The 115,343-nt window shown below is 73.1% G+C and carries 100 protein-coding genes and 1 riboswitch (2 of these 101 running past the window's edge); of the genes, 53 read left to right on the plus strand and 47 right to left on the minus strand.

The features are described 5' to 3' along the window. Positions 1 to 2,408: the 5' portion of an AfsR/SARP family transcriptional regulator gene (locus IW245_RS04800; protein WP_197001984.1), read on the minus strand. 313 nt of this gene lie to the left of the window's left edge; the window shows 2,408 of its 2,721 coding nt (coding positions 1–2,408); it begins with the start codon at positions 2,406 to 2,408; the stop codon falls past the left edge of the window. 659 nt (positions 2,409 to 3,067) lie between these two features. After that, positions 3,068 to 3,772: an alpha/beta hydrolase gene (locus IW245_RS04805; protein WP_197001985.1), complete on the minus strand. Its 705-nt coding sequence runs from the start codon at positions 3,770 to 3,772 to the stop codon at positions 3,068 to 3,070. A 312-nt stretch (positions 3,773 to 4,084) separates the two neighbouring features. Between IW245_RS04805 and IW245_RS04810 the strand changes: the two genes are divergently transcribed. Continuing rightward, positions 4,085 to 5,275 (plus strand): ROK family transcriptional regulator, encoded by a 1,191-nt coding sequence (locus IW245_RS04810; protein WP_197001986.1) that lies wholly within the window; start codon positions 4,085 to 4,087, stop codon positions 5,273 to 5,275. Positions 5,276 to 5,447: 172 nt separating this feature from the next. After that, entirely contained in the window at positions 5,448 to 7,766 is a 2,319-nt protein-coding gene (locus IW245_RS04815; protein ID WP_197001987.1) for a glycoside hydrolase family 20 protein, read from the plus strand. A 50-nt stretch (positions 7,767 to 7,816) separates the two neighbouring features. Here IW245_RS04815 and IW245_RS04820 read toward each other — a convergent pair whose 3' ends face one another. Beyond that, entirely contained in the window at positions 7,817 to 9,547 is a 1,731-nt protein-coding gene (locus IW245_RS04820) for a M28 family peptidase (RefSeq protein ID WP_197001988.1), read from the minus strand. 166 nt (positions 9,548 to 9,713) lie between these two features. Between IW245_RS04820 and IW245_RS04825 the strand changes: the two genes are divergently transcribed. After that, the gene (locus IW245_RS04825) at positions 9,714 to 10,949 is read left to right on the plus strand and encodes an MFS transporter (protein ID WP_197001989.1); all 1,236 of its coding nucleotides are present in this window, start codon (positions 9,714 to 9,716) and stop codon (positions 10,947 to 10,949) included. A gap of 137 nt (positions 10,950 to 11,086) precedes the next feature. Here the strand turns inward: IW245_RS04825 and IW245_RS42040 are convergent, their stop codons facing one another. Next, complete coding sequence (locus IW245_RS42040; protein WP_197001990.1) at positions 11,087 to 12,754, minus strand: sensor histidine kinase; 1,668 nt, start codon at positions 12,752 to 12,754, stop codon at positions 11,087 to 11,089. Further along, on the minus strand, positions 12,747 to 13,424 hold the full coding sequence (locus IW245_RS04835) for a response regulator transcription factor (protein ID WP_197001991.1): 678 nt from the start codon (positions 13,422 to 13,424) through the stop codon (positions 12,747 to 12,749). Before IW245_RS04835 ends, IW245_RS42040 begins: the two co-directional genes overlap by 8 nt. 169 nt (positions 13,425 to 13,593) lie before the next feature. Between IW245_RS04835 and IW245_RS04840 the strand changes: the two genes are divergently transcribed. The 4 genes from IW245_RS04840 to IW245_RS04855 all read left to right on the plus strand — a co-directional run bounded on the left by IW245_RS04840 (position 13,594) and on the right by IW245_RS04855 (position 17,186). After that, entirely contained in the window at positions 13,594 to 14,925 is a 1,332-nt protein-coding gene (locus tag IW245_RS04840; RefSeq protein WP_197001992.1) for a DUF2079 domain-containing protein, read from the plus strand. A 54-nt stretch (positions 14,926 to 14,979) separates the two neighbouring features. Further along, positions 14,980 to 15,864 (plus strand): hypothetical protein, encoded by an 885-nt coding sequence (locus IW245_RS04845; RefSeq protein ID WP_197001993.1) that lies wholly within the window; start codon positions 14,980 to 14,982, stop codon positions 15,862 to 15,864. Further along, entirely contained in the window at positions 15,843 to 16,124 is a 282-nt protein-coding gene (locus tag IW245_RS04850) for a hypothetical protein (RefSeq protein WP_197001994.1), read from the plus strand. Before IW245_RS04845 ends, IW245_RS04850 begins: the two co-directional genes overlap by 22 nt. A 135-nt stretch (positions 16,125 to 16,259) precedes the next feature. After that, positions 16,260 to 17,186 carry a DUF3152 domain-containing protein gene (locus IW245_RS04855; protein WP_197001995.1) on the plus strand — a complete coding sequence of 309 codons (927 nt, stop codon included), beginning with the start codon at positions 16,260 to 16,262 and terminating at the stop codon, positions 17,184 to 17,186. 138 nt (positions 17,187 to 17,324) lie between these two features. On the opposite strand, the gene IW245_RS04860 is transcribed toward IW245_RS04855, so the two are convergent. Next, the gene (locus IW245_RS04860; protein ID WP_197001996.1) at positions 17,325 to 20,114 is read right to left on the minus strand and encodes a glycoside hydrolase family 2 protein; all 2,790 of its coding nucleotides are present in this window, start codon (positions 20,112 to 20,114) and stop codon (positions 17,325 to 17,327) included. 237 nt (positions 20,115 to 20,351) lie between these two features. On the opposite strand from IW245_RS04860, the gene IW245_RS04865 reads away from it, so the two are divergent. Then, complete coding sequence (locus tag IW245_RS04865) at positions 20,352 to 21,545, plus strand: metallophosphoesterase (RefSeq protein ID WP_197001997.1); 1,194 nt, start codon at positions 20,352 to 20,354, stop codon at positions 21,543 to 21,545. A gap of 37 nt (positions 21,546 to 21,582) precedes the next feature. Here the strand turns inward: IW245_RS04865 and IW245_RS04870 are convergent, their stop codons facing one another. The 3 genes from IW245_RS04870 to IW245_RS04880 are packed head-to-tail and all read right to left on the minus strand — an operon-like array spanning position 21,583 to position 24,208. After that, positions 21,583 to 22,281, minus strand: a complete 699-nt coding sequence (locus tag IW245_RS04870; protein WP_197001998.1) for a TetR/AcrR family transcriptional regulator — start codon at positions 22,279 to 22,281, stop codon at positions 21,583 to 21,585. A gap of 49 nt (positions 22,282 to 22,330) precedes the next feature. Continuing rightward, positions 22,331 to 23,095: a bestrophin-like domain gene (locus IW245_RS04875; protein WP_197001999.1), complete on the minus strand. Its 765-nt coding sequence runs from the start codon at positions 23,093 to 23,095 to the stop codon at positions 22,331 to 22,333. A 9-nt stretch (positions 23,096 to 23,104) separates the two neighbouring features. Next, a complete protein-coding gene (locus tag IW245_RS04880) occupies positions 23,105 to 24,208 on the minus strand; it encodes a DUF6923 family protein (protein WP_197002000.1) in 1,104 nt (367 codons plus the stop codon). Between the two features lie 205 nt (positions 24,209 to 24,413). Here IW245_RS04880 and IW245_RS04885 point away from each other — a divergent pair, with 205 nt between their 5' ends. Beyond that, entirely contained in the window at positions 24,414 to 25,436 is a 1,023-nt protein-coding gene (locus tag IW245_RS04885; protein WP_231398665.1) for a phosphotransferase family protein, read from the plus strand. 57 nt (positions 25,437 to 25,493) lie between these two features. Here IW245_RS04885 and IW245_RS04890 read toward each other — a convergent pair whose 3' ends face one another. Further along, positions 25,494 to 26,882, minus strand: a complete 1,389-nt coding sequence (locus IW245_RS04890; protein WP_197002001.1) for a hypothetical protein — start codon at positions 26,880 to 26,882, stop codon at positions 25,494 to 25,496. A 284-nt stretch (positions 26,883 to 27,166) separates the two neighbouring features. Here IW245_RS04890 and IW245_RS04895 point away from each other — a divergent pair, with 284 nt between their 5' ends. Further along, positions 27,167 to 28,534: a sigma 54-interacting transcriptional regulator gene (locus IW245_RS04895; RefSeq protein ID WP_197008324.1), complete on the plus strand. Its 1,368-nt coding sequence runs from the start codon at positions 27,167 to 27,169 to the stop codon at positions 28,532 to 28,534. 80 nt (positions 28,535 to 28,614) lie between these two features. On the opposite strand, the gene IW245_RS04900 is transcribed toward IW245_RS04895, so the two are convergent. From IW245_RS04900 to IW245_RS04935, 8 genes are all read right to left on the minus strand, one after another. Further along, on the minus strand, positions 28,615 to 29,382 hold the full coding sequence (locus tag IW245_RS04900) for an amidohydrolase family protein (RefSeq protein WP_197002002.1): 768 nt from the start codon (positions 29,380 to 29,382) through the stop codon (positions 28,615 to 28,617). Continuing rightward, positions 29,379 to 30,617, minus strand: coding sequence for a PLP-dependent aminotransferase family protein (locus IW245_RS04905; RefSeq protein ID WP_197002003.1), 1,239 nt, complete (start codon positions 30,615 to 30,617; stop codon positions 29,379 to 29,381). The genes IW245_RS04900 and IW245_RS04905 overlap by 4 nt, the downstream gene beginning before the upstream one ends. Next, positions 30,617 to 32,449: a hypothetical protein gene (locus IW245_RS04910; RefSeq protein ID WP_197002004.1), complete on the minus strand. Its 1,833-nt coding sequence runs from the start codon at positions 32,447 to 32,449 to the stop codon at positions 30,617 to 30,619. Before IW245_RS04910 ends, IW245_RS04905 begins: the two co-directional genes overlap by 1 nt. After that, entirely contained in the window at positions 32,446 to 33,717 is a 1,272-nt protein-coding gene (locus tag IW245_RS04915; RefSeq protein ID WP_197002005.1) for a hypothetical protein, read from the minus strand. Before IW245_RS04915 ends, IW245_RS04910 begins: the two co-directional genes overlap by 4 nt. A gap of 1 nt (position 33,718) precedes the next feature. Beyond that, the gene (locus IW245_RS04920; protein WP_197002006.1) at positions 33,719 to 34,588 is read right to left on the minus strand and encodes a hypothetical protein; all 870 of its coding nucleotides are present in this window, start codon (positions 34,586 to 34,588) and stop codon (positions 33,719 to 33,721) included. A 9-nt stretch (positions 34,589 to 34,597) separates the two neighbouring features. Beyond that, on the minus strand, positions 34,598 to 35,191 hold the full coding sequence (locus IW245_RS04925; RefSeq protein ID WP_197002007.1) for a hypothetical protein: 594 nt from the start codon (positions 35,189 to 35,191) through the stop codon (positions 34,598 to 34,600). A 224-nt stretch (positions 35,192 to 35,415) separates the two neighbouring features. After that, entirely contained in the window at positions 35,416 to 36,636 is a 1,221-nt protein-coding gene (locus tag IW245_RS04930; RefSeq protein ID WP_197002008.1) for an RNA polymerase factor sigma-54, read from the minus strand. A gap of 100 nt (positions 36,637 to 36,736) precedes the next feature. After that, entirely contained in the window at positions 36,737 to 38,551 is a 1,815-nt protein-coding gene (locus IW245_RS04935; protein WP_197002009.1) for a ricin-type beta-trefoil lectin domain protein, read from the minus strand. A gap of 298 nt (positions 38,552 to 38,849) precedes the next feature. On the opposite strand from IW245_RS04935, the gene IW245_RS04940 reads away from it, so the two are divergent. Then, positions 38,850 to 41,399 (plus strand): phosphocholine-specific phospholipase C, encoded by a 2,550-nt coding sequence (locus IW245_RS04940; RefSeq protein WP_197002010.1) that lies wholly within the window; start codon positions 38,850 to 38,852, stop codon positions 41,397 to 41,399. Positions 41,400 to 41,482: 83 nt separating this feature from the next. Next, positions 41,483 to 42,355: a MurR/RpiR family transcriptional regulator gene (locus IW245_RS04945; protein WP_197002011.1), complete on the plus strand. Its 873-nt coding sequence runs from the start codon at positions 41,483 to 41,485 to the stop codon at positions 42,353 to 42,355. 56 nt (positions 42,356 to 42,411) lie between these two features. On the opposite strand, the gene IW245_RS04950 is transcribed toward IW245_RS04945, so the two are convergent. Together IW245_RS04950 and IW245_RS04955 are read right to left on the minus strand one after the other, a co-directional pair. Beyond that, a complete protein-coding gene (locus IW245_RS04950; protein ID WP_197002012.1) occupies positions 42,412 to 42,813 on the minus strand; it encodes a peptidoglycan-binding domain-containing protein in 402 nt (133 codons plus the stop codon). 67 nt (positions 42,814 to 42,880) lie between these two features. Beyond that, positions 42,881 to 46,093, minus strand: a complete 3,213-nt coding sequence (locus tag IW245_RS04955) for an AfsR/SARP family transcriptional regulator (RefSeq protein ID WP_197002013.1) — start codon at positions 46,091 to 46,093, stop codon at positions 42,881 to 42,883. 120 nt (positions 46,094 to 46,213) lie between these two features. On the opposite strand from IW245_RS04955, the gene IW245_RS04960 reads away from it, so the two are divergent. Next, positions 46,214 to 46,936, plus strand: coding sequence for an AfsR/SARP family transcriptional regulator (locus IW245_RS04960; protein ID WP_197002014.1), 723 nt, complete (start codon positions 46,214 to 46,216; stop codon positions 46,934 to 46,936). 93 nt (positions 46,937 to 47,029) lie between these two features. Then, a complete protein-coding gene (locus IW245_RS04965) occupies positions 47,030 to 48,223 on the plus strand; it encodes an extracellular catalytic domain type 1 short-chain-length polyhydroxyalkanoate depolymerase (RefSeq protein ID WP_233472667.1) in 1,194 nt (397 codons plus the stop codon). Here IW245_RS04965 and IW245_RS04970 read toward each other — a convergent pair. Beyond that, entirely contained in the window at positions 48,202 to 49,407 is a 1,206-nt protein-coding gene (locus IW245_RS04970; RefSeq protein ID WP_197002015.1) for a collagen-like domain-containing protein, read from the minus strand. The two genes, IW245_RS04965 and IW245_RS04970, sit on opposite strands and share 22 nt — an antisense overlap. Positions 49,408 to 49,500: 93 nt before the next feature. Further along, positions 49,501 to 50,853 (minus strand): cytochrome P450, encoded by a 1,353-nt coding sequence (locus IW245_RS42045; protein WP_197002016.1) that lies wholly within the window; start codon positions 50,851 to 50,853, stop codon positions 49,501 to 49,503. A 73-nt stretch (positions 50,854 to 50,926) separates the two neighbouring features. On the opposite strand from IW245_RS42045, the gene IW245_RS04980 reads away from it, so the two are divergent. Further along, a complete protein-coding gene (locus IW245_RS04980) occupies positions 50,927 to 52,561 on the plus strand; it encodes an NAD(P)/FAD-dependent oxidoreductase (protein WP_233472665.1) in 1,635 nt (544 codons plus the stop codon). A gap of 56 nt (positions 52,562 to 52,617) precedes the next feature. Here IW245_RS04980 and IW245_RS04985 read toward each other — a convergent pair whose 3' ends face one another. After that, positions 52,618 to 54,009 (minus strand): aminotransferase-like domain-containing protein, encoded by a 1,392-nt coding sequence (locus IW245_RS04985; protein WP_197002017.1) that lies wholly within the window; start codon positions 54,007 to 54,009, stop codon positions 52,618 to 52,620. Between IW245_RS04985 and IW245_RS04990 the strand changes: the two genes are divergently transcribed. The 3 genes from IW245_RS04990 to IW245_RS05000 are packed head-to-tail and all read left to right on the plus strand — an operon-like array spanning position 54,008 to position 57,657. Continuing rightward, positions 54,008 to 55,231, plus strand: coding sequence for an aminotransferase class V-fold PLP-dependent enzyme (locus tag IW245_RS04990; protein WP_197002018.1), 1,224 nt, complete (start codon positions 54,008 to 54,010; stop codon positions 55,229 to 55,231). The two genes, IW245_RS04985 and IW245_RS04990, sit on opposite strands and share 2 nt — an antisense overlap. After that, positions 55,228 to 56,541: an MFS transporter gene (locus IW245_RS04995; RefSeq protein WP_197002019.1), complete on the plus strand. Its 1,314-nt coding sequence runs from the start codon at positions 55,228 to 55,230 to the stop codon at positions 56,539 to 56,541. The genes IW245_RS04990 and IW245_RS04995 overlap by 4 nt, the downstream gene beginning before the upstream one ends. A gap of 27 nt (positions 56,542 to 56,568) precedes the next feature. Continuing rightward, a complete protein-coding gene (locus IW245_RS05000; protein ID WP_197002020.1) occupies positions 56,569 to 57,657 on the plus strand; it encodes an NADAR family protein in 1,089 nt (362 codons plus the stop codon). Between the two features lie 12 nt (positions 57,658 to 57,669). On the opposite strand, the gene IW245_RS05005 is transcribed toward IW245_RS05000, so the two are convergent. Beyond that, entirely contained in the window at positions 57,670 to 58,107 is a 438-nt protein-coding gene (locus tag IW245_RS05005; protein ID WP_197002021.1) for a hypothetical protein, read from the minus strand. A gap of 103 nt (positions 58,108 to 58,210) precedes the next feature. Between IW245_RS05005 and IW245_RS05010 the strand changes: the two genes are divergently transcribed. Further along, positions 58,211 to 59,038 (plus strand): PhzF family phenazine biosynthesis protein, encoded by an 828-nt coding sequence (locus IW245_RS05010; RefSeq protein WP_197002022.1) that lies wholly within the window; start codon positions 58,211 to 58,213, stop codon positions 59,036 to 59,038. 121 nt (positions 59,039 to 59,159) lie between these two features. On the opposite strand, the gene IW245_RS05015 is transcribed toward IW245_RS05010, so the two are convergent. The 3 genes from IW245_RS05015 to IW245_RS05025 are packed head-to-tail and all read right to left on the minus strand — an operon-like array spanning position 59,160 to position 61,452. Then, positions 59,160 to 60,188, minus strand: a complete 1,029-nt coding sequence (locus tag IW245_RS05015; RefSeq protein WP_197002023.1) for an adenylosuccinate synthetase — start codon at positions 60,186 to 60,188, stop codon at positions 59,160 to 59,162. Then, complete coding sequence (locus tag IW245_RS05020) at positions 60,185 to 61,039, minus strand: TrmB family transcriptional regulator (RefSeq protein WP_231399298.1); 855 nt, start codon at positions 61,037 to 61,039, stop codon at positions 60,185 to 60,187. The genes IW245_RS05015 and IW245_RS05020 overlap by 4 nt, the downstream gene beginning before the upstream one ends. A gap of 44 nt (positions 61,040 to 61,083) precedes the next feature. After that, on the minus strand, positions 61,084 to 61,452 hold the full coding sequence (locus IW245_RS05025) for a DUF4259 domain-containing protein (protein WP_197002025.1): 369 nt from the start codon (positions 61,450 to 61,452) through the stop codon (positions 61,084 to 61,086). Between the two features lie 118 nt (positions 61,453 to 61,570). Continuing rightward, positions 61,571 to 61,722: riboswitch (cyclic di-AMP (ydaO/yuaA leader) on the plus strand. A gap of 11 nt (positions 61,723 to 61,733) precedes the next feature. Between IW245_RS05025 and IW245_RS05030 the strand changes: the two genes are divergently transcribed. Both IW245_RS05030 and IW245_RS05035 read left to right on the plus strand, forming a co-directional pair. Continuing rightward, positions 61,734 to 62,726, plus strand: a complete 993-nt coding sequence (locus IW245_RS05030) for a coiled-coil domain-containing protein (RefSeq protein WP_231398666.1) — start codon at positions 61,734 to 61,736, stop codon at positions 62,724 to 62,726. 16 nt (positions 62,727 to 62,742) lie between these two features. Continuing rightward, positions 62,743 to 63,294 (plus strand): GNAT family N-acetyltransferase, encoded by a 552-nt coding sequence (locus tag IW245_RS05035; protein WP_231398667.1) that lies wholly within the window; start codon positions 62,743 to 62,745, stop codon positions 63,292 to 63,294. A gap of 96 nt (positions 63,295 to 63,390) precedes the next feature. On the opposite strand, the gene IW245_RS05040 is transcribed toward IW245_RS05035, so the two are convergent. Then, positions 63,391 to 64,716, minus strand: coding sequence for a serine hydrolase domain-containing protein (locus tag IW245_RS05040; protein ID WP_197002026.1), 1,326 nt, complete (start codon positions 64,714 to 64,716; stop codon positions 63,391 to 63,393). Positions 64,717 to 64,831: 115 nt separating this feature from the next. Here IW245_RS05040 and IW245_RS05045 point away from each other — a divergent pair, with 115 nt between their 5' ends. The 3 genes from IW245_RS05045 to IW245_RS05055 all read left to right on the plus strand — a co-directional run bounded on the left by IW245_RS05045 (position 64,832) and on the right by IW245_RS05055 (position 66,890). Then, positions 64,832 to 65,338: a SigE family RNA polymerase sigma factor gene (locus tag IW245_RS05045; protein WP_197002027.1), complete on the plus strand. Its 507-nt coding sequence runs from the start codon at positions 64,832 to 64,834 to the stop codon at positions 65,336 to 65,338. Next, positions 65,335 to 66,165, plus strand: a complete 831-nt coding sequence (locus tag IW245_RS05050; RefSeq protein ID WP_197002028.1) for a hypothetical protein — start codon at positions 65,335 to 65,337, stop codon at positions 66,163 to 66,165. Before IW245_RS05045 ends, IW245_RS05050 begins: the two co-directional genes overlap by 4 nt. 71 nt (positions 66,166 to 66,236) lie before the next feature. Then, positions 66,237 to 66,890 (plus strand): GNAT family N-acetyltransferase, encoded by a 654-nt coding sequence (locus IW245_RS05055; protein ID WP_197002029.1) that lies wholly within the window; start codon positions 66,237 to 66,239, stop codon positions 66,888 to 66,890. Between the two features lie 31 nt (positions 66,891 to 66,921). Here IW245_RS05055 and IW245_RS05060 read toward each other — a convergent pair whose 3' ends face one another. Together IW245_RS05060 and IW245_RS05065 are read right to left on the minus strand one after the other, a co-directional pair. Next, entirely contained in the window at positions 66,922 to 67,581 is a 660-nt protein-coding gene (locus tag IW245_RS05060; RefSeq protein WP_197002030.1) for an NAD(P)H-binding protein, read from the minus strand. Positions 67,582 to 67,590: 9 nt separating this feature from the next. After that, on the minus strand, positions 67,591 to 68,226 hold the full coding sequence (locus IW245_RS05065; RefSeq protein ID WP_197002031.1) for a flavin reductase family protein: 636 nt from the start codon (positions 68,224 to 68,226) through the stop codon (positions 67,591 to 67,593). A gap of 236 nt (positions 68,227 to 68,462) precedes the next feature. Here IW245_RS05065 and IW245_RS05070 point away from each other — a divergent pair, with 236 nt between their 5' ends. From IW245_RS05070 to IW245_RS05100, 7 genes are all read left to right on the plus strand, one after another. Continuing rightward, positions 68,463 to 69,269, plus strand: a complete 807-nt coding sequence (locus IW245_RS05070) for an SGNH/GDSL hydrolase family protein (RefSeq protein WP_197002032.1) — start codon at positions 68,463 to 68,465, stop codon at positions 69,267 to 69,269. Between the two features lie 66 nt (positions 69,270 to 69,335). After that, complete coding sequence (locus IW245_RS05075) at positions 69,336 to 69,992, plus strand: exonuclease domain-containing protein (protein ID WP_197002033.1); 657 nt, start codon at positions 69,336 to 69,338, stop codon at positions 69,990 to 69,992. A gap of 211 nt (positions 69,993 to 70,203) precedes the next feature. Further along, entirely contained in the window at positions 70,204 to 71,697 is a 1,494-nt protein-coding gene (locus IW245_RS05080) for a tyrosinase family protein (RefSeq protein WP_197002034.1), read from the plus strand. Then, entirely contained in the window at positions 71,697 to 72,368 is a 672-nt protein-coding gene (locus IW245_RS05085; protein WP_197002035.1) for a copper chaperone, read from the plus strand. The genes IW245_RS05080 and IW245_RS05085 overlap by 1 nt, the downstream gene beginning before the upstream one ends. 87 nt (positions 72,369 to 72,455) lie before the next feature. Continuing rightward, entirely contained in the window at positions 72,456 to 72,809 is a 354-nt protein-coding gene (locus tag IW245_RS05090) for a hypothetical protein (RefSeq protein ID WP_197002036.1), read from the plus strand. Positions 72,810 to 72,919: 110 nt separating this feature from the next. Further along, on the plus strand, positions 72,920 to 73,282 hold the full coding sequence (locus tag IW245_RS05095; protein ID WP_197002037.1) for an ArsR/SmtB family transcription factor: 363 nt from the start codon (positions 72,920 to 72,922) through the stop codon (positions 73,280 to 73,282). Continuing rightward, positions 73,279 to 73,863: an SRPBCC domain-containing protein gene (locus IW245_RS05100; protein ID WP_197002038.1), complete on the plus strand. Its 585-nt coding sequence runs from the start codon at positions 73,279 to 73,281 to the stop codon at positions 73,861 to 73,863. Before IW245_RS05095 ends, IW245_RS05100 begins: the two co-directional genes overlap by 4 nt. A gap of 42 nt (positions 73,864 to 73,905) precedes the next feature. Here IW245_RS05100 and IW245_RS05105 read toward each other — a convergent pair whose 3' ends face one another. The 5 genes from IW245_RS05105 to IW245_RS05125 form a co-directional block, all read right to left on the minus strand. After that, the gene (locus tag IW245_RS05105; RefSeq protein WP_197002039.1) at positions 73,906 to 74,907 is read right to left on the minus strand and encodes a GNAT family N-acetyltransferase; all 1,002 of its coding nucleotides are present in this window, start codon (positions 74,905 to 74,907) and stop codon (positions 73,906 to 73,908) included. 139 nt (positions 74,908 to 75,046) lie between these two features. After that, positions 75,047 to 75,850: an alpha/beta fold hydrolase gene (locus IW245_RS05110; RefSeq protein ID WP_197002040.1), complete on the minus strand. Its 804-nt coding sequence runs from the start codon at positions 75,848 to 75,850 to the stop codon at positions 75,047 to 75,049. Positions 75,851 to 76,138: 288 nt separating this feature from the next. Then, a complete protein-coding gene (locus IW245_RS05115; protein ID WP_197002041.1) occupies positions 76,139 to 76,570 on the minus strand; it encodes a hypothetical protein in 432 nt (143 codons plus the stop codon). A gap of 487 nt (positions 76,571 to 77,057) precedes the next feature. Further along, positions 77,058 to 77,765: an SGNH/GDSL hydrolase family protein gene (locus IW245_RS05120; protein WP_197002042.1), complete on the minus strand. Its 708-nt coding sequence runs from the start codon at positions 77,763 to 77,765 to the stop codon at positions 77,058 to 77,060. 190 nt (positions 77,766 to 77,955) lie between these two features. Beyond that, positions 77,956 to 79,020 (minus strand): GDSL-type esterase/lipase family protein, encoded by a 1,065-nt coding sequence (locus IW245_RS05125; protein ID WP_231398668.1) that lies wholly within the window; start codon positions 79,018 to 79,020, stop codon positions 77,956 to 77,958. 282 nt (positions 79,021 to 79,302) lie between these two features. Here IW245_RS05125 and IW245_RS05130 point away from each other — a divergent pair, with 282 nt between their 5' ends. The 4 genes from IW245_RS05130 (at position 79,303) to IW245_RS05145 (ending at position 84,621) form a co-directional block, all read left to right on the plus strand. Continuing rightward, positions 79,303 to 82,428: an AfsR/SARP family transcriptional regulator gene (locus IW245_RS05130; protein WP_197002044.1), complete on the plus strand. Its 3,126-nt coding sequence runs from the start codon at positions 79,303 to 79,305 to the stop codon at positions 82,426 to 82,428. Between the two features lie 25 nt (positions 82,429 to 82,453). After that, positions 82,454 to 82,951, plus strand: coding sequence for a SigE family RNA polymerase sigma factor (locus IW245_RS05135; RefSeq protein WP_197002045.1), 498 nt, complete (start codon positions 82,454 to 82,456; stop codon positions 82,949 to 82,951). Further along, positions 82,948 to 83,946: an LCP family protein gene (locus IW245_RS05140; protein ID WP_197002046.1), complete on the plus strand. Its 999-nt coding sequence runs from the start codon at positions 82,948 to 82,950 to the stop codon at positions 83,944 to 83,946. The genes IW245_RS05135 and IW245_RS05140 overlap by 4 nt, the downstream gene beginning before the upstream one ends. A 159-nt stretch (positions 83,947 to 84,105) precedes the next feature. After that, positions 84,106 to 84,621 (plus strand): GNAT family N-acetyltransferase, encoded by a 516-nt coding sequence (locus IW245_RS05145; RefSeq protein WP_197002047.1) that lies wholly within the window; start codon positions 84,106 to 84,108, stop codon positions 84,619 to 84,621. Here IW245_RS05145 and IW245_RS05150 read toward each other — a convergent pair. Further along, entirely contained in the window at positions 84,618 to 85,790 is a 1,173-nt protein-coding gene (locus IW245_RS05150) for a helix-turn-helix domain-containing protein (protein ID WP_197002048.1), read from the minus strand. The genes IW245_RS05145 and IW245_RS05150 overlap by 4 nt on opposite strands. Positions 85,791 to 86,002: 212 nt before the next feature. Between IW245_RS05150 and IW245_RS05155 the strand changes: the two genes are divergently transcribed. From IW245_RS05155 to IW245_RS05165, 3 genes are read left to right on the plus strand one after another with little or no spacing between them, the layout of a single operon-like run. Further along, complete coding sequence (locus IW245_RS05155; protein ID WP_197002049.1) at positions 86,003 to 86,182, plus strand: hypothetical protein; 180 nt, start codon at positions 86,003 to 86,005, stop codon at positions 86,180 to 86,182. Continuing rightward, the gene (locus tag IW245_RS05160) at positions 86,179 to 86,385 is read left to right on the plus strand and encodes a hypothetical protein (protein WP_197002050.1); all 207 of its coding nucleotides are present in this window, start codon (positions 86,179 to 86,181) and stop codon (positions 86,383 to 86,385) included. The genes IW245_RS05155 and IW245_RS05160 overlap by 4 nt, the downstream gene beginning before the upstream one ends. Further along, positions 86,378 to 86,731 (plus strand): hypothetical protein, encoded by a 354-nt coding sequence (locus IW245_RS05165; protein ID WP_197002051.1) that lies wholly within the window; start codon positions 86,378 to 86,380, stop codon positions 86,729 to 86,731. The genes IW245_RS05160 and IW245_RS05165 overlap by 8 nt, the downstream gene beginning before the upstream one ends. 27 nt (positions 86,732 to 86,758) lie before the next feature. On the opposite strand, the gene IW245_RS05170 is transcribed toward IW245_RS05165, so the two are convergent. Next, a complete protein-coding gene (locus tag IW245_RS05170; RefSeq protein WP_233472663.1) occupies positions 86,759 to 87,175 on the minus strand; it encodes a winged helix-turn-helix transcriptional regulator in 417 nt (138 codons plus the stop codon). A gap of 165 nt (positions 87,176 to 87,340) precedes the next feature. Here IW245_RS05170 and IW245_RS05175 point away from each other — a divergent pair, with 165 nt between their 5' ends. Then, positions 87,341 to 88,279, plus strand: a complete 939-nt coding sequence (locus IW245_RS05175) for an alpha/beta fold hydrolase (protein WP_197002053.1) — start codon at positions 87,341 to 87,343, stop codon at positions 88,277 to 88,279. Here IW245_RS05175 and IW245_RS05180 read toward each other — a convergent pair. Then, entirely contained in the window at positions 88,256 to 88,888 is a 633-nt protein-coding gene (locus IW245_RS05180; protein WP_197002054.1) for a chloramphenicol phosphotransferase CPT family protein, read from the minus strand. The two genes, IW245_RS05175 and IW245_RS05180, sit on opposite strands and share 24 nt — an antisense overlap. Before the next feature lie 102 nt (positions 88,889 to 88,990). Next, a complete protein-coding gene (locus tag IW245_RS05185; protein ID WP_233472661.1) occupies positions 88,991 to 90,400 on the minus strand; it encodes an alkaline phosphatase PhoX in 1,410 nt (469 codons plus the stop codon). A 385-nt stretch (positions 90,401 to 90,785) separates the two neighbouring features. On the opposite strand from IW245_RS05185, the gene IW245_RS05190 reads away from it, so the two are divergent. Continuing rightward, positions 90,786 to 91,157, plus strand: a complete 372-nt coding sequence (locus IW245_RS05190) for a VOC family protein (protein WP_197002056.1) — start codon at positions 90,786 to 90,788, stop codon at positions 91,155 to 91,157. Between the two features lie 121 nt (positions 91,158 to 91,278). On the opposite strand, the gene IW245_RS05195 is transcribed toward IW245_RS05190, so the two are convergent. Further along, the gene (locus IW245_RS05195) at positions 91,279 to 91,785 is read right to left on the minus strand and encodes a tetratricopeptide repeat protein (protein WP_197002057.1); all 507 of its coding nucleotides are present in this window, start codon (positions 91,783 to 91,785) and stop codon (positions 91,279 to 91,281) included. A 101-nt stretch (positions 91,786 to 91,886) separates the two neighbouring features. Here IW245_RS05195 and IW245_RS05200 point away from each other — a divergent pair, with 101 nt between their 5' ends. From IW245_RS05200 to IW245_RS05215, 4 genes are all read left to right on the plus strand, one after another. Further along, a complete protein-coding gene (locus IW245_RS05200) occupies positions 91,887 to 92,873 on the plus strand; it encodes an ArsR/SmtB family transcription factor (RefSeq protein ID WP_197002058.1) in 987 nt (328 codons plus the stop codon). Positions 92,874 to 93,030: 157 nt separating this feature from the next. Beyond that, positions 93,031 to 95,703, plus strand: a complete 2,673-nt coding sequence (locus tag IW245_RS05205; protein ID WP_197002059.1) for a hypothetical protein — start codon at positions 93,031 to 93,033, stop codon at positions 95,701 to 95,703. Between the two features lie 192 nt (positions 95,704 to 95,895). Then, positions 95,896 to 96,861, plus strand: a complete 966-nt coding sequence (locus IW245_RS05210; RefSeq protein ID WP_231398673.1) for an SMP-30/gluconolactonase/LRE family protein — start codon at positions 95,896 to 95,898, stop codon at positions 96,859 to 96,861. Between the two features lie 182 nt (positions 96,862 to 97,043). Further along, a complete protein-coding gene (locus tag IW245_RS05215; RefSeq protein WP_197002060.1) occupies positions 97,044 to 99,203 on the plus strand; it encodes an ATP-binding protein in 2,160 nt (719 codons plus the stop codon). A 51-nt stretch (positions 99,204 to 99,254) separates the two neighbouring features. On the opposite strand, the gene IW245_RS05220 is transcribed toward IW245_RS05215, so the two are convergent. Both IW245_RS05220 and IW245_RS42050 read right to left on the minus strand, forming a co-directional pair. Next, positions 99,255 to 99,395, minus strand: a complete 141-nt coding sequence (locus tag IW245_RS05220) for a hypothetical protein (RefSeq protein ID WP_197002061.1) — start codon at positions 99,393 to 99,395, stop codon at positions 99,255 to 99,257. After that, positions 99,392 to 100,429: a LuxR C-terminal-related transcriptional regulator gene (locus IW245_RS42050; RefSeq protein ID WP_233472659.1), complete on the minus strand. Its 1,038-nt coding sequence runs from the start codon at positions 100,427 to 100,429 to the stop codon at positions 99,392 to 99,394. Before IW245_RS42050 ends, IW245_RS05220 begins: the two co-directional genes overlap by 4 nt. 304 nt (positions 100,430 to 100,733) lie before the next feature. On the opposite strand from IW245_RS42050, the gene IW245_RS05230 reads away from it, so the two are divergent. Continuing rightward, a complete protein-coding gene (locus IW245_RS05230) occupies positions 100,734 to 101,465 on the plus strand; it encodes a LamG-like jellyroll fold domain-containing protein (protein WP_197002062.1) in 732 nt (243 codons plus the stop codon). A gap of 139 nt (positions 101,466 to 101,604) precedes the next feature. Here IW245_RS05230 and IW245_RS05235 read toward each other — a convergent pair whose 3' ends face one another. Then, complete coding sequence (locus IW245_RS05235) at positions 101,605 to 104,097, minus strand: phosphocholine-specific phospholipase C (RefSeq protein ID WP_197002063.1); 2,493 nt, start codon at positions 104,095 to 104,097, stop codon at positions 101,605 to 101,607. Positions 104,098 to 104,394: 297 nt separating this feature from the next. Here IW245_RS05235 and IW245_RS05240 point away from each other — a divergent pair, with 297 nt between their 5' ends. Continuing rightward, positions 104,395 to 105,006 carry a hypothetical protein gene (locus IW245_RS05240; RefSeq protein WP_197002064.1) on the plus strand — a complete coding sequence of 204 codons (612 nt, stop codon included), beginning with the start codon at positions 104,395 to 104,397 and terminating at the stop codon, positions 105,004 to 105,006. 40 nt (positions 105,007 to 105,046) lie between these two features. On the opposite strand, the gene IW245_RS05245 is transcribed toward IW245_RS05240, so the two are convergent. After that, complete coding sequence (locus IW245_RS05245; RefSeq protein WP_231398674.1) at positions 105,047 to 105,934, minus strand: ion transporter; 888 nt, start codon at positions 105,932 to 105,934, stop codon at positions 105,047 to 105,049. A 153-nt stretch (positions 105,935 to 106,087) separates the two neighbouring features. Between IW245_RS05245 and IW245_RS05250 the strand changes: the two genes are divergently transcribed. The 3 genes from IW245_RS05250 to IW245_RS05260 all read left to right on the plus strand — a co-directional run bounded on the left by IW245_RS05250 (position 106,088) and on the right by IW245_RS05260 (position 108,733). Continuing rightward, positions 106,088 to 106,954, plus strand: coding sequence for a helix-turn-helix domain-containing protein (locus IW245_RS05250; RefSeq protein ID WP_197002065.1), 867 nt, complete (start codon positions 106,088 to 106,090; stop codon positions 106,952 to 106,954). Positions 106,955 to 107,029: 75 nt separating this feature from the next. Next, positions 107,030 to 107,374, plus strand: a complete 345-nt coding sequence (locus IW245_RS05255) for a VOC family protein (RefSeq protein ID WP_197002066.1) — start codon at positions 107,030 to 107,032, stop codon at positions 107,372 to 107,374. A 141-nt stretch (positions 107,375 to 107,515) separates the two neighbouring features. After that, on the plus strand, positions 107,516 to 108,733 hold the full coding sequence (locus tag IW245_RS05260) for an FAD-dependent oxidoreductase (RefSeq protein ID WP_197002067.1): 1,218 nt from the start codon (positions 107,516 to 107,518) through the stop codon (positions 108,731 to 108,733). A gap of 131 nt (positions 108,734 to 108,864) precedes the next feature. Here IW245_RS05260 and IW245_RS42055 read toward each other — a convergent pair whose 3' ends face one another. Together IW245_RS42055 and IW245_RS05270 are read right to left on the minus strand one after the other, a co-directional pair. Beyond that, a complete protein-coding gene (locus tag IW245_RS42055) occupies positions 108,865 to 109,743 on the minus strand; it encodes a pyridoxamine 5'-phosphate oxidase family protein (RefSeq protein ID WP_197002068.1) in 879 nt (292 codons plus the stop codon). 55 nt (positions 109,744 to 109,798) lie between these two features. Next, a complete protein-coding gene (locus tag IW245_RS05270; protein WP_197002069.1) occupies positions 109,799 to 110,236 on the minus strand; it encodes a VOC family protein in 438 nt (145 codons plus the stop codon). Positions 110,237 to 110,328: 92 nt separating this feature from the next. Between IW245_RS05270 and IW245_RS05275 the strand changes: the two genes are divergently transcribed. Next, a complete protein-coding gene (locus IW245_RS05275) occupies positions 110,329 to 110,853 on the plus strand; it encodes a CGNR zinc finger domain-containing protein (RefSeq protein ID WP_197002070.1) in 525 nt (174 codons plus the stop codon). Positions 110,854 to 110,857: 4 nt separating this feature from the next. Here IW245_RS05275 and IW245_RS05280 read toward each other — a convergent pair whose 3' ends face one another. After that, positions 110,858 to 111,868 (minus strand): magnesium and cobalt transport protein CorA, encoded by a 1,011-nt coding sequence (locus IW245_RS05280; RefSeq protein WP_197002071.1) that lies wholly within the window; start codon positions 111,866 to 111,868, stop codon positions 110,858 to 110,860. A gap of 77 nt (positions 111,869 to 111,945) precedes the next feature. On the opposite strand from IW245_RS05280, the gene IW245_RS41475 reads away from it, so the two are divergent. From IW245_RS41475 to IW245_RS05290, 3 genes are all read left to right on the plus strand, one after another. Then, the gene (locus tag IW245_RS41475) at positions 111,946 to 112,077 is read left to right on the plus strand and encodes a hypothetical protein (RefSeq protein ID WP_267919923.1); all 132 of its coding nucleotides are present in this window, start codon (positions 111,946 to 111,948) and stop codon (positions 112,075 to 112,077) included. Between the two features lie 82 nt (positions 112,078 to 112,159). Then, positions 112,160 to 114,034: an APC family permease gene (locus tag IW245_RS05285; RefSeq protein ID WP_197002072.1), complete on the plus strand. Its 1,875-nt coding sequence runs from the start codon at positions 112,160 to 112,162 to the stop codon at positions 114,032 to 114,034. A gap of 79 nt (positions 114,035 to 114,113) precedes the next feature. Beyond that, on the plus strand, positions 114,114 to 115,343 hold the beginning of the coding sequence (locus tag IW245_RS05290; RefSeq protein ID WP_197002073.1) for a C39 family peptidase. The gene runs 1,353 nt beyond the window's last position; only the first 1,230 of its 2,583 coding nucleotides appear in the window; its start codon is at positions 114,114 to 114,116; the stop codon falls past the right edge of the window.

Raw genomic sequence — 115,343 nt, forward strand, 5'->3', positions numbered from 1 at the left:
GCCTGGGCGAAGCGCTCCTGTCCCCGGTCGACGGCCCCGGAACGGACCAGCACCTCCGCGTAGCCGAGCAGCATGATCGCGTACGACAGCGGGTCGCGGCCCGGGTCCAGGAACCGCAGCCCGCTCTCCAACGCGGCCCGGGCCTCGGTGTTCCTGCCCTGCCGGGCCCGCAGCGCGCCCAGGCCGAACGACGCGGTGCACGCCAGCCGGCCGTCGCCCGGTTCGAGCAGCTCGGCGGCCAGGGTCAGGTGCCCGTCGGCCTCGTCCAGCCGGAGCGGATCGCGGAGCAGGACCGCGCCGAGCTGGGCGTGCGCCTCACCGGCGGCGTGCCGGTCGTCCAGGGCCAGCGCCGCGGCCAGGCCCAGCTCGCAGGCCTCCGGCGGCAGCCCGGCGTCGGCGGCGTAGGTCAGGGCCGCCAGATGCCAGGCCAGCCCCGGGTTGCCGTGCGCGGCGACCCAGCGCAGCACGCCCGGTAGGTTCGGGCTCTCCGCGGCGGCGAACCGGTCGGCGTCGGCGTCGGACTCGAACGGCAGCCACTCCACCGGGCCGGACACCGGGGGCCAGTCGGCGTCGGGGGTGACCCGGCGGGCGACCCCGTCGTACACGGCCAGGTACCACCGGATGACGCGGTCCTCCACGACCGCGCGATCGGTGAGCGCCGCGCCGCACCGCCGTGCGTACCGCCAGATCATGTCGTGGAACCAGTACCGGTCCGGGCCGGTCTCCACCACCAGGTTCGCCGAGATCAGCTCGTCGAGCAGGCCGCGGGCCCGCAGCACGGACGTGCCGGCCGCCGCCGCGGCGAGCTGCAGACACACCGACGAGCCGGGTACGAGGCCCAGCTGGGCGAACAACCGCCCGGCCGCCGGACCCAGGCTGTCGTGCGCGTCTGCCAGCGCCGCGCGCACGGTGCGCGGGTCGTCGGCGACGGACAGCACGTCCACCCGCTCGCGCAGCTCGTCGGCGAACGAACTCAGCGTCTGCCGGGACCGGGCGGCCAGGGTCGCCCCGGCCAGCCGCAGCGCCAGCGGCCAGCCGCCGCACAGCTCCACCACCTCGGTGGCGTCCTCGCCGCGCAGCCGCTCGGGCCCGACGATCCCGCACAGCAGCTCGTACGCCGCCCCCGGGTCCAGTGGCTCGATGGCCAGCGTGCGCACCGCGTGGTGCGCGGTGAGCGCGGTCAGCCGCCGGCGACTGGTGGCCACGACCAGGCTGCCCGGGGTCGGGGGCACCAGCGGCAGCAACTGGGCCACGGAGCCCACGTCGTCGGCGACGAGCAGGACCCGGCGGTCGTGCACCAGGGTCCGGTACAACGTCGCCCGTTCCTCGGAACTGACCGGCAACTGCTCCACGGCCACCCCGAGCGCCAGCAGCACAGCGCCCAGCGCCGTGCCGGGCGACAACGCCTCGGCCTGCCCGCCGCCGCGCAGGTCCACGAAGATCTGGCCGTCGGGGAACCGGTCGGCCACGGAGTGCGCCCAGCGGACCACCAGCGCGGTCTTGCCCAGGCCGCCGGCCCCGGACACCACGAGCACCCGGGGCTCGTCGTCCGGCCCCGGCAACGCGGCCGTCAGCTCGCCCAGGTCGGCCCGCCGGCCGGTGAAGTGCCCGACACTCGCCGGCATCTGCGCCGGGCGGTGCTCCTCGACGACCCGGGACGGCTCGACCCGCGCCACCTCGCCGGCCGGGGCGTGCTCGGCGGAACCGTCGAGGACGGCCCGCTCCCTGCCCGGCCCGGCCCCCGCGACCTGGCCGCCGCGCAGGATCGTCGCGTGCAGGTCCCGCAGATCCGAGCACGGGTCCGCGCCGAGCTCCTCCGCGAGCTGCTCACGGAGCGCCTGGTATGCCCGCAGCGCGTCCGCCTGCCGGTTGCACCGGTACAGCGCGAGCATCAGCTGACCGGCCAGCCGTTCCCGCAGCGGGTGGGCGGCCACGGCGGCGGTCAGCTCCGCGACGAGCTCCGTGTGCGCGCCGAGCCCCAGCCCGGCCTCGAAGCGTTCCTCGAGCAGCCCGACCCGCAGCTCGGTGAGCCGGGCCCGGTCGGCGTCGGCACCGGGGGCGTTGACCCCGTCGAGCGGCTCGCCCCGCCATAGCCCGAGGGCCCGGCCCAGCAGGTCGGCGGTCTCCGCCGGGCTGCCGGCCGAGCGCGCGCGCCGGGCCAGGTCCTCGCAGCGGCCGAGATCGCAGGCGTCGGGCGCGAGGTCGAGCACGTATCCGGGGTGCCGGGTGACGAGCACGTCGCCCAGCTTGCGGCGCAGGGTCGACACGAGCCCCTGCACCCGGGAGCGCGGCGCGGCCGGCGGCCGGTCGCCCCACAGGCCGTCGATGATCCGCTCAGTGGACAGCACCGTGCGCGCGGACAACGCGAGGATCGTCAGCAGATTCCGTTCCAGGGGAGCGAGCGCCACGCCACTCCCGTTTGTCCGGACCTCCACCGGTCCGAGTAGGACTATGTCCAACAACGCAGCATCCTCGCTATCGTCGAGTTGGGACACGCTTCCCGCCATCCACCACTTTTGCGAGTGGTGCCCCGACACCCGCGGACGGCTGGGAAACGTTTTGCACGGTGCTGCCACGCACCGTGCGGTGGTCGATTCTCGTCCGTTCGGACGATTCAGAACAGCAGTCTGGCCGCCAACTTTGTTCGAATCATGGGTTGCCTGCCCGGCACCACGCATGGTGCCCGGGCGTCATTCATCAGTTCTCAATATCTCACCGGTGTCGAAAAATCGCCATGTTCTGACCGTCTCAACTCGGTCGCAGGTCCATGTCGGACAGCCAGATGTCAGAATTGTGCGCGCACACTCCACATATGACGAAAGGCGTGCCCGCGATTCATTGCCATTGGTCCGAAATTGACTCGGTGTTCAATTCTCCACGCTAATCGAGGTCGATATATACGCACGCCGATATGAACGCCGGGCGTCAGTTCGACGGTCATTTCCCGGGGCTTTCCGGTAAACGCGTCCGCGGTGTCCGACGCATGCCGAAGAATCACCGTCCGCCCGCGGCCGAGGTCCCCGGCGGCACGGCGACGGTGTCGACCCGAACCTTTCCCGTACGCGCGTCAGTCCCGGGTCGGCGGGTCGTCGAACAGGAACGTGTCGAGCGCCGTCACGATCTGGCCGGGGATGTCGTGGCCGCCGTCGAAGGGGCGCCACGCCACGTCGTAGCCGTGCCGGACCAGCAGGTCGTGGGCCTGCTCGCCGCCGGCAAACGGCACCTGCTCGTCATGGCGGCCGTGCGCGACGAGAAAGCGGGGCCGGCGCGGCCCGGGCGCGTGCAGCGCGGCGAGGGAGTCGGCGAGGACCACCCCGGACAGCGCGGCCACCCGGTCGACCCCGGCCTCTGCCAGCAGGCCCACATCGAGGGCGAGCATCGCGCCCTGCGAGAAGCCGGCGAGGGACACGGTGTCGGGCACGAATTGCTCCCGGACCGTCGCCAGCAGCGCGAGCACCGCCTCCCGGGCCGCTGTCACGAGCTGGTTCGGCCGGTGGTCGGCCGGCGGCTGGTCGTCCCAGGCCCACGCCGGGCGCTCGTCGGGACCCAGACGCCACCAGGCCCGGCCGTCGCCGAACTCCGGCAGCGGCCCCGCCGGCGCGAACACCCTGGTCCCCGGCCGGATCAGCGCCCGGCCGAGCGGAACCATGTCGTCGCCGGGCGCGCCCCAGCCGTGCAGCAGCACCACGGCGTGGCCGCCGTGTTCTTCCTCGGTCATTGTCGACAGGACGGCTACCTGGAGGCCGCCGGGGGGCGTGGGCGCGGAACTCATGGCCGGAGCCTACCGACCGGGTGCGACACCGCCGACGAACCTGGCCCACCGGATCCGGCCGCACCGGTGCCGGACCCCGTCGCACCTGGCCGCCCCCGCCACGCCGCAGGCCGCGACCGGCCGTCGCCGGCTGGCGGGAGCCCACTTTCTTCACTGTCCGGCCGTAGTTCCGGGCCGATTCGTACCCACCTCCGACACCATGGGCGATCCCGCGGAAACCCGTTCCCCGGGACCTCTTGCGCACCATCGACCGGAGTCATAACGTCTGCCTTCGGAGAAGTAACGACGGTGAATGAACGAAGTGGGGTCGCGGTGACGCAGCTACGGTCGGCGCAGAAGGGCACGAAGCGTTCGCTGCGGGCCCGCAACGACGTGCTGGTCCTGCAGAGCGTCGCGGTGGGCGACGGCCAGGTCGCCAGGACCGACATCGTCCGGGAGACGGGGCTGCCGGCGGCCACCGTGTCCGACATCGTGGCCAGCCTGATCGAGCGCCGCCTGGTCCGCGAGTCCGGCCTCGGCGGCTCGCGGGGCGGCAAGCCGCGGATGCTCCTGGAACTCGACCGCGACCACCACCGGTTCGTCGGCGTGCACGTCGGCCGCCGGCAGATCACGGCCAGCAGGTTCACCCTGACCGGCCGCGCCGAGCAGACCGTCACCATCCCGCACTTCCCGGGCGACGACACGATCGCGGTGGCCGCCTCGGCGGTGCACCGGCTGACCCCGGAGCGGGCCGGCGCGATCACGGCGATCGGCGTCGCGGTGCCGGGCATCGTCACCGGCGACGGGACCATCCGCGAGGCGGTCAACTACAACTGGCACATGCTCCCGTTCGGCAGGGACCTGTCGCAGCGCTGCGGTGACGTGCCCGTCCATGTGGTCAACGACGCGAACGCCGTGGCCCTGTCCGAGGTCGCGCTGTCCACCCAGTGGGGCGTCAGCGTCGTGCTGATCTGGATCGGCACCGGCATCGGCGCGGGCATCGTCCTCGACGGCCGGCTCTACGAGGGCCGCGAGTTCCGCAGCGGCGAGATCGGCCACCTCGACATCGGCACGTCGCTGCGCTGCCGGTGCGGCCTCGTCGGCTGTCTGGAGACGGTGGCCACCCTGCCGGTCATGGTCGGTGACGCGTCCCCGGCGGTCGTGGAGCGGTTCCTCGGCGGCGCGGACGACGGCGAGGCGCGCGCCCTGGGCGAACGGATCCGCCGCGGGGCCAGGGAACTGGCCCGGCTGCTGTCCATGTTGGCCGCCACCCTGGACGTCACGGACTTCGTCGCCGGCGGGCCGCTGGTCGGCGACCCGGTCGGACCGGCGTTGCTGCGCGAGACGAACGAGGCCCTGGCACTGCGGGTGATGCCCGGCTTCGCGCCGGTGACCCTGCGGTTCTCCACCCTCGGCGAGCACAGCGTCGTCATCGGCGCGACGGCGCACGCGATCTGCCAGGAGTTCGGCGTGATGCTCACGATGCCGGGCAGCTCCCAGAACGCGGCCGGGGTCGCCGTATGACGGCGGCGTAGAGCACCACCACCACCACGAACGGCGCACACCCGACCAGGTCGGGTGGCGGGAGAACACGTCCCTGTCAACGCGGATCGGGACCACGGGGAGCCACATCACGGATCCACCGACGACGGCACGGGTGCCTGACCGCCCCGGGCTGAACAGCTAGGAGCGCCTCATGAGATCCCACAGGTATTCCCGGGCGGCGGCGGTGGCCGCGCTGGCCGTCGTCGCGGCTCTCACGGTCGGCGCGCCGCCGGCCGCAGCGGCGAACCCCGCGCCGGACGTCGTTCCCGCGCTGCAGGAGTGGACCGCCGGCACCGGATCGCTCCAGCTCACCTCGTCCAGCCGCATCGTGGTACCCGCGGGCGCGGCCCCGCGCGTCGGCCAGCTCGCCACCCAACTCGTCGCCGAGGTCACCGAGCTGACCCCGCTGCGCCTGACCACGGCCACCGGCGGCCCGGCCCAGGGCGACATCACCCTGAAGGTCGACCCGAACGCCTCCTACGGCGGGGTCCTGGCCACCCTGAAGCCCGAGGCCTACCGGCTGGACACCACGGCGACCGGGGTGACCGTCACCGGGGCCAGCGACACCGGCCTGTACTACGGCACCCGTTCCCTGCTCCAGATCCTGGTCCGGGGCACCACGGTCGCGCTCGGCTCGGCCGTGGACTACCCGAACTACGCGGTGCGCGGCTTCATGCTCGACGTGGGCCGGCGCTACTTCACGCCGGAGTTCATCCAGTCGTACATCAAGTGGATGGGGTGGCTGAAGCTCAACACGTTCCAGCTGCACCTCAACGACAACGAGATCCAGGCGCCCAACGGCGACTGGACGAAGGCCTACTCGGCGTTCCGGCTGAAGAGCACCAACCCCACCTTCTCCGGGCTCGCGGCCACCGACGGCTCCTACACCCGGGCCGACTGGGACTCCTTCGAGGCCACCGCCGCCGCGCACGCCGTGACCCTGGTGCCCGAGATCGACGCCCCGGGACACGCCCGCGCGTTCGTCAAGGCGCACCCCGAGCTCGGCCTCAACGGCGGCAACTCCGACAACCTGGACCTGAGCAAGGCCGCGACCACCGACTACATGAAGAGCGTGTACTCCGAGTTCGCGCCGTGGTTCAAGGGGCCGGCGCTGCACATGGGCGCCGACGAGTACCCCGGGGACAAGGGTCTTCAACGGACCTACATCAACACGATGGCCGGCCACATCCGGTCCCTCGGCAAGCAGGTCCGGATCTGGGGCGACTTCAACTCGTTCCCCGGCGGCGCCACCGGCTCCGACCGCGACATCACGATCAACAGCTGGAACAACGGCTACTACTCCGGCCAGAACGCCATCGACGACGGCTACGACGTCATCAACTCCAACGACTCCAACCTCTACGTCGTCCCGTTCGCGACCTACTACCACCCGCAGGGCCTCGACGGCGCGTGGCTGTACAGCAGCTGGGAACCCAACGTGTTCGCCGACCAGACGGTGCCGGCCCAGCACGCCCGCCTCAAGGGCGCGATGCCGGCGGTGTGGAACGACCTGGTGCACGCCACCTACACCGAACTCGACGTGCACGGACTCGTGAAGAAGTCCTTCGCCGTCCTCGCCCAGAAGGAGTGGTCCGGCACGAGGTCCGGCACCGACTACGGCGCGTTCGTCGCCCGGGTGACGGCGGTGGGCATGGGCCCGGGCGTCGCCTACATCCGACCGGTCGTTAACCCCAACGACCTGGCACTCGGCAAGCCGACCACCGCGTCGTCGCAGGAGACCTCCGGCCTGGCGCCGGTCTTCGCCACCGACGGCGAACAGTCCACCCGGTGGGCGAGCACCTACAGCGACAACCAGTGGATCCAGGTCGACCTCGGCGCCACGAAGTCGATCGGGAACGTCGTCCTGGACTGGGAGGGCGCCTACGGCAAGGACTACGACCTGCAGGTCTCACCCGACGGCACCACCTGGACGACCGTCGCCCAACGCCGGGGCCGGACCACGGCGGGCGTGGACACCATCGCACTCACGTCCGTCGCCGCCCGCTACGTCCGGATGCAGGGCATCGCGCGCGGCACCACCTTCGGCTACTCCCTGTTCCGGTTCGAGGTGCTCGCGGACGCCACCGATCTGGCCCGGGGCGGCACGGCCAGCGCGTCCTCCCAGGAGACGGCGAACTTCCCTGCAGCCAAGGCGATCGACGGCGACCCGGCGACCCGCTGGTCCAGCGCCTACACCAACGGCGAATGGTTCCAGGTCGACCTGGGCGCGTCCAAGACGGTGGGCCGGGTCGTACTGACCTGGGAGGCCGCCTACGGCAAGGACTATGACCTGCAGGTGTCGGCCAACGGCACGACCTGGACGACGGTCTCGGCCCGGCGCGGCGAGAACGGCGGCGTCGACGACGTCACCTTCACGCCGACCACGGCCCGCTACGTCCGCATGCAGGGCGTCACCCGGGGCACCACCTACGGCTACTCCCTCTACACCGTCGAGGTGCGCGGCAGCTGACCGGAGCGGGACCGCCGCGGGGCCTGGACGAGGCCCCGCGGCGCGTTCACTCAGGACACCGTCAGCGCGGTGTCGTCGATGACGAAGGACGTCTGCAGCGAGGAGTCCTCCACCCCGGTGAACTTCAGCGTGACCGTCTGGCCGGCGTAGGCCGCCACGTCGAAGGAGCGCAGGGTGTACCCGGCGACGTTCAGGTTCGAGTACGTGGCCAGGGTGGCCGTCCCGACCTGCACGGTCAGCTTGTCGTACTGCACCGTGGTGCTCGTCTCCGCCGTGCTGATCTTCAGGTAGAACGACAGGGTGTAACTCGCGCACCCGGCCGGCAGGGTGACCGACTGGGACAGGGTGTCGGTGTGCGCCGAGCCGTACCCGTCGAGCCAGGCGTCCTGGGTGCCGGTGCGCGGCGAGCCGTTGCCGGTGTTCGCCCCGATCACCCCGGACGTCGCCGTCCACGACGCCGCGCCGGACTCGAAGCCCGGGTTGGCGATCTTCTGCCCCGGGCTGGAGCAGGTCCCGGTGCCGTTGACCGTCAGCGCGTAGGTCACCGTGTGCGTGACCGTCCCCGACCCGGAGATCGTCAATGTGTAGGTCCCCGGCGCGGCCGAGGCCGTGGTCGAGATCGTCACGGTCGACGATCCGCCCGAGGTCACCGAGGACGGGTTGAATGCCACGGTCACCCCGGCCGGCGCGCCGGAGGCCGTCAGGTTCACGGTCTGCGGGTTGCCGGAGGTGGTCGACGTGCTCAGGGTCGTCGTCGTGGAGCCGCCCGGGTTCACGGCGCCGGACGTCGGGCTCAGCGACATCGCGTAGTCGTCGGCGGGGGCCGAACCGACCGCGAGGGCCCACACGGCGTACGCCTCGGCGTCGGCGTACCGGTCCAGGGAGGTGGTGTTGATGTTCGAGGGGTAGGAGTCGCAGGCCTTGTGGTAGCAGGAGTCGTACGCCGCGCCGGCGGTGCCGCCCCACTTGGTGACCTGCGCGCTGGTCTTGGTGCGGCCGGCGCCGGTCGAGTTGATCGACGCGGGGATGCCGGCGTCGCGGAACGAGCCGTCGTCCGAGCAGCACTCGGTGGACGTCTCGGTCGGCACGCTGATCGACACGAAGTACTCCCGCAGCTTCACCGCGACAGCGTCGGTGCCGGTGACGAAGTACCCGGCGTTCGTGGAGGCGATCATGTCGAACGTGCCGTACGCCTTGATGGCGCTCTTCTGGGTCGACGTCAACGAGTTGACGTAGAACGCCGAGCCGATCAGGCCCTGCTCCTCGCCGGCCCACCAGGCGAACCGGACGTGGTTGGTCATGGTCGGGTTCGCCGCGGCCAGGGCCAGGGCGACCTCCAGCAGCGACGCCGAGCCGGAGCCGTCGTCGTTGATGCCGGGGCCGGCGCTCACGCTGTCGAGGTGGCCGCCGAACATGTAGGTGTTGGCGGTGTTGCCGCCCGGCCAGTCGGCGATCACGTTCTTCGCCGAGCCGTTGCAGCTCGTGCAGGTCTGCAGCGTGACGGTGTACCCGGCCGCCTGCAGCTTCTGCTGCACGTAGGACACGGAGGCGGTGTGGCCGCCGGTGCCGGTCGCCCGGTTGCCGCCGTTGTTGGTCGCGATGGTCTGCAGCTGTTGCAGGTGGGCCTTGACGTTGTTCACGTCGATGTTCGGTGCGGCGGCCAGCGTGGTGCCGGCCGCCGACGGCGCGCCGGGGGTCGCGGCCGACGGCTGTGCACCCAGCGTCACCGCCCCGGCGACCAGGGCCAGGACCAGTCCGACCGTCCCTGTTACACGTCTCATGAGGGCTCCTCGTGTTCGGGGGCCGTTAACACGGCTGGCCGTAGACAAACAGACCCCGAAGACCAACACAAGACATCGGTACCCTTGAATTGTTACGAACATAACAAGGGTCACTCGACGTGACCTCGGGCGGCGTCGGGGGCGGCTGGTCCGATAGCCTCTGGCGATGCCGCCACGCTTGATCAACTTGCTGCGTTCGCTGACCCCGGGCTCGCCGGCCCTGCTGGCGTTGACGACGAGTTCGCTCGTCGCGTCGATCGGGCGGGGCACGTTCATCACGATCAGCGTGGTGTTCTTCTCCCGGTCGGTCGGCCTGAGCGCCAGCCAGGTGGGGCTCGGCATGACCATCGCGGCCGTGATCGGCCTGTTCGCCGGGGTGCCGGCCGGCTACCTCGCCGACCGGGTCGGGCCGCGCGCGGTGACGATCGCGCTGGGCTGCCTCCAGGCGGTGGTCCTCCTCGGGTACACCATGGCGCATGGTTTCGTGGCTTTCGTCGTGGTCGCCGGCGCGGTGTCGCTCGTGGAGTCCGGGCTCGGCGCCAGCCGGGGCGCGCTGATCGCCGGGGCGGTGCCGGCCGAGGAACGGGTCCGCACCCGCGCCTACCTGCGGTCCGTGACCAACGTCGGCTGGGTGCTCGGCGCGCTGCCCGCCGGCTGGGCGCTGCAGCACGACACCCGCGGCGGCTACCTAGCCGTGATCGTGCTCAACTCCGCGCTGTTCCTGACGGCCGCGCTGCTCAACCTGCGGGTGCCGGCCGTGCCGCCGCAGCCCCGCGCCGCCAACGGCCCCCAGCTCGTGGCCCTGCGCGACCGACCGTTCCTCACGGTGACCCTGCTCAACGCCGTGCTGTGCATCCATTACGGGATGCTCAACATCGCCGTGCCGCTCTGGGTCGTCAACCGCACCAACGCGCCCGCCTGGGTGGTCGCCGCGGCCACGGCCCTCAACGCCGTCGTGGTCGTGCTGTTCCAGGTCCGGGCCAGCCGGGGGACCGGCGACGCGACCGGCGGCGCCCGCGCGCAGCGGGTCTCCGGGGTGCTGCTGCTGGCCGCGTGCCTGCTGTACGCGCTCGCCGCCGGGCAACCGGCCTGGGTCGCGGCCGTGGTGCTGCTCGTGGGCGCGTTCGTGCACGTGCTCGGGGAGCTGCGGCAGGCGGCCGGCGGGTGGGGCATCTCCTTCTCTCTGGCCCCGGAGCACGCCCAGGGCCAGTACCAGGGGCTCTACAACATGAGCTTCTCCTTCGCCAGCGTCGTGGCGCCGGCGATCCTGACCACGGTCGTCGTCGGGTGGGGCTGGCCGGGGTGGCTGCTGTTCGGGCTGGTGTTCGCCGGGGCGGGGTTCGCCGTGCCGCCGGCGGTGCGGTGGGCGCGGCGGACGGCCCCGGAACTCGTGCCCAGCTGACGCCGGGACTCCCCGACCCGTCGGGGCACACGCCAGGATTCCCGGCCCGCCGGGACACGCTGGGAGTGCAGGCGCAGGGCGCGTGCCGTGCGGCCCGGAGTCGCCGACGCGGACCGGGTCAGGCCCCACCGTAACCGTCAGAGGTTTCTGGGCAGGTCCAGCTCGAAGCGCGCGCCGAGCGGGCTGTCCGTCGCGCGGAGGGTGCCGCGGTGCTGGGCGGCCAGGTCGCGTGCGATGGCCAGGCCCAGGCCGGTGCCGCCGGAGTCGCGGTCGCGGGCGGCGTCGAGCCGGGTGAACCGCTCGAAGATCCGTTCCCGGTCAGCCGGCGCGATGCCCGGTCCGTCGTCGGCGACCACGACCGTCACCCGGGCGTCGTCGCGGGTCACGGTGACGACCACCTCCGTGGCGGCGTGCCGGGCGGCGTTGTCCAGGAGGTTGCGCAGCAGCCGGCTCAGGTGCGACTCGTCGCCGGCGACCACGGCCGGGCCGTCCGCCCGCGCCGCGAAGCGCGGCCCGTCCGGATGCAGGTAGCCGCGCTCGGCGACCTGTTCGCATGCCAGGTCGGCGAGGTCCACGGGCCGCCACGCGCGGCCGTCGGGGTTCCCGGACATGCCGTCCTGCGCGAGCCGGCCCGGGCCGGAGGCGCCGTCCTGCGCGATCCGGCCCGCGGTCGGGCGGCCGGCGGGGGTGGTGCGGTCGAGGCGGGCGAGCAGCAGCAGGTCGTCGGTCAGGCCGCCCAGCCGGCGGGCCTCGTGCAGCGTCCGGCCGAACTCCGCCGGCCAGTCCACCCCCTCCGGATGGGCGAGGGTGACCTCCATGCCGGTCCGCAGGCTCGCGAGGGGGCTGCGCAGCTCGTGCGCGGCGTCCGCCACGAATCCGCGCTGCCGGGCGACGGCCTCCTCGAGGCGGTCGAGGGTCGCGTTGGTCGTGACGGCCAGCCGGGTGATCTCGTCCCCGGACGGCGGCACCGGCACCCTGCGGTGCAGTTCGTGCCCGGTGATCTGGGCGAGGCGTTCCCGGATCTCCTCGACCGGCCGCAGCGCCCGGCCCGTGACGAACCAGGCCATCAGGGCCACGAACAACACCCCGACGGGTACAGCCCCCGCCAGCGCCCGGTCCACGGCGGCCACCGCGGCCTCGGCCTCGTCGGGGAGCACGGCGACGTAGGCCAGCACGTGCTCCTGCGCCCCGTACGTGGCGGCCGGCACGCCGTACCGCTCGGCCAGGGCCCTCATCCTCGCCGCGTCGACCGGCCCCGACGCGACGACGGCGAAGCGGACGTCCTTGTCGTCGAACGGCTGCGCGACGCCCATGTCCAGCGACTGGGAGTGCAGGGTAAACGTGTTGCTCCAGCCCGCCCACAGGTCACCGTCGACGACGGGCAGCGTGATCCGGCCCGACAGCAGGTAGGGGTTCAGCGCGCCGTCGACCACCACGACCCGACCGTCGGGCAGCGCGACCGCCCAGTCGGACCGGTTCGGCGTCGGCCGGGGCACGTCCGGGTCGGTGAAACTGTCGCTGATCACGGCCTGCGCGGTGAGGGTGGCCTGCCGGGTCGCCGAGTCCATCCGGCTGTCGTAGATCTCCGACCGCATCCACAGCGCGCCGAGTCCGAAGGCGAGCGTCGCCGCCACGGCCGAGGCGAGGGCCGCTCGGAACCGGACCGAGCCGAGCCGGCGCAGGATCGCGGGGCCGTCGGGCCGCAGGAACGGCCAGTGCCACGGACCGCGCGACCGCCGGCCCCACCGGCCGGCCCGCCACCAGTGGCCGGCCCCGGCCCGTGAGCCGGTGTCCGGGCTAGGCACGGGCCGCCACCAGCCGGTACCCGGCGCCGCGCACGGTCTCGATGCTGCGTACCCCGAACGGGATGTCCATCTTGCGGCGCAGGGCGCGGACGTACACCTCGACGATGTTGACGTCCCCGTCGAACGCCTGGTCCCACACCTCGTCGATGATCTCCGACTTGGTGACGACCTCGCCGGCCCGCCGGCCGAGGCACGCCAGCACCGCGAACTCCTTGGCCGTGAGCGCGACCTCGGCGTCCCCGCGCCGGCAGCGCCGCTCGGCCGGGTCGATCCGCAGGTCGCCCACGGTGAGGACCGTCGGCCGGGCCGCGCCGCCGCGCCGGATCAGGGCGCGCAGCCGGGCGACGAGCACCACGTAGGAGAACGGCTTGGACAGGTAGTCGTCGGCGCCGGTGTCGAGGGCCTCGGCCTCGTCGTACTCGCCGTCCTTCGCTGTGAGCATCAGGATCGGGGTGTCCACGCCGTCGGCCCGCAGGGCCGCGCACACCCGGTAACCGTTGAGGCCGGGGAGCATGATGTCGCAGATCACCGCGCGGTAGCCGTGCAGCCGGGCCAGGGACAGTCCGGTCAGCCCGTCGTGGGCCACGTCGACGGCGAAACCCTCGGCCATCAGGCCGTGCCTCAGCGACGCGGCCAGGGCGCGTTCGTCCTCGATCACCAGAATGCGCATCGGACCCATCGTCGCACAGCGTCACCGAACCACCTGAAGATCGCTTCAGCTTGCTTCAGGCCGGGTTCAGCCCGGCCGGGCGACGGTCGTCGGCATGACCCGCCGCTGGGCGCTCGCTGCGTCACTCTTCGTTCTATACACGGCACTGTCCGTAACAGACCATCTCCGGATGCGCACCACCGGCTATGACCTGGGCATCTTCGAACAGGCAATTCGGGGGTACGCCGAGGGCCGCGCCCCCGTCTCCGAACTCAAGGGCCCCGGCTTCCACCTGCTCGGCGACCACTTCCACCCGGTCCTGATGCTGCTGGCCCCCGTCTACCGGCTGTTCCCCGGCCCGCTGACGCTGCTCGTCGCCCAGGCCGCGCTGTTCGCCGTCTCTGCCGTGCCGGTGACCCGACTGGCCGTGATGGTGGTGGGCCGGTGGCGTGGCCTCGGGCTCGGCGTCGCCTACGGGCTGTCCTGGGGCGTGCAGCAGGCCGTCGACTTCGACTTCCACGAGATCGCGTTCGCGGTGCCGCTGCTCGCCTTCAGCCTCGATGCCCTGGCGACCGGCCGGTGGCGGCGCGCGGCGCTGTTCGCCCTGCCGCTGCTCCTCGTCAAGGAGGACCTCGGCCTGACGGTGGCGGCGATCGGGATCTGCCTGGCGTGCCGTGGGACGCACGTCCGCGACACGTGGCGGGCCTTCCGGGCCGGCGGCGTGTCGCCGGTGCTCCGGCAGCGCCTGCTCGGTGGCGCGCTCGTCGCCACCGGCGTCGCCGGGACCCTGCTCACCGTCCTCGTGCTGATCCCGGCGTTCAACCCGGCCGGCGACTACGCCTACACGGCCACGGCCGGCCGCCCGCTCGCCGGCCTCGACGCCAAGGAGTGGCTGCTGTTCGCGCTGCTCGCGCCGACCCTGTTCCTGGCCGTGCGCTCCCCGCTGGTCCTGGTCGCCGTGCCGACCGTGGCACTGCGGCTGTGGTCGGGCACCCCGAACCACTGGAGCACCGGGTTCCACTACGACGCGGTGCTGATGCCGGTCCTGTTCGTCGCGCTCGTCGACGCGCTGTCGCGGTTGCGGCCCGCGCCGGCCGGCCGGCTCGCGGTCGCGGCGTGCGCCCTCGGGTGCGCGATCGGGGCCTTCCAACCCCTGGCCGGCCTGGCGCACCCCGCCACCTGGCGGGTCCCCCCGCACGTCGCGGCCGTCCGGTCCGCGCTCGACGGGATCCCGGACGGCGCGGTGGTTGCAGCGGACAACCGGCTCGCCCCGCAACTCACGGCCCGCTGCCAGGTGTACCGCCACCCGGAAGTCCCGCCCGGCGTCCACCCCGACTGGATCGCCACCACCGACCCGGACGTCCGGCCGCCGGACGGCTACGAGGTCGCGCACCGCGCACCGGGCCTGACCCTGCTGCGACGGTCGCCGATCTCCGACCCGCCGCACCCCCCGAACGTCCACTCTGTACCCTCTGCGACAACAATCACACAGGGGGTGACATTCGAGGCAGCGCCGGCCTAGCGTGCCAGGAGTGTGGAACGCGCAGAGTGTCCACTTCGCCCTAGGGAGAAAAGCGTGCGGAACAGGCTCTTACGGATAACGATGGCGGCCGTCCTCGGGGTCGGCGCGACCGTCGGCCTCGCGGCGACCACCGGCTACGCGGCCCCACCGACCTCCGCCGACCGTTCGGGGACGCCGGTCGCCGGCCTCCGGGTACCCTCGTCGCTGTCCGCCGTCCGGGGCGCCGCGCGCTTCGACGCCGTCGCCCCCGAGGCCACCCCGCTGCCGGTCGGCCAGAAGACCCGGACCTGGACCATCGCCAGGTACGCCGCCGCCTGGCGCACGGCCAACGGCCGCGCGATGACCGACCGCGAACGCGACGCGCTCGCCCGGGGCTGCATCGGCGTCACGACCGTCAACATCGAACGGGGCAACATCAACCCGCCGCTCGGCCTGTCGTTCGGCACCTTCGAGAAGGCGACGGCCGTGCGGGACGCGCTCGACGCCGTCCTCGCCGGGGCCGCCGGCCGGACCGACTACGCCGCCCGGGTCGGCGCGGATCCGTTGCTGTCGACCCTCGACAACGTGACGGAATCGCTGCCGGCCGGCGACCCGGACCAGTGGGCGGCCGTCGTGTTCTCGAAGCGGTTCCACTCCGGCCAGGACTCGACCTGGACCGCGGCGGAGACCGACCGCGCGTTCCGCCCCGACGCCCGCGGCCAGGTCGACATGTCCGCCTACCACTACCGCGCGAAGCCGGGCTACGTGAACTTCGACTACGGCTGGTACGACCCGGCGACCGGCTCCTGGTGGCACGCCAACCACGCCGAGCCCGGCATGGAGATCTACCAGAGCACACTGAAGTACTACTCCCGGCCGCTCCTCGACTTCGACCGGCAGGTGTACTCCGTGACATTCGCCAGGAAGGCCGCGCCGGCATGGCGTTCCTCGACGAACTAGTCGGCCTGACCGTGACCCTGCGCGGCACGGCGGCCGACGCGCACCGGGGCGCCGTCGTTCTCGGGGACGCCGGCTGGGTGGTGCACGTCGAGGGCCTGGCGGAGTGGGGCCCGGCGACCGGCCGGCCGGTGGAGGTGACCGGACTCCTCGTCGAGACGCCGCTCGGGCCGCAGCCGGTGGTCCGGGACGGGGCCGTGAGCCACGGCGCGTCGGGTACCCGCCACGTGCTGCGCGGGGCCAGCTGGCGGCTGGCGGCGTGACACCCCGTGCCCGGGTCGACACCGCGACCCGGGCACGGGGCACACCGTCCCAAAGGGACGCGGGCGGTCATTTCCGGCCATAGTTTCCCGCGGAGCCGATCGGCTAGGGTACTGGTCGGTTCTCCGAGGGGCGGGATGTCCATGAAGGTGTCGGGTTCCCGGGTCCTGCTGGCCGGGTGTGCCCTGCTCGTCGCGCTCGGCGGGTGCGGCGGGCCCACCGCGCACGCGGCACCGGCCACCCCCGGCCCCGCCACGCCGTCGGCTCCCGCCGGGACGCCGTCCCCGTCCATCTCTCCGACCCCGTCGCCCACGCCGTCGCCCAGCGCCTCGGCGAAGCCGAAACCGCAGCCCAGCGTGACACTGAGGAAGCCGGTGCCGGCGGGTGCGGATGTGCCGAAGGCGCCGGCTCCGCCGCCGGTGGCCGATGGGGTGCCGTTGCAGGGTCTGGGCACGTTCAGCACGGCGGCCGGTGGTACGGACGTGGTGGGTGCGGGTACGACGCTGGTGAAGTACCGGGTCGAGCTCGAGGACGGCATCGTGTGGGGCGCGGAGCCGGCGTGGACGGCGGCGAGTTTCACGTCGACGGTGGACCGGGTCCTTTCGGCGCCGAATGGTTGGACCCGTTCGGCGGCTGCGCCGATTACCGATGCGGCGCAGAAGCTGACGAACGCGTCGTGGTCGTTTCAGCGGGTCAGTGGCAGTGATTTCAGTGTCCGGATCCGGTTGGCGAGTCCGAATACTGTGGACAGGTTGTGTGGTTCGGCGGGGATGGACACCCAGGGGGTGTACTCGTGCCGGTACGGCCAGACGATCATGATCAATCTGCGGCGGTGGTTGCGGGGCGCGCCGGGGTTCGCGGTGCCGATCGTGGAGTACCGGACGAATGTGATCAACCATGAGGTGGGGCACTTCCTGGGGTTCGACCACATGCTGTGCCCCGGGGCCGGTCGGCCGGCGCCGGTGATGGTGACGCAGACGATCGACCTGGGTGGGTGTGTGCCGAACTCGTCGCCGTTCGCGGCGGACGGCACGTTCATCACCGGCCCCTGGGCCGCCTCCTGACCCACCGGCCCGGGTCGACACCGCGACCCGGGCACAGCGCCGACCGCTACGGCCGCACCTTCACCTCCGCGAGGCCGAGCGTCCCCGTGCCGGCCAGCTGGATCCGGAAACGGCGGGATCCCGGTCCCCATCGGTGACTCAGGAGGCGACGAGCGCGCCGAGTTTCCAGTAGGTGCCGGCGGTCGTGGCGGTCAGCGTCAGGTCGTGCGTGCCGCCGGCCAGCGTGGTGGAGTACCACCGGAACGTGCCGATCGGTAACGCCGCCCCCGTGTCCACGAGCGTCCCCCCGCCCTCGGCGACGGTCATCCGGTCCGCCGCGTACTGGTTGTCCCCGACCAGCAGGTACACCGTGTGGCTCCCGGCCGGCAGCGTCACGCGCAGGGTGCGCGGCGCGGTGTCGGTGGCGAAGTCGCGGCGCAGGTCGTCGGGGGCCGTGCGGTCCCGGGACTGCGGGGCGGGCCCGGTCCAGCCGTACCCGAGCGTGGTCGTGTAGGCGGTCGACGGGCCGAGCCGTCGGTAGCCGGCGGTGACCGGGCTGGTGTCGGTGCCGGCGTCCAGCGCGAGGGTCGCACCGGCCGGGGCCGGCACGAGCTGGCGGGGCAGCGCCTCGGTGTCGGCGTCGATCACGGCCCGGACCAGCCCGGGCGCGGCGTCGCCCCCGAACGCGCCGGTCACGGTCACGTTCACCGTGACGGAGCCGCCGGCGGGCACGGTGAACGGCCGGTCCGGCCCCGCCGTGAACCCGTCCGGCGGGGTGACCACGAGCGTGCCGCTCGCGCCGTGCCCGCCGATGTCGTCGACCGTCACGGGCACGGTGACCGTCGCCGGCCCGGCGAGCGGCGCGGGAAACGTGGCCAGCTCCCGGATCCGGACCGGCGCGAACGCCACCTTCCACCCCAGCTTCGGCTCCCTGAACCAGGTCCGCAGCGCCTTGGTGTGGAACGGCGGCACCGGGTCCGGGTTCCCGCCGCTCCAAGTGGGGGAGCACTGGAACTCGGTCGACGTCCAGTACATCAGGCCCAGGGTGTGCGGCCGGTGTCCGAGCAGCCGGTTGTACTCGTCCACCATCGTCGCCTGGTAGTACTCGGTGCCCTTCCCGGTCCCGGCCCGCCCGGCGACGGCCTCGGCCCCGTACTCGCTGACCATCACCGGCTTGTTCCCGGCCGTGGACTGGATCGCGTCGAGCAGCCCGGGAACGTCGGCGAAGGTGTGGTCGTACCAGCCGTAGTAGACGTTGGCGAGCACCACGTCCTCGTACGGATACGCCTTGTCGGCCGTGTGCCAGGCGCTGACCTCGGTGTAGAGCCGGGACGGGTCCAGGCCCCGGCCGTGGCGGATCAGGGTGTCGACGTAGTTCGCCCCGTCGGTGGTGTTCGTGGCGTTCTCGTTGCCGACGGACCAGACCACGACGCCCGGGTGCCCCCGGTCCCGGTCGACCATCCGGGACAACTGGTCCTTGGCGAACGTCCGCAGGGCGGTGCCGGCGAGCGCGGTGCCGCTCATCTGCTGGATCGACACCTCCTCGATGACGAGCATGCCGAGCCGGTCGGCCTCGTCCAGCATCGCCGGGGTGGTGGGGTAGTGCCCGGGGCGGAAGATCCGGTAGCCCTTGGCGTACAGCTGGTCGAGTTCGCGCACCGCGAGGCCGTCGGGCTGGGTGCGGCCCAGGCCGGGGAAGTCGGCGTGCCGGTTGAAGCCGGGCAGGTTCGACACCACCTGGCCGTTGAGGGTGACGTCCGCGCCGGAGACGGCCACGTCCCGGAAGCCGGGGCGCAGCGTGACCGGTTGGCCGTAGCCGGAACCAGGGGTGACGGACACGGTGTAGCGGGCCGGGTTCGCCGGGCTCCACAGTGTTGGGTTCGGCACCGTCAGGGTCAGCGGCGTCGCCTGGCCGCCGCCGGCTGGGAGGTTGAACCACACAGTCCTGTCGATGACGGTCGCGCCGCTGGGCTCGACGACCGTGAGGTTCGCCGGGATCCCCAGGGTCACGGTGCCGGTGTTGACGCCCTGGGCGCGCAGGGTGAGCGCGCCGGCGGCGGTGCCCTCGGCGGTGATGTTGGTGACCGCGACCGCGGCGGTCCGTTCGAGGCGCACGCCTTGCAGGAGTCCGCCCCACTGCCAGTACAGGTGCGAGGTGGTGAACGCGTTGATCGTGGCTTTGCGGTTGTCCACGATGACGGCGACCGTGTTGACCCCGTCGTGGGCCGCGGCCGTGACGTCGAATCGTTGCGGGAGGTAGCCGCCGGTGGAGGTGCCGACCTCGGTGCCGTTGAGAAAGTAGCGGCAGGCGAAGAAGCACGACTCGAACACGAGGTGCGTCCTTGGGGTGCCCAGCGTCCCCAGGTCGATCCCCTTGCGGTAGAGCACCCGGTGGCCGGTGTCGCTGTTCCACCGGTCGAGGACCGCGCCGTAGGAGTCCGGCACCAGGGCGGTCGTCATCGCCGCCTCGGAGAAGGCGGGCTGCGCGCCGGGCGGGGCGCTTCCGTCCAGCGCCCCGGCCGGCAACTCGTCCTCGGTGGCCAATGACCAGGCCCCGTTGAGGGTGCTCACCCCGGGCGGGTCGGCGGGCCGGGTGGTCGTCACCGACTTCGTTCCGGTGACCACGCCCGACGGGGTGACCGCGTCGGCCCTCAGGGTGTGCGCGCCGGCCGGAAACCACGACGCGTCGGTCGCCGTGCTCCACCGGGGCGCGGCACCGGTCGCCATCGCGTACTGCCGGGTCACCTCCGCGAACGCGATCCCGTCGAGGGAGAACCGCACGGCCGTGGTCGCGACCGGCGCGGTGACTGCGACGTCCACGGTGCCCGACAGGCTCGAACCGGTCGGGCTGAGGAACGCGACGGACTCCGCGGCCCCGGCCGGGAGCGCCGGGGGTAGCGCCACCCCGACTGCCAGGGCCACGGAAACGACCCAGGATCTCAGACGCATGACAGGCCTCCAGATGCCGTCCAAGTATGTGGATTCAGTGCGGTGGAAACGAGGGTGGCACAGCGCGCGGCCCGGTGTAAATACCAGCTCGAAACTGATCGATATCTGCACGGTCGATGCGCGTTCGTTGAGTGCCAGGGTGCCGTTCGCGCATTCCTCGGAGATCCAGTGCGCACGCCTCGGGAACAGACCGCCGGGCCGTTGTTAATAGACCAACAGTTCGTTATCGTGGTACGCATGTCAGACGTCGAAGCCCTGCCGTCGAGTCCCGCCACCACGCGCACCCGACGGTCGGGCCCCCGCTGGCTGGCGCTCGTCCCGGCGTTCGCGATCCTCGGCCTGCTGTTCGGCGTGCCCTGGTGGCTGCTGGTCCTGTCCGGCGCCGACTGGCCGACCCCGGTCGTCGTCGCCGGCACCCTGCTCTTCGGCGGCACGCTGGTCGCCTTCCCGTTCGCGATGGTCCTCGGCCACGGGCCCCGGCGGATCGACGCCGCAGCCCGGTTCGGCGACACCGTGATCGGCGTGATCTGGGTGCTGTTCACCTGGGCGATCCTGGGCTACGCCGCCCGGCTCGCCCTGCTCCTCGCCGGCGTCGAGGACCCGCTGCGGTCCCGGATCACCTCCGCCGGCACCGCAGCCGTCGCCCTGGTCCTCCTCGCCTGGGGCCACGTCGAGGCGATGCGGGTGCCCCGGATCCGCCGGGTCGACGTCACCCTGCCGAGGCTCGGCCAGGGCCTGGACGGCACCACGGTTGCGATCCTGGCCGACACCCACTACGGCCCGATCGACCGGGCACGGTGGTCCGCCGGGGTCGCCGACGCCGTCAACGCCCTCGACCCCGACATCGTCGTGCACGCCGGGGACATCGCCGACGGCACCGTGGACCGCCGACGCGCCCAGGCCGCCCCGCTCGGCACGATCCGGGGCCGCCTCGCCCGGGTGTACGTGACGGGCAACCACGAGTACTCCGACGAGGCCCAGGGCTGGCTCGACCACATGGAACACCTCGGCTGGGACGCCCTGCACAACCGGCACGTGCTGGTCGAACGCGGCGGCGACCAGTTGGTCCTGGCCGGCGTGGACGACGCCACCGCCCGGTCCTCCGGCGTCGCCGGCCACGGCGCGAACGTGGCCGCGGCGGTCGCCGGGGCGGACCCCGACCTGCCGGTGCTGCTCGTCGCCCACCAGCCCAAGCAGATCCCGCAGGCCGTGGCGGCGGGGGTGGACCTGCAGGTCTCCGGGCACACCCACGGCGGGCAGATCTGGCCGTTCAACCTGCTGGTCCGCCTCGACCAGCCGGCCGTACGCGGGCTGAGCCGGCACGGGGAGCGCACCCAGCTCTACACCAGCGGGGGAGCGGGATTCTGGGGTCCGCCGCTGCGGATCTTCGCCCCGAGCGAGATCACCCTGCTCACGCTGCGCGCGGCCTGATCAGGGCCTTCGGGGCTCGGCGGCGGTCCGGCCGCTCCTAGCCGGTGACGGCCGCACCGGCCGTCGCCCGCGCGGACAGCCCCACGAGCTGGTTCACCAGGCCCTCCGTCAGCCCCCGGGCGAACAGCTCCCCGGCCGGGGGCATCCGCATCTCCGCCATCACGGCCGACACCGCCTCCGTCGGCACCGCGTACGGCCACAGGCCCGCGACCAGGATGAACACCGCGTGCGCGAAGTGCCCGGCCGCGACGTCGTCCAGGTGCGGCACCTCCGCCCGGACCAGCCCCGCGAGCCGGGAGGTGTGCGCGGCGGCCCGGGTCTTGAAGGTCCGCGCGACGTCGACGGAGATGTTCTTCTCCAGCACGCCGGCCGTGACGCTGACCAGCTCGCAGAAGCCCGGCTGGGCGACGAGGGAACCCGCGATCACCGTCGCGACCCGGGTCTCGCGGCCGTACGGGCCAGGAGTCGCCGGTGCCGAGGTCAGAGCGGTGGACACGTCGTCGAGCCACGCCGTCCAGTTCTCGTCCATCACCTCGAGGAAGATGGCCTCGCGGCTGTCGAAATACCGCAGCACGTTCGACTTCGCCAGCCCCACGGTGTCGCTCAGCTCCCGCAGGCTGATGTCGGCGACCCGGCGGACCCGGAGCATCGCGCGCGCCGTGTCCAGGATGGCGCACCGGCGGGCCTCGACCTGCTCGGGGCGGCGGGCCCGCTGGAAGCCGGGTGGGGAGACCATGCCCGGAGAATATCAGACCGCCGGGCTGTTGATGCCGTCGTGCGGGGCGTCACGTCCGGCCGAGTTGGCGCTGGGCGTCCTCGAACGCGCCCGGCTGCACGGCCATCCCGTGGCTGAACGGGAACTCCACCTGGTACAGCACGAACAGCATCAGCGCGACCATCGCCCCGAGGGTGGCCATCATCAACCCGTTCGGGAACGTGCGCTCCAGCCCGAACATGTACAGGAACCCGACGGTGACCAGCCCGCCGAGGATCAGGATCGGCCACAGCGGCTCGGGCATGCCCTCGTCGGCGGAGGCGACCCGGGTCCTGCGGGCGTCGGCGGCGTCGTTCACCCGGCCGAGCAGCTGCTGGAAGTACGTCTGCTGCCGGTCGCCGACGGGCTCGACCTTCTCGACCCGTACCCGCAGCTCCTCGAACGTCGCGGCCGTCCGGGGATCCGCGGCCCTGGTCTCGCTGAGGGCCGACCACTCGCGGTCGACCACCTCATGGGTGTACCGCGTGATCAGCGCCTGGATGTCGGTGCGGTCGGGATCGGCCAGCTGACCGGCCGACCGGTACGCCTCCACCATGTCGGCCGCCTCGCGATCGGTGCTCTGCCCGGCGTCGGTGTGCGGCTCCCACACGGCGATGGCCGCGATGGCGATCAGGATCGCGTAGACCATCCCGATGGTGGCGTACAGCGCGCCTGCCCCGTTGGAGTCGGCGACCAACCACCGGTCGGGCACGTACCTCGACACGAGCAGGAACCCGAGGACCGACACCACGGCGGCGGCGGCCATCACCCCCGTACCGGTGAACAGCATGGACATCGGGTCTCCCTACCTGTGGATGCGGACGGCGCCCCGCACGGCGACGATGACGGCGGGTACGAGCATCGCGACGACGACGAACCAGGTCACCGGCAGTTTCGCCGGGGGCAACGGCGGCGGCTTGTACCCGCTGGCCACGAACCGGGTCGGCGACGGGGTCGGCACCGGGGGAGGCGTCGTGCGCGGCGGGGGCGTGCCGGGCGGCTCGACCACCGGCGGGGACGGCGGCACCCGGGCCGGCGGTGGCGCCGGGGGCGCCGGAACCGGCGCGACCGTGGGAGCCGGCGGAGTCGGCGGCTGCGGCGGATCCTCGTGCGGGCAGCGCGCGGCGTCGGCGTGCTGGGTGGCCGACCCGTCGGCGGTCGACGTGACCTGGCCGCCGGGCCGCCGGACGTGGTAGAGCCGGCCGGTCGCGTTGTTCAGCGCGTGCAGGGTGCCGTCGGGGGTGATCACCACGGCCCCGTAGCTGCCGGCGCCGGGCAGCGTCGGCGAGGTGGGCAGCCAGGTCACGTCCCCGGTCGCCGGGTCGACCCTGGTCAGCCGGCCGGGTCCGTGGTCGGTGTCGACGCCGTAGAGCGCGCCGTCGGCCGGGTCGACGTCGAAGTCGCCGAGTTCCACGTCGCGGGACAGCTCGATCCGCGCGGTCACCTTCAGGAACGTCGGACTGCCCGGCGCGATGTCCACCACGGACAACTCGTCGTCCGAGCGCACGTACCACGTCCGCCCGCTGACCGCGCCGGCGAACGCGCCCCGCAGCCCGCCTGGCACGGGCCCCTTGTCGGTGACCGTTCCGCCCGGGCTGACCGTGACCAGGTGCGAGCCGCCGTGGTAGTCGCCGACCCCGTAGAACAGGCCCTGGCCGGGGGCGTAGCCGAGCGCGTTCACCGGAACGGGCAGGACGGCGACCGTGGTCCGGTCGCCGGCGTTCTCGTCGTAGCGGAACAGAGTCGAGCCCCGGACCAGGTAGAAGCCATTGCGGCATCCGGTCGGCGGGTCCGCCCCGCCCGGCGCGGGGAGCCCCAGCGCGGCCCAGCACCCGGCCAGCATGGCCACGGCGACGGCGGCCGACGACCGGCCGGCGCGGCGTGCCCCGTGGGGGCCGGGTACGGACATGGCGGGTTCCTCCCGAGGATTCGACGGCTGACCTGCCACAACGTATGACCGATGCTAGATATCGCCAGGATCCAGTGGAAGGCCTATTTTTGGTACTATTCCCGACAGGTTCCCTTGGTATCACCGGCCGGCGAATGGGTACCCGCACCCGTCCACTGTGTCCACCACCCGGAACAACGGCCGACACCGGCCCGAGGGTGCGGCCTTGACCACCCGCCACCGCGCGACCACGCTGGGGGCACACGGTGGACACGGGGGGACGATGGAGCGCGGGTTCGTCGAGCGGGAGCACGTGGCCGGGGTGGTCCGGGCGGCACTCGGGCAGGGAAGACACGCGCGCGAGGTGCTGCGCCTGCGCGGCGGTTCCAAGAAAGGGGTCTACCGCCTCGTCCTCGACGACGCGTCCACCGTGGTGCTCTACGTGTGGCACCCGGACGAGAACTACTGGCCGGCCGCCGACGAGGACCCGGCGGACCTCTTCGCCGAGGCCTCCGGCGCTGACCTGTTCGGGGCGGCCCACGCCCAGCTGACGGCCCTCGGCGTCCGCACGCCCAGCGTGCACCTCCTCGACCGGAGCCGGGCCCACTACCCGGCCGACGTCGCCGTCGTCGAGGACGTCCGGGGCGCGACCCTGCAGGCGCTGCTGGAGCGCGACCCGGCCGCAGCCGGGCCGACGATGGCGAAGCTGGCCACAGCACTGGACCGGATGCGCGGCTCCGCGGGAACCCGGATCGGCCGGCCCGCCGCGCCGGGCCCGCGGGACGGCGACTGCGCGCGGATCGTGCTCGACCGCGCGGTCCGCCACCTCGCGGAGGCCGCCGAGCGGGTGGCGGGGATCGCCGCGGCGCGCGACCGGGTGGCCGGCCGGCTCACGGAACTGGCGGCGGCCGTCCGGCCCCGCAGGGCGTACGGGCTCGTGCACGGCGAGCTGGGGCCCGACCACGTGCTGGTGGCCGACGACGGCGATCCGGTGCTGATCGACATCGAGGGCCTGATGTGGTTCGACGTCGAGTGGGAGCACGTGTTCCTCCGGCTCCGGTTCGGCGCCGACTACCGGTGGCTGGAGACGCCCGACCTCGACCCCGACCGGCTACGTCTCTACGACCTGGCGATGAACCTCTCTCTCGTGGCCGGCCCGCTGCGGCTGCTGGACGGGGACTTCCCGGACCGGGAGTTCATGCTGGACATCGCGGGGCACGCGACCCGGCGGGTGCTGGCCGCGCTGTAGACCGGTGTCCGTGGTGGACGGCCGCTCCGACCCGTGCCGGGTCGGAGCGGCCCGCCGTCAGACCCGGCGGAGCAGCGCGGCCGCCCGGATCAGCGGGCGCAGCTGTTCGCCGGACATGTCGCCCGGCGCGAGGTCGACCAGCTCGTCGAGCACGGTGCTCACCGCGTACGCGCGGGTGTAGCCGCCCCACACGTCGCCCGTGGCCCGGTCGTCGAGCCGGGCGAGGGCATCGGCGACCTGGTACCGGTCCCCGCCGGGTGCCAGCGCCGCGACCACGTCCGGGTGCGACAGCAGATCCGTCGCCTCGGTGTACTGCCGGTACAGCTCCCGGGCCCGCCAGTCCGCCAGCCCGCCCACCGCCGTGGTGAGCCGGGCGCGGATCCGAAGGCTGGCGGCGAGGACGGCCGACAGGGCCACGGAGTCGCCGACGTCCCCGTCGTACGCCTCGCGGTCCTCGTGGTCGAGGTACCTGCCGACGGACCTGATCAGGTCATTCCACAGCTCGGGGAAGTCGCCGGCCGAGCGGACCGAGCCGTAGAGGGTCGCGCGGGCCGGGGCGTCGAGGCGTTCGCCGCGCTGCCAGTGGCAGTACAGCAGAGCGTTGACCTTCTCGTCGGCGAACCGCAGCTCGCCGGCCTCCCAGCGCCGGACCAGCGACCGGGCCCCCTCGAACATGCCGAGGCCGTCGCCGAACGCCTCCATCTGCAGGACGGCACCGGCCGCCCGGGCGTCGCCCGCGCCGGTCTCCAGTACCGGGACCGGGCCCGTGACCGGGCCGAGCGGCGGGAGTTGCGGGCAGGGCTCGTCCCCGTCGGACGGGCGCAGCCGGTGGGCCGAGCGCAGTCCGGACAGCACGGACGCCAGAGACGCCCCGGCGTCGAGCTGGTGCGCCGCCCGCTCCAACTGCCCTGTCGTGTACTCCTCCGCCGGGAGGTACACCTTGCCCATGGCGTTGAGCAGCTTCGGCAGGGACCGGCTGGTGATCTTCGCCCGCAGCCACCACGCCAGGATCTGGTGCTGGTGCTGCCCGGGGCGCACGTCGAGGTGCTCGGCCCGCGCGAGGCTGACGACCTCCGCGCGGTGCCCGGGCAGGGCGGCGTCGGCGAGGAAGTCCTCGCACACGTCCTTCTCGAGTTCGGCCGCGTGTGACCGGAGGCCGGCGAGGACAGCTTCCAGCACCTGCTCCTTCGGAAGGGCGGCGGACTGGTCGCGCAGCAGGCCCTGCACGATCGGCGGGTGCCGCAGCAGCAGCCGGACCGCCGGCGACAGGTCGGTGCGGGCCGCGAGCCGGGCGGTGACGTCGCCGACCCTGGGCCCGGCGGGTGCGACAGCCTCGATCTCGCTCTCGAACGCCGCGACGCGTTCGGCGAGGTGCCGGGTGACCCGGGGGTCGAGATCGGCGGGTTCGGGCGCGGCGGTGCCGGCGCCCGGTAGGGGCTGGTTCATGGTGAGGCTCCTTCACAGCGTGGTGCGCTGGATGCGGGTTTCCGCTGAAGCCCCGTGCGACTCGGTCGCCGGCCCGCCGGTGTCGCCGGCGGCGCGTGGTCGACCCTGGTCACCGCGGGTGGCGGTGGAACGGGAGCCTGACAGCTCCCACGATCGCTCACCCTCTTTGTACCTTCGGGCAGACCTTCGCGCAATAGCTACCTTCCAGATGGAATTTCGTACTTTGCCATATTGGGGCGCATAGGCTCCCTTCGAAGAGACCATCAGGGTGGGGGCTGGCCGGCATGGGGGACTCGCAGGCGTGGATCAGGGGCCTGACACCCGCCTGCGAGTCCCTCGCCGACGACGTGGCGGCGGCGCTCCGCCAGACCGACGTGACCGTGCTGCCCCGCGCGCCCGACATCGACCACGTGCCCCGGGTGCTCGTCTGCGGGGCCGACTCCGGCGGTTTGGGCGCCGTGGTCCGCGACCTGTCCGAGGGCGGCAGGCACCGGCTGCTCGTCGTCGCCGGGGCGACCACGGCGATCTCCCCGGGGTCCACGTGGCGGCTGCTGCAACAGGGCGCGTCCGACGTGCTGGTCTGGGACGGGCAGCCCACGGCCCGGGTCGCCGCCGCCCGCCTGGACCGGTGGCGGGTCATCGACGAGCTGGTCGACTCCGCCCAGGTCCGCGACCGGCTGATCGGACGCAGCCCCTGCTGGCGGGCCGTCCTGCGCCGGGTCGTGGAGGTCGCCCGGTTCTCCACGTCGTTCGTGCTGGTCACCGGGGCGAGCGGCACCGGGAAGGAACTCGTGGCGAACCTGATCCACCAGCTCGACCCCCGCCCCGACAAGCGCGACCTCGTGGTCCTCGACTGCACCACCGTCGTGCCGACCCTGTCCGGCAGCGAGTTCTTCGGCCACGAGCGCGGCGCGTTCACCGGCGCGGTCGCGCCCAGGGACGGGGCCGTCGCCCTCGCCGACGGCGGCACCCTGTTCCTCGACGAGGTCGGCGAGCTGCCGGCGTCGTTGCAGGCGGAGCTGCTGCGGGTGGTGCAGGAGGGCGCGTACAAGCGGGTCGGCAGCAACGTGTGGCGGCGGACCCGGTTCCGGCTGGTGTGCGCCACGAACCGCGACCTCGTCGCCGAGCAGCAGGCCGGCCGGTTCCGCTCGGACCTGTACTACCGGATCAGCGCCGCCACGGTCTGGCTGCCCACCCTCGCCCAGCGCCCCGACGACGTGCTCCCACTGTTCCGGCACTTCCTCCGGGAGTTCCGCGCGGGGGAACCGGAGCCGCAGATCACCCCGGAGGTCGCGGAGGTGCTGCGGGCCCGGCAGTACCCGGGGAACGTTCGTGACCTGCGCCAGCTCGCGTTGCAGGTCGCCTTCCGGCACGTCGGCGACGGGCCGATCACCCCGGGCGACCTGCCGGAGGAGGAACGGCCGGTGGACGGTCGGGCCCCGGCGGACCCGGGGGAGCTGCTCGACGAGGCGGTCCGGCGCACCGTCGCCGCGGGGCTCGGGCTGCGCGAGATCCGCGACGCGGCGGCGGAGTCGGCGATCCGGGCGGCCCTCACCCAGACCGGCGGCCGGGTGGCGCTCGCCGCGCGGCTGCTCGGCGTCACCGACCGGGCGTTGCAGCTGCGCCGCAGCCGGGCGGCCGGGGGCACCTGACCGCCCGGCCTTCGACGGGAACGCCCCGGCCGCAGGAAAGGACTGGCCCAGGCGACCGGGCACGGCACCCAGCGGACCGGTCAGGTCGAGTGTGGCGGTGGGCCGGGTCGCCGGGGCCGGCGGGCCTTCGCCAACAGCCGGCGCAGATTGCCGCCCAGCACGAGGCGTTCGGCGGCCGGCGGGAGCCCGAGCGCGCGGACCTTGGCGAGTTCGAGGCCCGGGTGCAGCAGCGGGCCGTCGGTACCGAAGAGGATCTTGTGCGGTCCGGCGCGGCGCACCGCCTCGACCAAGAGGTCGAAGTAGCGCACCCCGGACGTGTCCGTGTGGACGTTGCGGTGCCGGGCGAGGATGTCGAGGAACTGCCGCTGCGCGGCCCAGTGGTCCGGGAAGGACCCCAGGTGCGGCACGACGAAATCCACATCCGGGTACTCGGCCGCCACCACCTCCAACGGCGCCACCTCCCCGAACGGGTCGTACAGCACGGGCAGCCGCCACCGCAGCGCCACCTCGCATAGTTCCCGGGTCAGCGGCCCGTCGTGCCGGTGCGCCTTGATCCCCCGGAACCCGTGCACCGTGACCGCCTCGCCAACCAGGTCCCCGATCCGCCCGGCGTCGGAGACCGTGTGCACGAACGCGAACCCGAGGAACCGTCGCCGGTCGGCGGCGACGATCCGAGCCACCTCGCGGTTGGCGGTGGCGTAGTCGGAGTGGAACGCGGCGAACAGGACGGTGCGGTCGATGCCGGCGGCGCGGGCCCGGCGCAGGTAGCCGTCCAGTGGGGCGGCGGTGTCCCATGGCCCGGTCAGGCCGTCGCCGTGCCCGGCGTGACAGTGACAGTCGATGATCACCGCGAGCCCCGGTCCGCCGCCCGGGCCCGCGCCTCCGCCCGCACGGCGTCCACCAGCGCCCGCGCCGCCACGTCGATGTCCGCCGGCCGGTGCCGGGCGGTCACGGCGAAGGTGACCGCAACCTCCCGGTGGCCGCCGACCCTGGCGAGCACCGCGCGCACCCCCGCCTCGCCCAGTCTCCGGTGGACGCCGGGGCCGGCCGCGCCGAGCGGTACCCGTTGGATCGGCAGCGGCCCGGCGCCCAGCGGCAGCCCCGCCGCGCGCACCCGGTGCCGGAACCGGCCGACCAGTCCGGCGAGCCGGACGCGCAGCCGGTCGCCGACCGCGTCGTTGCGGTCCAGCGCGTGCTCGGCGGCGCGCAGGTCCGCGCTGCTCGGCGGGCTGGTGTGCACCTGGGCCGGGCCCGACCGGGCCACCGCGGCGATCAGCTCGCCCGGCCCGACGACAGCGGCCACCGGCGCGCCGAACGCCTTGGCGAGGGAGGCCACGACGAGCACCCGGGCCGGGTCGACGCCGTGCCAACGGAGGGAGCCGCCACCGCCCAGGCCGTAGGGCGCGCGCCGGAGACCGGTTTCGTCCCACCCGTGGTCCGTGCCGCTGGCGGCGTCCCCGTCGACAGGTCCGTTCCCGGGTCGGTGGACGTCGCGTGGCGGACCGGACTGTCGGGTGCCCAGCAGGCCGAGCGCCTGGGTGTCGTCGAGGATCACCAGTCCGTCGTACGGCCGGAGTACCCGCAGGTAGGCGGCCAGTGGCACCGGCCCGCACGCCACGCACAGCCCGTCGGCCAGGACGACCGGCCGGTGTCGCGGATGGCGGGCGACGGCCACGGCGAGCGACGCCGGGTCGTGGTGTGCGAACGTGTCGACGGGACACCCGGCCCCGGCCGCGGCCCACCGCGCCACCGGGTACACACCGGAGTCGAGGAGCACCCGCCCGGTCCGGCCCGCCGCGCACGGCACGGCGTCGAGCAGGCCGTGCAGGGTCGAGCGGGCCAGTACGGCGGCCTCCCCGCCGGTCAGCCCGGCGAGGTCGCGGGCGACGCGCACCGCGGCGGCGGGGACGCCGAGGACCGCCGGGGCCCCGGTGGTGAGCCGCCGCCACGGACGCAGTTCCCCGCTCGGATGGACCATCCCGAGGAACAACGCCGAGGTGAAGTCGACGGCCCGCCCACCGGAGTGCCCGCTCCCCGCCGCGCCCGCGCGGTCCATCACGCCGGCCAGGCCCGCGCGGCCCATCACGCCCGCCGGGCCGCGCCGCCGCGCCGCTGCAACAGCGCGCTCGGCATCGCCCCGTTCACCCGCTCCGTGAGGTCCACCCCTGTCGCGGCCCGGTAGGCGTGCGCGTACCGCTGCAGTTCCGGCCGCCAGTACCGGGCCCAGTTGGCCGCCTCCTGCGGGTCGTTGAGAATCGACCAGTCGCCGTACCGGATGGACAGCAGGATCTGTTCCCCGTAGACGCCCATGTCCCGGAAGTGGGTGACGGTCACGTCCGTCCAGCCCTGCATCTGCTTCATGGTGTCGACCCGATCCATCCACTCCTCCTCGTAGGGCACCATGATCCGGCCGCCCATGAACTCGCGCATCTCCGGCCGGGCCAGCAGCCACTCCATGATCAGCATCTCGGCCCGCGCGGAGGACGGAAGGTCGCCGAACTGGTTGTGCGCGCCCTCCGCCAGCAGCAGGTGCGTCTCGCGCAGCGCGTTGAGCAGCGGGAACCCGTCGGCGAGCACCGTGGTGTCGTCATCCTCCTTGAAGAACACGTGCGCCAGGTGCAGCACGTTGTGGAACGACTCGATGAACTTGGACCGCCGGTCCACCACCTGCTCGTCGGGGATGGCCCGGCCGATCAGCCGCAGGCCGTACTCGTGCTCGTACTCGAAGGACCGGCGGCGCACCGTCAGCCGGCGGTACTCGTCGCTCGTCCATCCCCACAGCAGGTTCGACATCGGCCGCAGCGGATCCAGGTCGAACCGGACCAGGGGATCGCGCGCCCCGGCCACCCGCCGGTTCTCGAACCGGTTCATGATCGCGTTGAGGCTCTGGGCGAGCATGCCCTCCTCGTGCCAGTAGGACCAGATCAGCTCGATCGCCAGCGGTCCCGTGATGTGCGACTTGAGGATGCCGTAGCAGTTGTACGGCAGTTCCTTCGACGGCTTGAGCGGGATGTCGTTGAGCCGTTCCCTGATCAGTTTCAGGTACGGCAGGACCAGCACCCCCTCGTCCACCAGGCTCTCGTAGTAGTTGTCCCGGTACTGCCGGATGTCGTCCAGCTGGGCCGTGCCGCCGAGCCGGCGGGCCTCCTCCAGCCGCAGCTTCAGTTGCCGCTGGGGGTCGCTGAGCTGTTCGTCGATGCTCTGCATCGCCCGGTCGGAGTCGAGGACCCCGGTCTCGTGCATGAGGAACACGTCGGTGGTCCGCTTGAGCAGCGCGTACGCGTCAGGCCCCCGGGCGTCTCCGGCGGGTCCCGAGCACATCACCTTGTCGACCCACGGCTTGTACTGCCGGAAGCCGATCGCGTTGGTCCGGTTCCGGATGATCATCCAGAGGACCTGTCCGGGGGTCGGTTCGAGCGCGGTCCTCTGCAGGCTCACCGGCACCGCCCCGCCCCTGTCGCCGCTGCCGATCCCGGCCTCCACGAACAGCTCCCAGACCGTGGAACGCGACGGGCCGTCGGCTTTCAGCGCCGGTTCCGGCGCTGGCGTCTTGCCCTTGCCCGGGGCCTTGGGCGGCAGTTTCGTCGGAAACGCCTCCTCGTAGGCGTCGGTCGCCCCGTCGGCCGGGGGCGGAGGCTCCTCGCCCTCCTCGCGGATCTTCGGGGTCCGCACACAGTAGATCCGGTACAGCCCGCCCCGGACCTTGTCGGTGTCCCAGTCGAACACCATATCCCCGGGGTACTGCCGGTCCGAGTCGCTGAACGGCCCCTCCACGTGCCACCGGTAGAAGTAGGCGTCGGGGTCCCCGTGCGACATGCTGGCGGTGAAGGTGACGACCGTGCCCGCCCGTACCGGTCGGGTGTGGTTGCCCGTGACGGTGAACTCGTTGCCCTCGACGGTCAGGTTCGTGGTCATGGCTTGTTCTCCTCGATGGTGTGGGTGGAGCAGGCCGCGGCGGTGTCCAGGCTGCTGCGCAGCGCCCAGTGCGTGAGCAGCCGGCCGAGCAGCCTGCTCTCGGCCTCTGGCGTGATCAGGCCGGCGGCCCTGGCCTGCCCGACGGCGGCGAAGACGAGCGTCGGCGGTTGGGCCCCGAGTCCGGCCGGGCGGTCGCGGAAGGCGTGCCAGAACGCGAGCAGCCGTTCCGGCCGGCGGCTCGGCAGGACCAGATGGTCGCCGAGCGTCGCGCCCCCCAGGGCCGGCGGGCGGACGGCGAGCACGTGGTCGACGAAGGCGGGGATGCTGGCCTCCAGGCGGCCGAGCAGCTCCGCGTACCCGGGCGCGAGGCCGCGCGGCGGGTACAGCCCGCGCCACAGGGCGCTCAACGCGTCCCACTGCCGGTGCGGGTACAGGGCCCGGCCGAACGCGCAGCTGACCAGCACGCGCAGCCAGGGCACGGGATGCGGGTCGGCCCCGCCCGGGCGGAACACCGCCCACCGGGGCAGGCTGACCACGGCCATCAGGCCCAGGGTCGAGCCGGTCCCGAGCCGGGACACCGACCACAGGTCGGCGAGGATCTCCGAGATCCACCGGCTCCAGCTGGCCCACTCCGGGCCGGACCGGGCGGCCAGGGTCGGTCGGACGACCTCCACCAGGGACAGCAGCGCCGCCGCCTGGTGGCCGACCTCGTGCACGAGCGACGAGGCGATGCCGTGCCCGACCATCCGTTCCCGGGGTACCCGGATGATCGCCACCGGATTGGCCGCCCCGCCCGGCAGCTGGGTCCGCACCCGCCGGATCGCCGCGCCCGGCCCCCTGGCCAGATAGCAGGCGATCGGCGGCGCGTCGGGCAGCCGGAGCGCGTCGGTGGCCAGGACGTCCAGCCCGGACAGCCACACCCCGGTCGCGTGCTCGCTGCGTTGCGTGATTACCTCGGTGAACAGGTCGAACTGGGAGAGCACGTCGTTGAACCGCAGCCGCAGTAGCGTGAACCGGCGCTGCTGCTCCTCGGGGGCCGCCGCCCGGCCGGGTCCGGCGAGCCACCGCAGGTACCCGCCGATCAGTGCCCGCAGCTCGCGGCGCCCCCGGATCAGGAACTGGTCGATCGCTGACTGCGCGGTGGGGGCCAGCGCCGCCGCCGGCACCATCGTCTCGTGCACGGCGAACGGCCGCACTCGGTCGAGTCGGGTCACCAGTGCCCGGGCCTCCTGCTCGAGGTACCAGTGCGCGGTGCCGGCGGCGGACACGTCAGGCCCCGACCACGACGATCTTGCGCCCGCGCCGGTACCACCGGCCGGACATCGCCCGCCCCGCCGGGGCGCCGCCCTCCACGGCCGGGAACGCGGCGGCCCACCCGTCGAGCGCGCGGCTGATCGGGTCGACGAACACCGGCCGCCGCCCGGGCGGCAGCGGGCGCTTCGGCTTCGGCAGGAACGCCCAGGTCGTCCGCGCCGGTCCGACCGCTCCACCAGCGGGTCCGGCCCACCCGCCCGTCGGGCGCGACGACCCGGGCGCGGACCCGCCCTGGATGAGCCGCAGCAGTCCCGGCGCGTGTTTGCGGGCCGCGACGGCGACAGCCGTGTGGGCGACCTTGAGCGGTTGCATGCCGCGCGGCGCGCGGGCGGCGTGCTTGGCCGCTCCGGCCGACAGTCGGACGATCCTGCGGGCCACCTCGAAGTCGACCTCCTGGTCGGACATCGTCTCGCTGTCGATCTCGAAGAGTCCGGCGGCGGCCGAACCGAGCTGGGAACCGATCGCCGTGCCGATACCCGGGGCCACCCACGAGCCGAGCGCGCCGCCGACGACGGGCAGCGCCTTCTTCGCCACGTTCTTGAGGATGCCGCCCAAGGCCCGACCGGCGCTGGAGCGGGCGAAGTTGCCGACCCCGCGCACCGCCGAGCGGAACACGTTGCCGAGGAACTGGTCGAGTTCCTCCTCGTTGGCGACCTGCAACAGCTGGCCGGCCAGTTCGTTCTCCATCGCCCCGCCGAGTTCGGAGTCGACCTCCTCCTCTTCCTCGTAGTCGGCCTCCTCCTCGTAGTCGGCGAACTCGTCCTCGAAGTCGGCCTCTTCCTCGTAGTTCTCGCCGATCTCCCACTGCTGCGCGTAGCTGGACACTGTCTCCTCCTAGTTATCGAAGATCACGATGGTGCGGCCGTGGCGTTCCCAGCGCCCGGACCTGCGCCGACCGCCGCCTGACACCAGCCCGGGGGCGTTGTCGCGCGCGGCGGCCGCGATGGCGCGGCGCACCACGGCGGCGGCCGGCACGTGCGAGGGAGCCAGGGCGGCATTGCGGGCCGCCGCGTCGGCGAACCGGATGAAGCCCCGGGCCACCTCCCAGTCGCGGTCCTCCTGGCTGAGCCCTTCGACCTCCAGGCCGAAGACGTCGGCGGCGGCCTGCCCGACCCGGGCCCCGACGTCGCCGCCGCCGGGCACCGCCCACCCGCCGACGGCGCGGCCCACGATGGGCAGAGCGTCGCGGGCGGCCGACTTCAACACCCCGGTGAGCGCCTGGCCGGTGTCGGAGCGGAGGAACTGGCCGGCCGCGCTGGCCGCCCCCTTGACCAGGTCGCCGAGGAACTGGTCGAGTTCCTGGTCGCTGCCCAGCTCGAGGAGTGCCGAGGCGAGCTCGGACTCCTGCTGTTCGCCGAGCCCGGAGCCACCGGGGAGTTCCCCGGCGGCGTCCTCCTGCTCGTACACGGACCGATCCAGATCGTGCATGTCTGCCTCCTCGGCGTCCGGCGTCCCTGCCCTCCTTCACTGCAGGATTCGTGCCAGGGCGTCGACGCGGGGGCGGCTCCGCACGAGCGAACACCTTTTCGGGGGTACGGTGGCCGGGGCCCCGAATCTTCGTTCGGCCCGCTCCGGCCCGGTGGCTCGGCGGGCGGCGGCGGGGCGAGGCGGTGACGCGGCGGGCGGCGCGGCGAGGCGGGCGGCGCGGCGGGTCAGCGGTGCTGGGCGGGCGCGATCGCGAGCTGGCCCCGGTACTTCGCGACCGTGCGCCGCGACACCGGATACCCCCGCCGTGCCAGCTCCACGGCGAGCTCGCCGTCGGTGAGCGGCCGGTCCTCGGCGGCGACGAGGCGGGCGAGCAGTTCCCGGGTGCGGGTGCCGCCCCCGAAGAACGCGCCGAACGCCTCGGTCCGGCCGGCGGGCAGCAGCACGACCTTGTCGGCCACGGCCCGGCCCACGGTCGTCTCGTGCAGCCCCAGGTCCCGGGCGACGTCGGTGCGGCTCAGGGGCCGGTGCCCCGCCGGGCCGGTGCGCACGAAGCCGGCCTGCCGGCGGATGACGTACTCGGCGACCCGGCGCAGGGTGCCGGCCCGCCGGGAGAGCCGGGCGAGGAACTCGCGGGCGGCGGCCACCTGGGCCCGCACCGCGGAGCACTCCTCGGGGCTGAGCCCGACCGGCGCGGCGGCGAGCCGGGCGTACTCCCGGTTGATCCGCAGGTCCGCGCCCACGGCCGGCACGTCGACCTCCAGGGTGCCGCCCGGTCCGATCCGGACGACGACGTCCGGCGGGGCGGGGACGCCGGACCCCGAATCGGGCCCGGCGTGCGGGACGAGCCGGTGTTTGACGAAGTCCACGGCCGCCAGCACGTCGGCGACCGGGTGTCCCAGGGCGGCGGCGATCCGGTCGCACCGGCCGGCGGCCACGTCCCCGAGGTGCCCGGCGATGATCGGCCGCACCAGGTCCGGGGCCTGCACCGGCAGCGCGTCGAGGTGCAGCAGCAGCGCGTCGGCCAGGTCCGCGGCCCCGGTGCCGGGCGGCCCGACGGTCCGGATCGCCGCAAGCGCCCCGTCGACCCGGGCCACGTCCACGCCCAGCCACGCGGCGGCCTGCGCGGGGGTGCGCCCGAGCCAGCCGCGGCGGTCCAGGTCCGCGCACAGGTGCCCGGCGATCCACCGGTCGGCCCCGGGCAGCAGGACGGCGGCCTCGGCGAACAGGGTCTCCCAGCCCCGGCATCCGGCGGCCAGCTGGTCGGGGTCGGGGCCGGGGGCGTGCCCGCGCCGGTCGGCCGGGACGGACTCCAGCGCCGGGTTTCCGGCCAGTTCCCGGTCGATGTCGGCCACCAGCTCCGTCGCGGGCATGGCCAGCACGGTCGCGAGGGCCACCTGTTCGGCGTGCGCGCGCAGTTCGGTCGTCGGTCGGAGTACCAGGTCCACGGGACCAGCCTAGGGGTACTTTTCCGCTCGTACCCCAAATTGGAGGTTTTGCACGGAACCGCCCCGGCACCGTGGGGTGCCGGGGCGGTTCCGCTGGAGCTCAGGCCCCCGGAGGGGCGTCGAAGGGTGCGCTCCAGGTCTGGTTCGGCTGGTTGGTGCCGCAGGTGTACAGCGCGATCGTGGAGTTCTTGTCGCCCACGGCCCCGCCGAACACGTCCATGCACTTCGTGCCCACCGCCAGCTGCCCGGACCGCTTGTAGGTCCAGATCTGGCTGGCGTCGCCGGTGTTGCAGACGGCCATCTTCATGCCGGTGCCGTCGGCGGAGACGCAGTTGGCGGCGTTCTGGACGGACTGGATCTGACCGGTGGACAGCCGGCGCCACTGCTGGTTGGTGCCGCCGTGGCAGTCCCACAGCGCGACCTTGTTGCCGACCGCCGCGCCGGTGTACGCGTCCAGGCACAGGGCGTTGGCCTGGAACCCGGACTGCACGGCCTGGATCACGCCGGTCGGCGTCGCCCCGCCGCAGCTACCCGGGTCGATGGTGTACATCGCGTTGTCGTGCGAGCCGAGGCTCAGCGCGATCGAGCCGGTGACCGACTGGTTGGTGTGCGTCCACAGGTTGCGCGCGGTCCGCGAGCAGGTGAGGTTGCCGAAGCCGACCAGGCCCAGGTCCAGGGTGTAGTTGACGGTGGCGGCGCCCTTGTTGACCACGGTCACGGCGCGCTTGCCGCCGGCCAGCGGCTTGACCACGACGTCGACGCCGGTGTCGTTGTTCGCGGAGTCCTCACGCCGGGCGAGGTAGCCGCCGGCGCCGAGGGAGTCCTGGTCCACGGCGATGATGTCGGAGTTCTTCAGGATCGCCAGCTGGGCGGCGTAGGTGGTCGGGTCGGCGGCCATCTTGCGCACGTCCGTGCTGATCATCAGCGGGGAGCCCATCGCCGACCACAGCGCGAACTGGCTGCGCTGCTCGGCCAGGGTGAGCTGGTTGTTGTCCCCGATCAGCAGCATGTCGGCGTCGTTGGAGTTGCCGGGGGAGTTGTACCGGGCCAGGGCCACGGAGTCGGTGTAGTTCTGCAGGATCCCGCCCTCGTAGGCCTGCGAGGCCAGGGGCGCGTTCCACGCGGAGACCTGGGGGTTGTGCCACAGGGTGATGTCGGGGCTGACCCGCCACATCTGGCCGAGGCCGCGCACGTAGTTCATCGCGTCGTACTTCTGCGAGCTGTTCGGCGAGGCCCCCGCCGGCGCGGACTCGTTGAGCAGGATCTTGCGGCTGGTGTTCGCGGTCGCGGTCTTCAGCGCGTTGGCGAAGGTGGTCAGGACCTGCTGGCGGTTGTCGAACGTCGTCCCGCAGTTGTCGACCTTGATCGAGTCGGCGCCCCAGTACGCGAGGGAGTTCGCGTCGACCTGCTCGTGGCCGAGGATGCCGCCGGGCACGCCCTGGCAGGTGTTCACCCCGGAGGTGGTGTACAGGCCCATCTGCATGCCGAGGCCGTGCAGGTAGTTGCCGTAGTCGGTGAGCTCCCAGTCGAATCCCGGCTGGCTGCTGCCGCCCCAGGTGGCCGAGCCGTGCAGGTAACCGGCGGAGGTCCGCTGCATCCAACAGTCGTCGACCGTGAGGTTCGTGTACCCGGCCGCGACGAGGCCGGTGTCCGACATGGCCTTCGCCTGGTCCTGCATGAACTGCTGGAAGGAGTAGCCGCTGCTCGTGCCGTCGAGCCGCTGCTGCGCAGCACAGGTGAACCTGGCCCAGTTGTTGAAGCCCATGATCGGCTTCACGCCGATCGCCGTGCTGGTGTTCGCCGCGATCGGGTCCGCCTGCGACGCGCCGCCCGAGGCGACCAGCCCGGCCACGGTCAGGGCGGTGGCGGCGCCGCCGGCGAGCAGCCGGCGGGACCAGCTCCGTGGTGTCTTCATGCTCTCTCCTCGGGTGTGTCTGCAAAAATCTGCAATCCAACCCCCGATCTCTTGCAGATTTGAGCAGGGTGGCATGAGTCACAATACCTGTCAAGCGGTCACCGTGGGTTCACCTTTTCGCACAGTAAAGACAACTCACAGTTGCATTACCTGTGATCGATGCTTCATGATGTTTGTCACAAGCTCTAACCGAGCACTAATGAGCACGGGGCCCGAATTTCCCAGGAGTTAGCCATGTCGCACCGTTCGAGTCCGCACGTTCCCGGTGGCTACTCGGGTCTGCGCAGGACGCACTGACATGGATAGGCGTAACTTTCTGCGGTCGGCGGCGCTGACCGCCGGCGCCGCGGGCGCCTTCACGGTGCTGCCCGAGAGCCTGCGCCGGGCCATGGCCATGGCCGCGCCGACCGGGGGCCTGGAGGTCATCGAGCACGTGGTGATCCTCATGCAGGAGAACCGCTCCTTCGACCACTACTACGGCTCGCTGCGCGGCGTGCGCGGCTTCAACGACCCGGCCGCGATCACGCTGCCCACCGGCCGGCCCGTGTTCCAGCAGACCGACGGCAACGGCTACGTGCTGCCGTACCCGGTGAACGACCAGTTCATGTCGGGCACCGCGCACGACTGGACCTCCGGCCACGATGCGTGGAACGGGGGCCGCTACGACCAGTGGGTCGCCAAGAAGGGCAAGCGCACGATGACGACCCACCTGCGGTCGGCGCTGCCGTTCTACTACGCCCTGGCCGACGCGTTCACGATCTGCGACGCGTACCACTGCTCGGAGAACGGCCCGACGAACCCGAACCGGCTGTTCCTGTGGACGGGCATGCTGGGCTACGAGCCCGACGGCTCGCGGGCCATCGGCAACGCCGCCTGGCAGAACCCGACCCACCCCGGCTACTCGTGGACCGCCTACGCGGAGCGGCTCCAGGCGGCGGGGAAGACCTGGCGGGTGTACCAGGAGTGGGACAACTACGGCGACAACTCGCTGGACTACATGGCGACGTTCCTCAACATCGGCCGCAAGGCGGTGTCGAAGACGAACGACGGCACCGGCAAGCCGTACGCCAACGTGGAGTACTTCCACTACGCCCTGGAGAAGGCCACCCCCGCCGGGCAGACGACGTTGCTCGACCAGCTCGCGGCCGGCCTGGCGACCCTGACGTCCGCCGAGCGCGACCTCTACGACCGTGGCCTGGCGCGGGTCCGGCCCGACCAGCTCGTGGCGGCGTTCGGCGACGACGTCGCCAACAACCGGCTGCCGGCCGTGTCCTGGATCGTGGCACCGGAGAAGAAGACCGAGCACCCGGACTGGGGCCCGAACAACGGCGCGGACCTGACGAAGCAGCTCCTCGACAGGCTGGCGTCGAACCCGGCGGTGTGGAACAAGACCGTCGTCCTGATCACCTACGACGAGAACGACGGCTTCTTCGACCACGTGCCGCCGCCGGTCCCGCCGCTGAGCGCGAACGACGGGCTGTCCACCGTGCCGATCACCGACGAGGTGGTCGGCAGCCAGCCGATCGGCCTCGGCGCCCGGGTACCGATGATCGTGGTGTCGCCGTGGAGCCGGGGCGGCAACGTCTGCTCGCAGACCTTCGACCACACGTCGGTGCTGCAGTTCCTGGAGAAGTGGACCGGCATCGCGGAGCCGAACATCTCGCCGTGGCGCCGGGCCGTCTGTGGCGACCTGACCTCGGCGTTCGACCTGACCACCGCCAACGTGACCTATCCGACGCTGCCCACCCCGGTGCCGACGGGCGGGCCGATGTCGACCAACCCGCAGCCGCCGGCCAACCAGGCGCTGCCCGCGCAGGAGAGCGGGCCGCGCACCGCCCGCGCGCTGCCGTACACGCTGACGGTGTCCGGCCGGGTCGCCGCCGACGGGTTCACGCTCGACTTCACGAGCGCGGGGACGGCCGGGGCGCACTTCTACGTCTACGCCAACGCGTTCCGCACCGACGGCCCGTGGCGGTACACGGTGGAGGCCGGCAAGACCCTGTCGGACACGTGGGTCGTCGGCAGCCCGACCGGTTCGTACGACCTCACCGCGGTCGGGCCCAACGGGTTCGTGCGCCGGTTCGCCGGCAACCGGGTCACGGCCACCGCCAGCGGGAACGCGAACCCGGAGGTGACGCTGCGGTACGCGCCGACCGAGAACCGGGTGTACCTGAAGATGGTCAACACCGGCACGAAGGCGTGCGTCGTCACGGTGCGCGGCAACAACCGCTCCGGCGGCCCGTGGCCGTACACCCTGGCCGCCGGGGCGACCGTGGAGGACTACTTCAGCACCGGCCCCACCAACGGCTGGTACGACCTGACCGCCACCGCCGACACCACCGACGGGTTCCTCCGCCGGTTCGCCGGGCACATGGAGAACGGGGCGGCGAGCATCAGCGACCCGGTGATGGCGTCGGGAAAGCTGCCCTGCACAGTCCGGTCCTTCGACAGCCAGGAGACCGTGGGGGAGTCCGGCGCCGCGACCAACGCGGTCGACGGCAACCCGGCGACGATGTGGCACACGAAGTGGTATGGCGGCAACGCCCCGCTGCCCCACGAGCTCCAGCTCGACCTGGGCTCGAACCGCACCGTCACCGGGCTGACCTACCTGCCCAGACAGGACGGCGGGGTCAACGGCCGCATCGGCCAGTACGAGGTCTACCTCAGCACCGATGGCACCACCTGGGGTACGGCCGCGGTGACCGGGACGTTCGCCGACGACGCGACGGCCAAGACCGTCCGCTGTTGGCCCACGACGGCCCGCTACGTCCGGCTCCGGGCCCTGACCGAAGCCGGCGGCCGCGGCCCCTGGACCTCCGCCGCGGAGGTCACCCCCCTCGGATGGTGAGACCCGACAGGGCCGGGCAGGTCACCGGCGACCGCCCGGCCCACGGTCCCCATCCGCCACGAACGACAACGCAAGGACGTGTGGTGTACACAACCTCCCCCAGCGTGCTGGTCATGATCGACGCCGAGCTGTCGCGCCTGCCGGACGCGCTGCGCTCGGTCGGCAAGGCGGTCCTCAACGACCCACTGGCCACGGCGACGATGTCGATGAACGCCCTGGCCCTGCGCAGCCACACGACCCCGGAGACCGTCGCCCGGTTCTGCCGGGCCCTGGGCCTGGCCGGCTTCCAGGACCTGCGGGTGCGCCTCGCGCGCGAGGCCAAGCACACCGGTACCGACAGCTGGCCCGACGACATCGGCTTCGACGTCAGCCCCGACGACAGCCTCGCGCACATCGCGGCGGTCGTCGCCCGCGCCGACGTGCTGTCCCTGCAGGACACCGCCGACCAGCTCGACCTCAGCGCCCTGGACGCCGCCGCCCGCGCGCTGGCCGTCGCGGGCCGCATCGACGTGTACGCCCTCGGCGGCAGCGCCTACGCCGCCCAGGAGATGGAGAGCCGCATGCACCGCATCGGCCGCCCCATCTGGGCCCGCACCGAGGCCCAGCAGGCCCAGACCAGCGCGGCGCTGCTCACCCCGGTCGACGCGGCCATCGCCCTGTCGCACTCGGGCACCACCGGTCAGACCATCGCGGCCCTCTGCCTGGCCGGCAGCGCCGGGGCGACCACGATCGCGATCACGGACAACCCCCATTCACCCCTCGCCGGGTACGCCGACCACATCCTCACCACGGCCGTGCACGGCACCACCTACCGGCACGGCGGCCCGGCGGCCCGGCACGCCCAGCTCCTGATCCTCGACACGCTCTACGTCCGGGTGGCCCAGCTGACCCACGAGCACGCGTCCGCCTGCCTGGAGAAGACCCGGCACATCCCGGAACACCACCGGGGCACCTGAGCGGACACGACGAAGGGCGGGCCGACACCGAGGTGCCGGCCCGCCCTGGATCGTGACTAGCCGACCTGGACGCAGTAGCCGTTCGTGTCCACCCAGTACATCGCCCTGCGGGTGTTCGGGCCGTACTGGCCGTCGGCCGGGGTGCCGGCGATCCGCTGCACCCGGATCAGGGCGGCCTTGGTGGCCGGCCCGAAGTCCGAATCCAGGGCCAGGTTCTCCCCGTAGCAGTAGTTCATCGTGTACTGGAGCTTCTGCACCGCGGCGCTGTGCGTGCCCTGGACCATGTTGCAGGTGACCGTGTTGCCGGCCTTGTACATCGGAACCCAGGCGTTGTTGTACAGCGCGACCCAGTCGCAGGTCGGCGTGGACGCCATGGCCGGGCTCGCCGGGCTGGCGGCCAGCAGGCCGCCGGCGAGCAGGGCCGCGGCGGCCAGTTGGACGAGACGCTGACGAATCATCGAATCTCCTCGGTACGTGGGGTGGTACCGAGAGGGTGTCAGCGCCCGCGGGACGAAAACCTTGCCGTTATCTGACCAGGGCCCGGATTCGCCCGACCTCCGGCACGTCGAGCCCGTCGAGGAGCGCCGCCGCCGCCCGCCAGTGCTCCCGGGCGGCGTCCCCGCCCGCCGCCGCACCCAGGGTGATCAGTGCCCGCGCCGCGCCGATCCGGTGCCCGCCGGGGCCGAGGACGTCGAACGCCGCACCCGCCGCCTCCGCCGCCGCCGGGTCCCCGGCAGCGAGCCGGGCCTCGGCCAGCTCGCCCAGCGCCACCCCCTCCAGGAGCCGGAAGTGCCGGGTCCTGGCCACCTCGACCGCCAGCGCCGCGTGTCCGACGGCCTCGTCGGCCCGGCCCGTCGCCCGGGCCGTGGCGGACAGGCCGACCAGGGCCAGGATCTCCGCGTCCGGCAGACCGGCGGCGCGGGCCCCGGCGAGCGCCTCGGAGTGCAGCCTCCCGGCGTCGGCGTGCCGGCCGAGGCCGCCGAGGACCATGCCCAACGTCCGGCGGACCAGCGCCTCCACATAGGGGTGCTCGAACAGCAGGATCGTGGCCAACGCGCGTTCGGCGTGCTCCAGGGCCATCTCGGGCCGGCCGGCGTCGTGGTGGACCTCCGCCAGGGTGTTGTACATCCCGGCCTCCAGCACGTCGTCGTGGTGCCGGACCAGTTCGAGGGCCTCGGTGATGTTGGCGACCGCCTCGTCCAGCCGGCCCAGCTGGTGGTTGAGCATGGCGAGGTTGGACAGGGTCAGCGCCAGCGGCCCCGGCGAGCCGCTCGACCGGTGGATCGCCAGCGCCCGGGACATGTGCTCCTCGGCGGCGGCCAGCTCGCACAGCTCGAAGTGCACCCCGGACAGGCCGACGAGGTTGGTGGCCAGGTGGATGGGGCGCCCGGTCCGTTCGTTGAGGGCGATCGCGCGCCGGTGGTGCACGGCGGCCTCGCGCAGGTTGCCGGCCTCGGAGTGCGCGATGCCGAGGTGTCCCTCGGCGGAGGCCTCCTCGTGGTCCCAGCCGGCCAGCCGGGCCAGCTCCGCCGCCTGCCCGAGGTGCTCGATCGCCTCCTCGTACCGGCTGGCCCGGAGTCGGGCCAGCCCGAGGCCGAACCGCATCGCCGCCCGGCCGTGCGGGTCGTCGGCGGCCTCTGCGGCGGCCAGCCCGGCGGCGGACACCGCCAGCCCGTCGGCGGCGTGCGCGCCCCGGACGAAGTATCCGCGCAGGTAGTAGGCCAGTTGCCAGGCGAACCGGCCGGGTCCGTGCTCGGCGGCGTACCCGGCGGCGGAGATCAGGTTGGGCCGCTCGGCGTCCAGCCACCGCAGCGCCGACTCCGGGTCGGCGAACGGCGGGTCCTGCCCGTCGCGGCCCGGGAACGCCGGCAGTAGCGGCAACAGGGCCTGCCCGCCGGCCGCCGCGTGCCGCAGGTAGTGCTCGAACAGCCGCTCTACCGACGCGTCCCGCCCGGCGGGGCCGTCCTCGGCGAGGCTGCGTTCCCGGGCGTACCGGCGGATCAGGTCGTGCAGGACGAGCCGGCCGCCCCCGCGCGACTCGACGAGGTGCGCGCCGGTGAGCCGGTCGAGCACGGCGGCGCCGGCGCCGGGGCCGGCGTCGGCGTCGGCGAGCACGGCGGCGACCTCGGCGGTGAAGTCGGGGCCGGGGACCAGACCGAGCCGGCGGAACATCACCCGCTCGTCGTCGGTGAGCCGCGCGTAGGACTGGTCGAACGCCGGCCGGACGGCGGAGCGCTCGTCGTCGGGCACCGCCAGCCGGTCGATCGTGTCGGCGGCCGTCAGCTCGGCCACGTGCTCGGCGATCAGGCGGTCGGGCAGCACGGACAGGTTCGCCGCCGTGATCCGCAGGGCGAGCGGCAGCCGGTCGCACGCGGTGGCCAGCGCCGCGAGCGCCTCGGGTTCGGCGTCGGCGCGGTGCCGGCCGATGATCCGGCTGATCAGGTCGCCGGCCTCGGCGGGCGCGAGCGGGGCCAGGGGCAGGGCGCGGGCGCCCTCGCGGGCGACGAGGCCGGTGAGCCGGTCGCGGCTGGTGACGAGGACCTGGCAGCCGGGGGAGGAGCCCGGCAGCAGCGGCCGGACGTGCTCGGCCGTGGCGGCGTTGTCGAGGACGACCAGCATCCGGCGGCCGGCGAGCAGGGACCGGTACCGCTCGGCGGCGGCGTCCAGGTCCTCCGGGATCCGCTCCGGCTCGACGCCCAGCGCCCGCAGCAGCCGGGACAGGGCCACCAGCGCGGACACCGGCGGGCCGGGGTCGTAGCCGCGCAGGTCGACGTACAGCTGCCCGTCGGGGAACAGGTCAGACCGCTGGTGTCCCCAGTGGATGGCGAGCGCCGTCTTGCCGACGCCGGCCGTCCCGGTGACCAGGGTGATCAGCACCGCCGTGCCGTCCGGGCCGGACCCGGCGAGCCGGTCGAGGTCGGCCAGTTCGGCGTGCCGGCCGGTGAAGTCGCCGACGTCGGTCGGCAGCCCGGCGGGGGCGGCGGGCCCGGCGGCCGGTCGCGGGTCGAGATCGGGGTCGGAGCGCAGGATCGCGGCGTGCAGCTCCCGCAGCTCGGGGCCGGGGTCCAGGCCGTGCTCCTCGGCGAGCAGCCGGTGCAGGTCGCGGTAGCACTCCAGGGCCTCGGCCTGGCGACCGGACACGTACAGCGCGTGCATCCGGTGCCCGGCCAGCTTCTCGCGGAGCGGGTGCGCGGCCGCGAACGGGGCGAGGTAGGCCGCGATGTCCAGGTCGGTGCCCGTCGCCAGGCACAGGGCCGCGTACTCCTCCACACAGCCCAGTCGCTGCTCGTCCAGGCCGGCGGCGGCGGCGAGCAGCGCCGGACCGGACAGGTCGGCCAGCGCCGGGCCGCGCCACAGGTCCAGCGCCTCGCGGTACACCCGGATCGCCTGCTCGGTCGGCAGCTCCCGGGCCTCGGCGGCCAGCCGCTGGAACACCCGGGCGTCGAGCTGGTCCGGGTCGGCGCGCAGCCGGTAGCCGGCGCTCTCCCGGAGCAGCTCCGAACTGGCGGGGGTCAGCCACAGCGCCCGGCGCAGCGCGGCCACGGTGTTGTGCACCTGTTCGCGGGCCGTGACCGGCGGCTCGGCGTCCCACAGCATGTCGATCAACCGGGACACCGACACGGTCCGGTTGAGGTCCAGGAGCAGCGCCGCCAGCAGCCGGCGCTGCCGGGTGCCCGGCACCGGGACCTGCGCGCCCGACCGCCAGACCTCTACCTGTCCCAGGATCCGAAACTCCATCGTGCCCCCGTCCGCATGGTGAACGGGGAGAATCGTAGAGCGTCGCGGGTCGATATGACGAAAACCTTGTCGAATCCTCGCTGATGGGTTTCCGATAGTGCCACCGAGCAGGATCGGGGCATGCGAATGTCGACGGGGACGGATGGCGTCCGGCCGCAGGTCGGGCTGTTGGGAGAGGTCGGGGTGCTGGTCGCGGGCCGGTGGATCGGGGCGGGTCCGCCCCGGCAGCGGTGCGTGCTCGCGGTCCTGGCGCACGCGCCGGGGCGGGTGGTGCACCTCGACGCCGTGATCGACCGGGTGTGGGGCGAGTCCCCGCCGCCGGGCGCCCGCCAGACGGTGTACGCCTATGTCGCCCGGCTCCGCCGCCTGCTCCGCCCGGCCTCGGTGGGCCTGACCCGGCGCTGCGGCGGCTACGTGCTCGACCTGGCGCCCCACGACGTGGACGCGCACCGGTTCCGGGCCCTGGCCACCGACCCGGCGGGGCTCGGCCCGGCGCTGGACCTGTGGCGCGGCGACCCGCTGACCGGGGTCGCCGGGGACTGGGCGGCGGCGGTGCGGGCCGGGCTGGAGCGCGAACGGCTCACCGCGCTGGCCAGGTTCCACGAGGAGGAGTTGCGGCGCGGCCGGTTCGAGGCGGTGGTGGGCCCGTTGTCGGAGCTGGTCAGCGCGTACCCGACGGCGGAGCCGCTCGTCGGTCACCTGATGACGGCGCTGTGCGGGGCGGGCCGGCGGGCGGAGGCCCTGCGCGCGTACGCGGAGGCCCGCAGCCGGATCCGGCGGGATCTGGGCGTGGAGCCGGCCCTGGAACTGCGCGAGCTGCACGCCCGGGTGCTGCGCGGCTGACCGGCGTCGGTGTGCGCGCGCACCACTGCGGGCCTGCGGAAACCTGTGCCGGCGGCCATGTCGGGGCCGGCACGGCGCTCGTAGCATTGTGGAGTGACCCAGGTCACTTTCTCCTCGTGGAGGCCCCTCATGCGCCTGCTCCGCGTCCTCACCACCCTCGCGCTCCTCACCCTGGCGCTCACCCTCGCCGGCCCGGCGCACGCCGCCGCCCTGACCGAGGTCACCGGCTTCGGTTCCAACCCGGGCGACCTGCGGATGTTCACGTACGTGCCGCCGGGCCTGCCGGCCGGCCGGCCGCTCGTGGTCGCACTGCACGGCTGCGGGCAGAACGCCGCCGGGTACGCGACCGACAGTGGCTGGACCGAACTGGCCGACCGGTACGCCCTGGCGGTCCTCGTGCCCCAGACGTCGACGGCCAACAACATCCAGGGCTGCTTCAACTGGTTCCTGCCCGGGGACACGGGACGCGGCGCGGGGGAGGCGCTGTCGATCCGGCAGATGGTCGCCCGGCTCGCGGCCGACGCCGGCACGGACCCCGCCCGGACGTACGTGACCGGCCTGTCGGCGGGCGGGGCGATGACCGCGGTGATGCTCGCCGCGTACCCGGACGTGTTCGCCGGGGGCGGGATCGCGGCCGGCCTGCCGTACCGGTGCGCGACCACGGTCCTGGAGGCCACCGTCAACTGCATGTCCCAGGGCGTCGACCTGACGCCGGCCCAGTGGGGCGACAAGGTCCGGGCCGCGTCCGGGTACAACGGCCCGTGGCCGGTGGTGTCGATCTGGCACGGCACCGCCGACCCCACGGTCAACCCGGTCAACCTACGCGAACTCGCCGACCAGTGGACCGACGTGCACGGCGCGGACCGCACGGCAGACGTCACGGACACCGTGAACGGCTATCCGCACCAGGTGTTCCGCGACGCGGCCGGCGCCGCGGTGGTGGAGACGTTCTCCGTCACCGGGATGAGGCACGCCCAGCCGATCGACCCGGGCACCGGCCCGGGCCAGTGCGGCCGGGCCGGCGATCCGTACATTCTGGACGTCGACGTCTGCGCGGCGTACCAGATGATGGTCTTCTGGGGTCTGGCCACCCCGGCGCCGGGGCCGACGCCGACCCCGGTCTGCGTGACGGCCAGCAACTACGCCCACACCCAGGCCGGCCGCGCGCACGTCTCCGGCGGCTACGCCTTCGCCAACGGCTCCAACCAGGCGATGGGCCTGTGGAACGCCTACGTGACCAGCACCCTGCGCGAGACCTCCCCGGGCTACTTCGTCGTCGGCTGTTGACGCACCTGGTGGGCCCCGGCGATGTCCGTCGCGTTGAACGACGGCCCGGAGCCCACCACGACGAGCCGGTAGTCGCCCGGCCCCGACAGCGACGAGCGGGCCGTCACCCTGGCCCGCAACGACTGGCCGGCCGGCACCCGCACCTGCGCCCAGTTGGGCGTCGTCTGGCTGGTCGCCGACGCCAGCGGCGCGCCGTTCCCGTCGGTGAGCGCCAGGTCGAACCGGTCGGTGAGCGCGCCGGCCGCCGGCAGCACCTGGGGCAGGAACCAGCAGACGTAGGACACGTCCTCGTAGGTGTCCAGCTGGTGCACCCGGGCCGGGGTCAACGTGCCGAACACGCAGTCGGTCATCCAGGTCAAAGACGCGAACCCCTTCTCCGGTACGACCAGCACCGTCACGAACTGGTCGGTGTCCGACGCGAACGGGTACGCCTCCGAGCCGCCCACCGGCAGCGTGTGCCGGACGGTGAAGGAGGTGTCGTTGCCGGGGAGCGTCAGCGCGTAGCCGGCCGGGTAGTCCTCGACCAGCCCGTACACGTGGTCGGGTCCGCCCGGCCACGGCACGGCCACGGTCCGCCGGACCCGCCCGCCGGCGTCGACGTACTCGCCGTGCGCGTTGCGGCTCCCGGCCAGCGGACCGGTCGGGCCGAGCGGCCCGAGGGGACCCATCGCGCCGAGCGGCCCCATCGGGCCGAGGACCGTCCACAGACCGCCGAGCTGGAGTTGGCGGCCGTAGTCGCCGCCGGTCGACGGCAGGGTCTGGCAGTAGGCGGTGACCCCGAGCGGACCCTGCGCCCCGAGCGGCCCGTCGGGCCCGAGCGGATCGACGGCGCCGAGCGGCGGGGCGAGGCGGGCGGCGGCCCCGGGGAGCGGGCCGTTCGCGCTGAGCGGGCCCCACGGGCCGAGCGGGCCGAGCTCGCCCAGGGCGCTGATCGGTTTCAGGTAGTCGCGCGCGGTCATCGGCGCCGGCGGCGTGTCCACCACCGGCGGCATCACCGACGACACGTCGCCGTGCAGCGCCGCGACACTCGACGCGCTGACGGACGACCCGCTCGACATGGTCCCCGCGCCGGAGCCTGGGCAGGCGCGGACGACCGGCGGAGCGGCCAGTCCCGGAGCGCCGGGCACGAGTGCGCCGGCCAGTCCGGCGGCGAGGGCGACGGATACCGCGAAATGTGTCCTCATCGGACCATGGTGCTCGACGGGGCGGGGGTGCGGGAAAGGTCTTTCGCGCCCACACCCGGCCCCGGTCCGGTGTGCGCGGCCGACATGCCCCGGTCACCGCTCGCTGACGGCCAACCGGAACGCCCCGGGATCCAGGACGCGCGGCAGCGGCCCCCGCACGGGCAGGCCGGCCGACAGCAGCCGGAACCCGGCCCGGTCGAGGAGTTGACCGACCAGCTCCGTCGTCATCAGCACCCCGAGGTCCCGCCCCGCGCAGACCGGCTCGCCCAGGTCGAACGGGAAGAACCCCGCCTCCGGCGACGGATCGCGCAGATCGGGCAGGAACGCGTCGGGCTCGGCCACCGTCCGCCGGTCGCCGTGGCCGAACACCGCCGGCACCAGCAGACGGGTACCGGCCGGCAGCACCTCCCCGCCCCAGTCCACCTCCCGGCAACTGTCCCGGAACAGGTCCCGGGCCGGCGGCCACAGCCGCAGGGTCTCCAGGACGCACGCCCGCGCGACGTCCGGGTCCTTGCGGGCCCGGTCGGCGAGGTCGCGTTCCCCGGCGAGGACGACCAGCGTGGTCAGGGCCACGCCGGCCAGGATGTCGAACGCCAGGAACCAGTGCGCGACCTGCCCGACCACCTTTTCCCGCCCGGTGTCCGTGCCGCCGCCGGTCACCGCGCACCGGGGCGGGTCGATCGCCGCCTCGGCCACGCCGCCCGGGACTGCGGCGTCCAGGTAGGACCCGAGCCGGTCGGCGAGCCGCTCCCGGACGGCCAGGGCCCGCTCGGCCCGCCGCCGCGCCCCGGGCCATGCGGCGTCCACGCCCGGTGGCCGGGATCCGTGCCCTTCCGCGCCCAGCTCCAGGTACAGGCCCGTGACCTCGGTGTCCCCGGCCGCCGGGTCGCCGAGGACGATCCGGCGGGCCATCCGGTCGACGGCGTTCTGGAACACGGCCCAGGTGAGGACGGCCCGGGCGGCGACCAGGCGGCCCGCCTCCTCGCAGATCACCCGACGGACCGCGTCGGTGCGCGGATGCCGGTCGGCCACGTCGCCGGGGAACCGGCGGTCCCCGGCACGGGAGGCGGCGCCCCAGCTCAGCGCGAGCCCACCGTCCGGACGTCCCCCTGCCGCCCCGCCCCGGCGAACCGCGTCACCGGCACACCCCGATCCGCCCGCGCCCACGTCCGCACCGACCGCGCCTGCGCCGCCCGCGCCCGGGACGGGGTCGCCCAGTACCCGCCGGACGGCGGCCGGGGTGAGGAGCACCAGCACCGGGCCCCGCGGACCCCGGACCCGGACGGCGTCGCCGTAGCGGTCGCGGAACCGGTCGAGCAGTGCCGTCGACCGGCGGACGGCCCCGTGCCGCCCGGTCAGCCGGGCCGCCCACCGCTGGGGCAGCCACCGGCCCCGGGCGAGCGCCGGCCCCAGGCGCAGCGCCGCGAACCGCAGGGTGTCGGGCACGTCGGCACAGGGAATCTTTCGCCCCAAATATACTAAATGCGACATTGGACTGATCTTAACGGAGTGAACAGACGTGAGCACCGCTCCCCGCCCCGCCATCCTGCTCGTCGACGGTGACGTCCTCGCCCGGGAGGAACTCGTCGCCGGGCTCCGGGCCCGCTACCGCGACCGGTTCCGGGTGGTCGGCGCGTCCGGCCGCACCGAGGCCCTGTCCCTTGCCCGCGAGCTGCCCCAGGTCGGCTCGCCGGTCGCGCTCGTGGTCACCCAGCAGCGGCTCACCGACGGGCTCGGCACTGCCCTGCTGGAAAGCCTCCGCGACGACCACCCGGGCGCGAAGCGGATCCTGTTGTGCACGACCGCCGACGCGGACGCCGCCCTCGACGCCATCAACCGGACGGGCCTCGACCGGTACCTGGTCGCCCCGTACCTGCCGGTCGAGGAGCGGCTGCACCCGGCACTCGACGACCTGCTCTTCGACTGGGACGCCCAGAACATGGCCGCGCACCTCGGGGTCCGGGTCACCGGCCACCGCTTCGCCGCCCGCGCGTACGAGGTGAAGGACTTCCTCGCCCGCAACGTGGTCCCCTTCGAGTGGGTCGACACCGCCGACGAGTCGTCCCCGACCACGGTCGCGCTGGGCGACGGCCGGGTGTTCCGCGACCCGAGCCTCGCGGAGCTGGCCCGCGGTCTGGGGCTGACCCAGGAGGCGACCCGCGACGCGTACGACCTGATCATCGTCGGGGGCGGCCCGGCCGGCCTGGCCGCGGCCGTGTACGGGGCCTGCGAGGGCTTCACCGTCCTGATCATCGAGGACGACGCCCCCGGCGGGCAGGCCGGCAGCACGTCCACGATCGAGAACTACCTGGGCTTCCCGTCCGGCCTCACCGGGGCGGACCTGGCCCAGCGGGCCCTCGCCCAGGCCCGCCGGTTCGGGGTCGAGTGGCTGTGCACGAGCGTCGCCGCCGGCCTTCGTACCGGCACCGACGGCGTGAACCATGTCCTGCTCACCGACGGCGTCACCCTGACCGCGCGGGCGATCCTGGTCGCGACCGGCATGTCCTACCGCCGCCTGGAGGTCCCGGGCGTGGCCGACCTGCTCAATGCCGGCGTCTACTACGGAGCCTCCCTCACCGAGGCGGCCCAGACGACGGGGGAGGACGTCTACATCCTCGGGTCCGGCAACTCCGCCGGCCAGGCCGCCCTGTACTTCGCCGAGCACGCCCGTTCCGTCACCGTCCTGGTCCGGGAGAAGTCGATCCACGACTCGGCCACCTCGAACTACCTGATCGAACGGCTCCTCGACCACCCGGCCGTGATCCTGCGCGAGGGCGTCGAACTGGCCGAGACGATCGGGGAGGGCCGGCTGGCCGCGCTGGTGCTGCGCGACAGGGAGACCGGGGACACCGCGACCGTGCCGGCCGGCTCGCTGTACATCCTGATCGGGACCACTCCGTGCAGCGGCTGGGTGGCCGACGCGGTCGGGCTCGACGAGTTCGGCTTCGTCCTGACCGGACCGGACGTGCGGTCCCGCCCCGAGCGGCTGCCCGTGCCGTGGGCGGCGGACCGGGAGCCGATGCTGATGGAGACGTCGATGCCGGGGGTGTTCGCGGCCGGGGACGTGCGGGCGGGCTCCGTGAAGCGGGTCGGGTCGGCGGTCGGGCAGGGCGCGGTGGCCACCCAGGCGATCACCCAGTACCTGCGGGGGTGACGTGCGGCGACCGCCGGGACCCGGGTCGGGAACCTCCGTAACCGTCTGACGGTCTTCTAGATCGTGGCCAGGCGGCGCGCGGCCTCGACCAGCTCGGCGCGGTCGGCGGCGGCCGCGAAGCCGAGCCGTAGGCACGCCTCGGGCGGCTCCGCGGCGAAGTACCGGCTGCCGGCGCTGACCGCGACCCCCGCCTGCCGGGCGGCGCGGGCGACCGTCGTGTCGTCCGTGCCGGCCGGCAGCCGCACCCACAGGTGCAAGCCGCCCCTGGCGGGGCGCGCCTGGATCCAGCCGGGGAGCTCCCGGGCCAGCGCGGACGCCAGCTCGGCGTGCCGGTCGCGGAGGACCGCGGCCAGGCCCCGGACGTGCCGGTCCCACGCCGGCGAGCTGACCAGCTCCAACGCGGCCTCCTGCAACGGGCGGCTGACGAAGAAGTCGTCCACCCAGCGCAGCGCCCGGAGCCGCTCCAGCACCGGGCCCCGGGCGACGAGGGCCCCGATCCGCAGGGACGGCGCGGCCGGCTTGGTCAGCGAGGCGACGTGCACGACCGTGCCGTCGCGGTCGTCGGCGACCAGCGGCCGGGCCACCGGCCCTCCGTGCCCGAGGTGCCGGGCGAAGTCGTCCTCGATCACGAACGCGCCGGCCGCCCGGGCCACGTCGAGCACCTGCCGGCGGCGGGGCGGCGCGAGCACCGTGCCGGTCGGATTGTGGAACGTCGGCTGGCAGTAGAACAGCCGCGCGCCGGTCATCGCGAACGCGTCGGCCAGCAGGTCCGGGCGCACCCCGTCGTCGTCCATCGGCACCGGCACCGGACGCAGCCCGGCGGCCCGGGCCGCGGCGAGCGCACCCGGGTAGGTGGGCGACTCCACGAGGACCGGGCTGCCGGGGCCCGCGACGGCCCGGAACACCATCGACAGCGAGCTCTGCCCGCCGGCGGTGACCATGACGTCCTCCGGGGTGACGCCGCCGCCCGCCATGCCGGCGAACACCGCCCGCAGCGCGGCCAGGCCGTTCGTCGGGGCCCGGCCCCACGCGTCGGGGCGGCGCGCCGCGCGGGCCAGGGCCGCGCTCAGCGCCCGGGTCGGCTGCAGGGACCGGTGCAGGTAGCCGCCGTCGAGCATGATCGTGCCGGCCGGCGGCGGGCCGAACTCGTCGGTGATCGACCGGGTGTCCACGGCGCGGTCGGTCAGGGCGATCGTCTGCCAGGCGGTGTCGGCGGGGCCCTCGCCGGACCGGGTCCTGGGCGTGGCCACGTAGGTGCCGCTGCCGGGGCGGGTCACCACCGCGCCCTCGGCGGCCAGCTGCGCGATCGCCCGGGCCACGGTCACCGGGCTGACGTGGTGCCGCGCGATCAGCTCCCGGCTGCTGGGCAGGCGGTCGCCGGGGGACAGGCCGGCGAGCAGCGCGCGCAGGATGGTCACCAGATCCGCAGAAGTGCTACTGTCCAACATGAGAGCTAAGGATAGCGCTTCTACAGCCGAACGGAAATCGCTACTCGACATCGTGGCCCTGCGGGCCGACACCCCCGGGTGCGAGCACGTGGTGCACCTCAACAACGCCGGCTGCGGGCTGCTGGCCACCCCGGTGCTGACCACGATGCTCGACCACCTGCACCTCGAGGCCCGGATCGGCGGCTACGAGGCGTCCGCGGCCCGCGCCGACGGGGTGAGCGCGTTCTACACCGAGATCGCGGCCCTGATCGGCGCCGAACCCCGCAACATCGCCTTCTCCGGCAGCGCCACCCACGCGTACGCCACGGCCCTGTCGGCCATCCCGTTCGCGGCCGGCGACGTCATCCTCACCACCCGCAACGACTTCGTCTCCAACCAGATCGCGTTCCTGTCCCTGCGCAAGCGTTTCGGGGTACGGGTCGTGCACGCCCCCGACGCCCCAGAGGGCGGCGTCGACGTCCCGGCCATGGCGGCCCTGATGCGCGAACACCGTCCCCGCCTCGTGGCAGCCACCCACATCCCCACCAACTCCGGCCTCGTCCAACCGGTCGCCGAGATCGGCCGGCACTGCCGGGAGCTGGACCTGCTGTACCTGGTGGACGCGTGCCAGTCCGTGGGCCAGTACCCGGTGGACGTGACAGAGATCGGCTGCGACCTGCTCACCTCCACCTGCCGCAAGTTCCTCCGCGGCCCGCGCGGCTCCGGATTCCTCTACGTCTCCGACCGGGTGCTGACCGCTGGCTACGAACCGCTGTTCATCGACATGCACGGCGCACGGTGGACGGCACCGGGTGAGTACCGGCGCTCCGACACCGCGGCCCGGTTCGAGGAGTGGGAGTTCCCGTACACCACGGTGCTCGGCTGCGCCGCCGCCGTCTCCTACACCCGCAAGGTCGGGATCGACGCCATCGCCCAGCGCACCCCGGCCCTCGCCGCCCGGCTGCGCCACGGACTGGAGGTGATCGACGGGGTACGGGTCCTCGACCGGGGGCCGCGGCTCGGCGCGCTGGTCACGTTCGCGATCCGGGGCTGGGAGCCCGCGCCGTTCAAGGCGGCGCTCGACGCCCGGGCCGTCAACTCCGCGCTGAGCTTCCGGGAGTTCGCCCAGTACGACTTCGGCGACAAGGACGTGGACTGGTGCCTGCGGCTGTCCCCGCACTACTACAACACGACCGAGGAGATCGACCGGGTCGCGGCGATGGTCGCGGAGCTGGCCCGATGACCGCCCCCGTGGAGCCCCGGACGAACGGCCTGTGGCGCAACGGCGACTTCCTGCGCTTCTGGCTCGGGGAGACGTTGTCGCTGCTCGGCACCCAGGTCACCAACCTCGCCCTTCCCCTGACCGCGATCTACGCCTTCGGGGCCACCGACGCCCAGGTGGGGCTGCTGCGGTTCCTGCAGCTCGCGCCGTACCTCGGACTCGCCCTGGTCTTCGGGGTCTGGGTCGACCGGGCCCGGCGGCGGCGGGTCATGCTCGCCGCCAACCTGGTCCGGATGGTCCTGCTCGCCCTGATCCCGGCGCTGTCGGCGCTGCACGTGCTGCGGATGACGCCGCTGCTGCTGATCGCCTGCGCGATCGGCGTCGCCTCCGTGCTGTTCGACGTGAGCTGGATGTCCTATGTGCCCACCCTGGTCCGCGACCCCCGGCACTACGTCGAGGCCAGCGCGAAGATGGGCATCAGCTCCTCCGCCGCGGACGTCGCCGGACCCGGGCTGGCCGGCGTCCTGGTCAGCGCCCTGACCGCGCCGGTGGCCCTGGTCGTCGACGCGTGCTCCTACCTGGTGTCCGTGGTCTCGCTGCTGCTGATCCGCACCCCGGAGCCGCGCCCCGCCCGACCGGCGATGCCGCGCCGGCTTGGCGTCGAACTGCGCGACGGCCTGGCCTGGGTCTTTCGCTCCCCGGTGCTGCGGGCCCTGGCCCTCGTCGGGTTCTGCTGCAACTTCTCCCTGGTCACGGTATGGACCATGTTCCTGCTATACGGCACGCACGACCTGCACCTGCCCGCCACCGCCCTCGGCGGCGTCTTCGCGACCGCCTCCGTCGGCGGCCTGATCGGGGCCACGGTGTCCCGGCGGGTGATCCGCCGGTTCCCGCTCGGCCGGGTCTACCTCGTCGCCCAGTCGGCCCTGGTCCTCGGGCCGGCGCTGATCCCGCTCGCCGCCGGCCCCCGGCCGGTGATGGTGGCCCTGTTCGTGACCTCCTTCTTCACCACGTACCTGGGGCTCGGCGTCGCCGGGGTGATCATCGTCAGCCTGCGCCAGACGAGTACGCCACAGTCCATGATGGGGCGGATGACCGCGGTGTTCCGCACGCTGCTGTTCGGCGGCGGGGCGCTCGGCGGGCTCACGGCAGGGCTGCTGTCCGACGCGATCGGGCACCGGGGCGCGCTGACCGTCGCGGCGGTCGCTTCCGCGGCGATCGTGGTCGCGTTGCTGGTGTCGCCGGTGAGCAGGCTGCGGGCGCTGCCGGAGGCGGTGGCCGAACCGGAGCCAGCCGCCGGCCCGGTGATGGCGGGGGCGGCGACGGACTGAGTGGCAGGCGGTGGTGATACTGGCCCGATGACGAAGCGGCGCGCGTTCCGGATGGTGGACGAGGAACGGATCGAGGGCACCTGGCGGCCGGTGTTCGTGCGGAACGGCGAGACGTTCTTCCTCACCGACCTCATCATGTACGCCGACGGGGTCGTCGAGTGCTGGGGCATGCTCACCCTCGACGAGTTCCGCGCGAAGCTCGACTCGGGCTGGATCACCGTCACCCCGGTCGACGGCGCGCCGGTCTCGACGTTCGAGTTGGCGACCTGGGACTTCGCCAACTCGGACGCCTGGCTCACCCCGGACGGCCTGTTCGCCGAGGTCCGCAACGAGATGGACCGCCTCGCCGGCCGGCCGACGGCGGAGGACCGGTGCGACGCCGCCGTCGACGCGTTCGTCCGGGAGCCGACCGAGGAGAACCGTGCGGCCCTGCTCGCCGCGTACCTGGCGGTGCCGGAACACGAGCGGATGTTCCTGGGCGACATGGACGTCAAGGACTGGCCGTACCGGGCGCTGGCCACCCCGCTCGGCGGCACCCTGGCCGACGGCGGGGACCCGGTCACGGCCGAGGACCACGCCGGTGCCCTGGAGTACTTCGCCGACCGGGGCCGCATGACCGGGGAGCTGGACGCCCGACGGCACTCCGACGGGCCGGCCGAGACCTCCGACCCGACCGTCGTCCTGGACACCATCTACGGCCAGTGGCCCGCACCGCCGAGCGTGCACGTGCTGCGCGCGGAGTACCCGGCGGCGGTCGAGGTCGGCGGGCACACCTACCCGACCCTGGGCCGGGCGTACTGGGCTCTGGCCGCCGCCGATCCCGCGGTCCGCGACGCGATCCGGGAGGCCGACGGGGACTGGCGGGCCCGGCAACTGCTGTCCGCCGGCCAGCTCCGCCCGGGCTGGCCGGCCGCGCGCGAGGCGGTGCTGGCCGAACTGCACAGGGCCCGGCTGCGCCAGCACCCGGAGTTGTTGGACGTGCTGTTGGCGACGGGGGACGCCCGGATCGTGTACCGGGGGAGCGACTCGGCGTTCCTCGACGCCCGCGACCGGATGGGCCGGATCCTCGAACAGGTCCGTGCGGAGTTCGCCGCCGCCCGCGCCGGCCTGCTCTGACCGAGGCGGCGCTCAGGCGACCGTGATGGTCAGATCCATTCCCTGGGCCTTGTGGTTGCCAACCGGACACCAGATCTCGTACGTCCCCGCCCGCAGGGTCACCGTCATCCGCTGCTCGGCCCCGCCGGGCCGGATCGACGTGGTCTGCTCGCTGACGCCCGGCCCCTTGATGGCCAGCGCGTGCGTGACCTGACCCTGTTCGCGCACCACGAACGTGTACGTGCCCGGCGTGAACGTCCGCTGCGACAGCGTGATGGTGAACTCCGAGAGGTCCGCCGTGACCGTGGTACCCGACGCCGACGGCGCGCCGGAGGTCGGCCCGGCCGCCGAGGTCGCGGCCGGGGGCGTGGTCGTGGGAACCGACGGGGTCGCGCCGTTGTCGCTGCCGCCGCAGCCGGCGAGCCCGATTCCCGCGGCGAGCAGTACCGCCGCCATCCGATGCCTGTGCACGTGACGCCCCCTGTCCGAACCCCGTCCTCTCCTTCCTACCAGCCGCCCACCCGGCCGGACCCCGTTTCGGCGACACCGCCCGGGGCGGCCCTAGACTGGCCGGATGCTGCGCCCCTTCCGGCAGGTCGACGTGTTCACGACCACCCCCTACCGGGGCAACCCGGTCGCCGTTGTCCTCGACGCCACCGGGCTGACCACAGACCAGATGCGCCGGTTCGCGCGGTGGACGAACCTGGCCGAGACGACGTTCGTGCTCCCGCCGAGTACCCCGGCGGCCGACTACCGGGTGCGGATCTTCACCCCGACGACGGAGTTGCCGTTCGCCGGACACCCCACGCTGGGTACCTGTCACGCCTGGCTCGAGGCCGGCGGCGTCGCGGCGTCCGACGTGGTCGTGCAGGAGTGCGGGGCCGGCCTGGTCCGGGTGCGCAGGACGGCCGACGGGCTCGCGTTCGCCGCGCCGCCGCTGCTGCGCTCCGGGCCGGTCGAGGAGTCGCTGGTGGCGCACGTCGCCGGCCTGCTCGGCCTCGACCGCTCGGCGGTCGTCGACGCCGAGTGGGTGGACAACGGCCCGGGCTGGGTGGCGGTGCTGCTCGCCGACGCCGACGCGGTGCTCGCCGTGCGCCCGACGACGGTCGACCTGGACCTCGGGGTGGTGGGGCTCTACCCGCCGGGGTCGCCGTGCGCCGTGGAGGTGCGCGCGTTCTCCCCGCAGGACGGGCTCGCCGTGGAGGACCCGGTCACCGGCAGCCTGAACGCCTCCCTGGCACAGTGGCTGCTGCGCACCGGCCGGCTCGCCGCGCCGTATGTCGCGAGCCAGGGCACCGTCCTGGACCGGGCCGGCCGGGTGCACCTCAGCGAGGACGCCGACGGCGCGGTCTGGGCGGCCGGCGGGACCGTGACCTGCGTGTCCGGCGAGGTCGAGCTCTAAGATCACGAACCCGTCGACGGTTACGGCGACACCTGCCCCGGGTTCCAGCGGTCGCCCCGTCCCCGGCCCGGGGCGGTGAGGGATGTGCGATCCCCGACCGACCCGGCCCGGGTGGCCCCGGTCAGCCGGTCGGCACCGGCACCAGGTCGATCATGTCGCCCAGCCGGGGCCCGGTGTCCACCATGGTCACCGGCGCGCCGGTCGCCTCCTCCACCAGGCCGATCAGGTCCCGCACCCGGGGAGTGACCGCCCCGGTGTCCCGTGCGCCGCGCATCCGCGGGTCGTAGTGGTCGCAGAACGTCAGGGCGATCTGGGTGGGCCCGTTGAGCATGGCCGCGTACCGCAGCAGGTCGAAGTCGAGGCCCTCGGCCTTGCGCCGGGTCCGCCCGGTGTGCACGCCGTACTCCGCAATGCCTCGCGCCTCCGCCTCGGCCGCCGACATCTCCAGCGGGAGCGGACCGGCCCCCACCCGGGTGGGCATCGCCTTGACGACCATGACGACGTCGGTGACGAGTCGCCAGTTCAGCCCGACGTCGTCCATCGCCGCGGCGGCCGTGCAGTTCCCCGACGTCGTGTACGGGTAGTCGGGGCTGAACGCCAGCGACAACATCGTGCCCTGCGACCCGGCGACGACCACGGTCCGCCCCTCGTCGGCGGCGACGGCGTTGACCTCCCGCGCGACGTCGGTGACGTACGGGGCGAGGGCGGGGACGTCCTTGGCCTGCACGGCCCGGCGGAGCACGAAGTCGGCCCGGGCGTGCCCGTTGCCGGTGCAGGTGGACCCGACCGTGTCGGCCAGGTGCCGGTCGGCCCGCTCGGCCCGGACGTGCTCGGGCGTGATCACGCCGCACCGGCCGTCGATCATCGCCCGGCCTTCGAGGCCGAACCGGGCGACCTCGTCGGCGAGCACCAGCGGATCGACCAGCACGCCGGGACCCACCGCGACCCGGGTGCCGGGGTTGACCCATCCGATCGGCAGCTGACGGGCCTTGACCAGGGTGCCGTCCTCCAGGGTCACGCTGGCGCCGGCGTTGGTGCCGACCCCGGCGCGCACATTGAGCTCCGCTCGGTGCTTCAGGGTGAGGTGGGCGCAGGTCTTGCCCTTGCCGGAATCGCCCCACAGGGCGTCGACGACGACGATGGCACTCACGGGTGGACCTCCGGGGATGGTGCGAGTAGTCCGGCGGCGGAGTCCGCGCCGAACCCGACAATCGAGATGAGCTGTTGGGCCTGCTCGGGCGGCAGCAGCCGGGTGCGCAGGTTCACCAGGTGCGGCCCGAAGGCCGCCTCCAGCTCGGGGGCGAACCGCTCGTAGATCGCGGCCATGTACGTCTCGTCGCGGATGAGCTTCTCCACGACCCGCACCAGGGCCGGATTGCGGGTGAACACCGCCCCGGCAGGGTCGTCGAACGAGGCGACCAGCGCGGTGGTGTGGTCGACGGCGACGGTGAGCAGGTGCCCGCCGACGGTGCGCGACAGCGACTCGTGCCGGTACACGTCGCCGAAGTCCAGCTCGGCGTCGCCGAAGACGTTCACGACGACCTGGCGGCCGGCCTCGGACGCGGCGCGCAGCGGGCCGGCCAGCCAGTCGAGGTCGCTGGCCCAGACGCACACCGCGACCCGCCTGGTGGCCTCGCGCACCAGAGTCACGGTGTGGTCGATGACCGCCGCGCGGTCCCGCAGCGTGAAGGCGGCCTGCTCCTGCGGGGCGGTGACCGCCGCGAGGTCGGCGATCAGGCTGTCGGCGCGCTCGGCGGTCTGCCGTTTGATCCGGCCGAGCACCTCGGCCGGCGGGTGGGCCACGAACCGGGCCGGCGTGTCCTCGGAGACCCGGGCGACGACGCTGCGGTCCACCAGGGCCGAGAGCACCTGGTACACGTTCGCGCGTTGCAGGCCGGCGCTCTTGGCCAGCTCGTATCCGGTGGCGAAGGGCTGTTGCAGCAGGGCGACGTAGACCCGGGCCTCCTGGGAGGTGAACCCGAGCGCCGTCAGGCGTTCCATCACGTGGCCCGACGCTACCCGGTGCGTAGTAGTGAACGCAACTACTACTCGAGCGCCGCCTCCGCGGCCAGCCTGTCGAACGTCTCGACCAGCACGGCCCGCCGCGCGACCCGGTAGTCGGGCTTCGGCTCCAACCCGTCGATCGTCGCGTCCCAGATGGCCAGGAACGTCGTCTTCCACTCCGCCACGGTCTCCGGCGCGGGCAGGGCCACCCCGACGTGCCCCTGCCGGGCGAGCAGGCACAGCAGCTCCAGGTTGCAGGGCACGGCCACCCCCCAGTACTCGTCCGGTTCGAGCTCGACGGGGTCGCCGGCCATCGCCGCCACCACCTCGTCGAGCAGCCGGTCCGTGAGTTCGGCGAGGTGGTCGGCCGCCGTGTCGCTGTCGAAGTTGCCACTGCCCCAGGTGCCCATCGAACCTCCATCGTGTGTGACGGGATCGTGCCAGCCCGGTACGACAGTTGCCGGCGTTGACACCCTGTCCTAGCATCGGCGTTCAGACGACCGGCCCCTCGCCACCGCACAGTGGCACCGGGAGTCACCGCCGAGTCACCCTCCGGGTGAGCCGGGGACCCAAGGTACGTGGGGTGAATCCGTCCGACTCCTCAGTGGAGGACCGGCCGGTAGGGCGCTCTTCCCGCCCGAATCCGTCAGCTGACCTGGTAGGCGGGTACGGGAGAAGGGTTCCTGCTGTCTTGTCCGCACCAGCGCGGCGCGCCGCCGTGACCGCCGTCGCCGTTCTCGCAACGACGCTGCTCGCCGTCACCCCCGCCCAGGCCGAGCCCGAGGGCGGCACGAAGGCCCTCCGCGACGCGCTCGCCGCCGCCTCCCAGGGCTACCAGGACGCCCGGACGGCGATCGACAACGCGAAGAAGCGCGAGGCCGAGCTGTCCGAGCAGGTCACCGCCTCGCAGGCCAAGGTTGCAGACCTCACCGCCGCGGTGGGCCGGCTGGCGGCGGCGCAGTACCGGGGCGGGTCCACGGCGCAGCTGGAGGTGCTGCTGTCCAGCGGGTCGCCCGACAGCTTCCTCGAGTCGGCGGCGACCGTGCGCTACCTCTCCGAGCGCGACGGCGCGCAGGTCAGCGCGCTCAAGGCCGCCCAGGCCACCCTCGCCCGGCAGCGCAAGGACCTCGACGCCGCGATCATCGAACAGGAGACCCAGCTCAAGGAGCTGCGCAAACGCCAGGACGAGGCGCTCAAGGCGCTGCGCTCCGCCGGCGGCGGCGACCCGACCCTCGGCTTCGGCGACCTGCCGGCCAACGCCGCCCCGGCACCGCGCAACCCGGACGGCAGCCTCCCGTCGGAGAGCTGCTCGGTGAAGGACCCGACGACGAGCGGCTGCCTGACCCCGCGGACCCTGCACGCGTACGAGGAAACGAAAAAAGCGGGATTCGACCACTATGTCTCGTGCTACCGCTCGATGGAGGACGGCGGGGAGCACCCGCGCGGCCGGGCCTGCGACTGGGCGGCGGCCCCCAACGGCTTCGGCGGCCAGGCGTCCGGGGCCGACAAGGACTACGGGAACCGGCTCGCCGCGTGGTACATCGCCAACGCCGACCGGCTCGGGGTGCTCTACGTGATCTGGTTCCGGCAGATCTGGATGCCCGGCACCGGCTGGCGGTCCTACTTCGGCAGCGGCGACCCCTCAGCCGAGCACACCAACCACGTGCACCTGTCCATCCGCTGAGTGGCACGATGACCACATGATCAACACCATCAGAGTGGTACGCGCCGACGAATGGCCCCAGGTGAAGGAGCTCCGGCTGGCGGCGCTGCGCGATCCGGTCGCGCATCTGGCGTTCCTCGACACCTACGAGCTCGCGTCGGCCCGGCCCGACGAGTTCTGGCAGGAACGCACGCGGGGCGCCGCCGAGGGCGGGGCGGCCCGGCAGTTCGTCGCCGAGGACGCCGACGGTCGCTGGCTGGGCGGGGTCACCGCGCTCGTCGAGCTACCCGGCGCCGAGGGCGCGTTCGGTGAGACGGTGACCGTGGCCCAGACCCACATCGTCGGCGTGTACGTCCGGCCGGAGGCCCGGGGCGCCGGCCTCGCCGAGGAGCTGTTCCGCGCGGCGCTGGACTGGTCCTGGACACTGACCGACCCGCGGGTCGAGCGGGTCCGGCTGTTCGTGCACCAGGACAACGCCCGGGCCGAGGCGCTCTACGCCAAGGTCGGCTTCCGCCGCACCGGAGTATCGGTCCCGGTGCCCGCCGACGAGTCCCGCCGCGAGAACGAACTCGCCGTCACCCGGCCCTGACCAGCTCCCCCCAGGTGACAGCGGGTGACAGCGGGCCCGCGTGCCCCGGCGACCGCTGGAAACCGGGGCAGGTGTCGCCGTAACAGATGATGGTCTTCAGATCTTCAGCGTCGCGTGAATGTCCGCGCCCGGGGCCGCGTCCTGGGCGATCACCAGCGTATCCGGCGAAGGGAACCGGACCGTGGCGTTGAGCCCGGCGGCCCGCCAGGACCCGTGGTCGGCCGGTCGGAGCGCCAGCGGGGCCTGGCCCGGCGCGGTCAGCGTGAACTCGGGGCCGTCGGAGGTGACCACGAACTCGCCGTCGTCGCCGACGAACCGGCCGGCCACCGCCGGCCCGCCGGCCGGGGTCGCAGAGGCCTCCGGCCAGCCGAGACCCTTTGCGAGGGCCGGCAGCAGCGCCTCGGCGATCAGCGCGTACCCGTAGTCGCCGTTGGTCATGATGACCGCGCCCCGGCCGCCGTCGAGGAACAGCTTCGCGTCGCACTGGAAGCCCTCGTTGCCGCCGCTGTGCCCGATCCACCGGGGCTCGCCGGGCTCCTGGACCTGCAGGCCGAGGCCGTAGGCCCGGTGCGGCGTCGACCGGGTGGCCATCTGCCCGGCCATGTCCCGGGGGAGCAGCGCGCTGCCCTCACCGTTCAGGCTGGCCCGCAGGGTGAGGAAGAGCCGCGCCAGGTCCGTGGGCGTGCTCCAGAGCCCGGCGGCGGCCATCTCGGGGTAGGTGTGCGCCTCCCCGGCCAGCGGCACCGGCCCCGGCCGGTGGCCCGAGGCGGTCGACCCGGCCGGCTGCGGCCCGAACACGCTGCGGGTCATGCCCAGCGGGCCCAGGACCTGCTCGGCGACCAGGTCGGCGTAGTCGCGGCCGGTCACGTCGCACAGCACCTGCTGCATGATGGTGTACCCGCCGCCGGAGTAGCTGAACCGGGTGCCCGGCACGGACACCACCCGGACCGGGTCGCTGTTGCCCCGACCGTCGAGCAGCTCGGGGACGCTCGGCACCGGCACGCCCGCCGGGTACCCGATCAGGCCGTGCACAGTCGTGCCCGCCGTGTGCCCGAGCAGCTGGCGGAGCGTCACCCGGGGCTGCCAGCCGGCGTTGGCCGGAACCCGCCACGACGTGAGCGCGTCGTTGACGTCCGCGTCCAGGTCGAGCGTGCCGTCGGCGGCGAGCCGCAGGACGCATGCCGCCGCCACGGCCTTGCTGATCGAGGCGGCCTGGAACAGGGTCTGATCGGTCACCGGCTCGGGCCGGTCCGCGCACAGCACCCCGGCGGCCAGGGTGTCGACGACCTCGCCGCCCTCGATCAGCGCGATGCTCACGCCCGGGACGTGGCAGGCGGCCAGCGCCTCCGCCAGGTCGACCGGCGGGTCGGTGTGCGGCCGGCCGAGGTCGATGTCGCGCAGGTGGGTGTGCAGAACGGACACGGTGTCACTCCATCGTGGAAGGGCCGGCACGAGGATCATGCACGATGTCAACCGGGTGGGCCACACCTTTCGTTTCCTGTCCGACCATCTCACCCGACAGGCCGGAGGGCCGCCCGTGCGCGACCGAGACGACACCGAGTTCCGAGAATTCGTCAGCAGCCGGATACCCGGCCTCCGGCGGTCCGCCTACCTGCTGTGCGGCGACGTGCACACCGCCGACGACCTGGTCTCCATCGCCGTCGGCAAGGTGTACCGGCACTGGCGCCGCATCCAGCGCCTCGAGCACCCCGACGCGTACCTGCGGCGGATGCTCCTGACCGCCTGGCTCGACGAGCGCCGCCGGCCCTGGCGGCGCGAACAGCCCACCGACGCGCCGCCGGAACGGGCGCACCCCGGCGAGCGGGACGTCACCGAACGGCTCAGCCTGCTGGGACACCTCGACCGGCTGACCGGCAGGCAACGGGCCGTCCTCGTCCTGCGGTTCTTCGACGACCTGAGCGTCGAACAGACCGCCGACCTGCTGCGCCTGTCCACCGGCACCGTCAAGACCCACACCGCCCGCGGCCTGGCCGCGCTCCGCGACCTGATCGGCGTCCCCGCACTCACGAAGGACCAGACATGAGCACCGAACGACTCCGTACCCTGTTCGACGAGACCGCCGGACCCGACGTGCTCGGCCCGCCCGGGATCGACCTCGACGCCGTGATCGGCCGCGAACGCGGGGCGCGTACCCGTCGTCGGGTCTTCGCCGTGGGCGGCGCCACCCTCGCCGTCGCCGCCCTGGCCCTGGCGCTGCCGACGGTCCTCACCGGCGCGGTGACCGGTGCCGCCATCCCGGGAGGGCCAGGGACCCGCGCGGCCGATCCGGCAGCGTCGGCGGCCCCGACCGGCACTCCCACCGCGTCGCCCGGGCCGCGGGGCCGGGAGGAGGTGGCCGGGGCGCTGACCGCCGTGCTGGGCACCCGGATCCGCGAACTGCTCCCGGCGGCCACCTTCGTGCCCCTCACCGAGCAGGCCGGCCGGGCCGGTGCTCTGCAGGTCTTCCCCAGCCAGGCGATCGCGTTCAAGGCCGGGGCCGATATCGCCGACTCCGGGGGTACCAGCACGCTGTCCATCCTGATCATGCCGCAGGACGCCCCCGCCGAGCACCGCAGTTGTCCGCGGGACGTCAGCCTCAGTGACGCCCCCGAGTGGAACTGCACCTGGAGCACCCCGGCCGACGGTTCCCTGGTGCTGGAGTCCTCCGCCCCGGCCGCCGCCGGCATCGTGGCCCACGAGGTGGTGGTCTACCGCGCCGGCTACATGGTGCTGGTCAAGTCGGCCAACTACGGCTACAACTCGGTCCAGCAAGGCAAGAACATGCCGCGTCCGGCACCGCAGCGGGCCACCCCCGCCGTGGACGTGGCGATCGCCCGGGATCTGGCCGACCGGCTCAGCCTGGCACTGTGACGGGGGCGGGCCCGGGCGATCCGTCCCGGGCCCGGCAGGTCCGCCCGGCGCGGCCGTGCTGTAATGGCCAGATGATCATGATGGGGGACCTGATCCGCCGGTGGCAGCGCGGCTGGTGCCTGGCCAGGCGCATACCCGACGGCATCCCGGTCGACGGCGGCGTCGAGGTCCGCTGCGACCAGCCCGGCCGCCAGGTCGAGGTGTTCGCGCTCCGCGCCGACGAGGAACCCGACTCGGTGGCCCGGTTGGCCGCCCGGGTGGCCGCATCCGACGTCACCACCTGGCTGACCGTGACCACCACTCGGCCCCGCGACGTCGAGGCCACGATCCGGGCGGGCGGGCTCGAACCCCTCGACCGGCCCGAGTGGCTGATGTCCGTCGACCTGGCCGGTCATCCGCGCCCGGCGCCGGTCGGGCCGTACCAGGCCACGGTCGACGTCGACGGGCCGGTCGTCACGGTCGTGATCCACCACGGGTCCGGCGAGCTGGCGGCCAGGGGTCAGATGGCGGTGTCCGGCGCCGACGCCGTGGCCGACAAGATCGAGACGATGCCGGCACACCGGCGGCGGGGCCTGGCCAGCGCGCTGATGGGCGCGCTCGCCGGGGCGGCGGTCGAGCGGGGCGCGCGGACCGGGCTGCTGATCGCCAGCGCCGACGGCCAGCACCTGTACTCCAGCCTCGGCTGGCGCCGCGAGGCCGACGTCCTCATCGCCCGGCGGCCGTGAGCCTCACCGCCGGGCGGCCTCGACCCCACGGTCACCGCTGGGCGGCCGTGACCGCCTCGACGACAGAGGTCCGGCCGCCGATCAGCTCCAGGGTCGACCCGGCGGTGCCCGGCGCGTCCAGCAGCGCCACGATCACGGCCGCCACGTCGTCGCGGGTCACGTCCCCGCGCCCGGTGCCGGCGGCCAGGGTCACCAGCCCGGTACCGGGCCCGTCGGTGAGCCGCCCCGGCCGCAGCACCGTCCAGTCGAGCCCGGCCCTGGCCCGCACGTCGTCGTCGGCCGCGCCCTTCGCGCGCAGGTAGGCGGCGAACACCGGGTCGGTGCCGGCCGGCGGGTCGGTGTCGGCGCCCATGCTGGACACGATGACGAACCGGCGCACCCCGGCCAGCTCGGCCGCGTCGGCGAACAGGGCCGCGGCGCCCCGGTCCACGGTGTCCTTGCGGCCGATCCCGCTGCCGGGGCCGGCCCCGGCGGCGAACACGGCGGCGTCGGCCCCGGCGAGATGGGCCGCGACCTCGGTGGCGGAGGCGGACTCCAGGTCGCAGGTGATCGGCTCGGCCCCTGCGGCGCGCAGGTCGTCGGCCTGTCCGGGGTGGCGGATCAGGCCGGCGACGGTGTCGCCGCGCGCGGCGAGGAGCCGTTCGAGCCGGAGTGCGATCTGGCCGTGTCCGCCGGCGACGACTGTGCGCATCCCCCGACCCTAGGCCGGTTGGGGGAGCTGGTGCGGCATGTTCCAGCCCTCGGCGAGCCGGGAGGGGTGCACGTTGTCGCCGCCGCCGAAGAACTCGCAGAACTTCATGATCAGGGGATCCCAACCGATCGGGTCGACATACGCGGTACCCGGAATGATCAGGCTCTCCTCGACGTGCGCGCGCCGGATCAGGACGTGGAACGCCGTGGCGCGCGGCTCGGGCATGCCGAACGGGTGGGCCGCGACCACCTCGCACTCCAACTGGATCGGGCACTCGGCGATCCGGGGCGCGCCGACCAGGTCCGAGGGCTGCGCGGTCAGGCCGGCGACGCCGAACTTGTCGGGCTCGTGGCGGTACCCCTGCGCGGCCTTGCCCGGCGGGACGTCCGGCGTGCCGGTGGTCATCGCGAGCCGGTCGACGGCGTCCACCAGGGTCGACGGCGCGAGGTTGAGCACGCATCCGCCCTCGCGGAGCAGGTTGGCGGCGGTCTGGGAACTGTTGCCCAGGCCGAGCATGCACGCCTGGCCGAGCCACCAGGCCGACGACATCGGGGCGATGTTGGCCGTGCCGTCGGGGTTGCGGGAGCTGATCAGCACCACGGGGGTGCCGTAGTAGTGCACCTTGAGATCGGTGACCTTGTGCATGGGACGTCCTTCGCGAGGCGGCGGGTTCACCGTCGAGCCTGCCCCGGTCGCGCGTCCGTCGCTGGCGGCGAAAAGACATCGAACTTCGTCTGGTACGCCCGACAACTGCCCCGGGTTCCGGCGGTCCTCGCCGCTGGACGATCCGGGCGTCGGGGCCGGTCCGCCGCCTGAGACCTGGCGCACAAAGGGTTTTGTTACGGTCGCGTAGGGTCGCGGTGATCGTCCAGGATGGCGGGATGACTGGTGACGACCCCCAGGGGAGATACGACTCGTACGTCGCCCTCGGCGACAGCTTCACCGAAGGACTCAGCGACCCGGGCCCGGACGGCTCGGTCCGCGGCTGGGCCGACCGGCTCGCCGGGCACCTGGCCGGGCACGCCCCCGGCCTGCGGTACGCGAACCTGGCCGTCCGCGGCCGGCTCCTCGGCCAGGTCGTGTCCGAGCAGGTGCCGGTGGCCGCGCGGATGCGCCCGGACCTGGTGACCTTCTGCGCCGGCGGCAACGACCTGCTCCGGCCGGGCGGCGACCCCGACGCCCTCGCGGAGGCGCTGGAGGTCGCGGTCCGCCGGCTGCGCGGCGCGGGGGCCGAGGTGGTGCTGTTCACCGGGTTCGACACCGGTCGGCAGGCCCGGATGCGGATGCTGCGCGGGAAGATCGCGACGTACAACATGCACATCCGCGCCCTCGCCGACGCCCACGACTGCCGGGTGGTGGACCTGTGGCCGATGACGGTGCTGGACGACCCCCGCGCGTGGGGCGAGGACCGGCTGCACCTCGGGCCGGAGGGCCACCGGCGGGTCGCGCTGCGGGCGTGCGAGGTGCTCGGGGTCCCGGTGGCCGAGGACTGGCGGGAGCCGTGGGCCCCGGCCGAGCCCCGGGACTGGGTCACCGCCCGGCGGACGGACCTGCGCTGGGCCAGGGAGTTCCTGGTGCCGTGGCTGGGCCGCCGGCTGCGCGGACAGTCCTCGGGGGACGGCCGCACCGCCAAACGCCCGGCCCTGTCCCCGGTCGTCGGGACCCCACCCGCCCGCTGCCAGCGCTGAACCCGACCCACCCGTGCGGCCGTGTCCGCGCCCGGTTCCGCGCCGCGGCGGTGCCATAGTGGACACGTGGACGCCATCGGGACATCTGAGACCGCACGACCCCGTGACGCCCGCCCCGGACGACCGCCCGTCCCCGGCCAGGCCGCCCCCGTCGCGGCGCTCACCTCCTGGGTCGCGATCGACTTCGAGACCGCCAACCCGAAGCGCGGCAGCATGTGCGCGGTCGGCATGGTCGCGGTGACCGACGGCGAGGTCGTCGAGTCGTTCGGCACCCTGGTCCGGCCACCGGCCTCGGCGGGGGAGTTCAACCCGTGGAACGTCCGGGTGCACGGCATCACGGCCCGCGACGTGCTCGGCGCGCCCTCCTGCGGGCAGGCGCTGGACCTGATCGACCGGTTCGCCGCCGGCCGGCCGCTGGTGGCCCACAACGCGTCGTTCGACAACAGCGTGCTCACCCGCGCGCACGAGCTGGTCGGCCGCCCGGCCCCGGCGCGCCGGATGTACTGCACGCTGGAGCTGTCCCGCCGGCTCTGGCCGCACCTGGACGACCACCGGCTGCCGACCGTGGCCACGGCGACCGGCTTCCGTTCCCTGGATCACCACGCGGCGCTGTCCGACGCCCGGGCCGCCGCGCACGTGATGCTCACCGGCCTGCGGCTGCACGACACGACGGACCTGGGCGTGCTCGCGGGCCGGGTCGGGCTCGGACACCGGAACTCTTGACGTTGGAGTAACTGCTCGATTACAGTGAGCGATGAAGCCCGACCCGATCGTGAGGCAGAGATGCTGAATCGACGAGCCGGGCTTCTCCGTACCCCCGAATGGTTTTTTGCAGATCATGCATATTGTGGGGATTCCGCGACCTCGGCGGCCGGGGCCTGGTAGCTGTGGAAGGGGGCGACCGCGCCCCGTGGCCACGCATCGGGGGAGAGCCATGCCGCACACCTTCGTCCGCCGCGACGTCTGGGACCTCCAGGCGGAGGGCGGCACCTGGAACGACACCCTGTCCTGGTACTCGATCGCCGTCGACGCCATGACCCTCCGCTCGGCCAAGGACGTCCTCGACCCGACCGGGTGGACCTACCAGGCGGCGATGCACGGCACGAAGACGCCGAACCCGAAGCCCGGGGTGCTGTGGAACAGGTGCCAGCACGGCAGCTGGTTCTTCTACCCCTGGCACCGGATGTACCTGTACTACTTCGAGCGGATCGTCCGCAGCGTCATCGTCAGGGACCACCGCGGGCCGGCCGACTGGGCCCTGCCGTACTGGAACTACCTGTCCGGCGGCCCCCACGCGGCCCTCCCGCCGGCCTTCCGGGAACCGTCCCGCGACCTGGGCCCGAATCCGCTGTACCGGGAGCTGCGCAACACGACCAAGGGCGTCGACGTCAACGCCGGCGACCCGATCACCGGCGTGGACGTGCCCGGCCAGCCGTCCGTGGTCAGCTACGAGCGGAGCTTCTCCTACCGCAACTTCTGGTCGGACAACTGGGTCGGTCCGTCGTTCGGCGGGACGCAGCTGAAGCCGGCGCAGTTCGGCGGGAACCCCGGCCAGCTGGAGATCTACCCGCACGGGGTCGTGCACGACGCGGTCGGCGGCGAGCACGGCCTGATGGGGAACGTGAGGACGGCCGCCTCCGACCCGATCTTCTGGCTGCACCACGGCAACATCGACCGGATGTGGGAGCTGTGGCTGCGCCGGGGGGAGGGCCGGGCCAACCCGGACCACAAGGACTGGCGCGCCCAGAAGTTCGAGTTCTACGACGAGGACGGCAACCGGCAGACGATGACGGCGGCCGACGTGCTGGACACGGCCCGCCAGCTGGGCTACCGCTACGACAACCTGCACGAGGTCGCCCCGACCGCCGACGCCGGGGGTCCCCGGGCCCGACGGTCACCGACGCCGGGCCGACCGCGCCCGGAGCCCGAGCTCCTGGCCGCGTCCGAGCGCGGCACGACCCTGACGGGTACGGGCGTGACGGTCGGCATCGCGCTGGACCCGGCCGCGCGCGACACCATGGCGGCGGCCGGCGCGCCGCGCGGGGCCGGTGACGCCCAGGAGGGCGAGGACCGGTTCGCCCTCGCGCTGGAGGGGGTCTCCGTCGACCGCCAGGTCGGCGAGGTGTACCAGGTCTACATGCGGCCCTCGGCGGACGCCGCCGACGAGTACTTCGTGGCGAACCTGTCGTTCTTCGGCGCCCAGCCGCACGTCGACAACGACGAGGACGACGCGGCGCACCCCGGCGGGGACCTGTCGATGAGTTTCGACATCACCGACATCGTGCGGCGCCTGACCGCCGACGGGCGATGGGACCGCAGCCGGGTGACCGTCGACCTGCGCCCGATGGGCACGTCCGGCATAGCCGACGCCGCCCGGCCGGGCCACCCGCCGGCGGTGATCCGCAGGTTCGGCATCTACCGGTACTGATGGTCGCGCCCCGGCACGCGGGCCTGCTGTTCTGGGTGGCGGGGGCGTGGTTCGACATCGCGCTCCTGCACCTGGGACTGCTCGGCGGCGCGCCGGTCGCGCACCACCACGGGCGGATCGGCGTGGCCGCTGCCCTGGCCGGGTGGCTGGGCATGACGGTCACGATGATGGTGCCGCCGCTGTTCCCGCTGCTGCGGCACCTGACCGCGAGCACGCTGCGACGGCGGCGCGCGGTCTGGCTCTTCCTCGTCGGGTACCTGGTGCCCTGGGCCGGCTACGGCCTCCTCCTCACCGGCGCGCTCGCCGCGTTCCCGGGCGTCCGGCGGGGCGCGCTGACGGCGGCCGCCCTGCTGGTCGCGGCCGGCTGGCAGGTGATGAGGGTCCGACGCCGACTGCTGCGCGGCTGCCGCACCGGGACGGTCCTGCCGGCGCACGGCTGGCGCGCGGACGCCGGCGCGTGGACGTTCGGGCTGCGCAACGGGTCGCGGTGCGTCGGCGCGTGCTGGGCGATGATGCTCGTGATGGCCGTCGCCACCACCGGTCACCTGCCGCTGATGGTGCTGTTCTTCGCGGTGGTCTGGGCGGAGAAGGTGCTGCTGCGGGCCCGGGTGCTGGCCCGCCCTGCGTCGGCGGCGTTCGCCACCCTGGCCGTCGCGTACGCGGTGCTGTGAACGACCGGTCCAGCCGCATCGATTTCTAGGCTTATGGGCGATTCGCGTACTCTGTTGCGGATGTCCAGACCTTGAAGGGATGCGGTTGTGCAGAAGAGATGGTGGCTAGGCGCCGGTATCGCGGCGGCGGCCGGAGTGGCGCTGCTCGGCGGGGTGGCCACGGCCGCCCCGTCGCTGAGCGGTCCGCTGCTGCAGTTCATGACCCCGGCCAAGCCGTCGGCCCCGGCGTCGGCGGCGCCCCAGGTCCGGCCGTCCGCGACGAAGGCCGTCCACGCGCCCCGGACCCAGGCTCCGAGGACGCACGCTCCGGCCACCCGGCCGCCGGCGAGCCCGACGGCCGCCGCGAGGACCACCGTCGCGGTGCGACCGAGCCCGAGTCCGGCCCCGGCCCGGTCGGCCGCGCCGCACCAGGGCGGGCTCGGCGGGCTGCTCGGCCACTAGCGACCTCCGCTCCGGCCGGCGCGCCCGGTCGGAGCGGGAGGGCCGCGCTGGGCGGTACCCGTCAAAGTTTAGTTCTTGCTTATATAAGTGTCGACATATACTCTCTGGGTGTGCACGCATTCGACATCCTCGGCGACCCGGTCCGCCGCCGCATCCTCGAGCTGCTCGCCGACGGCGAGCGGGCCGCGGGCGACCTCGGGGCCGTGGTGCAGGCCGAGTTCGGCATCTCGCAGCCGGCCGTCTCCCAGCACCTCAAGGTGCTGCGGGACAGCGGGTTCGCGACGGTGCGCGCCGAGGGCACCCGACGCCTCTACGCCGTCGACGCCGAGCCCCTGCGGCAGGTCGACGAGTGGCTCGACCCCTACCGGCACTTCTGGAACCAGCGGCTCGACGCCCTCGCCACCGAGCTCGCGCGCGGCAGACGCGAACGGCGCGCCGCCGACCCGACACCGAAAGGCACGGACACGCCATGACCACCGACACGCCCACCATCGACAACACCCGGCACGAGCTGTACCGGCGGGAGATCGCCGCCGGTGAGGCCCGCTGCGCCGTCTTCCGCCGCACCTACGACGCGCCCATCGAGGACGTGTGGGACGCGTGCACCGACCCCGCACGGCTCCGGCGGTGGTACGCGCCCGTGGAGGGCGACCTGACCCTCGGCGGCTCGTTCACCCAGGGCGCGTTCGGCCCCGGCAAGGTGACCCGCTGCGAGGCGCCCCGGCTGCTGACCGTCGCCCTCGGCGGCGTCGAGCCGGCGTCCGACGAGATCGAGCTGCGGCTGACCGCCAACCCCGACGGCGGCACCACACTGGAGTTCGAGCACGCCACCACGCGCGACACCCACGAGATCAACGGCCAGATCTTCGACGCGGTGTACTGCATGGGCGGCGGCTACGGCCCGCGCCTGATCACCCTCGACCAGCACCTGCGCGGCGAGCTGCCCGCGACGGTGAACGCCGGGGAGCTGCACCTGCTCGCGGAGTACCGGCCGGCGATCGACGCCAGCATGGCGGCACTCGCCGAGCTGATCGAGGCCGACCGGAACCGCTGACCCCGGGCCGACCGGAACCGCTTACCGCCGGGACCGGCGCGGTCACGCCCCGAGCCGGGCGGAGAGCTCGCCGAGCGCCGCCTGCCGGTACTCGGTGGCGGCGCTCACGACAAACCCGACCTGCCGGTTCACGTGCAGCATCGGCACGTTGTCCGCCGCCGACATCGTGCTGACCTGCCCGACCTCCGGGTGCTCCGCGACCAGCCACCGCAGGTTCTCCGCCTTCATCCACCGGCCCAGCCGCCGGCCGCGGTGCGCGGCGAGCACGCTGGTGTCCTGCTGGCGGGCGAGGTCAGGCCGGCTGGCGTGCACCTCGAGGAGGGTGGTGCCGGCGACCGTCCCCGTGGCCTCGTGCACGGCGGCCACCACCCGGGCCTCGCACCCGCGCCGCCGGTCGGCGTCCTCGGAGTCGCGGACCCGCTCCGGGGTCCAGGCCGGCACCGCGAAGTCCAGCTCGCCCCGGGGCGCGTCCCGCAGCGCGTCGCGGGCCGTGGCGTAGGAGGCCAGGAGGTCCTCCGGCGCCCGGCCCGACCACCGGACCAGCCGGTAGCCGGGGACGGCCGGCACCTGCCACAGTGTCCGGTCGGCGGTCGACAGGTCCAGGACCTGCCGGGCGGTGCTCTGCGCGACGGCGAACCCGTGCGCGTCGGCCCACGCAGCCCCCGGTCCGCCGGCCGGCACCCCCTCCAGGATCAGGGTCCGGCGGCCCTCGGCCCGGGCGAGCATGGTCCGCAGCAGTGCGGTGCCCAGGCCCCGCCGGCGCGCGTCGGGGTGCACGGTCCCGTTGACGCCGGCCAGGTCGGTGTTCTCGTCGTCGAACAGGATGAGCAGGGCGACGCCGAGGATCCGGTCGCCGTCCCGGGCCGTCCAGCGGGTCAGACGGCGGCCCGGCGAGGGCGGCATCGCGTACCGGGCGGTCAGGGACCCCCGGGTCGGGGCCGGTTCGCCCGTGCGGTCGACGGCGAGGGCCGCGCGTTCGATCTCGACGAGGTCGTCCCAGTCGGTGTCCGTCGCGGTGGCCGGGTCGAACGGTGCGATGTGCATGATGGCTCCCCGTGTCGCGTTCCGACGACCCACGATAGCGACCGCGACGCTGATCTGGTGCCTGGTGCCTGGTGCCTGGTGCCTGGTGGCCGGTGCCGGTCGGCCGCCAGCTGCCGACGACGCGGCCCGCGCCGGGGCCTCAGGCCGTCCGGGCCAGGAACGACTCCAGTGCCGCGCCGAACGCCTCCGGCCGGTCCAGGTTCACCATGTGCCCCGCCCCGGGCACCGTGACCAGCCGCGCGTCGGCCGCCTCGCCCCGCAGCCGCTCGGCGGCCCGCAGGATGTCCGTCGAGTCCAGGTCGCCGACCACCACGTCGACCGGCATCGCCAGCTCCCCGAACCGGCCGCCCGCCCCGACCTCGACGACCGTGCCCGCGCTGCCGGCGTGCCGGAGCAGCGTGCCCCGGGCCATCGCCGCGCACCGGGCCCGCACCTCGACCCCGACCTGCTCCGGGGCGCGGTGCGGTCCGTCCACCCAGACGCGCAGCAGTGCCTCCAGCAGGGCCCCGGCGTCGCGGGCCGCCACGGCGCGGTCGATCTCCGCCAGGCACGCCAGCACGTACGGATCCGAGAACTCCATACCGCTGTACCCGGGGCCGACCAGCAGCATCGCCGCCACCCGTTCCTGCGCGCGGAGGGCGAAGTCGATCGCGGTCCGGGCGCCCAGGGACAACCCGACGAGGGTCACCCGGTCGAGCCCGAGGTGGTCGAGGAGCCCGGCCAGGTCCTCGGTGGAGGTGAACTCCCCGGCCGGACGGGTCGAGGACTCCCCGTGACTGCGGGCGTCCAACCGGACCACGTCGTGGCCGCCGGCCAGCACCGCGAACTCGACATCCCACTGCGACCGGTCGAGGACCCCCGCGTGCAGCAGCACCACGGGCCGACCCGATCCCGCCCGCTCGTAGGCCAGCTCGCCCTGGCGGACCCGTGCGCGTGACGTCATCGTCCACCCCCTGGTCATCGACCGCTTCCGTGAGCCTAGCCCTTCGTGCCTGGTCGGAGCGGGCTTCGCGTCCGGAGGTCCGATCCGGCTGGCGGGCCAGCGGTCCGTCCGCTATGGTCTCTGCGCCGGGTGACCACCCCGAGCCCGCGAGTCCTCGCCTCGAAACCCCGCGTCCCTGACGCGGAGATTCGAGGCTTTTTTGTGCCCTGAACACAGGTCACGAGGCGCTCGACGAGAGGTGAGAACGCATGGTGATCAATCGGAACCACACCTGGCTGTGGGCCGGTGTCAGAGCCGGTCGAACAGCCAGCGCGGGCCGGCCGTTGTCGCGCCGAGCGCCCTCACCCGGTCGCGCAGTCCCCGGTCGGCCGTCACCACCGTGACCATGCGGCCGGGGTCGGCGGCCAGCGCTTCCGCCACGAGTGCCACGATCCGGTCGTCCCCGGAGCCCGGAGCGTGCACGACCGTGACCCGGCCACCCGCCGACGGGCCCGGAGCCGCAGGCGTGCCCGGCACCGCGGCGTGCGGATCGGCCGGACGATCGGGGCCGGCCCTGTCGACCCGCGCCCGGCCCTCCGTGACGAGAACGAGGGCGTCGTCACCCCGGTATCCGTCGAGTTCCGCCAACAGGCGGCGGGTGGCACCGGCGCGGTCCCGCCACCAGCCGTCCGGGCGTGAGCCGACCACGTTGGCGGCGTCGACCACAATCAGGGGCTGCACGGTCCCAGCCTGACAGACGAGCGGCGCCCACCCCCATGGCCAGGGCGGACGCCGCTCGTTCCCTTCGCACCCCCGGCTGTGACGGGCGGGATACTCGTGGACATCGAGGGTGCGGTTGCAGGCGCCAGCCGCAAGGTGGTGAGCTGTCCGGAGAGGGTTGGGTTCTCCTGCGCCTGACCCGACGTTACGCCCGGTTCCGCCGCCGGTGATTCGCCTGATCAGTCAGTCCGAGGTGGCCGTCCGAGCGCCTCTGACCTGCCCGGACGTCCAGGTCGGTCCGGTTTTGGCCCTACAAGGGACCCTGGCGGAGTAGGCTGCCCGGCCATCCCGGAACCGTGGGGGAGCGAGCCCCTGCCCCAGGCCCCGGGGCGCCCACGGCCGTCACCTGGGCGCACGCCGCGGCCGCGCGCCCGCGACCAGCGCCGCGCGTGGACGTCCGGCTCGGAACGGACCCGAGCTGTGTCCGGTCCGCCGAACCCGCTGGACATCACCCCGCGTCCGGGCTGACCCCCAGGGACCTCCACCACGCCGAGCGGATCGCGTGCGCGCCGAAGGCGTTCGGCTCGACCACGCCGCAGTACCAGAGAGCCGGGTCGGCGGGGCGGGGCTCCGGCCCCGACGGGTCGCCGGCCGTCACGCCGTGCCCGTGGAACGCCGCACGCAGGTCGACCACTGTCGCGCCGTGCGCTGCGGCCACGCCGGCCAACGCCGTGTTGTACTCGCCGATCACCGCCGGGCCGCCCGGCCACGGGTCCAGGCCGGAGCCGGGGACCTCACCGGTGCCGTCGCTCGGGTCGTACACCGTGCCGACCAGCAGCGGACCGTCGCCGAGCCGGGCGCGCAGGGCGGCCAGGACCGCGTGCGTGCGGCCGGTGACGTCGTCGAGTTCGGCGCGGGCGGCCGCGGAGTCGCCGTAGCGGCGCAGCAGGTCGTTGCCGCCGATCGTCACCCTGGCCAGGGCGAGGTCGCCACCGGGCAGGTTCGGCAGCTGGTACGCGAGCAGGTCGGCGCTGGTCGCGCCGTCCCGGGCGAGGGGAACGAACCCGATTCCCGGGTGCCGGGTGGCCAGGTCCCGGCCGGCCCAGGCCGGGAAGTCGGCGTCCCGGTTGCGGTACAACAGGCTCGCGGCCCCGTGGCCGGGGCCGCCGGAGTAGTCGTCGATGGACATCGAGTCACCCAGGGCGGCGTAGAACATCCGCCGAGTATGGGCACCCGGTCCTGGGCCGGCAACGCGAATAGCGGTCGCGGGTGGGGGCCGGTACCCGTCAAGGTCGCGGTCTTCGTGGGCCGATCCTGCCCGGTCCGGCCGACGGCCACCGGCCCGACAACGGGAGCCGACCGCCGTCCCGGAGGGCGCGCTCCGGGACGGCGGTCGGCGGGCCGGGTCAGGACAGTGTCATGCCCGCCGGCCCCTGACCTGCCGTGTTCCTGCAGGACCGACTCGCCGCGGTGCTCGCCGCCGACAGCGCCAGACACCTCCCCAGGGCCTGCTGGCCGTACGCGTTCGGGTGGAACGACTCCCGGACGTCCCCGGGCGAGGACGTGTACCCGGTGACCAGCCACCGCACCCACTCGCTGCTCGCCCCGGACGCCGGATGCGTCGCGTCGACCTGCCGGCTGCCGGTCGAGCACACCTCGCGGCCCTCGAACGCGTCGCGCAGGTCCAGGAAGCGTGCGCCCCGGTCGGCGGCCACCTCCGCGATCATGTCGTCGAGCTGGTTGGTGAGGGTGTCGCGGGCCCAGTCGAGGTCCCCGTCCCAGAACGGGCAGCCGCCGGTGTTGGTGCGGGTCCAGCCGTACTCGCCGTAGCGGTTGCCCGAGGCGCGCGAAACAGGGGACGGCGAGGACTGCACGATCAACGTGTAGCTCGTGGCGGAGTAGCCCGCGCCGGACATCACGGCGCGGATCTCGTCCACGGCCTTGCCGACCGACGCGCGGACGGCATCGATCTTCTGGTCGACGACGGTCTGCTGGTCTGGGTTGCAGTAGTAGTACAGCATGTACGCCTTCACGCACGCTGTGATGATGTCGGCGAACCCGAGGTCGTTGCCCCCGATCGTGAGCGCGATCAGCTTCACGTTCTTGGCGCGGGCGATGGCCGCGAGCTGGTCGGCCTGCGGCGCCTCGCCCTTGAACGCGACGCCGCCGTTGGACGCGCGGAACACGTTGGCCGTGGTGGCGCCCGAGCAGGCGAGGTTCACGCGTTCGGTGACGTTGAGTGCCGCCGAGCGGATCGGGGCCGTGTCGGAGCGGTCGCAGGCGTTGTCGTAGGAGGTGCCGTAGACCCGGTGCGGGTCGGCCGTGCCGGCGGAGTAGGAGCGGTCGGTGCCGTCGAACGAGCCGGTCGTGGACAGGCTGTTGCCCTGCCACCGGCCAGCCTCGCCCGAGGCGTAGCTGTCACCGAGCGCGACGGCTGCCGTGGGAAGGGCCGCCTGGGCGGGCGTACCCAATAAATTGATGCTTATCAATGCTGAAACGGACAGTGCGACTGTCCAGAAGCGAGCGCGGGGCATGGCGGGACCTCTTAAAGGTGCAGGTGGGCGGGACACTGCACGTCCGAGAGCACCTGCCCCCACAGGGTGCTCGGCCGTAAGTTACCGGTTAGTATGAGCACGGTCACACCCCCGGGACAATCCCCGTTTCGTGTTCGGTCCACCGCACCGAGTAGTCGACGGAGGGTAGTGACGAACGTCTACTAGGCCATTCGCGCCCGGCCGGGTACTTTTCCCGCCATGTGGGTGGGACTGTTGGGGCCGGTCGAGGTCCGGCACGACGGGGTGGCCCTTCCGCTCGGGTCGGCGATGCAACGCACCGTGCTCGCGTTGCTGGCGCTCGACGCCGGCCGGGTCGTCTCCGTCGACCGGCTCGTGGACGGGCTGTGGGCCGAGGCGCCGCCGGAGCGCACCTCCGGCCTGATCCAGACCTACATCTCCCGGCTGCGCGCGGCGTTCCGGCCCGCCGGGGTGGACATCCGTCGCAGCGGCAACGGGTACGTGCTGGAGATCCCGCCCGCCGACGTCGACGCCCGGGCCTTCCAGTCGGCCGTGGCCGCCGCGCTCGCCGCCGCCGACCCGGCCCCGCTGCGGGCGGCCCTCGCGCTGTGGCGCGGCGACCCGCTGGGCGACCTGCGGTCCACGCCCCTCGTCGACCGGATCCGCGCGGGCCTCGCCGAGGAGCACCTGACCGCCGTCGAGGAGTGCCTCGACCGGGAGCTGCGCGCCGGCCGGCACCGCGAGATCGTCGGGGAACTGGCCCGGCTGCACGCCGAGCACCCGCTGCGGGAACGGTTCCTGTCCCTGCTGCTGCTCGCGCTGTTCCGCGACGGCCGGCAGTCCGAGGCCCTGCAACGCTACGAGGACGCCCGCCGGCACCTCGCCGACGAACTCGGCCTGGACCCCACGCCGGAGCTCGCCGACCTGCACGGCCGGATCCTGCGCAACGACCCCGGCCTGAACCCCGCCCCGCCGGTCGCGGTCCGGGTGCCCCGGCTGCTGCCGTACGACGTGCGGGACTTCACCGGGCGGGTCGCGGAGCTGGCGTACCTGATGACGCTCGCCGAGGGGGTCGCGCACACCGTCGTCATCTCCGCCATCGACGGCATGCCCGGGATCGGCAAGACCGCGATGGCTGTGCACATCGCGCACGCGCTCGCCGACCGGTTCCCCGACGGCCAGCTGTTCGTCGACCTGCACGGGTACACCCCGGGCCGCACGCCCGTCGACAGCGCCGCCGCGCTGCGCCTGCTGCTGCGCGCCCTCGGGGTCGCAGAGCACCAGCTGCCCGCGGACCCCGACGAGCGGGCCGCCCTCTGGCGCGACCAGCTCGCCGGCCGCCGGGTGCTGATCCTGCTCGACAACGCCGCCGACGCCGCGCAGGTCCGGCCGCTGCTGCCCGGTACCCCCGGAAGTCTGGTCCTGATCACCAGCCGACGCCGGTTGACCACCCTCGACGGCGCCGAGTCGCTGCTGCTGGAGGTCCTGCCCGCCGAGGACGCGCACGCCCTGTTCGTGGCCGTCGCCGGCGACGCGGTGCTCGCCGAGCCCGACGCCGTCGCCGAGGTGCTCCGGCTGTGCGGGTACCTGCCGCTGGCGGTGCGGATCGCCGCGGCCCGGATCGGGTTGCGCCGGCACCGCCCGGTCGAGCGGCTCGCCCAGCTGCTGGGCGCCGAACACCAGCGCCTCGCCGAGCTGTCCCTCGACGACCGGGACGTGACCGCGGCGTTCAACCTGTCCTACGACGCGCTGCCCGCCGACCAGCGCTGGCTGTTCCGCCTGCTGGGCCTGCACCCGGGCGCGGACTTCGAACCGCACTCCGTGGCCGCGCTCGCCGGGCGCACCCCCGACGCCGCAGAGCGCCTCCTCGAGCGCCTCGCCGACGCGCACCTGCTGCTGCGCGGCACCGGCGACCGCTACACCTTCCACGACCTCCTGCGGGTGTACGCCGCCGACCGGGCCGCCGACCTCGCCCCCGCCGACCGCGACGCCGCCCTGGCCAGGCTGTTCGACCACTACCTCGCCACGGCCGGCGCGGCGGTCGGCCTGACCGGGCTGGTGATGCCGCCCGGCAGGTACCCGGCCCCGGTCGTCGGGCACCCCACCCCGGTGGAGTTCGGCACGAAGGACGAGGCGCTGGCCTGGCTGACCGCCGAGCGGGCCGGCCTGATCGCCGCCGCCGAGCTGGCCCCGGCCGCCGGACACCCCCGATTCGGGTACGACCTGGCCACGACCACCATGCGCTACCTCGACGCGCACGCCCACTACGCCGACGCCCTGGCCCTCTACGGCCACGCCCTGCGGGGCGCGGAGGACGCCGCCGACCGCGCCGGCCAGGCCGACCTGTTGCGGTTCACCGGCCAGATCCACTTCCGCCGGGCCAGCTACGACGTGGCCGCCGAGCACGTCGGACGGGCCATGCTGCTGCACCGCGCCGAGGGCGACCAGGCCGGCGAGGCCGGAGCACTCGACGTCCTCGGCATGATCCACGGTCACAGGGGCGAGCTCGACCAGGCCCTGATCTGCCTCCAACAGGCCCTCGACCTGCACCGCGCCACCGGCTACCGGGTCGGCGAGACCGTCGCCCTGAGCACCATCGGCGGCATCTACGGCCGGCTCGGCGACTACCGCAGGGCCGGGGACCACTTCCGCCAGGCGCTCGCGGGCAGCCACGACGTCGGCAACCGGGAGATCGAGGGCACGGCGCTGGCGAACCTGGCCACGGTGTACCAGCGGCTCGGCCGGTACGAGGAGGCCCTCGACCACTGCCGCCGCGCCCTGGCCGTCACCCGCGAGACCGGCAACCGGCGCGGCGAGGCCAACGCCCTGGCCAACCTCGGCCTGATCTACGGCCGGCTCGACCGCCCCGCCCTCGCCCTCGACCACTACGAACAGTCCCGCCGCCTGCACCGCGAGATCGGCCACCGGTCCTCGGAGGGCTACACCCTGACCGGTGTCGGCGACATCCACCACCGCGCCGGCGACCACGACCTGGCCCTCGAGCACCACCGCCGCGCCCTGGACCTCAGCCGCGAACTCGGCGACCGCAACCTCGAGGCGCACGCCCTCAACGGCCTGGGCGCGGCCAGCCTGGCCCTGGGCTCCGCCGACCAGGCCCTCGTCTGGCACACCCGGGCCGAGGCGGTGTCCCTCGACACCGGCGACGCGTACTCGCAGGCCAGAGCCGTCGAGGGCCTCGGACACGCGCACCATGCTCGCGGCGCGATCACCTCCGCCGTGACCTGCTGGGAGCACGCGCTGTTGATGTACGCCCGGCTCGGGGTCGCCGAGGAGGGCACCCTGCGGGAACACCTGGAAGGTTTCGCGTCCCGCGACGCAATGGTCCGGCCCACCCCGACCGTCTGAGAGGGGAAGCCCCTCGGAGGTGATGGTGCGGTTCGAAGAATTCGTCGACAACCGGCTCGACGCCCTGCTGCGATACGCGGTGGTGCTCACCGGCGACCCCCACCTAGCCCAGGACGTCGTCCAGGAGACGATGGTCCGCGCCCAGTTGAAATGGCGGCGGATCAGCAACGCCGACCGGCCGGAGCCGTACGTGAAGCGGATGCTCACGAACGTCTACCTCGACTGGCGGCGCGGCCCCTGGTGGCGCCGGGTACTGCTGCGCGGCGACGACACCCCCGACCCGCCGGTGCCGACCGACCACGCCCAGGCGGCGGTCGAACGGGACGCGATGTGGCTGCTGCTGGCCGGGCTGCCCCGCCGGCAACGCGCCGCCGTCGTGCTCCGCTACTACGAGGGACTTCCCGACGCCGAGATCGCCGACGTACTCGGCTGCGCGGTCGGCACCGTGCGCGCACACATCAGTCGGGCCCTGGCAACCCTGCGCACGCAGCTCCGCCCGGTCACCGTGGGAGGGGAACAATGATCGAGGACGACATCCGCGCGACCCTGACCCGGCACGAGCCGCTCACCCCCGACGGGACGGCGCTGCGGCCCAGGATCGCCGCCGAGGCGCGCCGCCGCCGACGCCGGAACCGGATCGGCCAGGTACTCGCCGGCATCCTGGTGTTCGCCGTGGCGGCGGCGGTGCCGGTCGCGTGGCGGGCGACCCGGCATCCGGTACCCCCCGCGGGCCCTCCGGCAGCGCAGCCGCCGGCCCCGCGCGACTTCCTGCTGATCGGCACCGACCGCCCGGCGGGCTCGCCCGACCCGACCCGCGCCGACGCCGTCATGCTCGCCCACGTCTTCGCCGACGGGCGGAGCGCCGCCCTCGTGTCGTTCCCGCGCGACACCCTGGTCCCGTTCGCCGGCCGCCAGGAGAAGATCAGCCAGGTGTACGCCCTCGGCGGCGCCCCGGCCCTCACCCGCGTCGTCTCCGACCTGGTCGGCATACGGATCGACGGGGCGGTGACCATGGACTTCACGGGCCTGCGCGGCGTGACCGACGCCGTCGGCGGGGTGGACCTGTGCCTGGAAATCCCGTTCCAGTCCATCCACACCCACCGGGTCTTCCCCGCAGGCTGCCGGCACTACTCCGGCACGGAGGCGGTGGACTTCGTCCGGCAGCGCTACAACCTGCCCTTCGGCGACCTCAGCCGGATCCGGAACGAACAGCAGCTGTTCACAGCGCTCGCCCGTCGCCTTGACGGGATGGGGACGGCGGACCTGGTCGGACTCGTCCGGGCGGCAGGACCGGCGATCACGGTGGACATGGGGGTGCTCGACCTGGCCCGGCTGGTGGGGGAGTTGCGCGGTCTGCGGGCTGAGCACGTCGTGGCGGTCACGGTGCCGACCCGGTCGGTCAACGGGCCCGACGACTATCTGGGGGAGGGGACCGAGCCCGGGGCCGCCGAGCTGTTCCGCGCGGTCCGCGAGGACACCCTGATGGAATGGATCGCGGCCCACCCGCCGCCCCGCTGACGCCGCTCGGCGTGACATGATCGCTGAATCCGGCCGGAACATGGGCTTGCGGCCGGAACAGCGAACATCCCGGCGGGCGGCGCGGGTTGCCGAACCGCTGTGCCCGGGGCTCCGGGGAATCCGATGGCGCCACGCGACCGGGCCGTCCAGAATCGCGGGATGGCCGACGTGGAGCTGTCCGACGGTGTCATCACTCTGTCCCCGCCGCGCCCGGACAATGTGGACGCGCACCTCGCGGGGGAGGACGCGCCGCTCGTCCGCTGGCTCAACGGCGGGCCCGGCACCCGGGAGGGCGTCGAGGCGTACTTCCGGCACTGCCGGGAACAGTGGGACACCGCCGGTCCGCTGCGCGCCTTCGGCATCAGGGTCGCTGGGACCCTCGCCGGGACGGTCGACCTGCGGTTCGAGGGCGAGGGCCTGGCACCCGGCCAGGTGAACGTCGCCTACGGCCTGTACCCGTCCTTCCGGGGGCGCGGCCTGGCCACCCGCGCGGTGCTCCTGGTGCTCCGGTACGCGGCGGGCGCGGGCGGTCGGGAAGCGGTGATCCAGGTGGAGCCGGACAATCCCGCGTCAGCGGCGGTCGCCCTGCGGTCAGGGTTCGGCCCCGGCCAGGGGACAGTCGGCTCCGACGGCACGCGCTATGACCGGTACACCAGGGACCTGGCGGGCCATTAGCACATGGCTGACCTCAGACGATCCGTGAACTCCTCGGTCCGCAGCTCGCCCGGGTATCTCTCGTGCAGGGCGGACTCGAGTTCGCTGGCCACCATGACCAGCGACGGCAGGGACCGACGGTCGCCGCTGAGGGCCTCAGCGCCCTTCGCCAGCGCGTCCTCGAGGTTTCCGGTGCGCGCCGCGACCACTCCGAGCGTCAGACGTGCCTCAGCGGCGCGCATCGGCGACACCTCGACGCCATGGGGTCGTTGCGATCGCGCGATGACCTGACGCGCGTGGGTCGCGGCAAGCTCATCCGCTCCCGCCAAGCGGTAGGCGTCCATCGCGTAGAAGTCCCACTTGTCGGGGTCGACAACGAAGTGATGGTCGGGACGGTCGGGGCGGGGCAGGACCGACAACAGATCCGCTCCCTCGTCGAGCGCGCTTCTGACGGCCTCGATGTCCCCCAGTCGGGCGTAGGCCTTCGCTCTCTGCGCCAATAGCTGGACCGTGACCGACTCGGAATGGGCGATCATGATTCCGGCGTTCGCCTCCGTGACGACGCGACCGTAGCGTCCCTGGGTGAGGGCGAACCACGCTCTCATCTCATGGGTCCAGGCGAGGATCTCGGCGTTGCCGGCCTCATGCGCGAGTTGCCGGGCGGCGACGCGGGTGGACTCCGCGCCGGCTCGCATCCCCATGTCGTACTCGACGCATCCGATCAACAGGGCCAACCGTCCGGCGGCGACGAGCAGATCCCTGTGCTGCTGGAGGCCGACGGGTCGATGGAGCAGCGTGACCACATGGCGTAGCCATTCCTGGGATTCGCGCCTGAGGTCCGTGGCGTCCCGATAGGGGTACTGGCAGCACAGCTCGAAGATGGTGGAATCAAGCGCCTCCAGCGTCGAAGCTGACGTGTCGGAGGACTGGATTCTCAGGAGGAGGTCCGCGGTCTGCCATGGCTGAGAGTCACGCGCGGCGGCGATGTCGAGGTGTGCGGCGGACATCAGCTCGCCCCGCGCGCCGAGCGCCGCATCGCATGCCTTCGCCACGGCCGCGCTCGGCAGCTTCTTTCCGTTGGCGATCTTCGACAGATAGCCCTTGTCGAAGGAGGCCAGTTCGGCAAGCCTGCCCAGGCTCACCCCGCGCTCGGCCATGAGGTGCCTGAGGGTCTCGCCGAAGGATGCCATGTCCGTCACCTGTCGCACATTGCCATGATCAGTGGGCGTTCCCCGGGGTTGCCGTGTTGCCCATCATGACGGGCAACTCAGACAACTCCCGCACGCCCACTGTAGTCGGCAGGCTGTGTGCAGGGCGCTCCCCGTTGGTGGTATCCGCATCGCGGAATGGTGGTTCCGAGCCGTCGGCGGGGAGCGGCCCACTCAGCTGAGAGGGGCGGGACATGGACAACGCTGGTGTGATGTCGGTCGAGGAGGCCAGGGCGGTCATGCTGACGCACACGGAGTCGCCCGGTGGCTGGTGTCTGGGATGCCGCAGGCCGGGAACCCCGGACATCCTGTGGCCGTGCGAGGGCCGGAGGTTCGCGTACCAGGTGCTGATCGCGCGGGGACTCCTGGCGTGAGCGCCGAACGACCGGCCGGGACGATGTCCCCGGTCAAGGCGCTGATCCGTCTCCTGGCCGAGCTGGTGCTGGAGCTGCACAGGCCGGTCGACGGCGTCGACGTGTGCGTCGGGTGCGCGATGGCGTCAGGTACCGGTCAGACGTTTCCCTGCTGGCCGGCGAACGCCGCGCGGGACGCCCTGGAGGTGGTGGACGGTGGGTGACTACTACTCGGCGGCGGCCCAGGTCGTGCGGACCAGGGCGGCGGCTCACCGGGCCGGCGACGACCCGGCTCCGGAGCCGCCGCGCCGGTTCGCCTTGCGGCGCTGGCGCGATGACACGGGCGTGAGTGGGCTGGGGATCGTGGCCTACGGCGTCGCGTGGACCGATGACAAGGTCGTCCTGCGGTGGCTGGGGACGACCACCGGTGTGGCTCAGGTCTGCGTGTTCGATTCCCTCGACGACCTGATGCGTATCCACGGGCACGGTGGTCGGTCGGAGGTCGTGTGGGTGGACCCGCACTCGATCGACCTGGCCGCCGATGTCCGCATCGGCGGATACGTCGACTGAACGGCCCGGGCGGGCCTTCGACCCTCCTCAGGGCATCCGGCGCGGCTCGCCCAGGTGGGTGTCGTCAGGGCCGACCGCGCTGCCGTCCGGCCGGACGAGCCTGAGCCTCGCCAACGGCTCGCCGGTCGTCCGGTCGATCAGCGGGACGTACTCCTCCCCGGGCGCGACCGCGTGCTCCTCGCCCCACTGGCGGAGGGCGACGATCACGTCGAACAGCCCGCGGCCCTCGTCGGTGAGGACGTACTCGCGGTAGCTGGTGCCGTCCGACGCCGGCTCGCTGCGCAGGACGCCCGCGTCGACGAGGGTGCGGAGCCGGGTGCTGAGGATGTTCTTGGCGACGCCGAGGCCGCGGTGGAACTGTCCGAAGCGTCGTACCCCGCAGAACGCGTCCCGGATGATCAGCAGGGACCACTTGTCGCCCAGGAGGTCGACCGTGCGGGCCACGGGGCAACCGGAAAGTGTTGTCGGCATGTCCATGCGATCGCCTTTCTCGACGGTCCACCCAGGCTGGTTGCATATCAAAACCAGTCAACCTATGCTCGTGACGGTTTCAATTTACTACCAGTTTCCCGCGACGGGCGGGCAGCTCGACCTCAGGGAGAACACGCCGTGATCGCCCCGCACGAGACCTTCGGTGGAACCTACCCGTTCCGCCCGCACTTCAGCTCCGCGCCCGGGTTCACGATGCACTACGTCGACGAGGGCGCCGGGCCCGTCCTCCTGTGCCTGCACGGCGAGCCCACCTGGGGGTACCTGTTCCGCGACCTGGTGCACCGGTTCTCCGCGGGTCACCGGGTGGTCGTACCCGATCACATGGGTTTCGGGAAGAGCGAGACGCCGGCGGACCGGTCCTACCTGGTCCAGGATCACATCGACAATCTTGAGGCGTTCGTCCTCGACCTCGACCTGCACGACATCACGCTCGTCCTGCACGACTTCGGCGGACCGGTCGGCATGGGGCTCGCCGCCCGGCGTCCGGAGCGGGTCGCGCGGGTCGTCTCCGTCAACGGCCCGACGCCGTTCGGGCAGCCCGGGCTGGGCGCGGCGTTGGCGGGCAACGCCGACGAGGCTCCGTGGTTCCGGTGGATCGCCCGGGCGCACCGGGACGGCAGGCTGGAGAGCGTGCTCGGTGAACTGGGCTACCACATCCTGAGCACGCTCAAGCTCAACGGGTTCGAGAACAACCAGGTCATCTCCGACACGTGGATCGAGGCGTACGGCGCGGCGTTCCCGACGCCGGCGGAGGCACTGGGCGCGATCGGGTGGGCGAAGGGGCTCGCGACCGGCGCGCACGTCTTCGAGGAGCCGAGCGGTGCGGCCCGGGCGGCACTGGCCGGGGTTCCGGCGCTGGCCGTCTGGGGGAGCGCCGACCGGACCCTGAACGGCGGATACTTTCTCCCCCTGTTCCGGGAGGCCTTCCCCGGTGGGACCGTCGCCGAGCTGCCCGGGGTCGGGCACTACGCCTTCGAGGACGCGCCGGAGGCGATCGCCGGGCTCCTGGCGGAGTTCCTCGACACCACGAGTTCAGCGGTCACGGTCGCGTCGTAGGACGGCGAACGCGGCGGGCGGTGGCCCCTGGTCGCGTCGGGTGAGGACGCATCGTGCGATGTCGCTGGCGGGAGCTGTGCCGGTGTCGACGTCGAGGTCGTAATGCCCGTGGGCGTGGACGGTGCGCAGATGCCCCCGGGCCAGGCCGGCGCGACCGCGGGGTCCACGGGCGCGTTCGCGTTCCTCGAGGACTGGCAGCGGACAGTGCACGCCGACGAAGAGCACGTCCAGGCCGGTCAGGGCGTCCAGCCAGTCGTCGAGGAGCTCGGGCGCGAGGAGCATCTCGTCGATGACGAGGTTGTTGCCAGCCACGGTCAGCGCCGCGATGGACGCGTGCATGGCGCGCAGCATGCGCCGTCCGGTGTCGCCGTAGCGGATGACGGTCAATGGTGCACCGTCGTCGTCGGACTCGTCGTAGTGGAAACCGTCCCGGCTGAGCGGGCCGGCCCGGCCGCCGCCCCACTTCTCCGGCACCATCGCGAAGAAGGAGTCGATGCCCGCGAGCAGGTAGGGCTGTGGGCTCAGCTCCTGGATCGCGTGCGCGAGGGTGGTCTTTCCGGCGCTGGAGGTGCCGTTGAGGAAGATGACCCGCCCGCGCTGCCCGCCCATGCCGGCCAGCATCCCACGCGCCGACGGCCCCTGCCGGCCCGGCTTCCCGCACGGAGCGGCCCCCGTACCTCCAGGGAACGGGGGCCGCGTCGCGGATGGTGTCTAGTACACGTCGGGCGTGCGGTCCACCGCGCCCCACGGGCCGAGGATCGCGAACACGTAGCCGGGGGTCTGGATGTTCGCGAACAGGATCCGCGCGTCCCCGCTGAACACCGGGCCGGTGAACTCGCTGTCGTTGAGCTCGTTGCGGGCCATCGGGTAGGACTTGCCCTGCCGGTTCACGCCGACGAGGTGCGACACGCCCTCGCCGTCCTCGGCGAGGATGACGCCGCCGTAGGGGGAGACCGTGATGTTGTCCGGGCCGTCGTAGTTGCCGGTGTCCGCCGACGGGTCCGGGTTCACGCCGAAGATGGTCTTCAGGGTGACGGTCTGGGTGGCCGGGTCGTAGTACCAGACCTGGCCGTCGTGCTCCTTGGTGCTGCCGTCGGACAGCCGGGCGAAGCTGGCGACGAAGTAGACGCCGTTGTCGGCCCACCACTGGCCCTCGAGCTTGCGGCTGCGGGTGACCTGGTCGTTGGTGAACTGCTTGCGCACGGAGAGGGTCCGGCCGTCGCGGTCGGGCACGTTGACCCACTTCACCGAGTACTTGGTGCCCGGCACGGTCGCCTCGCACAGGTCGGCGACGTGGTTCATGCCGTCGTAGCAGCTCATGGCCTCCAGGGTGCCGGCGGTGTCGCCACCGGGGCTGAGGGCCAGGTCGCGCAGGGCGCCCTTCCGGCCGGTCCAGCCGGCCGGCGGGGTCCAGCGGTAGTACAGGCCGTGCGGGTTGTTGGCGTCCTCGGTCTCGTAGATCTGGTGGGTGGTCGGGTCGACGGCCACGGCCTCGTGCGCGAACCGGCCGAGGAACTTCAGCGGCACGGGGTTCTTGTTGGCGTCGTTGTCGATCGGGTCGACCTCGAAGACGTAGCCGTGGTCCTTCTGGTACTTGGCGTTGGCCTTCTGCTCGGTCTCCTCACAGGTCAGCCACGTCTTCCACGGCGTGATGCCGCCGGCGCAGTTCTGCAGGGTGCCGGCGAGGCTGACGTACTCGCGGACCCGCACGCCACACCTGTCGGTGTCGATGTTCGTGGTGCCGCCCGGCGCGCCCGGGTCGTAGGTGAAGCCCGGCAGGGCCGGCACCGGGAACGGCTGGCCGCTCATCTCGTGGTTGTTGACGAGGACGAAGCCCTCGGAGCTGCGGAACCAGCCGGTGCCGTCGGGACACCCGGGCGTCGGCTGACCGCTCACCAGGGTGGTGACACCGGTCTGGGCGACGATCTCGTACGTGAAGCCGGGCGGGAGGGCGAGCAGGCCCTTCGGGTCGGCGACGAGCGCGCCGTAGGTGCCGTCCGGGCGCCAGGCCTGGGCGGCGACGGGGCCGGCGATGGCCTCGATGCTACCGGCGACGACGATGCCGAGGCCGCCGACCGCGCTGGTGCGCAGCAGGGTACGACGAGACAGTGGTGACGTCACGGTGGACACCTTCCAGTGGAAGCCGGGGGTACTAGGAGCACCCAAGTCAGACCGTCCTAATACTCCGGCCGCAGCGGGTGAAGTCCAGGCGAACAGCGGGCAAATCCCTGAAATCCCGCTGTCCGGGACGGTCCAGAACACCATCGCCCCTGGTCAGACATCCTCCGTCCGCATGGGATCGACCTGCCCGCACGGCTCACATTCAGCGAGAGAGGAATTCACGAGGACTCGTCGGGGGACCGTCGTCGCGTCGGCGATCGTCGCGGTCGGCGGGCCCGCGCCTGGCAGAATCAGTGTTCTGTCCGGATGTTTGGCCTGGTGGGTGCGGCGCGGGTCGCCGTGGCCGCCGGGCCGGAGCCGGAACCAGGCGTCGAGAGGAAACGGCATGTTCACGGAGACACGGGCGTACAGCGGCTTCGCGGTCGGCGACGTCGCCCAGGCCAGGGAGTTCTACGCCGACATCCTCGGCCTGAGGGTGACCGAGGACCACGGCATGCTCACCCTGCACCTCGCGACAGGCGGAGCCGTCGTCGTGTACCCGAAGCCGGGGCACGTGCCGGCGTCGTACACCATCCTCAACTTCCCGGTCGACGACATCGACAAGGCCGTGGACGAGCTCGTCGCCCGCGGCGTGACAATGGAGCGGTACGAGGGCTTCAGTCAGGACGACAGGGGCGTGATGCGCGGCCACGGCCCGGACATCGCGTGGTTCACGGACCCGGCCGGCAACGTGCTGTCGGTGATCGGGACGCGCTGACCCGGCTGCTCAGCCCGCGCCCGGGGCGCAGGGGTGCTGTCGCAGCTCCACGATCCATGGACTGGACGCTACGACGGCTCCCCTGCCCTCTCCTGTCAGCGATACCGGCGGGTGTCGCCGGTCAGTTCTCGTCGTCGGGCTCGATCAGCAGGCGCGCGTAGTTGGCCATCGACCGCTGGTACCGGGGCAGGTGCGGGGCCAGCGCCGCCACGGCCACGGACACCGCCTCGCGCTCGCGCCCGGAGTCGGCCAGGCACAGGGCCAGGGTGGCGGCGACCGCGTCGTCGAGGTGGTCGGAGCCGAGGGCCCGCTCGGCGGTCAGCAGCTGCACACCGCGCTCCGCGAAGCCCATGTTCCGCAGCGAGCTGGACATCTGGACCACGGCCCGCCGCCTCCGCTCGCCGGGCAGCCCCGCCTTCAGTGCCTGCTCGTACAGCGGCACCGCCAGGTCGGAGTGGCCGAACGAGTCCCGGGCGGCGGCCCGCTCGAACAGCGCGAGGCCGCTGTCGGCCGGCAGGTCGGCGACGAGTTCGTCGACCAGGGCGAAGAACTCCTCCTCCCCGTGCGCGTCGATGCTCGCCCACAGGGCAACGCTCCGCTGCTCCCAGCCGGCGTCGATGTCGTTCATGGTGTGCTCCTCACAGGCGGTGATCTTGGAGGCAATCCTGCGGGACTGCTAGGCTCGGCGCCAGTGATTTGGCCCTGACCGAATCAGATGAGGGAGGGCTGGTGGCCGTCACCCTGCGATTCGGGCCCGCCGACCTGCTGCGCTGCCGGTTCGCGGTCTCCCCGGCGTTCGAGACCGTGTCCGCGATCCGGCTGACCTCCCGCGAGGAGAACCCCGGCCACCACCGGGGCTGGTTGGAAGCGCTCCGCCCCCGGCTCGGCGCGCTGGACCTGCGCCCGGTCGCCCTGCTGCAACCCCGGCGCGGGTACGCCCCGGACTTCCTCGCCCCGCCGCCGACCGGACCGCAGGCCCAGTTCGACGAGGACCTGGCCCGGATCGCCGCCACCCCGATCGAGCAGGTCCGCGCCGAGATCGCCCTCTCGCTGCGCGACACCCCGGGCGCCGCGGACAGCGCGACCGGCCGGTTGCTGCTCGGCGACCCGGCGGAGGTGCTGCGCCTGCTCACCACGCTGATCCGGGACGCCTGGCACGTGATGGTCGAACCGGTCTGGCCCCGGGTCCGCGCCGTGCTCGACGCCGACGTTGGCTTCCAGTCCCGCCGGCTCGCCGAGGGTGGCCTGGATCGGCTGTTCGCCGAGCTGCACCCGGCGCTGCGCTGGCACGACAACACCCTGACCCGGGCCCGCGGCGACGACGACCACCGCGACCTGCGCGGCGAGGGCGTCGTCCTGATGCCGAGCGTGTTCAAGTGGGACCAGGTGGTGGTCGTCCTGGACCCGCCGTGGCAACCGACCGTGATCTACCCGGCCCGGGGGATCGCCGCGCTCTGGCAGCCGGCGGGCGGCACCCCGGACGCGGCCCTCGCCCGGCTGATCGGCCGCACCCGGGCGGCCCTGCTGACCGGGCTCACCGAGCCGGCCACCACGACCACGCTGGCGCACCGGCACGCGCTGTCGCCGGGCACCGTCTCCGAACATCTCACGATCCTGCGCGACGCCGGGTTCGTGGTGGGGGAGCGCCACCGGTACGAGATCCGCTACCGCCGCACCGCCCTGGGCACCGCGGCCGCGCGCGGCGCGGCGGGGTAGCCGACGGAAGTATCCGATGCACGACAACTATCCACTATAGACGGAGGATTGACGCCTGCTCAGTGGCCTTGTGCCCACAACGGCGCGGCTTATCATTCATGTTCGTCGAACCGTCGGGACTCTAGTCTCCGGGGAACACCAACCCAGGGAGTCCCTCGTGTCCCCTTCCCGTGCCAGATTCGTCCTCGGGGTGGCGGCCCTCGCCGCGGCCCTGACCTTCCTCACCCCGGGCGCCGCCCAAGCCGCCCCGGCCGACGCGGTCGCCTCCACCACCGTCAACGCCGCACGGATCCGCGTCCCCCTGCTGGCCGACCAGAACGGCAGGATCACCTTTCCCGCCACGGCCGGACAGGACATCCAGGTCATGGTGTCCGGCTCCCAGGTCGACTCGGACGTGGCGGTCTCCGTGCTGCGCCCCGACGGCACCACCTCCGCCTCCACCACCGGCTGCGGGCTCATCTGCCGGCTGACGGTGCCGACCCTGACCGCGACGGGTACCCACACCGTCCTCGTCGACCCGCTGGGGACGAAAGCCGGCACGGTCGACGTGCAGGTGTACGAGACCACGCTGACCGTCCCGGTGACCGTCGGGGGCCCGGCCGCGACCGTCACCACGGCCGACTGGCCGCAGGACGTGCTGTTCACGTTCGCCGGGGTCGCCGGCCAGCGGGTGGCGCTGAGCGCCCGCGCCGTGTCCGACCTCGACTGGCGGTCCAGGACCCTGACCGCCCCGGACGGCAGCGTCCTGATGCACGCCGACTCCTCCTACCACTGCAGTCAGGACTGTCTGACCGGGCCGGTCGTGCTGCCGGCGGACGGGACGTACCTGTTCCGGATCGCGCCCGGCCACGCGGCGCCGTTCACCTTCCGGGTCGGGCTCGTCGACCCCGACCTGTCGGTGCCGGCCGTCCCCGGGGGCGCCCCGGTCGCGCTGACGTTCACCACGCCCGGCCAGAACGGCGTCGTCACGTTCACCGGCACGGTCGGCCAGCGGGTCTCGGCAGTACTGACCGACCCGAGCTCCGGGGCGTTCGAGTTCGGCGTCGACCTGTACTCGCCGAGCGGCGTGCTTCTCACCAACGGCATGAGCGGGTACGGCGGCGCGTGCCCGACCGCGTGCCTGATCGGCGCCCGCACGCTGCCCGAGGACGGCGTGTACACGTTCAGGGTCGACCCGTGGCAGTCGAGCACCGGGACCCTGAACATCGCGTTCTACGACGTGCCCGTCGCCGAGACCGCCCTCGTCGTGGACGGACCCTCGGCCAGCGCCACCGCGAGCGTGCCCGGCCAGGAGCCGACGTTCCGGTTCACCGGCACGGCCGGCGGGCGGCTGATGCTGCGGGTCGACGCGCACGAGTTCCCGAACACCATGGTCGTGGACGTGTTCGGCCCCGACGGCCGGTACCTGAAAGGCGCGTCCGGCTGCGGCGGGACCTGGCCGTGCGACATCGAGGACATCGTGCCGGTCCTGTCCGGCGAACACACGGTCGTTCTGCACAACAGACTGCTCAACGGAACCGTGTCCGCCCGGCTCTACGCCAGCCCGGAACTCGCCCCGGTACCGGTCGCGCTCGACGCGCCCCCGGTGGCGTTGACCGCCACCGCGCCCGGACAACGGCCGGCCCTGACGTTCACCGCCGGGTGGAAGCAGAAGGTCGGCATCCGGCTGACCGGCGGCACCTACGACCCGACCACCACCAAGGTCCAGGTCCTCGACCCGTCCGGCACGGTCATGGCGACCAACGCCGGCTGCGGGACCGGCTGCTACCTGGAGATCGCCGGGAACCGCGCCACCGGCACCTACACGGTCGTCGTCGACCCGGACGGCGTCACCACCGGCACGATCACCGCGTCGGTCACCGACGGCCGGGAACTGACCACCGCGACGACCCTCGGCGACCCGGCGGTGCCCCTGACCGTCGCACTGCCCGCCCAGAGCGCCGTGGCCACGTTCGCCGGCACGGCGGGGCAGAAGGTGTTCGTCCAGTTCACCGGCGGCACCTACGGGCTGGTGTCCAACGCGACGGCCACCGTGCGCAAGCCGGACGGCGGCACCCTGTCCTCGACCAACTGCGGGACGACGTGCGCGTTCGAGACGTTCACGCTGCCCAGCACCGGCACCTACTCCGTGGTGCACGACCCGAAGGGCGAGGCGACGGGCACGGTCACGTTCCGCGCGTGGGCCGTGGCCCCGGACCTGGCGTTCGCGGTCACCGCTGACGGGTCGGCCACGGCCGTCACCACGACCACGCCCGGCCAGAACGCGACCCTGAGCTTCGCCGGCACCGCCGGGCAGCGGATCGCGGTGCGACTGTCGGGGGGCACGTATCCGTCGGCGGACGCCACCGTGGTGCTCCGCCGGCCGGACGGCGGCACCCTCACGCAGAACGTGTCCTGCGGGGTGACCTGCTTCCTGGACACCCGGGCGCTGCCGACCACCGGCACGTACACCCTGCTGGTCGACCCTGAGGTCGCCGCGGTCGGCGGCATCACCGCCCAGGTGTACGACGTGCCCGCCGACGCGGCGGTCACCACCACTCCCGGCGGTGGCCCGAACCCGGTCGCGGTGACCGCCGTCGGCCAGAACGCGGTGGTGTCGTTCACCGCGACCGCCGGGCAGGTCGTGACGGTCGCGGTGACCGGGGCGACGTTCGGCCCCAGCACCGGGTACGTGCTGCGCCGGCCGGACGGCAGCACGCTGACCTCGAAGACGTCCAGTGGCGCGAACACCACGTTCGCGAGCGTGACCCTGCCGGCGGCGGGCGTGTACAGCCTCCTGATCGACCCCGCCACGACGGCGACCGGCACCGCGACGGTGACGGTCAGCTGAGTCCCCGGGTGGGCCGCTCTGAACGGAGCGGCCCACTTTGGTGGCTTTTGTCGCGTGTCGCGGCCTGTCGGGGAACGGTGGCGCATACATTGTCGGCGTGTGATCCGGGGTCGTTCGTGCGCCCCGACACCGCCGCCGGCAGCGTCAGGCCGCTGCGGAGCGGCACCCGACCCTACGACAACTGGAGGACCGTTGACGGACACCACCGCCAGGACCCGCCCGCTGGTGGCCCGGATCCGCTGGGCGGCGGTCGCGCTGCTGACCGTGGCCGGCACGACGACGCTGGCACCGCCGGCCGGAGCCCACCCGTCGACCGCGCCGCGGCCCACGACGATCGTGCTGCCGGGCGCGACCTCCGCCGAGGGCATCGCCCACGGCCGGGGCTCCACCTTCTTCGCCGGGGATCTGTTCGCCGGGGACATCTACCGCGGCGACATCCGGCGCGGCAAGGCCGAGCTGTTCATCGACGCCCCGGCCGGACGCCAGGCCACGGGCATGGCGGTCGAGTGCCAGCACAACCTGCTGTTCGTCGCCGGCGGGTTCACCGGCCAGGCCTACGTGTACGACGCCGACACCGGGACGACCGTCGCCAGCTACCAGTTCGGCACGGCAGGCTCCTCCATCGTCAACGACGTGGCCCTCACCCGGGACGGCGCCTGGTTCACCGACTCCCTCCAGCCCAGGCTCTACTTCGTGCCGCTCGACGCGTACGGGCGTCCCGGCACGTCCAGCGTGCTGGAACTCAGCGGCCCGGCCGCGGACACCAGCGGACAGTTCAACCTCAACGGCATCCGCGCCACCCACGACGGGCGGACCCTGATCGTGTCGCACAGCGGCAAGGGGGAGCTGTACACGATCGACCCCGCCACCGGTGCCAGCGCCACCATCGCCGGGGTCAGCGTGCCCAACGTCGACGGGATCGAGCTCGACGGACACCGGCTGTGGGCGGTGCAGAACTTCTCCAACCAGGTCAGCAGGGTCCGGCTGAGCGGCGACCTGACCAGCGGCGTGGTCGAGAAGACGATCACCAGCCCGCTGTTCGAGGTCCCGACGGCCGCCGCCCGGTTCGGTGGCACGCTCGCGGTGGTCAACGCCAAGTTCGACACGGGGGTGCCGCCGACGGCGACCCAGTACGAGATCGTGCTCGTCGACGCGTGAGTCGCGGGGCGGGTGGTACCGGCCACCCGCCCCGGTGCGCAGTGGTATGGGGTCGGATGCGGCATTTCCCACCCAGATCAGGTGCGCCCTCTTAGGATGGAACCAGGCCGGGACCGCCGTCGGCGTCGACTTCGGGCGATCGCGGCGACCGCGACCGGACGGCGGACGTTCGGGGGAGTCACGTGCGGCTCAGACGATGGATGCGTTCGGCGATGGCGCTGAGTGTGCTCGTCGCACTCGCAGGCCTGGCCGGGACGGCCGGAGTGGCGGCGGTGCTCGTCGCCGGTCAGCGCCACGAGGCCGACGACCAGCTGGAGCGGCGGACCGAGTTGATGGCCGAGGCGGTGACGACCGAGGCCGACCGGTACGTCGACTCCCTGCGCACCGTCGCGGCGGCCACCGCGGCACTGGAGACGGTGACCGCCTCCCGGTTCGGCCAGGTGGCAGCACCCCTGCGCCGGATGAGCCTGGCCGGAGCCACCTCGGTGGCGTTCCTGGTGCCCGCCGCCGACGGCCAGATCGCCGGTGTGCAGGCCCTGTGGCGGTCCCGTGGGGCGCCCGACATCACGTTGACGCCGGTCGGTACGGGCCGCGAGCACATCTTCTCCATCTTCAGCGAGCCGCTGGACGGCGGACTGCCGGCGGCCACGGGCACGGACGTCACCCAGCTGCCCGCCCCGGACCAGGCCTTCACCCAGGCGCGCAGAACCGGGCAGACCACGGTCTCCGACACCTATCTGCTGCTGCGGGACCGCGACGTCCCACCGGACCGGCGGCAACTGTCGTTCATCCTCACCGCCCCGGTCTACGAGCCGCCCGACGCCGCGGGGCGCCAGGAGTTCCGCGGCTGGGTCCTGATGGGCATCCGGGGGCAGGACTTCATCGGGGCGACCCTGCGCCGCATCTCGCAGAACCTGCTCGACGTGACCCTGAGCGCGCAGGGTGCCGACGGCGCGCGGGTCGCGGTGGCGACGCTGCGCGCCACGGTGTCCGGCGAACGCGACCTGCACCGCGACGTCGACGTCACCATGGCCCAACGGCAGTGGCACCTGTCCATCGAGGCGCCCAGCGAACGCCTGCCCGGGGGCAGCGGCGTCCTACCGACGACGGTCGCCGTCGCCGGCGGGGTGCTCAGCCTGCTCCTGGCCGGCCTCGTGTACGTGCTGGCCACCGGCCGGCTGCGGGCCCAGAACCAGGTCCGGGCCGCCACGGCGCAGCTCCGGACCGCCGAGACGCAGGCCCGTGACCAGGCGAGCCTGCTGGAGACGGTCCTCAACAGCATCAACGACGGCGTGGCGGTCGTCGACGCCGACGGCGAGTTCCTCCTGCACAACCCGGCCGCCCGGCGGATCCTGGGCGTCGAGCTGCACGGCACCGCCCAGCCCGAGTCCTGGCAGGCCCACTACGGCATCTACCGGCCGGACGGCGCGGTGCCGTTCCCGGTCGAGGAACAGCCCCTGGTCCGGGCGCTGGCCGGCGAGCGCACCGACGGCGTCGAGATGATCATCCGCAACGCGCGGCACCCCAACGGGGTGCGCATCGCCGTCAGCGGCCGCCCGCTGGGGCCCGGCGCCGGGCGGGCCGGCGCGATGGCCGTCTTCCACGACGTCACGGTCCAGCACGCCAGGGAGGCGGAGCTGACCTCCTTCGCCGGGATGGTCGCCCACGACCTGCGCACCCCGTTGACGATGGTCGTCGGCTACACGGAACTGCTCGCCGAGTCCGTGGACGCCGGCAGCGTCGACCCGGTGACCCTGCGCACGCCGCTGACCCAGATCTCGGCCGGCGCGGAACGGATGGGCCAGCTCATCCACGACCTGCTGGTCTACGCCACGGCCCGCGACGCGTCCCTGCACAGCACGGACTTCGACCTGGCCGACGTCGCCTCCGACGTGGTCACCCTCATCACCGCGTCACTGCGGCCGGAGGGCGAGCCGATGCCGAGGGTCACGGTCGGGGCGCTGCCGACGGTGCGCGCGGACCAGAACATGATCCGCCAGCTGCTCGACAACCTGATCGGCAACGCCATCAAGTACACGCCACCGGGGGAGGCCGCGAGGATCGACATCTCCGCGTACCCGGACCGGCCGGGCTGGGTGCGGATCGAGGTCGCCGACCACGGCATCGGCGTCCCCGAGGGGCAGCACGAGGCCATCTTCGCCGGGTTCCACCGCGCGCACGCCGACGGCCCCTACGCCGGTACCGGTCTGGGGTTGGCGATCTGCAAACACATCGTGGACCGGCACGGCGGCACCATCGCGGTGGCCGACAATCCGGGCGGCGGCAGCCGGTTCTCGTTCACCCTGGAACTCGGCGACCCGCAGGACCCCGACGGAGAGTGAGATCCGGTCACGCGGCTTCGTGCCGGCCCTGATGCCAGGTCGGGCGCGAGGCTAGTTCGAGGTGCTGGGGATGCAGCCGGCGCACCACTTCCACCAGTCGTCGTCGGTGTCGGAGACCGTCCCCGCCATCGCGAGTCCCATCATCACGACGGTCATGCAGACGAGGACGATCCGGCGTTTGGTCGAGGTCATCGGGACTCCTGCGGTGGCGAGGTGGACGGACGGGAGGGCAGTCGGGCGGCGCGCAGCGTGCCGAGCGCGAGGCCGAGCTGGAAGCGGTTGTCCACCTCGAGCCGGTCCATCAGCCCGCGGAGGATCTTGGTCACGGTGCGCACGCCGATCTGCAGCTCGCGGGCCGCCGTGTGGTCGGTGTGTCCCTGGACGAGCAGCGCGATCAGGGCCTGTTCCCGCGACGTGAGGACTATCTGCGACATCGGGTGCTCCTGCGGGTGGGTGGCCAGCTCCCAGTGCCGTTCGAACTGGGCGAGCAGGGCCTCCACGATCGGGGGCTGGGAGATCTCAAGGAATCCCCGGTCGAAGTCGTGCGGGACCACGGGGAACAGCGCCACCCTGCGGTCGATGACGAACAACTTGAGGGGTACGTCCAGCGCCTGGCGCTCCTCCACCCGCAGCTCGCGCAACTCGCGCACCTCGGGGCGCAGGGTGTCGCCGTCGGCGGGCGGCGGGCCGAGCGCGCGGGTGCGCACGCCCCGGGCCAGCAGCGCGCGGTGGATCGGGATCGCGGCCCGGGCCACCTCGGCGGCGATGGACTGTTCGGTGTTCATCGCCAGGTGTTCGTAGCGTTCGACGGCCACGAGGGTGGCGAGCCGGTCGCGGGCGGCCTGTCGGGAGGGCAGGTGCTGGATGCCCGAGCCCAGGACCAGTGCATGGGCGGGCACGAGCTGGCCGACCAGGTGGTGGTGCCGTTCGGCCTGTTCGGTCCGGTCGACGAGGCGGAGCCTGCCGGTGCGCAGCGCCGCGACGACCTGGTCCGGCGGCCGGGCCAGCCACCGGCGCTGGTGGTCGGTGCGCACGGCCCCGAAGGTGTGCAGCTCGGCGAGGGCGTCGCGGACCCGGCGGTGCGGGAGGCCCAGGTCCCGGCCGAGCCGGGTGGCGGTGCGGGGCCCGCAGGTCACGATCGTGCGGTAGACGAGGTCCGCGTCCGGGGACCTGCCCCAGCGGACCAGGGAGGGCACCGGGGCGCCGGGCACGACGGCATCGGTCACGTCGACCTCCTCCCGGGCTGGTGCGATCCGTCTGCCGGGATGTGCCGGGCTCGACGACAGGCCCACCATAGCGGATCACGGATGTCGATGGCATCGGTCGACTCCACGATGGACGGAACGCGTGATCGCGCACTGCGCTCCGGCGTCGGAAGGAGGACATTCCCAGCGTGTGGCCCCTATGCGGGGTTCGTGAGGTGGCGTGCGTCATTACGCATCCCATTGACCGACATCGTCATCAGTTCGACGCTGTTGCTCGGGCGGGCCGGACGGGCCGCCCGGGACACACCGACGGAAGGGCTGACTGATGAAGCTTCGGCGATATGCGGCAGGTCTCGTTCTCGTGGTCGCGGGGATCCTCGCGGTGCCCAGTTCGGCGCAGGCGGCGGGCTCGCCCGCCGGGGGTGCCCAGATGTGGCTGCGCGCGGACGTGGGCGTCCAGGTGAACGCCACGAACGTGACCACCTGGTACGACCAGAGCGGCAACGCGCGCAACGGCACGATGACCACGCCCAGCCGCCAGCCCACCCTGGTGCAGGGAGCGCTCAACGGCCAGCCCGTGATCCACTTCAACGGGGCGCAGTCGCTCAACCTGCTGACGCCGGTGAACCCGTACACGTTCTCGGTGTTCATCGTGGGCCGCAACCAGAAGAGTTCCGGCTTCAGCATGATCCTCGGGCCGAGCGGCAACTTCCCGAACAACCAGATCCGCTGGGAGAACAGCAGCCAGGCCCTGTTCGTGGGGACTGCCAACAACTTCCCGGTCGTGACCAGCACGATCGGCAACACCATGGTCTTCCACGAGCTGTCGGCCCGCTACGACGGCTCCACGATGTGGGTCTACCGCGACGGCAACCTGGTCTCCGCCCACTCGTTCTCGACGAGCGGCGGCTGGACCCTGGCGTCGATCGGCTCCTGGTACTCCTCGCAGTTCATGATCGGTGATCTCGCCGAGGTCATCGTCTACCCCACCGCCCTGTCCGACGCGGATCGGACCGCGACGGACAGCTACCTGCGCTCGAAGTACGCGCTCCCGTAACGGAGGCCGGCCCGGCCCGGGGTGTCCCCGGGCCGGGCCGTACGTCGTCGTGGCCGGGCGGCGGCCGGGGGTGGCCAGGGAGATCCGGCCCGGAGGTGGCGCGGGCGGCCCGGAGATCCGGGCCGCCCGCGCCGTCAGGTCACAGGCCCAGGGGCGTGACCGCCGCGGCCGACGTCCACGGCCCCCGGTTGCCCGCCTCGGTGAGCGCCCGGAACCGCACGTACCGCCCGTTCACCGCCGTGGCGAACGTGACCGTCTTCGCGGCGGCCGTGTCCGGGAACGTGCCGGTGGCCGCGACCGTCCACGTGGTCCCGTCGACGCTGGTCGCGATCTCGTACTGGCCGACCCGGCCGTTGGAGCCGCCGTCCTGCCGCGGGGTGTAGGTCAGCCCGGTCAGCGACTTCGACGCCCCGGCGTCCAGCTGCAGCTCGTGCGGCAGGGGAGCCGTCGCCGACGACCACTGGGTGTGCCAGATCGTGGCGGGGTTGCCGTCGACGGCGTTGACCGCAGCGCCGTTCTCGCCCACGGTCTCCTGGCTGTCGAAGTAGGTCACGGTCACCGGGAGCGGCCCGGGGACCGGGGTCGCCGTGCCGAACGCCGGGTCGGAGGTCGACGGCGCGCCGGTCTCCATGTGGCCGGCGAACCGGCGGAGGAATCCGTCGGTGGTGTTCGCGGTCGCGGTCAGGTCGTACCAGTTGCTGGCCGGCGCGACGTTCCACGAGTCGGTGACCGTGGCCCCGGCCGCGACGGCGTAGTTCCACGGCCCGTCGGTGCGGTACCGGTTGGCCTTCACGGTGACCGTGCACGCCTTGGTGCCCGAGTTCTTCATGTCCAGGTAGACCTTGCCCTCGGTGGGCGCGTAGCGCAGGGTCACCTCCGGGTTGGCGTTGCCGCTGGTGGTGGCCGTGACCCGGTTGCCGGCGAACTGGCGCAGGAACCCGTTCGGGCCGATCGCGGTCACGTCGTAGGAGCCGGTCGGGGTGCCGGCCGCGATGTAGTCCGACAGCGTCTTGCCGGCCTCCACCGTGTACCGCCACGGCCCGTCGGTGCGGAACTGGTTGGCGTACAGGGTGAAGTGCGCCCCGGACGTGCCCGTGTTGGCGAAGTCGATCCAGAACTTGTCGGACGCGACCCGCCCGTTCGCCGCGAGCGTGTACGGCAGCGCCCGGGCCGGCCGGGTGCCCGACTCCTGTGCCGGCAACGCCTGCGCGGCCGGCACCCCGGGCGCGGGCAGCGTCGAGCACTGGGTGTCGGCCCCCGACGGGTACCCGGTGGTCGACGGCAGCGACGGCCATGTGGTGTTCGGGTTGGCGAAATCGAACGCGCTGGTCAGGTCACCGGTGACGCTGCGGCGCCACGCGGAGATGTTCGGCTCGGCCACCCCGAACCGCTTCTCGAGGAACCGGAGCACCGACGTGTGGTCGAACACCTCCGAGCACACCCAGCCGCCCCGCGACCAGGGCGAGACCAGGATCATCGGCACCCGGAAGCCCAGGCCGATCGGGCTGCCCGAGTTGATCTCGCCCGTGGTGGACACGGTCGACAGCCCGTTGGACGAGGACGTCGCGGGCACCGGCGGCGGCACGTGGTCGTAGAAGCCGCCGTTCTCGTCGTAGTTGAGGATGAAGACCGTCTTGTCGTACACGGCCGGGTTCGCCGCGAGCTTGGCCAGCAGCCGCGCGGTCAGGTCCTCGCCGTAGGCCGGCTTGTAGTTGGCGTGTTCGGAAAGGTTGGCCGGGGCGATGATCCAGGAGACCTGGGGGAGGGTGCCGGCGGCCACGTCGTCGCCGAACGCCTTGACGAAGTCGGCCTGCTTGGCCAGCCCCTTCGTGTACAGCGCGCTGGACGTCGAGGCGTTCTTGAAGTTCTTGAACCACGCGAAGGCGTTGTCGTCGAAGTTGTCGTTCTCCTGGTACACCTTCCAGCTGACCCCGGCCGCCTCCAGCCGCTCGGCGTAGGTGGTCCAGGTGAATCCGGCCGCCGGCTCGGTGTTGTCCAGCACGGCGGACTGGCCGACGGACAGCCCGTTGGAGCCGGTGAACAGGTGCAGCCGGTTCGGGTTGGTCTGGGTGAACGTGGACTGGAAGTTGTGGTCGCAGATCGTGAACGCGTCGGCGAGGGAGTAGTAGAACGGCAGGTCCGCGCGGGTGAACGTGCCCATGCCCAGCCCCGGGGTGCGCGCGGTGTTCCACGCGTCGTACTTGCCGTTGTTGTAGATCGCGATGTCGGTGGAGTAGTTCATCGCCGGGGCGTTCGCGCAGATCGCCGACGTGGTGCCGGTGTTCATCCGGAACGGCAGGATGTACCCGTCGGGGTTGGACGGGTACGGCTGGTGGAACACCGACTTCCCGCTGGGCAGCCGGATCGCCGTCGGGTCGGCGAAGCCGCGCACGCCGCGCATCGTGCCGTAGTAGTGGTCGAAGGCCCGGTTCTCCTGCATGAAGATGACGACGTGCTCGACGTCGGCGATCGTGCCGGTGGCCGCCGCCGCGGCCTCGGCGGGCGCGGCGGTGACCGCGTCGGCGACGCCGATCCCGGGCAGCGCGGTGGCCGCCGCGACGCCGGCCGCCCCCGCCGTCATGCCGAGGACGCGCCGACGACTGACCGTCGACTGGGGGTTGTGTTCTTCCACGGTTGCCTCCCGGATGTACCGCTGGCTGGTCGCCCGGAATTAGACAGTCCCCTATGGTTACGTGTCTATAGAAGGCTGATGAACGGCAGAAGCGCGCACATTCGCGCACAAGATCGCGCAGGATCTGCTATTGGTTCAGACCATTCGCGCACTCGCGTGCTAGGTGTGTGACCGGAGTCACGGCTCCATCGTGGTCGGTCGGATCGTGCCCCGCCGGATCCTTTGCCCCGGGTTCGCCCGGTCGGGGTGACGTGAATCCGACCGTCGCGGCACGGAACCTGATGTCACGCTGCACTGATGAGAGTCAAGGCCCTGCCCCTCGCCGGCCTCGTCGCCGCGCTCGCCCTCGTCGCCGCCTGCACCCCCGACGACCCCGCCGCGACCTCCTCGCCCGGTGCCGCCGCGTCGGCAGGAGCCACGTCGTCGGCCCAGCCGGCCGGTGGCGCGCCCGCCGCCGGCCGCGACCGGTGCCTCACCGGCACGTGGAAGGTCGACGTCGCCGACCTCGCCCAGCAGACCGCCGCGAAGGTCGGCCACGGCGCGACCGGCACCGGCACGGGCTCGATCACCCTGGTGTTCGGCCCGGCGATGACCATCACGTACGCCAACGTGATCGCCATCAACACCACGCTCAGCGCGGGCCTGTCGATGACGAACACGAACACGTTCACCGGCGCGGCGACGAGCACCGACTGGGTGGCCAGGGACGGCAAGCTCGGCGGCACCATGCCGACCAACACCGTGACCAGCAAGATCGTCACCACGATCAACGGCCGCGAGAGCCCCACGACCACAACCCCGTTCTCCGGGGTACTGGACATGTCCGCCGGGCAGCTCGGCTACACCTGCTCGGGGAGCGCCGCGACGTTCAGCACTCCGATGGTGACGTGGCACCTCACGAAGGCCTGAGGACGAGGCCGGGGCGAAGCGTTCTCGATGTTCAGAGGGCTCAGGCGTCCGCCCGGTCCAGCTCCCGTTCCGCCTCGGCCACGGCCAACTCCGCCTCGATCTCCGTGATGGAGATCCGCAGCGCGGCGAGCCGGTCGGCCAGCAGGGGCGGCCCGGGCGCCGAGACCGGAGCGGGTGCCGGAGCCTGCGCGGGCGGCGCGGGGTCCTCGCTCTCCGCGAGCTCGATGGTGCGCGCCTCGTCGAGGGAGTTGAGCACCACGCCCAGCAGAATGTTGACCATGAGGAAGCCGGCCAGCAGCACGAAGGACACGAAGTACAGCACCGTCCACGGGTGAACGGCCATGCCGGCGCGCACCGTGTCGGTCAGGTTGTCGAACACCATCAGGAAGAACAACGTGAGCACGGCGCGGCCGATCGAGCCGTACTGCTCCGGCAACCGGTCGCCGAACAGCATCCAGCCGAGCATGCCGTACAGGAAAAGCATGATCATGCCCAGCACGAACAGGCTCGCCGCGCCCGGCAGGCTGCGCCACACCGCCCGGGCCAGGATCCGCATGGTGGGGAAGATCCGGATCACCCGCAGCACCCGGGCGAGCCGGGCCAACCGGAGCAGGGTCGCGTTCTCCCGGATCCCCGGCGTGAAGGCCAGCAGCACGACGACGAGGTCGAAGACGTTCCACGGGTTGGAGAAGAAGTCCCGCGGCCGGCCGCCGCAGGCCACGAACCGGATCAGCAACTCGAGCACGAAGAACGTCAGACACGCCGTGTCCAGCACCTCCAGGACCGGGCCGGCGGCGGCGACGGCGGTCTGGTACGTCTCCACCGCCAGCACGATGGCGTTGAGCACGATGACGGCGGCGCTGACGGTGTGGAACCAGGGGGCCTCGACCGCCTGAGCGCAGACGGCGACGATCCGACGGATGAGCATGGCGGAAATCTTCCGATCTTCGGTGTTCGGGCAGAGCTACGGAATACTATGTGATAGTTCGTACCGTTTCACGTTGCCCGCACGCGCGTCGCGCCCCGGCCACACGGCACCATGCCGCCCCGGCCGGGCGGCGGGAGGCGGATACTGACCCGCATGCGCCGTGAGCTGCGGGTCGAACGGGGCGGGTCGGCGGACGCGCGCTGGGAGATGACCGACGGCGCCCCCGGAGCGGGACTGGCCGGCATGGTCCGTACCTACCGCGGCTACGCGGAACGGTCCCCGGCACCCGTCGCCCGGCGCGAGTTCCCCGAGGCACACGTCCTCCTGGTCGTCGGCTTCGGCGACCCGCTACTGGTGTCGGACGCCGCCGGGGGCCACCGATTGACCTCGTTCGTGGCCGGCCCCGGTGGGGGTGTCCGGCGTACGGAGCACTCCGGCGTTCAGGACGGCGTGGAGGTGCTGTTGTCGCCCTGGGGTGCATATCAGCTGTTGGGCGTGCCGGTGGGGGAGCTCGCCGGCAGGGTGGTCGATCTCGCCGGCGTCCTGGGCCGGGTGGGCGTCGACCTGACCGAACGGCTAGCCGGAGCCCGAGCCGGAATCCGGGCCTGTGACTGGGAGGGGCGGTTCGCGCTCCTCGACGAGGTGTTCGCCGGTCTGGCCGCGCGCGGCCCCAGCCCCGACCCGGACCTCGTCCACGCGTACGACCGACTCGCCGGCCGGCACGGCGACCTGGCGATCGGCGAACTCCTCGCGGACACCGGGTGGAGCCGCCGACGGCTCGCTGACCGGTTCAGGGCCCAGACCGGCCTGACCCCGAAGGCTGCGGCGCGGGTGCTGCGGCTGTCCCGGGCACGGGGCCTGCTCACCGGGTCCGGTGACCGGTCGCTCGCCTCGGTCGCCGCGGCGTGCGGCTACTACGACCAGGCCCACCTCCACCGGGACTTCCGGGCGCTGGCGGGGTGCACGCCGACGGAGTACCGCGCGGCCCAGCTGTCCGGCCTGCCGGGCACCGGGGCGTAACAAACGTCCAATACGGCCGCCGGACGCGCACCTATCGTCGGCAGGGACAGCGCCACCACCACCAGGGGAGCGACCATGGGCGGGGAACCAGCCTTCTTCGAGATCGGCGTGCCGGACGCCGGCCGGGCGCGGGACTTCTACGGCCGGCTGCTGCGGTGGACGTTCCCGCCGCAGGGTGACGGCGGCCAGACGTGGGTCCAGACGCCCACGATCCGCGGCGGGCTGCACGGGGACGACCAGGAGCGCCGGATCGACGTGTTCTTCGCGGTCGCCGACATCGAGGCGGCCGTGGCCACGGTCCGCGAACTCGGCGGCGAGGCGGACGACCCGCGCCCGGAGGAGCCGGGCTTCGGCCGGTTCGCCTTCTGCCGGGACGACCAGGGCGTGCGCTTCGGACTGCGACAGCGACCCGCGTCCTGACCCGTCGCCGAGCGCCCGGCCCCTCGCCGCCCAGGCGCCTCCTCGGCGGCCTCCGTGAGTCTCACGGGGCCAGCGGTGGCCGGCAAGGCATCAACCCTTCGTATAGTTGACACTGACTAGTCAGGTCTGAATAATGGGGTCATGACACGGACAGCAATCGTGATCGGCGGCGGCATCGCCGGACCGGTCACGGCCATGGCGCTCCAGAAGGCCGGCATCACGGCGACCGTCCACGAGGCGTACGAGAACGCGGCCGACGGGGTCGGCGGCGCGCTGAGCATCGCCACCAACGGCCTGCACGCCCTGGGTGTGCTCGACGCCGGCGACGTCGTGCCGGCCGTCGGCACCCCGATGCGGGCCATGGTCGTGCGTAGCTGGACGGGCAAGACGCTCGCCCGGTTCGGCGGCGGTCCCGGCGAACCGCCGATCGGCCAACTGGTCTGGCGGCCCGAGCTGTACCGGGCGCTGCACGACGAGGCCGCCCGCCGCGGGATCCGCACCGAGTTCGGCCGGCGGCTCGTCGCCGCGGAGCACGCCGGCGACGGGGTCACGGCGCACTTCGCCGACGGCGGCAGCGCGACCGCCGACGTCCTGGTCGGAGCGGACGGCCTGCGGTCCACGGTCCGTTCGCTGATCGATCCGGACGCGCCCGGGCCCCGGTACACGGGACTGATCAGCTTCGGCGCGAAGGTCGCCGACACCGGGCTCGCCTCCACCCGCGGCGCGATGCACATGGTGTTCGGCAGAAGAGCCTTCTTCGGGTACCAGGTGGACGACGACGGCAGCGGCGGCTGGTTCGTCAACCTGCCCCGCACGGTGCCGATGACGCTGGCCGAGTGCCGGGCGGTCCCGGTCGGGGAGTGGCTGCGGGTGCTGGGCGCGGCGTTCGCCGACGACCGGACCCCGGCTGCGGACCTGATCGGCCGCACCGACCCGGCGGAGCTGCTGGTCGTCGGCCCGATGGAGGACATCCCGACCGTGCCGAGGTGGAGCCGTGGCCGGATGGTGCTGGTCGGCGACGCCGCGCACCCCACCTCGCCCAGCTCCGGCCAGGGCGCGTCCCTGGCGATCGAGAGCGCCGTGCAACTCGCCCGGTGCCTGCGCGACCTGCCGCCGGACCGCGCGTTCGCCGCCTACGAGGCGCTGCGCCGGGCCCGGGTCGAGCGGATCATCGCGATGGCGGCCCGGACCAACGCAGACAAGGCCGCCGGCCCGGTCGCCCGGGTGGTCCGGGATCTCCTGATGCCGACGATGATGCGGCTGATGGCCAGGCCGGAGAGGTTGGCCTGGCAGTTCGGCTACGAGATCGACTGGGACGCCCCGGTGCCGGCACCCGGCGAGGTCCGGGCCCGCCCGTAGGGGCAGCCGCGCCCGGGGCGGCGTCCGCTTCCGGCCGCGCCGGGCCAGGCCGCACCGAGCCGTGCTGCGCCGCACCTGGCCGCGCCGGGCCACGCCAGGCGGGCCGGGCAGCGCCGCACCGTGCCGGGTGGTCAGACCGGGGGATTGAAGCGGTGGAACTCGGGGGCCGACCAGCGCAGCGCGCTGCCCCCGGGCACCTCCACCACCCGCCGGACCCGGAAGTCGACCACCGCCCGCGCGTGCGGCTCCTCCGGCTCCTCCGCCACGGTGGCCGTGCCGGAGAGGTGCAGGAGCGACCCCGTGTCCCAGTCGGGGAACAACAACCCGGCCGAGGAGTGCACCACCAGGTTGCCGAGGGTCATGAACATGCCGTTGCCGACGTACTCCGGCCAGCGCAGATGCCCCGCGTCGAGCACCTGGACGAATCTCGGGAGGCCGCCGCGGTGCGAGGCGTCGGCGTGGCCGTACCCGTCGGAGGTGGCGATGAAGAAGGTGTCGGCGCGCGCGACGGCGGCGCTCTGTGAATCGGTCAGTTCGGTGCCCTCGAGGGCGACCCCCGGGGAGGCGGCCACCGGGTGCGGTTCGCGGCGCTGGATGTACTTCGGACAGTTCGCGACGACCTGGTCGACGGCGATCCGCAGGCCTCGGCCGATCGGCGTGGACCGGCCGTTGACCCGCATCCGACGCCGGGTGCCGGGCTCCAGGACGATCGTCCCGACGCCGGCCGGCCGGCCCAGCGCCCCGGCGAGGGGGTCGTCGGGACCGGGGAGGCCGGCGACCCGCAGGGTCCGCTCGTCAGGGGCGTCCAGGAACCCGGGTCGGCCGGTGAGCATGGTGCTCCACAGCAGGCCGTCGGCGTCCGCGGCGCCCAGGACGATCAGTGGCTGCGCGCGCAGGAAGTCGCGGGCGACGTCGGGAATCGTGGTCCCGAAGCTGGGCGGGTTCGGTTCCCGTCCGGCCCGGGCGGCCATCCGGGCCTGCACCACCCGTTCTCCGTGGTGGTAGCTCACCGGTGCTCCTTCGATGGGGGCCCGTCCCGCCCCGTAGCGGGACGGGCCGGGGCGGCTAGAAGAAGCCGCAGGTCGGGGCCGCGCCGGTCGGTGCGGCGTGCGGGGTGGGGGCGCTCGGTGCGTACACCTCCAGGCGGATGCCGTCCGGATCGGCGAAGAACACGCCGCCGGACTGGGATCCCTCCGCGTGCGGCACGACCCCGTCGTGGTGCAGGGTCGCGTCGAGCTCGCGCAGCCGCGCCTCGACGGCCAGCACCTCCTCGACCGACCCGACCTGGAACGACAGGTGGTGCAGGCCGGGATGGCCCGGGCCGAACTGGCCTTCGCTCTGCTGCCAGAGGGTGACTGCGGTCGTGCCCTCTGGGCCGAGGAACGCCCAGCGCTGGAGGGGGTCCGCGCTCTCCGCGTGCACCTGGAACCCGAAGACCCGCTGGTAGAAGTCCTTGGACCGGTCGAGATCCGTGACGTTGAGCCCCACGTGCCCTGTCTTCATGCCCACCACCTTCTAATGGTTACTGAAGCCGTTACCATTAGAACCCTGCCACAGATTTCTCACGCTCACAAGGGGGCACTACCATTAGTCGGATGGAGAGCGAGCCGTTGGCCGTCGAGTACGCCAACACGCTGTACGCCGTCCGGGGCGACCTCCGCGAAGGCCTGGACACCGCAGCCGCGCTGACCGCCTGGCTCCGGGAGCACGCCGTGGCCGACCTCGACGCGGCCGACCTCGCCCCGTTCGTGGCCCTCCGCGACGCGGTGCGCGACCTCGCCCGGGCCGTCGTCACCGACCAGCCGGCCCCACGAGAGGCGCTGGAGACGCTCAACGCCTCCGCGGCCCGCGCGCCGCGGTGGCCGACGCTGCACGCCGACGGGCAGGTGGTCGAGCGGACCGCCGCCGCGCCGGACCAGGCGGCACTCGCGACCCTCGCCCGCGCCGCCGTCGACCTGTTCGCCGGCCCGGACCGGGCGCTGCTGCGCGCGTGCGGCGGGCCGGGCTGCGTGCTGTTCTTCGTGAAGCGGCCGCCACGCCGGGAGTGGTGCTCGGCGAGCTGCGGCAACCGGGCCAGGGTCGGCCGGTACTACCGCAGGCACCACGCCGCGGAGGACTAGACCGCTAGATCCACCGGTTGCGCTTGAATCCCCGGTACAACGCCGTGGACAGCGTCAGCATCACCGTCAGCATGATCGGATAGCCGAACCGCCACCGCAGCTCCGGCATGTACACGAAGTTCTGCCCGTAGATCCCCACGATCAGCGTGTTGACCGACAGGATCGCGACCCACGCCGTGATCTTGCGCATGTCGGCGTTCTCCCGGCTCTGGATCTGCGCCATGTTCGCGGCCAGCGTCCCGGTCAGCAGCTCGGCGAACCCGTCGGCGCGGTCGGCGACCCGCAGCAGGTTGTCCTCGACGTCGCGGAAGTACTCCCTGGTCCGGCCGTCGACCGCCGCCAGCTCCCCGCGCACGATCCGGCCCAGCGGCTCGACGAGCGGGCGCACGGCGCGCCGGAACTCCAGCACCTCGCGCTTGAGTTTGTACAGCCGCTCCGTGGTGTTGTCGGCCCGGGACCGCGCGGAGTCGAACACCATGAACTCCGCCTCGTCGATGTCGATGCTGATCCCCTGGCCGGAGAGGTTGTACTCGTCGACGATGTGGTCGGCGACCGCGTACAGCACCGCGCCGGGGCCCGAGCGCAGCAACTCCGGGTCGGACTCCAGGCGCCGGCGGACGTCGGTGAGCGGGCTGGCCAGGCCGTGCCGGACGGTGACCACGAACTTGCGCCCGAGGAAGCACATCACCTCCCCGACCTCGATCACCTCGGTCGGGTCGACGTAGCGGACCGTCTTGAACACGGTGAACGCGATGTCGCCGTAGATCTCGAGCTTCGCGCGCTGGTGGGCGTTGACCGCGTCCTCCACGGCGAGCGGGTGCAGCCCGAACTCGGCGGCCACGGCGGCGAGCTGGTCGGTGGTCGGCTCGTACAGCCCGATCCACACGAAGCCGTCGGTGACGTCCTGGGCGCTCTCCAGTGCCAGGTCCAGGGGGATCCTGCCGCCCACGCGGACACCGTCGCGGTACAGCGCGCAGTCGACGATCCCCGCGGGCACGTCCTTGTCGTGACTCATGCTCACATCCCGGTCGGTACGACTAGCCTGGACGGCGGACGGCGGTACCCGCACCACCATACGTAGGGGATCACGCGATGAGCAGAGTCCGGGCGTTCGCGCGCCGACACGCTGTGGTGTTGGGCATCGTGGTCGTGGCCGCCTGGATCGTGGCCATCACGTGGATGATCATGGCGAACCCGGTCCCGGGCGGCGGCAGCCCGGTCTGAGGACGTGGCGTGGCGGACAGTCGCGTAGAAATCGCGTCAAGAACTCTGGTGCTACCGGGTCGCGGGGGCACATCGTGGCGGTATGCAGACCGCCGCCGCACAGACCCTCGAACCCCACGAACCCGGGCCCCACCCCTCTGGTGGGGCAGCCCCGGAAGACCGCGGTGCCGGGGACCGGCACCGCCTCACCGTCCTCGGCGGCCTGTCCGCCCTGTCGCTGGACGCCATGGCCTCCGTCGCCTACGGACCCGAGGCCGTCGTCCTGGTCCTCGCAACGGCAGGCGGGGCCGGACTCGGCTTCACCCTCCCGGTCACGGCGGCCATCGCCGCGCTGCTGGGCGTGCTCGTCTTCTCCTACCGGCAGGTCATCGCGGCGTTCCCCGACGGCGGGGGAGCCTACGCCGTCGCCAAGGCCCGGCTCGGCCGGCGGACCAGCCTGGTCGCCGCCGCCTCGCTCGTCATCGACTACGTGCTCAACGTCGCGGTGTCCGTGGCCGCCGGCGTGGCCGCGCTGACGGCGGCGTTCCCGGCCCTGCTGCCGTACACGGTGGAACTGTGCCTGGTGGTGCTGGCCCTGATCACGGGCGTCAACCTGCGCGGCGTCGCGCACAGCGCCCGGGCGTTCATGCTGCCCACGGCCGTGTTCGTCGGCTCCGTCGTCCTCGTCATCGTCGTCGGCCTGTTCCGCGACGCGCCCGCGGCCCCGCCGCTGGAGCAGGCCGGCACCCTGCGGACCGTCGGCGTCCTGCTCCTGCTGCGCGCGTTCGCCAGCGGCTGCGCGGCCCTGACCGGGGTGGAGGCGATCGCCAACGCCGTGCCCTCGTTCAAGGCGCCCCGGATCCGGCGCGCCCAGCACACCGAGCTGGCCCTCGGCGGCATCCTCGGGGTGCTGCTGATCGGCCTGGCCGTCCTGATCACGAAGTTCGACATCCGGCCGGTCGACGGCACCACGGTGCTGGCCCAGGTCACCAACGCCGCCCTCGGCCACGGGGTCGGCTTCTACGCCGTGCAGGTGTCCACCACGGTCCTGCTGGCGCTGGCCGCCAACACCTCCTTCGGCGGCCTGCCGGTCCTCGCCCGGCTGCTGGCAGCCGACCACTTCCTGCCGCACGTGTTCGCCCTGCGCGCCGACCGCCAGGTGTACCGCTACGGCGTCGTCGTCCTGGCCGTCGTGTCCGCCGTGATCCTGGTGCTCGCCGGTGGCGACATGAACACCCTGGTGCCGCTGTTCGCGATCGGCGTGTTCGTCGGGTTCACCGTCGCGCAGACGGGCATGGTCCGGCACTGGCTGGCCCACCGGGTACCCGGATGGCGGTGGAAGGTCGCCGTCAACGCCGTCGGCGCGGCCCTGACCGCCGTGGCCACGGTCGTGACCCTGGGGGCGAAGTTCGCCGACGGCGGCTGGATCATCGCGGTGGCCCTGCCGCTGCTGGTGGTCGGCTTCCTGCGCGTGCACGCCGCCTACGCCCGGATGGGCCGCCGCCTCGGCCTGGGCGTCATCCCCGCGCCGCCGCGCGGCGGCACGTCCCTGGTCGTGGTCCCGGTGCACAGCGTGTCCGCGCTGAGCAAGGAGGCGTTGTGCGCCGCGATGTCCCTGGGCGACGAGGTGGTCGCCGTGCGGGTCGTGTACCCGGACGAGCCCGCCGACATGGTTCGGTTCCGCGCGGAGTGGGAGGCCTGGCACCCGGACGTCACCCTCGCCCTCGTCGACGCCCCGCACCGCGACCTCGGCCGGCCGCTGGTCGACTTCCTCCGCGCCCAGCGGTCGGGTCGGCGGGTGTTCGTGCTCGTGGCCGAGATCGAGCCGGAGCACCTGTGGGAGCGGGTGCTGCGCAACCAGCGCGGCGCGGTGATCGACCGGGCGGTGCGCCGCGACACCGACGCGATCGTGTGCCGGATGCGCTACCGGCTGGCGCCCCCGGAGCCGGCGAAGGCGGTCCCGCTCCAGAGAACGTAGAGAAACCGTCCAGAACCCGTACTGTGGACGGTCCTAGTCTCCTCGCGCACGTCACCCCGACGCGCGTGAGAGGACAGCCATGGCACGAGGAAGAACCGTGGGGCGCTGGTGTGTCGCCGCCCTGGCACTGGTCGCGGGACTGCTCCCGACGGCGGGGGTCGCGTACGCCGCGACCCCCAGGACCGCCCCGACGAGCGGGGTGAACGCCATCGGCGTGCTCGCCGACTCCGACCCCAACCAGCACGGCTGCTCGGCCGGGATCGTCGACAGCCCCCGGGGCAACGTGATCGTCACCGCCGCGCACTGCGTGTACGGCAAGTCGGCGCTGGTGTTCGCGCCCGGCTACCACGACGGGCAGGCCCCGTTCGGCGTGTGGAAGGTGGTGAGCGCGTTCGTCTGGGACGGTTGGAAAACCAACCAGGACATCAACGGGGCCGGTTCACCCTATGACTACGCCTTCCTGGTGGTCGAGTCGCACAGCGGCAAGAGCGTGCAGCAGACCGCCGGGGCGTCGCTGCGGTTGACGCCCGACACGGGCCTGCCGGAGGACATCTCGATCTTCGGGTACGCCTCGGCCGGCAACGCCAACTACCAGAACAAGCCGTACCGGTGCGACAGCTCCGCCGACCTCGACGGCCAGTTCTGGATCACCACCCAGTGCCTGGGCATCCCGGGCGGTTTCAGCGGTGGCCCCTGGGTCCGCCGGGGCACCAACGACCTCGTCGGCGTGATCGGCGGCCGGGGCCAGAACCTGCCCGACACCGACGCCCGCAACTACAGCGTCCGGTTCGACAGCCGGGTCCGCGCCCTGTACGACCGGGCCGTCAACGCGCCCATCCCGCCGAGCACCGGCAACAGCGGCAACCTCGGCTACCCGCTGGGCGACGGCGCGCTGTGGAAGCACGCCGACCTGATCGCCAACGGGTACTTCACCGGCGGCTCGCCCTTCGGCTCCCGGCACATGGACATGATCGTGAAGTGGAGCGACGGGGAGGTCACCCTCTACCAGGGCAGCGGGAGCTCCGACCCGGCGTACCCGTTCGTCGGCGAGACCCAGCTGGCGGCGCCCGGCGGCCTGTGGACGCACGCGGTGACGATCGCCGCCGGCAACTTCGGCGCGGCTGGCGACGGCCTGATCGTCCGGTGGAGCGACGGCGAACTGACCCGCTACACCACGGTGGACCAGGGCGGGTTCCACGACGAGGTGCAGCTGGCCGCGCCGAACGACACGTGGACCCACGCGAAGCTGATCACGGTCGGCGAGTACAACGGCTACGGCCGCGACGACGACCTGCTCGTGGTGTGGACC

The organism is Longispora fulva (assembly GCF_015751905.1).
GTDB lineage: Bacteria > Actinomycetota > Actinomycetes > Mycobacteriales > Micromonosporaceae > Longispora > Longispora fulva.

Coding starts and splice junctions, on each gene's coding strand:
- IW245_RS04805 (WP_197001985.1), bottom strand. CDS start 3,772: ATGAGTTCCGCGCCCACGCCCCCCGGCGGCCTCCAGGTAGCCGTCCTG.
- IW245_RS04815 (WP_197001987.1), top strand. CDS start 5,448: ATGAGATCCCACAGGTATTCCCGGGCGGCGGCGGTGGCCGCGCTGGCC.
- IW245_RS04820 (WP_197001988.1), bottom strand. CDS start 9,547: ATGAGACGTGTAACAGGGACGGTCGGACTGGTCCTGGCCCTGGTCGCC.
- IW245_RS04825 (WP_197001989.1), top strand. CDS start 9,714: ATGCCGCCACGCTTGATCAACTTGCTGCGTTCGCTGACCCCGGGCTCG.
- IW245_RS04835 (WP_197001991.1), bottom strand. CDS start 13,424: ATGCGCATTCTGGTGATCGAGGACGAACGCGCCCTGGCCGCGTCGCTG.
- IW245_RS04840 (WP_197001992.1), top strand. CDS start 13,594: ATGCGCACCACCGGCTATGACCTGGGCATCTTCGAACAGGCAATTCGG.
- IW245_RS04850 (WP_197001994.1), top strand. CDS start 15,843: ATGGCGTTCCTCGACGAACTAGTCGGCCTGACCGTGACCCTGCGCGGC.
- IW245_RS04855 (WP_197001995.1), top strand. CDS start 16,260: ATGTCCATGAAGGTGTCGGGTTCCCGGGTCCTGCTGGCCGGGTGTGCC.
- IW245_RS04860 (WP_197001996.1), bottom strand. CDS start 20,114: ATGCGTCTGAGATCCTGGGTCGTTTCCGTGGCCCTGGCAGTCGGGGTG.
- IW245_RS04865 (WP_197001997.1), top strand. CDS start 20,352: ATGTCAGACGTCGAAGCCCTGCCGTCGAGTCCCGCCACCACGCGCACC.
- IW245_RS04870 (WP_197001998.1), bottom strand. CDS start 22,281: ATGGTCTCCCCACCCGGCTTCCAGCGGGCCCGCCGCCCCGAGCAGGTC.
- IW245_RS04875 (WP_197001999.1), bottom strand. CDS start 23,095: ATGTCCATGCTGTTCACCGGTACGGGGGTGATGGCCGCCGCCGCCGTG.
- IW245_RS04880 (WP_197002000.1), bottom strand. CDS start 24,208: ATGTCCGTACCCGGCCCCCACGGGGCACGCCGCGCCGGCCGGTCGTCG.
- IW245_RS04890 (WP_197002001.1), bottom strand. CDS start 26,882: ATGAACCAGCCCCTACCGGGCGCCGGCACCGCCGCGCCCGAACCCGCC.
- IW245_RS04895 (WP_197008324.1), top strand. CDS start 27,167: ATGGGGGACTCGCAGGCGTGGATCAGGGGCCTGACACCCGCCTGCGAG.
- IW245_RS04905 (WP_197002003.1), bottom strand. CDS start 30,617: ATGGGCCGCGCGGGCCTGGCCGGCGTGATGGACCGCGCGGGCGCGGCG.
- IW245_RS04910 (WP_197002004.1), bottom strand. CDS start 32,449: ATGACCACGAACCTGACCGTCGAGGGCAACGAGTTCACCGTCACGGGC.
- IW245_RS04925 (WP_197002007.1), bottom strand. CDS start 35,191: ATGCACGATCTGGATCGGTCCGTGTACGAGCAGGAGGACGCCGCCGGG.
- IW245_RS04935 (WP_197002009.1), bottom strand. CDS start 38,551: ATGAAGACACCACGGAGCTGGTCCCGCCGGCTGCTCGCCGGCGGCGCC.
- IW245_RS04940 (WP_197002010.1), top strand. CDS start 38,850: ATGGATAGGCGTAACTTTCTGCGGTCGGCGGCGCTGACCGCCGGCGCC.
- IW245_RS04950 (WP_197002012.1), bottom strand. CDS start 42,813: ATGATTCGTCAGCGTCTCGTCCAACTGGCCGCCGCGGCCCTGCTCGCC.
- IW245_RS04955 (WP_197002013.1), bottom strand. CDS start 46,093: ATGGAGTTTCGGATCCTGGGACAGGTAGAGGTCTGGCGGTCGGGCGCG.
- IW245_RS04960 (WP_197002014.1), top strand. CDS start 46,214: ATGCGAATGTCGACGGGGACGGATGGCGTCCGGCCGCAGGTCGGGCTG.
- IW245_RS04970 (WP_197002015.1), bottom strand. CDS start 49,407: ATGAGGACACATTTCGCGGTATCCGTCGCCCTCGCCGCCGGACTGGCC.
- IW245_RS04990 (WP_197002018.1), top strand. CDS start 54,008: ATGAGAGCTAAGGATAGCGCTTCTACAGCCGAACGGAAATCGCTACTC.
- IW245_RS04985 (WP_197002017.1), bottom strand. CDS start 54,009: ATGTTGGACAGTAGCACTTCTGCGGATCTGGTGACCATCCTGCGCGCG.
- IW245_RS04995 (WP_197002019.1), top strand. CDS start 55,228: ATGACCGCCCCCGTGGAGCCCCGGACGAACGGCCTGTGGCGCAACGGC.
- IW245_RS05000 (WP_197002020.1), top strand. CDS start 56,569: ATGACGAAGCGGCGCGCGTTCCGGATGGTGGACGAGGAACGGATCGAG.
- IW245_RS05010 (WP_197002022.1), top strand. CDS start 58,211: ATGCTGCGCCCCTTCCGGCAGGTCGACGTGTTCACGACCACCCCCTAC.
- IW245_RS05020 (WP_231399298.1), bottom strand. CDS start 61,039: ATGGAACGCCTGACGGCGCTCGGGTTCACCTCCCAGGAGGCCCGGGTC.
- IW245_RS05025 (WP_197002025.1), bottom strand. CDS start 61,452: ATGGGCACCTGGGGCAGTGGCAACTTCGACAGCGACACGGCGGCCGAC.
- IW245_RS05035 (WP_231398667.1), top strand. CDS start 62,743: ATGATCAACACCATCAGAGTGGTACGCGCCGACGAATGGCCCCAGGTG.
- IW245_RS05050 (WP_197002028.1), top strand. CDS start 65,335: ATGAGCACCGAACGACTCCGTACCCTGTTCGACGAGACCGCCGGACCC.
- IW245_RS05055 (WP_197002029.1), top strand. CDS start 66,237: ATGATCATGATGGGGGACCTGATCCGCCGGTGGCAGCGCGGCTGGTGC.
- IW245_RS05060 (WP_197002030.1), bottom strand. CDS start 67,581: ATGCGCACAGTCGTCGCCGGCGGACACGGCCAGATCGCACTCCGGCTC.
- IW245_RS05065 (WP_197002031.1), bottom strand. CDS start 68,226: ATGCACAAGGTCACCGATCTCAAGGTGCACTACTACGGCACCCCCGTG.
- IW245_RS05070 (WP_197002032.1), top strand. CDS start 68,463: ATGACTGGTGACGACCCCCAGGGGAGATACGACTCGTACGTCGCCCTC.
- IW245_RS05080 (WP_197002034.1), top strand. CDS start 70,204: ATGCCGCACACCTTCGTCCGCCGCGACGTCTGGGACCTCCAGGCGGAG.
- IW245_RS05085 (WP_197002035.1), top strand. CDS start 71,697: ATGGTCGCGCCCCGGCACGCGGGCCTGCTGTTCTGGGTGGCGGGGGCG.
- IW245_RS05100 (WP_197002038.1), top strand. CDS start 73,279: ATGACCACCGACACGCCCACCATCGACAACACCCGGCACGAGCTGTAC.
- IW245_RS05105 (WP_197002039.1), bottom strand. CDS start 74,907: ATGCACATCGCACCGTTCGACCCGGCCACCGCGACGGACACCGACTGG.
- IW245_RS05110 (WP_197002040.1), bottom strand. CDS start 75,850: ATGACGTCACGCGCACGGGTCCGCCAGGGCGAGCTGGCCTACGAGCGG.
- IW245_RS05120 (WP_197002042.1), bottom strand. CDS start 77,765: ATGTTCTACGCCGCCCTGGGTGACTCGATGTCCATCGACGACTACTCC.
- IW245_RS05130 (WP_197002044.1), top strand. CDS start 79,303: ATGTGGGTGGGACTGTTGGGGCCGGTCGAGGTCCGGCACGACGGGGTG.
- IW245_RS05140 (WP_197002046.1), top strand. CDS start 82,948: ATGATCGAGGACGACATCCGCGCGACCCTGACCCGGCACGAGCCGCTC.
- IW245_RS05145 (WP_197002047.1), top strand. CDS start 84,106: ATGGCCGACGTGGAGCTGTCCGACGGTGTCATCACTCTGTCCCCGCCG.
- IW245_RS05150 (WP_197002048.1), bottom strand. CDS start 85,790: ATGGCATCCTTCGGCGAGACCCTCAGGCACCTCATGGCCGAGCGCGGG.
- IW245_RS05155 (WP_197002049.1), top strand. CDS start 86,003: ATGGACAACGCTGGTGTGATGTCGGTCGAGGAGGCCAGGGCGGTCATG.
- IW245_RS05180 (WP_197002054.1), bottom strand. CDS start 88,888: ATGGGCGGGCAGCGCGGGCGGGTCATCTTCCTCAACGGCACCTCCAGC.
- IW245_RS05190 (WP_197002056.1), top strand. CDS start 90,786: ATGTTCACGGAGACACGGGCGTACAGCGGCTTCGCGGTCGGCGACGTC.
- IW245_RS05195 (WP_197002057.1), bottom strand. CDS start 91,785: ATGAACGACATCGACGCCGGCTGGGAGCAGCGGAGCGTTGCCCTGTGG.
- IW245_RS05220 (WP_197002061.1), bottom strand. CDS start 99,395: ATGACCTCGACCAAACGCCGGATCGTCCTCGTCTGCATGACCGTCGTG.
- IW245_RS05230 (WP_197002062.1), top strand. CDS start 100,734: ATGAAGCTTCGGCGATATGCGGCAGGTCTCGTTCTCGTGGTCGCGGGG.
- IW245_RS05240 (WP_197002064.1), top strand. CDS start 104,395: ATGAGAGTCAAGGCCCTGCCCCTCGCCGGCCTCGTCGCCGCGCTCGCC.
- IW245_RS05245 (WP_231398674.1), bottom strand. CDS start 105,934: ATGCTCATCCGTCGGATCGTCGCCGTCTGCGCTCAGGCGGTCGAGGCC.
- IW245_RS05250 (WP_197002065.1), top strand. CDS start 106,088: ATGCGCCGTGAGCTGCGGGTCGAACGGGGCGGGTCGGCGGACGCGCGC.
- IW245_RS05255 (WP_197002066.1), top strand. CDS start 107,030: ATGGGCGGGGAACCAGCCTTCTTCGAGATCGGCGTGCCGGACGCCGGC.
- IW245_RS05260 (WP_197002067.1), top strand. CDS start 107,516: ATGACACGGACAGCAATCGTGATCGGCGGCGGCATCGCCGGACCGGTC.
- IW245_RS05270 (WP_197002069.1), bottom strand. CDS start 110,236: ATGAAGACAGGGCACGTGGGGCTCAACGTCACGGATCTCGACCGGTCC.
- IW245_RS05275 (WP_197002070.1), top strand. CDS start 110,329: ATGGAGAGCGAGCCGTTGGCCGTCGAGTACGCCAACACGCTGTACGCC.
- IW245_RS05280 (WP_197002071.1), bottom strand. CDS start 111,868: ATGAGTCACGACAAGGACGTGCCCGCGGGGATCGTCGACTGCGCGCTG.
- IW245_RS41475 (WP_267919923.1), top strand. CDS start 111,946: ATGAGCAGAGTCCGGGCGTTCGCGCGCCGACACGCTGTGGTGTTGGGC.
- IW245_RS05285 (WP_197002072.1), top strand. CDS start 112,160: ATGCAGACCGCCGCCGCACAGACCCTCGAACCCCACGAACCCGGGCCC.